This window comes from Salinispora pacifica DSM 45544, from assembly GCF_000378845.1.
GTDB classification, from domain to species: domain Bacteria; phylum Actinomycetota; class Actinomycetes; order Mycobacteriales; family Micromonosporaceae; genus Micromonospora; species Micromonospora pacifica.
The window spans coordinates 3,738,475-3,853,817 of the sequence record NZ_KB905359.1 but is presented as its reverse complement, the minus strand read 5'-3'; the positions used below and the strand labels follow the sequence as shown (position 1 = coordinate 3,853,817).

102 protein-coding genes, 1 tRNA gene, 2 pseudogenes and 1 riboswitch (1 of these 106 running past the window's edge) are annotated in these 115,343 nt (G+C 70.1%); of the genes and pseudogenes, 24 read left to right on the top strand and 81 right to left on the bottom strand.

All coding sequences use genetic code 11. From position 1 onward, the window contains the following. Both SALPAC3_RS0117575 and SALPAC3_RS0117570 read right to left on the bottom strand, forming a co-directional pair. A protein-coding gene (locus SALPAC3_RS0117575; RefSeq protein ID WP_018222517.1) for a pyridoxamine 5'-phosphate oxidase family protein crosses the window boundary here: on the bottom strand, positions 1–599 show its 5' portion. Its footprint begins 316 nt before the window's first position; only the first 599 of its 915 coding nucleotides appear in the window; it begins with the start codon at positions 597–599; the stop codon falls past the left edge of the window. An 80-nt stretch (positions 600–679) separates the two neighbouring features. Continuing rightward, entirely contained in the window at positions 680–1,144 is a 465-nt protein-coding gene (locus SALPAC3_RS0117570; protein WP_018222516.1) for a VOC family protein, read from the bottom strand. A 113-nt stretch (positions 1,145–1,257) separates the two neighbouring features. On the opposite strand from SALPAC3_RS0117570, the gene SALPAC3_RS0117565 reads away from it, so the two are divergent. Continuing rightward, positions 1,258–1,815: a CGNR zinc finger domain-containing protein gene (locus tag SALPAC3_RS0117565; protein WP_018222515.1), complete on the top strand. Its 558-nt coding sequence runs from the start codon at positions 1,258–1,260 to the stop codon at positions 1,813–1,815. A 150-nt stretch (positions 1,816–1,965) separates the two neighbouring features. Here the strand turns inward: SALPAC3_RS0117565 and SALPAC3_RS28830 are convergent. Next, positions 1,966–2,145 (bottom strand): annotated as a pseudogene (locus tag SALPAC3_RS28830) (hypothetical protein); the annotation flags it as partial. Positions 2,146–2,282: 137 nt separating this feature from the next. Here SALPAC3_RS28830 and SALPAC3_RS0117560 point away from each other — a divergent pair. Both SALPAC3_RS0117560 and SALPAC3_RS0117555 read left to right on the top strand, forming a co-directional pair. Beyond that, positions 2,283–3,959, top strand: coding sequence for an HsdM family class I SAM-dependent methyltransferase (locus SALPAC3_RS0117560; protein ID WP_018222514.1), 1,677 nt, complete (start codon positions 2,283–2,285; stop codon positions 3,957–3,959). A gap of 3 nt (positions 3,960–3,962) precedes the next feature. After that, positions 3,963–4,682, top strand: a complete 720-nt coding sequence (locus tag SALPAC3_RS0117555) for a PaeR7I family type II restriction endonuclease (RefSeq protein ID WP_018222513.1) — start codon at positions 3,963–3,965, stop codon at positions 4,680–4,682. Positions 4,683–4,915: 233 nt separating this feature from the next. Here SALPAC3_RS0117555 and SALPAC3_RS28415 read toward each other — a convergent pair whose 3' ends face one another. The 5 genes from SALPAC3_RS28415 to SALPAC3_RS0117530 form a co-directional block, all read right to left on the bottom strand. Continuing rightward, positions 4,916–5,965 carry a hypothetical protein gene (locus tag SALPAC3_RS28415; protein ID WP_026185671.1) on the bottom strand — a complete coding sequence of 350 codons (1,050 nt, stop codon included), beginning with the start codon at positions 5,963–5,965 and terminating at the stop codon, positions 4,916–4,918. Next, on the bottom strand, positions 5,962–6,312 hold the full coding sequence (locus SALPAC3_RS0117540; protein WP_026185670.1) for a PadR family transcriptional regulator: 351 nt from the start codon (positions 6,310–6,312) through the stop codon (positions 5,962–5,964). Before SALPAC3_RS0117540 ends, SALPAC3_RS28415 begins: the two co-directional genes overlap by 4 nt. Before the next feature lie 507 nt (positions 6,313–6,819). Then, a complete protein-coding gene (locus tag SALPAC3_RS29095) occupies positions 6,820–6,948 on the bottom strand; it encodes a hypothetical protein (RefSeq protein ID WP_018222509.1) in 129 nt (42 codons plus the stop codon). Next, the gene (locus SALPAC3_RS26010; protein ID WP_018222508.1) at positions 6,948–7,247 is read right to left on the bottom strand and encodes a hypothetical protein; all 300 of its coding nucleotides are present in this window, start codon (positions 7,245–7,247) and stop codon (positions 6,948–6,950) included. Before SALPAC3_RS26010 ends, SALPAC3_RS29095 begins: the two co-directional genes overlap by 1 nt. Before the next feature lie 31 nt (positions 7,248–7,278). Next, positions 7,279–7,734 (bottom strand): MarR family transcriptional regulator, encoded by a 456-nt coding sequence (locus SALPAC3_RS0117530; protein WP_018222507.1) that lies wholly within the window; start codon positions 7,732–7,734, stop codon positions 7,279–7,281. A gap of 91 nt (positions 7,735–7,825) precedes the next feature. Here SALPAC3_RS0117530 and SALPAC3_RS0117525 point away from each other — a divergent pair, with 91 nt between their 5' ends. Beyond that, on the top strand, positions 7,826–8,803 hold the full coding sequence (locus SALPAC3_RS0117525) for an ATP-binding cassette domain-containing protein (protein WP_018222506.1): 978 nt from the start codon (positions 7,826–7,828) through the stop codon (positions 8,801–8,803). Then, the gene (locus SALPAC3_RS0117520; protein WP_018222505.1) at positions 8,800–9,555 is read left to right on the top strand and encodes an ABC transporter permease; all 756 of its coding nucleotides are present in this window, start codon (positions 8,800–8,802) and stop codon (positions 9,553–9,555) included. The genes SALPAC3_RS0117525 and SALPAC3_RS0117520 overlap by 4 nt, the downstream gene beginning before the upstream one ends. A 231-nt stretch (positions 9,556–9,786) precedes the next feature. On the opposite strand, the gene SALPAC3_RS0117515 is transcribed toward SALPAC3_RS0117520, so the two are convergent. After that, positions 9,787–9,860: transfer RNA gene (locus SALPAC3_RS0117515), tRNA-Thr, on the bottom strand. A 152-nt stretch (positions 9,861–10,012) separates the two neighbouring features. On the opposite strand from SALPAC3_RS0117515, the gene SALPAC3_RS0117510 reads away from it, so the two are divergent. Then, positions 10,013–11,866 (top strand): metallophosphoesterase family protein, encoded by a 1,854-nt coding sequence (locus SALPAC3_RS0117510; RefSeq protein ID WP_026185669.1) that lies wholly within the window; start codon positions 10,013–10,015, stop codon positions 11,864–11,866. A gap of 56 nt (positions 11,867–11,922) precedes the next feature. Here SALPAC3_RS0117510 and SALPAC3_RS0117505 read toward each other — a convergent pair whose 3' ends face one another. The 6 genes from SALPAC3_RS0117505 to tmk all read right to left on the bottom strand — a co-directional run bounded on the left by SALPAC3_RS0117505 (position 11,923) and on the right by tmk (position 17,779). Next, entirely contained in the window at positions 11,923–12,756 is an 834-nt protein-coding gene (locus SALPAC3_RS0117505; protein ID WP_018222503.1) for a PSP1 domain-containing protein, read from the bottom strand. Between the two features lie 64 nt (positions 12,757–12,820). Next, complete coding sequence (locus SALPAC3_RS0117500; RefSeq protein WP_018222502.1) at positions 12,821–13,516, bottom strand: hypothetical protein; 696 nt, start codon at positions 13,514–13,516, stop codon at positions 12,821–12,823. After that, positions 13,516–13,821, bottom strand: coding sequence for a hypothetical protein (locus SALPAC3_RS0117495; RefSeq protein ID WP_018222501.1), 306 nt, complete (start codon positions 13,819–13,821; stop codon positions 13,516–13,518). Before SALPAC3_RS0117495 ends, SALPAC3_RS0117500 begins: the two co-directional genes overlap by 1 nt. Beyond that, positions 13,822–14,151 carry a YbaB/EbfC family nucleoid-associated protein gene (locus tag SALPAC3_RS0117490; protein ID WP_018222500.1) on the bottom strand — a complete coding sequence of 110 codons (330 nt, stop codon included), beginning with the start codon at positions 14,149–14,151 and terminating at the stop codon, positions 13,822–13,824. A gap of 128 nt (positions 14,152–14,279) precedes the next feature. Beyond that, positions 14,280–15,635 carry a DNA polymerase III subunit delta' gene (locus SALPAC3_RS0117485; RefSeq protein ID WP_018222499.1) on the bottom strand — a complete coding sequence of 452 codons (1,356 nt, stop codon included), beginning with the start codon at positions 15,633–15,635 and terminating at the stop codon, positions 14,280–14,282. Next, on the bottom strand, positions 15,635–17,779 hold the full coding sequence (gene tmk, locus SALPAC3_RS0117480) for a dTMP kinase (RefSeq protein ID WP_269744936.1): 2,145 nt from the start codon (positions 17,777–17,779) through the stop codon (positions 15,635–15,637). The genes SALPAC3_RS0117485 and tmk overlap by 1 nt, the downstream gene beginning before the upstream one ends. 317 nt (positions 17,780–18,096) lie before the next feature. On the opposite strand from tmk, the gene SALPAC3_RS0117475 reads away from it, so the two are divergent. Beyond that, a complete protein-coding gene (locus SALPAC3_RS0117475; RefSeq protein ID WP_018222497.1) occupies positions 18,097–19,314 on the top strand; it encodes an amino acid deaminase/aldolase in 1,218 nt (405 codons plus the stop codon). Positions 19,315–19,382: 68 nt separating this feature from the next. On the opposite strand, the gene SALPAC3_RS0117470 is transcribed toward SALPAC3_RS0117475, so the two are convergent. Beyond that, a complete protein-coding gene (locus tag SALPAC3_RS0117470; RefSeq protein ID WP_018222496.1) occupies positions 19,383–19,976 on the bottom strand; it encodes a TetR/AcrR family transcriptional regulator in 594 nt (197 codons plus the stop codon). A 222-nt stretch (positions 19,977–20,198) separates the two neighbouring features. On the opposite strand from SALPAC3_RS0117470, the gene SALPAC3_RS0117465 reads away from it, so the two are divergent. After that, the gene (locus SALPAC3_RS0117465; RefSeq protein WP_018222495.1) at positions 20,199–21,512 is read left to right on the top strand and encodes a D-arabinono-1,4-lactone oxidase; all 1,314 of its coding nucleotides are present in this window, start codon (positions 20,199–20,201) and stop codon (positions 21,510–21,512) included. 81 nt (positions 21,513–21,593) lie between these two features. Here the strand turns inward: SALPAC3_RS0117465 and topA are convergent, their stop codons facing one another. From topA to SALPAC3_RS0117435, 6 genes are all read right to left on the bottom strand, one after another. Next, entirely contained in the window at positions 21,594–24,422 is a 2,829-nt protein-coding gene (gene topA, locus SALPAC3_RS0117460) for a type I DNA topoisomerase (protein ID WP_018222494.1), read from the bottom strand. A 294-nt stretch (positions 24,423–24,716) separates the two neighbouring features. After that, complete coding sequence (locus tag SALPAC3_RS0117455; protein ID WP_018222493.1) at positions 24,717–25,448, bottom strand: hypothetical protein; 732 nt, start codon at positions 25,446–25,448, stop codon at positions 24,717–24,719. Further along, the gene (locus tag SALPAC3_RS0117450; RefSeq protein WP_018811836.1) at positions 25,439–25,975 is read right to left on the bottom strand and encodes a hypothetical protein; all 537 of its coding nucleotides are present in this window, start codon (positions 25,973–25,975) and stop codon (positions 25,439–25,441) included. The genes SALPAC3_RS0117455 and SALPAC3_RS0117450 overlap by 10 nt, the downstream gene beginning before the upstream one ends. Before the next feature lie 112 nt (positions 25,976–26,087). Continuing rightward, on the bottom strand, positions 26,088–28,436 hold the full coding sequence (locus tag SALPAC3_RS0117445) for a sodium-translocating pyrophosphatase (RefSeq protein WP_018222491.1): 2,349 nt from the start codon (positions 28,434–28,436) through the stop codon (positions 26,088–26,090). A gap of 374 nt (positions 28,437–28,810) precedes the next feature. Next, positions 28,811–29,245 carry an ATP-binding protein gene (locus SALPAC3_RS0117440; RefSeq protein WP_018222490.1) on the bottom strand — a complete coding sequence of 145 codons (435 nt, stop codon included), beginning with the start codon at positions 29,243–29,245 and terminating at the stop codon, positions 28,811–28,813. Continuing rightward, positions 29,245–29,580, bottom strand: coding sequence for an STAS domain-containing protein (locus SALPAC3_RS0117435; RefSeq protein WP_018222489.1), 336 nt, complete (start codon positions 29,578–29,580; stop codon positions 29,245–29,247). Before SALPAC3_RS0117435 ends, SALPAC3_RS0117440 begins: the two co-directional genes overlap by 1 nt. A 149-nt stretch (positions 29,581–29,729) precedes the next feature. On the opposite strand from SALPAC3_RS0117435, the gene SALPAC3_RS0117430 reads away from it, so the two are divergent. Both SALPAC3_RS0117430 and SALPAC3_RS0117425 read left to right on the top strand, forming a co-directional pair. Next, positions 29,730–32,138 carry a DEAD/DEAH box helicase gene (locus tag SALPAC3_RS0117430; RefSeq protein WP_018222488.1) on the top strand — a complete coding sequence of 803 codons (2,409 nt, stop codon included), beginning with the start codon at positions 29,730–29,732 and terminating at the stop codon, positions 32,136–32,138. Between the two features lie 92 nt (positions 32,139–32,230). Next, the gene (locus SALPAC3_RS0117425; RefSeq protein WP_018222487.1) at positions 32,231–32,809 is read left to right on the top strand and encodes an LURP-one-related family protein; all 579 of its coding nucleotides are present in this window, start codon (positions 32,231–32,233) and stop codon (positions 32,807–32,809) included. 194 nt (positions 32,810–33,003) lie between these two features. On the opposite strand, the gene SALPAC3_RS0117420 is transcribed toward SALPAC3_RS0117425, so the two are convergent. Genes SALPAC3_RS0117420 through ssd form a run of 7 tightly spaced genes read right to left on the bottom strand, consistent with a single transcriptional unit; the run spans position 33,004 to position 38,044 of the window. Continuing rightward, a complete protein-coding gene (locus SALPAC3_RS0117420) occupies positions 33,004–33,450 on the bottom strand; it encodes an Rv3654c family TadE-like protein (protein ID WP_018222486.1) in 447 nt (148 codons plus the stop codon). After that, positions 33,447–33,851 (bottom strand): TadE family type IV pilus minor pilin, encoded by a 405-nt coding sequence (locus SALPAC3_RS0117415; protein WP_018222485.1) that lies wholly within the window; start codon positions 33,849–33,851, stop codon positions 33,447–33,449. Before SALPAC3_RS0117415 ends, SALPAC3_RS0117420 begins: the two co-directional genes overlap by 4 nt. After that, positions 33,848–34,015 carry a DUF4244 domain-containing protein gene (locus SALPAC3_RS27360; protein ID WP_018222484.1) on the bottom strand — a complete coding sequence of 56 codons (168 nt, stop codon included), beginning with the start codon at positions 34,013–34,015 and terminating at the stop codon, positions 33,848–33,850. The genes SALPAC3_RS0117415 and SALPAC3_RS27360 overlap by 4 nt, the downstream gene beginning before the upstream one ends. Before the next feature lie 25 nt (positions 34,016–34,040). After that, positions 34,041–34,757 (bottom strand): type II secretion system F family protein, encoded by a 717-nt coding sequence (locus SALPAC3_RS0117405; protein ID WP_050563750.1) that lies wholly within the window; start codon positions 34,755–34,757, stop codon positions 34,041–34,043. Positions 34,758–34,797: 40 nt separating this feature from the next. Beyond that, the gene (locus tag SALPAC3_RS0117400) at positions 34,798–35,793 is read right to left on the bottom strand and encodes a type II secretion system F family protein (RefSeq protein ID WP_026185667.1); all 996 of its coding nucleotides are present in this window, start codon (positions 35,791–35,793) and stop codon (positions 34,798–34,800) included. After that, entirely contained in the window at positions 35,790–36,995 is a 1,206-nt protein-coding gene (locus SALPAC3_RS0117395) for a TadA family conjugal transfer-associated ATPase (RefSeq protein WP_018222482.1), read from the bottom strand. The genes SALPAC3_RS0117400 and SALPAC3_RS0117395 overlap by 4 nt, the downstream gene beginning before the upstream one ends. Beyond that, positions 36,992–38,044 (bottom strand): septum site-determining protein Ssd, encoded by a 1,053-nt coding sequence (ssd, locus tag SALPAC3_RS0117390; RefSeq protein WP_018222481.1) that lies wholly within the window; start codon positions 38,042–38,044, stop codon positions 36,992–36,994. Before ssd ends, SALPAC3_RS0117395 begins: the two co-directional genes overlap by 4 nt. 588 nt (positions 38,045–38,632) lie before the next feature. On the opposite strand from ssd, the gene SALPAC3_RS0117385 reads away from it, so the two are divergent. Next, positions 38,633–39,436 carry an HAD family hydrolase gene (locus SALPAC3_RS0117385; protein ID WP_018222480.1) on the top strand — a complete coding sequence of 268 codons (804 nt, stop codon included), beginning with the start codon at positions 38,633–38,635 and terminating at the stop codon, positions 39,434–39,436. Positions 39,437–39,491: 55 nt separating this feature from the next. Here the strand turns inward: SALPAC3_RS0117385 and SALPAC3_RS0117380 are convergent, their stop codons facing one another. Then, positions 39,492–40,241 (bottom strand): Fic family protein, encoded by a 750-nt coding sequence (locus SALPAC3_RS0117380; protein ID WP_018222479.1) that lies wholly within the window; start codon positions 40,239–40,241, stop codon positions 39,492–39,494. Between the two features lie 198 nt (positions 40,242–40,439). On the opposite strand from SALPAC3_RS0117380, the gene acs reads away from it, so the two are divergent. The 3 genes from acs (at position 40,440) to SALPAC3_RS0117365 (ending at position 46,148) form a co-directional block, all read left to right on the top strand. Further along, complete coding sequence (gene acs, locus SALPAC3_RS0117375) at positions 40,440–42,425, top strand: acetate--CoA ligase (RefSeq protein ID WP_018222478.1); 1,986 nt, start codon at positions 40,440–40,442, stop codon at positions 42,423–42,425. Between the two features lie 238 nt (positions 42,426–42,663). Further along, entirely contained in the window at positions 42,664–45,072 is a 2,409-nt protein-coding gene (locus SALPAC3_RS0117370; protein WP_018222477.1) for an immune inhibitor A domain-containing protein, read from the top strand. Between the two features lie 143 nt (positions 45,073–45,215). After that, entirely contained in the window at positions 45,216–46,148 is a 933-nt protein-coding gene (locus SALPAC3_RS0117365; protein ID WP_018222476.1) for an alpha/beta fold hydrolase, read from the top strand. Positions 46,149–46,158: 10 nt separating this feature from the next. Here the strand turns inward: SALPAC3_RS0117365 and SALPAC3_RS0117360 are convergent, their stop codons facing one another. Both SALPAC3_RS0117360 and SALPAC3_RS0117355 read right to left on the bottom strand, forming a co-directional pair. Then, positions 46,159–46,524 carry a hypothetical protein gene (locus SALPAC3_RS0117360; RefSeq protein ID WP_026185666.1) on the bottom strand — a complete coding sequence of 122 codons (366 nt, stop codon included), beginning with the start codon at positions 46,522–46,524 and terminating at the stop codon, positions 46,159–46,161. Continuing rightward, positions 46,521–48,962: an SseB family protein gene (locus tag SALPAC3_RS0117355; RefSeq protein ID WP_018222474.1), complete on the bottom strand. Its 2,442-nt coding sequence runs from the start codon at positions 48,960–48,962 to the stop codon at positions 46,521–46,523. Before SALPAC3_RS0117355 ends, SALPAC3_RS0117360 begins: the two co-directional genes overlap by 4 nt. A gap of 306 nt (positions 48,963–49,268) precedes the next feature. On the opposite strand from SALPAC3_RS0117355, the gene SALPAC3_RS0117350 reads away from it, so the two are divergent. Further along, on the top strand, positions 49,269–49,655 hold the full coding sequence (locus SALPAC3_RS0117350; protein ID WP_018222473.1) for a phage holin family protein: 387 nt from the start codon (positions 49,269–49,271) through the stop codon (positions 49,653–49,655). Here SALPAC3_RS0117350 and SALPAC3_RS0117345 read toward each other — a convergent pair. Next, positions 49,636–50,673 carry an FAD-dependent monooxygenase gene (locus tag SALPAC3_RS0117345; RefSeq protein ID WP_026185665.1) on the bottom strand — a complete coding sequence of 346 codons (1,038 nt, stop codon included), beginning with the start codon at positions 50,671–50,673 and terminating at the stop codon, positions 49,636–49,638. The two genes, SALPAC3_RS0117350 and SALPAC3_RS0117345, sit on opposite strands and share 20 nt — an antisense overlap. Positions 50,674–50,926: 253 nt before the next feature. Here SALPAC3_RS0117345 and SALPAC3_RS0117340 point away from each other — a divergent pair, with 253 nt between their 5' ends. Further along, positions 50,927–53,041 (top strand): PhoX family protein, encoded by a 2,115-nt coding sequence (locus tag SALPAC3_RS0117340; protein WP_018222471.1) that lies wholly within the window; start codon positions 50,927–50,929, stop codon positions 53,039–53,041. A gap of 99 nt (positions 53,042–53,140) precedes the next feature. Here the strand turns inward: SALPAC3_RS0117340 and SALPAC3_RS0117335 are convergent, their stop codons facing one another. From SALPAC3_RS0117335 to paaA, 24 genes are all read right to left on the bottom strand, one after another. Then, the gene (locus SALPAC3_RS0117335) at positions 53,141–53,923 is read right to left on the bottom strand and encodes an IclR family transcriptional regulator (RefSeq protein WP_018222470.1); all 783 of its coding nucleotides are present in this window, start codon (positions 53,921–53,923) and stop codon (positions 53,141–53,143) included. Positions 53,924–54,200: 277 nt separating this feature from the next. After that, positions 54,201–55,286 (bottom strand): polyprenyl synthetase family protein, encoded by a 1,086-nt coding sequence (locus SALPAC3_RS0117330; RefSeq protein ID WP_018222469.1) that lies wholly within the window; start codon positions 55,284–55,286, stop codon positions 54,201–54,203. Positions 55,287–55,412: 126 nt separating this feature from the next. Next, on the bottom strand, positions 55,413–56,966 hold the full coding sequence (gene nuoN / locus SALPAC3_RS0117325) for an NADH-quinone oxidoreductase subunit NuoN (protein ID WP_018222468.1): 1,554 nt from the start codon (positions 56,964–56,966) through the stop codon (positions 55,413–55,415). Further along, positions 56,963–58,495: an NADH-quinone oxidoreductase subunit M gene (locus SALPAC3_RS0117320; protein WP_018222467.1), complete on the bottom strand. Its 1,533-nt coding sequence runs from the start codon at positions 58,493–58,495 to the stop codon at positions 56,963–56,965. The genes nuoN and SALPAC3_RS0117320 overlap by 4 nt, the downstream gene beginning before the upstream one ends. Before the next feature lie 82 nt (positions 58,496–58,577). Beyond that, the gene (gene nuoL, locus SALPAC3_RS0117315) at positions 58,578–60,536 is read right to left on the bottom strand and encodes an NADH-quinone oxidoreductase subunit L (protein WP_018222466.1); all 1,959 of its coding nucleotides are present in this window, start codon (positions 60,534–60,536) and stop codon (positions 58,578–58,580) included. A gap of 13 nt (positions 60,537–60,549) precedes the next feature. Further along, a complete protein-coding gene (gene nuoK / locus SALPAC3_RS0117310) occupies positions 60,550–60,867 on the bottom strand; it encodes an NADH-quinone oxidoreductase subunit NuoK (RefSeq protein ID WP_018222465.1) in 318 nt (105 codons plus the stop codon). Then, a complete protein-coding gene (locus SALPAC3_RS0117305; RefSeq protein WP_018222464.1) occupies positions 60,864–61,634 on the bottom strand; it encodes an NADH-quinone oxidoreductase subunit J in 771 nt (256 codons plus the stop codon). Before SALPAC3_RS0117305 ends, nuoK begins: the two co-directional genes overlap by 4 nt. Continuing rightward, positions 61,631–62,266 (bottom strand): NADH-quinone oxidoreductase subunit NuoI, encoded by a 636-nt coding sequence (gene nuoI / locus SALPAC3_RS0117300; protein ID WP_018222463.1) that lies wholly within the window; start codon positions 62,264–62,266, stop codon positions 61,631–61,633. Before nuoI ends, SALPAC3_RS0117305 begins: the two co-directional genes overlap by 4 nt. Before the next feature lies 1 nt (position 62,267). Continuing rightward, complete coding sequence (gene nuoH / locus SALPAC3_RS0117295) at positions 62,268–63,614, bottom strand: NADH-quinone oxidoreductase subunit NuoH (protein ID WP_018222462.1); 1,347 nt, start codon at positions 63,612–63,614, stop codon at positions 62,268–62,270. Between the two features lie 61 nt (positions 63,615–63,675). Next, positions 63,676–66,195, bottom strand: a complete 2,520-nt coding sequence (locus SALPAC3_RS0117290) for an NADH-quinone oxidoreductase subunit G (protein ID WP_018222461.1) — start codon at positions 66,193–66,195, stop codon at positions 63,676–63,678. Next, entirely contained in the window at positions 66,195–67,526 is a 1,332-nt protein-coding gene (gene nuoF / locus SALPAC3_RS0117285) for an NADH-quinone oxidoreductase subunit NuoF (protein ID WP_018222460.1), read from the bottom strand. Before nuoF ends, SALPAC3_RS0117290 begins: the two co-directional genes overlap by 1 nt. Next, entirely contained in the window at positions 67,523–68,431 is a 909-nt protein-coding gene (gene nuoE / locus SALPAC3_RS0117280; RefSeq protein ID WP_018222459.1) for an NADH-quinone oxidoreductase subunit NuoE, read from the bottom strand. The genes nuoF and nuoE overlap by 4 nt, the downstream gene beginning before the upstream one ends. Before the next feature lie 32 nt (positions 68,432–68,463). Continuing rightward, positions 68,464–69,789, bottom strand: a complete 1,326-nt coding sequence (locus SALPAC3_RS0117275) for an NADH-quinone oxidoreductase subunit D (protein WP_018222458.1) — start codon at positions 69,787–69,789, stop codon at positions 68,464–68,466. A gap of 152 nt (positions 69,790–69,941) precedes the next feature. Then, positions 69,942–70,679 carry an NADH-quinone oxidoreductase subunit C gene (locus SALPAC3_RS0117270; RefSeq protein WP_018222457.1) on the bottom strand — a complete coding sequence of 246 codons (738 nt, stop codon included), beginning with the start codon at positions 70,677–70,679 and terminating at the stop codon, positions 69,942–69,944. A gap of 43 nt (positions 70,680–70,722) precedes the next feature. Beyond that, positions 70,723–71,403, bottom strand: a complete 681-nt coding sequence (locus SALPAC3_RS0117265) for a NuoB/complex I 20 kDa subunit family protein (protein ID WP_018222456.1) — start codon at positions 71,401–71,403, stop codon at positions 70,723–70,725. Between the two features lie 14 nt (positions 71,404–71,417). After that, positions 71,418–71,783 carry an NADH-quinone oxidoreductase subunit A gene (locus tag SALPAC3_RS0117260; RefSeq protein WP_018217175.1) on the bottom strand — a complete coding sequence of 122 codons (366 nt, stop codon included), beginning with the start codon at positions 71,781–71,783 and terminating at the stop codon, positions 71,418–71,420. Positions 71,784–71,894: 111 nt separating this feature from the next. Next, positions 71,895–73,166: a geranylgeranyl reductase family protein gene (locus SALPAC3_RS0117255; protein ID WP_018222455.1), complete on the bottom strand. Its 1,272-nt coding sequence runs from the start codon at positions 73,164–73,166 to the stop codon at positions 71,895–71,897. Positions 73,167–73,370: 204 nt separating this feature from the next. Continuing rightward, positions 73,371–74,078, bottom strand: a complete 708-nt coding sequence (locus SALPAC3_RS0117250) for a demethylmenaquinone methyltransferase (protein WP_026185664.1) — start codon at positions 74,076–74,078, stop codon at positions 73,371–73,373. A 326-nt stretch (positions 74,079–74,404) separates the two neighbouring features. Beyond that, positions 74,405–75,595 carry a cyclic dehypoxanthinyl futalosine synthase gene (mqnC, locus tag SALPAC3_RS0117245; protein WP_018222453.1) on the bottom strand — a complete coding sequence of 397 codons (1,191 nt, stop codon included), beginning with the start codon at positions 75,593–75,595 and terminating at the stop codon, positions 74,405–74,407. Positions 75,596–75,724: 129 nt separating this feature from the next. Then, the gene (gene paaE / locus SALPAC3_RS0117240; protein ID WP_018222452.1) at positions 75,725–76,834 is read right to left on the bottom strand and encodes a 1,2-phenylacetyl-CoA epoxidase subunit PaaE; all 1,110 of its coding nucleotides are present in this window, start codon (positions 76,832–76,834) and stop codon (positions 75,725–75,727) included. Continuing rightward, the gene (paaD, locus tag SALPAC3_RS0117235; RefSeq protein WP_018222451.1) at positions 76,831–77,307 is read right to left on the bottom strand and encodes a 1,2-phenylacetyl-CoA epoxidase subunit PaaD; all 477 of its coding nucleotides are present in this window, start codon (positions 77,305–77,307) and stop codon (positions 76,831–76,833) included. The genes paaE and paaD overlap by 4 nt, the downstream gene beginning before the upstream one ends. Further along, the gene (gene paaC / locus SALPAC3_RS0117230; RefSeq protein ID WP_018222450.1) at positions 77,304–78,128 is read right to left on the bottom strand and encodes a 1,2-phenylacetyl-CoA epoxidase subunit PaaC; all 825 of its coding nucleotides are present in this window, start codon (positions 78,126–78,128) and stop codon (positions 77,304–77,306) included. Before paaC ends, paaD begins: the two co-directional genes overlap by 4 nt. Beyond that, a complete protein-coding gene (gene paaB, locus SALPAC3_RS0117225) occupies positions 78,125–78,445 on the bottom strand; it encodes a 1,2-phenylacetyl-CoA epoxidase subunit PaaB (RefSeq protein WP_018222449.1) in 321 nt (106 codons plus the stop codon). The genes paaC and paaB overlap by 4 nt, the downstream gene beginning before the upstream one ends. Continuing rightward, complete coding sequence (paaA, locus tag SALPAC3_RS0117220) at positions 78,442–79,512, bottom strand: 1,2-phenylacetyl-CoA epoxidase subunit PaaA (protein ID WP_018222448.1); 1,071 nt, start codon at positions 79,510–79,512, stop codon at positions 78,442–78,444. Before paaA ends, paaB begins: the two co-directional genes overlap by 4 nt. Positions 79,513–79,861: 349 nt before the next feature. On the opposite strand from paaA, the gene SALPAC3_RS0117215 reads away from it, so the two are divergent. After that, the gene (locus SALPAC3_RS0117215; protein WP_026185663.1) at positions 79,862–80,797 is read left to right on the top strand and encodes a serine hydrolase; all 936 of its coding nucleotides are present in this window, start codon (positions 79,862–79,864) and stop codon (positions 80,795–80,797) included. After that, positions 80,797–81,729: a serine hydrolase gene (locus SALPAC3_RS0117210; RefSeq protein WP_018222446.1), complete on the top strand. Its 933-nt coding sequence runs from the start codon at positions 80,797–80,799 to the stop codon at positions 81,727–81,729. Before SALPAC3_RS0117215 ends, SALPAC3_RS0117210 begins: the two co-directional genes overlap by 1 nt. A 111-nt stretch (positions 81,730–81,840) precedes the next feature. On the opposite strand, the gene SALPAC3_RS0117205 is transcribed toward SALPAC3_RS0117210, so the two are convergent. The 4 genes and pseudogenes from SALPAC3_RS0117205 to SALPAC3_RS27355 all read right to left on the bottom strand — a co-directional run bounded on the left by SALPAC3_RS0117205 (position 81,841) and on the right by SALPAC3_RS27355 (position 86,848). Then, entirely contained in the window at positions 81,841–82,692 is an 852-nt protein-coding gene (locus SALPAC3_RS0117205) for a menaquinone biosynthetic enzyme MqnA/MqnD family protein (protein ID WP_018222445.1), read from the bottom strand. 133 nt (positions 82,693–82,825) lie between these two features. Beyond that, a pseudogene (locus tag SALPAC3_RS26005) lies at positions 82,826–84,972 on the bottom strand (HelD family protein). A 179-nt stretch (positions 84,973–85,151) separates the two neighbouring features. Further along, positions 85,152–86,402 carry a peptidoglycan DD-metalloendopeptidase family protein gene (locus tag SALPAC3_RS0117195; protein WP_018222444.1) on the bottom strand — a complete coding sequence of 417 codons (1,251 nt, stop codon included), beginning with the start codon at positions 86,400–86,402 and terminating at the stop codon, positions 85,152–85,154. Between the two features lie 92 nt (positions 86,403–86,494). Beyond that, positions 86,495–86,848: a hypothetical protein gene (locus SALPAC3_RS27355; RefSeq protein WP_080635196.1), complete on the bottom strand. Its 354-nt coding sequence runs from the start codon at positions 86,846–86,848 to the stop codon at positions 86,495–86,497. Positions 86,849–87,147: 299 nt separating this feature from the next. Here SALPAC3_RS27355 and SALPAC3_RS0117190 point away from each other — a divergent pair, with 299 nt between their 5' ends. Next, positions 87,148–87,906 carry a VOC family protein gene (locus SALPAC3_RS0117190; RefSeq protein WP_018222443.1) on the top strand — a complete coding sequence of 253 codons (759 nt, stop codon included), beginning with the start codon at positions 87,148–87,150 and terminating at the stop codon, positions 87,904–87,906. Here the strand turns inward: SALPAC3_RS0117190 and SALPAC3_RS0117185 are convergent. The 7 genes from SALPAC3_RS0117185 to mqnE all read right to left on the bottom strand — a co-directional run bounded on the left by SALPAC3_RS0117185 (position 87,893) and on the right by mqnE (position 95,062). Then, on the bottom strand, positions 87,893–88,708 hold the full coding sequence (locus SALPAC3_RS0117185; protein ID WP_018222442.1) for an ABC transporter ATP-binding protein: 816 nt from the start codon (positions 88,706–88,708) through the stop codon (positions 87,893–87,895). The two genes, SALPAC3_RS0117190 and SALPAC3_RS0117185, sit on opposite strands and share 14 nt — an antisense overlap. Next, positions 88,705–89,805, bottom strand: coding sequence for a FecCD family ABC transporter permease (locus SALPAC3_RS0117180; RefSeq protein WP_018222441.1), 1,101 nt, complete (start codon positions 89,803–89,805; stop codon positions 88,705–88,707). Before SALPAC3_RS0117180 ends, SALPAC3_RS0117185 begins: the two co-directional genes overlap by 4 nt. A gap of 33 nt (positions 89,806–89,838) precedes the next feature. After that, positions 89,839–90,777, bottom strand: coding sequence for an ABC transporter substrate-binding protein (locus SALPAC3_RS0117175; protein WP_018222440.1), 939 nt, complete (start codon positions 90,775–90,777; stop codon positions 89,839–89,841). A gap of 81 nt (positions 90,778–90,858) precedes the next feature. Beyond that, positions 90,859–90,982, bottom strand: a riboswitch (cobalamin riboswitch). Between the two features lie 82 nt (positions 90,983–91,064). Next, on the bottom strand, positions 91,065–92,945 hold the full coding sequence (locus SALPAC3_RS0117170) for a M14 family metallopeptidase (RefSeq protein WP_018222439.1): 1,881 nt from the start codon (positions 92,943–92,945) through the stop codon (positions 91,065–91,067). 119 nt (positions 92,946–93,064) lie between these two features. Next, on the bottom strand, positions 93,065–93,397 hold the full coding sequence (locus SALPAC3_RS0117165; protein ID WP_018222438.1) for a DUF4229 domain-containing protein: 333 nt from the start codon (positions 93,395–93,397) through the stop codon (positions 93,065–93,067). A gap of 35 nt (positions 93,398–93,432) precedes the next feature. Continuing rightward, complete coding sequence (locus SALPAC3_RS0117160; protein WP_018222437.1) at positions 93,433–93,855, bottom strand: hypothetical protein; 423 nt, start codon at positions 93,853–93,855, stop codon at positions 93,433–93,435. Positions 93,856–93,892: 37 nt separating this feature from the next. Next, entirely contained in the window at positions 93,893–95,062 is a 1,170-nt protein-coding gene (gene mqnE, locus SALPAC3_RS0117155) for an aminofutalosine synthase MqnE (RefSeq protein ID WP_018222436.1), read from the bottom strand. A gap of 266 nt (positions 95,063–95,328) precedes the next feature. Here mqnE and SALPAC3_RS0117150 point away from each other — a divergent pair, with 266 nt between their 5' ends. The 3 genes from SALPAC3_RS0117150 (at position 95,329) to SALPAC3_RS0117140 (ending at position 99,638) form a co-directional block, all read left to right on the top strand. Then, on the top strand, positions 95,329–96,936 hold the full coding sequence (locus SALPAC3_RS0117150; RefSeq protein WP_232430523.1) for a C40 family peptidase: 1,608 nt from the start codon (positions 95,329–95,331) through the stop codon (positions 96,934–96,936). A gap of 531 nt (positions 96,937–97,467) precedes the next feature. Then, a complete protein-coding gene (locus SALPAC3_RS28410; RefSeq protein WP_050563700.1) occupies positions 97,468–98,049 on the top strand; it encodes a superantigen-like protein SSL4 in 582 nt (193 codons plus the stop codon). A gap of 197 nt (positions 98,050–98,246) precedes the next feature. Further along, positions 98,247–99,638: a DEAD/DEAH box helicase gene (locus SALPAC3_RS0117140; RefSeq protein ID WP_018222434.1), complete on the top strand. Its 1,392-nt coding sequence runs from the start codon at positions 98,247–98,249 to the stop codon at positions 99,636–99,638. Between the two features lie 33 nt (positions 99,639–99,671). Here SALPAC3_RS0117140 and cds1 read toward each other — a convergent pair whose 3' ends face one another. Together cds1 and SALPAC3_RS0117130 are read right to left on the bottom strand one after the other, a co-directional pair. Beyond that, positions 99,672–100,772 carry an L-cysteine desulfhydrase Cds1 gene (gene cds1, locus SALPAC3_RS0117135; protein WP_018222433.1) on the bottom strand — a complete coding sequence of 367 codons (1,101 nt, stop codon included), beginning with the start codon at positions 100,770–100,772 and terminating at the stop codon, positions 99,672–99,674. Positions 100,773–100,928: 156 nt separating this feature from the next. Continuing rightward, a complete protein-coding gene (locus SALPAC3_RS0117130) occupies positions 100,929–101,387 on the bottom strand; it encodes an Lrp/AsnC family transcriptional regulator (protein WP_018222432.1) in 459 nt (152 codons plus the stop codon). 289 nt (positions 101,388–101,676) lie between these two features. On the opposite strand from SALPAC3_RS0117130, the gene SALPAC3_RS0117125 reads away from it, so the two are divergent. Continuing rightward, positions 101,677–101,949 carry a BldC family transcriptional regulator gene (locus SALPAC3_RS0117125; protein WP_018217206.1) on the top strand — a complete coding sequence of 91 codons (273 nt, stop codon included), beginning with the start codon at positions 101,677–101,679 and terminating at the stop codon, positions 101,947–101,949. 100 nt (positions 101,950–102,049) lie between these two features. Here SALPAC3_RS0117125 and SALPAC3_RS0117120 read toward each other — a convergent pair whose 3' ends face one another. The 9 genes from SALPAC3_RS0117120 to hemL all read right to left on the bottom strand — a co-directional run bounded on the left by SALPAC3_RS0117120 (position 102,050) and on the right by hemL (position 111,266). Next, positions 102,050–102,679 (bottom strand): UbiX family flavin prenyltransferase, encoded by a 630-nt coding sequence (locus SALPAC3_RS0117120; protein WP_018222431.1) that lies wholly within the window; start codon positions 102,677–102,679, stop codon positions 102,050–102,052. 55 nt (positions 102,680–102,734) lie between these two features. Beyond that, entirely contained in the window at positions 102,735–103,685 is a 951-nt protein-coding gene (gene mqnP, locus SALPAC3_RS0117115) for a menaquinone biosynthesis prenyltransferase MqnP (RefSeq protein WP_018222430.1), read from the bottom strand. Beyond that, a complete protein-coding gene (locus tag SALPAC3_RS0117110; protein ID WP_018222429.1) occupies positions 103,685–105,145 on the bottom strand; it encodes a menaquinone biosynthesis decarboxylase in 1,461 nt (486 codons plus the stop codon). Before SALPAC3_RS0117110 ends, mqnP begins: the two co-directional genes overlap by 1 nt. Before the next feature lie 84 nt (positions 105,146–105,229). Beyond that, positions 105,230–106,207, bottom strand: coding sequence for a c-type cytochrome biogenesis protein CcsB (gene ccsB / locus SALPAC3_RS0117105; RefSeq protein ID WP_018222428.1), 978 nt, complete (start codon positions 106,205–106,207; stop codon positions 105,230–105,232). Then, on the bottom strand, positions 106,207–107,844 hold the full coding sequence (gene resB / locus SALPAC3_RS0117100) for a cytochrome c biogenesis protein ResB (protein WP_018222427.1): 1,638 nt from the start codon (positions 107,842–107,844) through the stop codon (positions 106,207–106,209). The genes ccsB and resB overlap by 1 nt, the downstream gene beginning before the upstream one ends. Further along, positions 107,844–108,701, bottom strand: a complete 858-nt coding sequence (locus SALPAC3_RS0117095; protein WP_018222426.1) for a cytochrome c biogenesis CcdA family protein — start codon at positions 108,699–108,701, stop codon at positions 107,844–107,846. Before SALPAC3_RS0117095 ends, resB begins: the two co-directional genes overlap by 1 nt. After that, entirely contained in the window at positions 108,701–109,276 is a 576-nt protein-coding gene (locus SALPAC3_RS0117090; RefSeq protein WP_018222425.1) for a TlpA family protein disulfide reductase, read from the bottom strand. The genes SALPAC3_RS0117095 and SALPAC3_RS0117090 overlap by 1 nt, the downstream gene beginning before the upstream one ends. Further along, entirely contained in the window at positions 109,276–109,929 is a 654-nt protein-coding gene (locus SALPAC3_RS0117085) for a histidine phosphatase family protein (RefSeq protein ID WP_018222424.1), read from the bottom strand. Before SALPAC3_RS0117085 ends, SALPAC3_RS0117090 begins: the two co-directional genes overlap by 1 nt. After that, positions 109,929–111,266, bottom strand: a complete 1,338-nt coding sequence (hemL, locus tag SALPAC3_RS0117080; RefSeq protein WP_018222423.1) for a glutamate-1-semialdehyde 2,1-aminomutase — start codon at positions 111,264–111,266, stop codon at positions 109,929–109,931. The genes SALPAC3_RS0117085 and hemL overlap by 1 nt, the downstream gene beginning before the upstream one ends. A 136-nt stretch (positions 111,267–111,402) precedes the next feature. Here hemL and SALPAC3_RS0117075 point away from each other — a divergent pair, with 136 nt between their 5' ends. Further along, on the top strand, positions 111,403–111,726 hold the full coding sequence (locus SALPAC3_RS0117075) for an STAS domain-containing protein (RefSeq protein ID WP_018217216.1): 324 nt from the start codon (positions 111,403–111,405) through the stop codon (positions 111,724–111,726). Positions 111,727–111,729: 3 nt separating this feature from the next. Here SALPAC3_RS0117075 and SALPAC3_RS0117070 read toward each other — a convergent pair whose 3' ends face one another. Together SALPAC3_RS0117070 and SALPAC3_RS25995 are read right to left on the bottom strand one after the other, a co-directional pair. Continuing rightward, a complete protein-coding gene (locus tag SALPAC3_RS0117070; protein WP_018222422.1) occupies positions 111,730–112,287 on the bottom strand; it encodes a response regulator in 558 nt (185 codons plus the stop codon). Continuing rightward, on the bottom strand, positions 112,284–115,343 hold a 3,060-nt coding region (locus SALPAC3_RS25995; protein WP_033774878.1), incomplete at its 5' end, for a HAMP domain-containing protein. The genes SALPAC3_RS0117070 and SALPAC3_RS25995, both read right to left, overlap by 4 nt.

Sequence of the window (115,343 nt, the reverse complement as noted above, 5' to 3'; positions counted from 1 at the left end):
GTGAAGCCGGGGTTGCCGCCTCGGTGCGAGGCATCGCACGCGCCCGTCGCGGATCGGGTGGCCACGAAGAAGGTGTCGGCCCGCCGGACGGTCTCCTGCTGGGTCGGCGTGAGCGTCTTGCTGATGACGGGTGGCGTGGGTGGTCGGGTGTGGGTGGCGCGCTGCGGGGTCCGCTGCTGGATGTATTTGGGGCAGTTGGCATAGACCTGCTCGGCCCGGACCCGGAGCCCACCGGGCATCGGGTGGCTGATCCCGTTGAGCCGCATCCGACGCCGCGTGCCGGGCTCAATAGCGATCGAGCCGACCTCCGTCGGGTGGGCGAGCACTGGGGCGAGCGGATCGCCAGGCATCGGTCGGGCGCCGATGTCGATGGTCCGCTCGTCGGAGGCGCTGATGAAACCGGGCGGCCCGGTGAGCAGGCTTGCCCACATGCGCCCGCCGTCGTCCGCCGCACCGACGACGATCATGGGTTGTTCGGCCAGGAACTGCACGGCCGGCGGCGGGAGCGTCGTGCCGATCCCAAGGCGGGAATGCTCCGCCTGTTCGACGACTCCGGCCCGCCGCTGCGCGGCGAGTTCCCCGGGGTGGTAGTGGACCATCGCAGCCTCTCTGTGGCGCTGTCGCTTGGCAGGGCGGTGGTGCCGGGCCCGGAGCAGCGGACCCGGCACGCGGGGTCGGCTTAGAAAAAACCGCAGGTGGGGGCGCCGCTGACCGGGACGGCGACCACATCGACCCCGGTCGGTGCGTACACCTCAAGCCGGATGCCGTCGGGGTCGGTGAAGAACACTCCGCCGGAGGTCACTCCCTCGCCGTGGGGAACGACACCGTCGTACGCGAACTCGACACCGAGCGCCCGCAGGGTCGCTTGGACGGTCTGCACCTCGGCGATCGTCTCCACCTGGAAGGACAGATGGTGCAGCCCGGGACGTTCGGTGGGGAAGCGGCCGTCTGACTGCTGCCAGAGCGTCACGAGCGGGTGTCCGTCCCGGCCGAGGAACGCCCAGCGCCGCCCCTCCTCCGCGCCCTGGGCCTGCAGGTCGAGCCCAAGCGCGGCTCGGTAGAAGTCGATCGAGCGGGCGAGGTCAGTGACGTTGAGCCCGACGTGCCCGGTCTTCAGGGTGGTCGGTGTGGGGGTCGTGGTCATGGGACACCTCCGTAACGGCGCGCCGAGAACCGCAGCGCTTCTAACCTGTGAACGGTAACGTAGGGGTTAGTATTTGACCTGTCAACCCACCTCCATCGGTTAGAGTGGCGCGCATGAGTGCCACCGGCCCGCCGCGCGATCCACGCCCGCTCACCGGCGAGCCGCTCGGTCTGGACCTGCTCAACACGACCTGGGTGGACGCCGAAGGCCCCCATGACCTGCTCGGCGATCTTGCGGGAACGCGACTATGGCTCGCCAGCAATGACCACTCGCACTGGCCGGCCACCGAGCCGGCCCGCCAAGCCCTGCTCGTCGCGCGCGAGGCGATACGGGCACACATCACCGACCCGGCCTCCCCGACAGCGCTCGCCACCCTGAACTCCGTACTCGCCTGGGGATACGTCACACGTAGCGTCGGGCAGGACGGTCCGACAACCGCGGTGTGGGTCGAGGACCCGGTTCATCTGGCGGCCTGGCACGCGGCGGACAACTACCACACTCTTCTGACCGAACGCCCCGATCGGCTGCGACGCTGCGCTCACCCGGACTGTGTCCTGCACTTCCTGGACACCAGCCCGAAAGGCAATCGCCGCTGGTGCTCGATGGCAGGCTGCGGGAACCGGGCCAAGGCAGCCCGGCACTACGCCCGCAGCCGCCGCGCGGCCAATTAAGCGACGGACGCTTCGCGCCCGCACCGCGCCTCCTGCAGTACCTTGGCCCTGTCATCGGCTGTCAGAATTTGACGTTGAGCTGCGCAGACGAGCCTTCCTCGGCTACCAGGCCGGCGGTAGCAGCCACCGCACGCCAGACCGGCATCGGCCTCATACAGCCACAATACCGAGTAAATCCCTCAATTCGCGCAATCGTTGATGCTCCCCGCACAAAGAGCTGCCGCGCACACTCGCCGGGCCGTGATGCAGACGGAATAACGCGCCGATGGTCAACGGCATCAGGAGGTAGCCGAATCGGGCGGCGGGGGCCAGACAGATGGCCACCGCGAGCCGTGCGGATCAACCGGCGGGACACGGCGACCTCCGACACCTATGGCCCTCCCCTTCGATGTCAGCCCCTCTGGGTAACCTGAGACCATCGCTCGTTTACGAGCTGAAGTGATGAATCGGGCGAGCAGAGGGTGACAGTGAGCGCAGTCGAGCAGGTGTTTCTGGAGCGCGACGCGGTCTCCCCAGTGAGTTACGGCGAGGTGTTCACCAGGCGATGGGTCGTCGACGTGCTGCTCGACCTCACGGGCTACACGGCTGATCGCGACCTCGGCGGCGCCTACCTCATCGAACCCTCCTGTGGCTCGGGGGCATTTCTCGGGCCCGCCGTCGAGCGTCTGATCACCTCCGCGAGCTCCCTCGGGCGAGACCTCACGACGCTGGCTGACGCGATCCGTGCCTACGACCTCCAGCCCGAGCACGTTCGTACGTCGCGGGCTCTGTGCCGGGATCTCCTCGTTGCCGCGGGCGCAGCAGAGCCGACCGCGACGTCGCTGGCCGCGACCTGGGTCCGGCACGCTGACTTCCTGCTCGACGATATGGGGGACCGCGAGGCCGATGTCGCGATCGGCAACCCGCCCTACATCCGCTACGACGACCTCGACGACGTGACCGCCGCCGCGTACCGTCGGACCTGGTCAACGATGCGCGGCCGTGGCGACATCTACATCGGCTTCATCGAACGCTGCCTCGCCATGCTCAAGCCGGCGGGCCGCCTCGGCTTCATCTGCGCCGACAGGTGGATGCGCAACCAGTACGGCGCTGCGCTACGTGAGCTCGTCGCGACGCACTACTCGGTCGAGCACATCTGGACGATGCACGACGTCGATGCGTTCGAGGCCCAGGTGTCCGCCTACCCGGCGATCACCGTCCTCGCGAACAGGCCACAGGGCCCTGCGGTCGTCGCGGACACGACCGCGGATTTCGGAGCGGCGCAGGCGTTCGCACTCGCGAAGGCCACCTCGGACAGCTCGTTCCACGACTTTCTCGACGTCGGTGTCAAGGCGCACCGACTGCCGCACTGGTTCAACAACGGATCTTTCTGGCCGACCGGATCCCCGGCCAGACTCGCCCTGATCAAGCTACTCAACGACCGCTTCGGCCCGCTCCATGACCTGGCTACCGGCACCAGAGTGTCTATCGGGATCGCGACCGGCGCGGACAAGGCGTACGTCACCAAGAATCACGACGCCGTCGAACCGGATCGGATGCTTCCGCTCTCGATGCGACAGGACCTGATGACCGGCTCGTTCGCGTGGCAGGGCAACTACCTGGTGAACCCGTGGGACGCCGACGGCCGGCTGGTCGACCTCGCCGACTACCCCCGGATGGCCGCGTACCTCGGCAAGCACCCGGGCCTGAAGGACCGCTTCGTCGCCAGGAAGGCACCGGGCTCCTGGTACCGGACCATCGACAAGGTGAACGCCGCGGTCACGGACAGGCCGAAGCTGCTGATCCAGGACATGAAGACCAATATCCATCCCGTCCTGGAGACCGGCGGCCACTACCCGCACCACAACCTCTACTACGTCGTCTCCGACACCTGGGACATGGAGGTGCTCGGAGGGTTGCTGCTCTCCCGGGTCGCGCAGGCGTTCATCGAGGCCTACTGCGTGCGGATGCGCGGGGGAACCCTCCGGTTCCAGGCGCAGTACCTCAAGCAGATCCGCGTGCCGACACCCGACGCAATCCCCGGTGACATAGCCGACATGCTCCGTGACGCGTTCCGCCGGCGGGACATTCGTGCGGCCACGGAGGCCGCGGCCAAGGCCTACGACATCGACCTCTCCAGCTACGAACTCACCGAAGGGTTCTGACCCATGGCCCGTGATGTGCAGCCGTTGCTGGAGAACTGGTGGAAGGCGAAGAACGCCGCCGTCGCCAAGCTCGCCGCCGACGGGAAGTCGGACACCGGGGCCCAAGCCCGCGACGCCAGGCACATGCAGAGCATCGCAGCGTTCGTCCAACAGATGTTCATCGACGCTGGGCTCCCCGAGCACGAGGTTACGATCGACAGCGTCGTCCCCGGCTACTTCCGCCGGTCGAAGAACTGGGACGTCGTGGCGATGCACAAGGGCCACCTGGTGGGCGTCGTCGAGCTGAAGTCGCAGGCGTCGAGCCCGGGCAACAACGCGAACAACCGCATCGAGGAGGCCATCGGCAGCTCCGTCGACGCCAAGACCGTCCAGGAGATGACCAAGGCCTTCGGTACGCTCGGTGTCTGGTCCGCCTGGTGCATGACGTTCAACCGCGACTGCGAGAGCGGCGTGCCGATCAAACCGGTTCCACCGAGGCAGTTGCGCGTGCCGGCGATTGACCCCGCGTTCCAGGACATGACCTATGCGACGCAGTACGCGACCGCCATCGAGCGGTTCATCTCGCAGAAGGTCTACGACGCCGGCTGGATGGTCGTCACCTGGGTCAATGCCAACCAGACCGTCGGATACGACGAGCCGATCTCGACGGCCACCGCAGAGACCTTGTGGACGCAGATCGAGGCTCGCGTGAGGTTCGCCAAGCAGGCATTGCGTAGCGCGTAACGCCGACGTGCTAACTCTCAGCGCTGCGCATCGTGCCGGTCAGCCCTGCGCCATGCGACGGTTGGACGGATGGCTGCGCTGCGGGGCAGCCTGATCCGGATGGCGCCGGGGAGGGTGGGAGCAGCCTTGGCCCGCACCAGGATCCGTCCCCTCGTCCGTCACGTCATCGATCGCCAGTGGAGATGGCCCGGGTTCAGCCAGCTGAGGGTGGCGGGCTGAACCCGGGCCGTTCGTCAGGCCGCTGTTGCCGGGGGCTGCACTGTGGTCCGTTTGCGGCCGGTGGCCGCTAGAAGGAGGACCGCGAGTCCGATAGCCAGCGCTCCGCCGAACTGTTCAATCTCAATCAATCGATAGAATGGCATTACGATATTGGTGTCAGTGCTGAGGACGGTAAAGTAGACCAGCGCCGTCAACCCGATGCCGGCGGTGGCCAAGGCGGCGAGCCCGAGTGCGGTGAGGCCGAGCGCGTAAGCGGCCAGACGACGCGGTAGTGACCGGCGTCGGAGTTGGTACATCGTCCGACCGGTGAGGATCCAGCCGGTGCCCGCTCCGACGATCCAGCCCAGTAGGACTGCTCCCAGTTCCCACTCTGGCTGGGCTGGGTTGATGACGGTCTGTAGCTGGGTGCCACTGACGTCCGCTGCCGAGCTCGGACTGGCCTGTACGGTGAGGAGGAGGCCGCTCCGAGTCGCTTGAAATGTTTGGTAGGGCCCCCCGTCCAAGCCTTGTGGGTCCAGGGAACGTGTCCTGCCGGGCCCCAGCGTCCAGCCGTCGGCTTGTAGTCGTGTCTGTGCTGCTTCGACCTCCCAGTTGGGAACTGGGCGTGAAGCCTCGTGGATGCGCACACCTGGCCAAGTGGTCTGTGTGTTGTGGTCCATTAGAACTATGTCTGATGTATTCAGTGGCGCTCCCGCGACGGTTTCTGCGGTCTGCAGGGCTGCCGTTTCCGACGGGAGATTGGCAGTCGTCTGCCACGCCAGCCAGGAGGCCGAGGCTGCTCCTACTACGCCGAGGGTCATGGCCGTCAGTACGGCTGCTATGACGGCTGACTTGCCGGTTGGTAGTCGGAACCACTGCCGTAATGCTCCGCGTAGCAGGTCCGCCACGTCGGCCCGGTTGGGCCTTCGTTGGCCCGGCTCGGCGGAGTCCATCAGCGTGGTGAGGATTTCCTGGCCGTGGGCCCGGCGGTAGCTGACCGGGTATGCCCACAGTAGTCGCCGGTACCAGCGTTCCAATTCGATGTATGCCTGCTGCGTTGGCATGCTCTCCCCCGAGGCGGTCATGCGGATGCACCGGACGCGTTGGAGAGTCCGAGTATCGAGTCGGGTCGGGCTTGTAGTCGGCTTTCGGCTGCCGCGGCGTGTTTGCGGAGTCGACGGGATTGTTCGGCGAGTCGGGCGGCGCCGGTGTCAGTGAGTCGGTAGTAGCGGCGTAGCCGCCCGTCGACGATCTCTTGTCGGTCGACTGCGACGAGTTCTTGTTCGACGAGACGGTCGAGGGCTCCGTAGAGGGTGCCGGCTCGTAGGGTGACTGTTCCTTCGGAGAGTTCGGTGACTTCCCGGGTTATTCCGTAGCCGTGTTTGGGTCCTGTCGCGAGTGCGGTGAGGATCAGGAACGTCGGTTCCTGCATCGATGCCATGCAGAACAGATTACGTTGAACGGTATATGCCGTCAAGCTGTGTCAGTGAAGTGATCACCGCCCAGGCTGCGGTCATCGGCGGCTGACGGTCAGTGCTTATGCGGCGCTCCGGCGGTGCCGGTGACGACAGCAGGCCGGGGCCAGATCCGTCCTCAGATAGTGATCACACGATGTATTTGATCACCACCAGTCGACCCCAGACATGGCGAAGGGCCTGGTCAGCGGTGTGACCAGGCCCTTCGTTGTCCCGAGCCGCCTGACGGAATCGAACCGTCGACCTACGCTCCTCGAACCCTGTGATCATGGCTTCGTCATCGACTGTCAGTATCTAGCGCTGAGCTGCGCAAACGACCAGGCAAAGTGATCAACAGTTGTCGCCATTATTCAACCGCTGGCAGGGGTTTTCGGGGGTAAACGGGGGCCGCAACCAGGCGCGGCGCATCGCTGTCGCCAACGCCTGATTTCGAGAAGCCGGCAGGTGAGCGCCGGCATCATCAATTATTGCGGGGCGACCGGATTGGCCGTGAGCCGCTCGCGCACCTGTTCAGGCAGCAGACCCTCTTGGCTGAAGTGGTTGGCGACCAGCGCCCGGAGTTGGTTGTCATCGAGACCAGGACGCTGAGCCATCAGGTCGCCCCATGCGCGTGCCGCTGCTTCCGCGAGTCCGAGTACGCGAGCCGGATGTCGTCAAGCAGCGCGCCGGCGAGCCGGTGCTCCGCAGCCACCCATGCCTCGGCACTGCTCCACCACAGTTTGCCGCGGTCGCGGGCCTGCTGCCCCAGCCGGTGCGGGTCGTCGCCGACCGCGCGCAGCAACAGCGCGTACGGGTCGCCCTTCGTTCCGATGATCCATTGCAGGCCGCGCAGGGTCAGCAGGACCCGGCCCAGCTCGCTGTCGGTGAGGTTCTGCGTGGTCGCGGCGGTCATGGCCGCACCGTAGGCGGGGTGACTCGAACCGCTATCGAGCGCCGCCGGTAGGCAGCCACGCCTCGTCGTCGGTGGCGCGGGCGAGCACCCGGCGCAGCAGCAGTCGCAGCGCCTCCCGCTCGTGGTCGCCGAGGTCGGCGGTGAGCCGCCGCTCGACGCGGCCGACCGCGGCGCTCATCCGGGAGATGAGGTGCGGCGCGTTCGAAGTGAGGTCGATGCGGCGGCTGCGCCCGTCGACGCCGGCGGTGCGGCGCAGGTATCCGGCCTGTTCCAGCTGGCCAATCATCTCGTGCGTCGACTGCCGGCTGACGCCGAGCTGGCGGGCGATTTCGGAGGTGGACAGCTCGGGTTCGCGCTGGAGCTGGGTGAGCAGCCCGAACTGTCGGGTGGTCACCCCGTACGGGCGCAGCGCCTCGTCCGCCCACCGGCTGGCGACGGTGGCGGCGCCGGCGAGCAGGTAGGGCAGCAAGGTGCCGTCGTCGTCCACGTTCCCCCTTGTCAGGCTCCCTGACAGAGACGTATGAAACTCCCCTAGCCTGATTTAGTCAAGTGCACAATCCCGATTGGGAGCCGAATCGATGATCCAAACTCGTGCCCTCACCCGGAACTTCCGGATCAAGAAAGGAGTCGTCGAAGCCGTACGCGGCCTCGATCTGTCCGTCTCCGAAGGGGAGCTGGTGGCTTTCCTCGGACCCAACGGCGCCGGCAAGTCGACCAGCCTGCGCATGCTCACCTCGCTGCTGTCGCCGACCTCGGGAACCGCCGTCGTCGCCGGGCACGACGTGGTCCGTGAACCCGCGCTGGTGCGCCGGCACATCGGTTATCTGGGACAGGGCAACAACGCCGGGCATCTGTACGAACCCCGCGACGAGCTCTACAACCAGGGCCGCTTCTACGGGATGGACCGGCGCGCGGCCCGCCGACGCGCCGACGAGCTGCTGACCGACTTCGACCTGGCGCCGATGGCGCGCCGGCGGGTCGGTTCGCTCTCCGGTGGTCAGCGCCGCCGCCTCGACATCGCGCTGGCGCTGGTACACCGGCCGAGGCTGCTCTTTCTCGACGAGCCCTCGACCGGCCTCGACCCGCAGAGCCGGGCCCACATCTGGCAGCACATCCGGCGCCTGCACGAGTTGCACGGCACCGCCATCCTCTTCTCCACCCACTACCTGGAAGAGGCCGACCAGTACGCCGGACGCGTACTGATCATCGACAACGGCCGGGTGGTCGCCGACGACCGGCCGGAGCGGCTTAAGGAGCAACAAGCCGGCGACTGCATCACGGTCACGACGGGCGACGAGGAGTCGGCTCGGCACGCGGCCACGGTCGGCGAGCAGGTGCCGGGCGCACACGGCGCGACGGCGGACGGCAAGACCGTACGTCTGCGGTTGGGAGACGGCGCGGCCGGGCTGCCGGAGTACCTGCGTGCCCTGGAGGCCGCCGGGGTCAAGGCGCTCACCGCGGAGCTGAGCCGGCCCACCCTCGACGACGTCTTCCTCAATCTGACGGGTCGCCGGCTGCGCGAGACTGCCGCCGAGCAGGAGAGTGGCGAGGCATGAAGACGGTGACGGACACCGGGATCGCATTCGCCCGGGAGATGGTGCCCGAGCTGCGGGCCCCTATCGCGCTGGCGGTCAACGCAGTCCTGCCGCTGCTGTTCCTCGCCCTGTTCGGTCCGCTGCTGACCAGCACGCCGGGCATTGGCGAGGGCTCGCCGTGGCAGTGGTTCCTGCCCGGCATCCTGGTGCTGCTCGCCCTGTCCGGCACCGCCGGCGCTGGCGCGAACCTGCTCATGGAGATCAACTCTGGTTCGTTCGAGCGGATGCTGGTCACCCCGATGAACCGCACCGCGCTGCTGGCCGGTCGCACCCTCAAGGAGGTGTTGACCCTGGCGGCACAGGGTGTGCTGCTGATCCTGGTGCTGCTGCCCACCAGCTTCGAGCTGTTCCCGCTCGGCGCGCTGGCCGGGCTGGTGCTGCTGGCCACGTTCGGAGTGGGCCTGGGCGCGCTGTCGTTCACGCTCGCGGTGCTCGCCCGCAAGCAGGAGCAGGTGTTCTACCTCGTCCAGCAGGCGTGCTTCCTGCCGCTGATGCTGCTCTCCGGAGTGCTGCTGCCGATGAGCCTGGCGCCGTCGTGGCTCTACACGGTCAGCCGGTTCAATCCGGTGACCCACATTGTGGAGGCCGAGCGTGCGCTGTTCGCCGGCCGGTTCGCCGAGCCAGCGGTGCTGTACGGCGGCGTGTGCGCCCTGGCCATCGCCGGTCTCGGCCTGTTCTTCGGTGCCCGGGTGATGCGCGACGTGCGCGTCTGACCCACCCGCGGCGGTGCTCAGCTGGCCGCCGCGAGGAAGCGCCCGGTGGGCCCCGCGGCCTGCCGTAGGCCGCACGGACAGCCACCAGCGACCCAAAGCCGACACATCGCCCCGCTGGCGAACCTGGTCGCGCCCGCGCGTTTCTGGGGGGGGTTTCGGGGGGTGATTCAAAACTACATAGATAAACATGATGCCCTGACCAGCATTCCTGCTGGTCAGGGCATCACTTCGAGCCGCCTGACGGAATCGAACCGTCGACCTACGCATTACGAGTGCGTCGCTCTAGCCGACTGAGCTAAGGCGGCAACGATCAGCAAGTGTACGCCACCCGCCCGGACCCGCCGATCGGGATCCCCACCGGGACCGCGCGGCCATGCGCGGCACCTTCCCGAACGGGATCGCCGAAACCGACGTTCTCCGGACAGCGCCGCCGAGCCGGCCGCACTACGCTGCGCAGATGACGGACGACCATGCTGCTGGCCCCCCAGACCAGCATCCCACTTCGCACGGGTCGGCCGGCAACGGTGACCAGGGCGAGACGGCCCCGGGCCACCGGGCCGCTGGTCCGGGGCCGGCAGCTCCGACGCCCGGGTCACCGCCGAGTGGCCCACACGCCAGCGAGGCGGCCGGCGGCGAGCCGGCGCGCCGCCCCCGCAGCACCGACCCGCTCGAGCTGGGCTTCACCCCACGCAAGCCGGTGCCGTGGCTGGCGCCGCTCCTGCTGATCAGCACCGGTCTCCGGACGCTGCTCGCGCTGCTGTTCGGCGCCTACCTGGACAAGCGGGAGCTACAGCACACCTTCGACGCGACGGTGACCCGGCAGGTCGGGCCGGACGGTGGGCTCTGGCTGGACTACGTCGCCGACCTTGGTGATGGCTTCGACGCCACCTACTCGGTGGCGTACCTGCTGGCCCAGCGGGAGCTGACGGTGGACGGGCACCGGCTGCCCCGGGCGCGGGTGCTGGTGCTGGGGGGTGATCAGGTCTACCCGTCGGCGGCCTTCGACATGTATGAGGACCGGTGCAAGGGCCCGTACCAGGCCGCGCTGCCGGTCACCCCGCCCGAACAGCCGACGCTCTTCGCGATCCCGGGCAACCACGACTGGTACGACGGCCTCACCGCGTTCCTGCGCCTCTTCGTCCGATCCCGGGACCGGCACTTCGGCGGCTGGAAAACCGCGCAGACCCGGTCGTACTTCGCGGTGGAGTTGCCGGCGGACTGGTGGTTGTTCGGCCTGGATGACCAGTCCGGCTCATACCTGGACGACCCGCAGCTCAGCTACTTCGACTCGGTGGCGGAGCGGCTGGGGCCGCAGAGCCGGGTGATCCTGGCCGTCCCGATGCCGACCTGGGTCAAGGCCACCACGAAAGACCCCTCGGCGTACGACTCGATCGACTACTTCATCCGCACCATCGTCGCGCCGACCGGGGCCCAGGTACGCCTGCTCATCTCCGGCGACCACCACCACTACGCCCGTTACGTGGGGCCGGACCGTCAGCTGATCACCTGTGGTGGCGGCGGCGCGTACCTCTATCCGACGCACCTGTTGCCCCAGCGCATCGAGGTCCCGCCGAAGGAGACGCTGGCGCGGCGGGCGAGCGCCCCGCACTCCTACGAGCTGGCGGGACGCTATCCGGACGCGGCGCAGTCCCGACGGTACGCCTGGGGTATCTTCCCGCGGCTGCCGCGGCGCAACCCGGGCTTCGCCACGCTGCTCGGCGCCCTGTACACGCTGCTGATCCTGTCGATGGTCGGCGTCTACACGAACCACAACGGCACCCAGCTACGGCTGTTCAGCGTTCCGTTGGTGGCGATGCTGTTGGTGACCCTGACCGCGACGGTCCTATTCGCCGAGGCACCCGGTGCCGTGCAGCGACGACTCCGGCACTGGCTGCTCGGCCTGGGGCACGGCCTGGCCCATCTGGGATTGGCGGCCGCCGGCACCTGGGTGTGGCTGGCGCTGCCGTTCCACGACTGGCCGTGGCCGTTGTCGGTGGTCGCCGCGGTTGTCTTCTTCGGCTCGGTGGGCGGGCTGGTGGCCAGCCAGTTGGTGGCGGCGTACCTCCTGGTCGCCAGCGCCTTCGGGGTCAACGGCAATGAGCTCTTCGCCGGGCAGGGGATCGAGGACTCAAAGGGTTTCGTCCGCATGCGCATCGCCCCGGACGGGACGTTGACGATCTACCCGATCGTGGTGGATCGGGTGGGCCGCCACTGGCAGGTCAACCCCGACCAGTCGGCCGAAGCGTCGTGGCTGGTCCCGCGGACCCCACTGGAGCCCCGCCTGGCCGAACCCCCGGTGATCCTCCGCTGAACCACGGCCGCGCCGCGGCCGTGGTTGCCGCGGTCACCGGTCAGCCGCAGCCGCGCTCAGTCGCGGTCGCGCGACTCGTACGCCTGGCGCGATCCGCAGACGTCGGAGAGCGCGCACCGTCGAATCGATCCGTCGGCGATCTGCCGGACGGTGACCGTCTCGCTCGGTGGATGCCGGGACACGACCTTCGCTGTGCCCGCTGGTGTCTCGACCCGCTGACCCGAGGCCGGGTAGGCACCGCTGCCGGAGTACAGCGGATGCTCGAACTTGAGGCAGCACATCAGCCGACCACACGCGCCGGAGATGCGCAGCGGGTTGAGGGGCAGGTCCTGGTCCTTGGCCATCCGGATGGTCACCGGCTCGAAGTCGGTGAGGAAGGTGGCGCAACACAGGTCCCGCCCGCAGGAGCCGATGCCGCCCTGTACCCGGGCCGAGTCACGGGCGGAGAGCTGACGCAGCTCAACCCGGCAGCGCAGGGTCGCGCCGAGGTCCCGAACCAGCGCCCGGAAGTCCACCCGGTGCGGGGCGGTGAAGTAGATCGTGGTTCGCTCGCCGCCCTCCGTCGCACTGCACACGTGGTCCACGGCGACCACCTTCATCGGCAGATCGTGCTCGCGGATCAGGCGTTTCGCCGCGACCTTCGCCTCGGCTCTGCGTCGGCGCAGCAGTTCGTCGCGGCGCAGATCCTCCGCCTGGGCCAGCCCGGCCAGACGGGGGAACCCCTCAGTGTCGTCGGAGGTCCACTGGGCGGCCCAGACGCACTCGGCCACCTCGGGCCCCTCGTCGGTGGGGACCAGTACCCTGTCGCCGACCTGGGGCCGAAACTCACCCGGATCGAAGTAGTACAGGCGCCCGTACCGGTGGAAACTGACCGCGCAGAGCATGCCCATACTCTCACCCTACGTCGCTGTCGGGCCCGTTCTGGGCCACTACTCTCGGCCGGCGCACGGGTGCTCACCATCCGACGTGGGTCGGGGTGTCGTAGCGGGGCGTTTCGATGACCGGCGCCCGCCAGGGGGACTCGGCCAGGTTGGGCCCCCAGTGCCGCAGCAGTGACTCCACCCCGTCGTAGGCGGCGGAGAGCACCGCCAGCACCCGCGCGGCGATCTCGGCCGCCTCGACCTCGGCCGCGGGATGTGGCACCGACACCGCGAACTGCGCCGAGGCCGCGGTGGGTGCCGACGTCGCGGCGACCACGGCCACCGCCTCGGTCGATCCCAACGCGCCGGCCAGGGTCCGGGCGAGGGTACGCCGGCTGCCCTCGATCCATTCGGCGATGGCGTCGGCGTAGCCGGCGGTCGACTCCAACCGCCCCACCAGGCTCTCCGGCCCCTCGTCGAAGTGGCGCAGCAGCGCGGCCCGATACTCCCCGAAGGCGGTCGCCGAGGCGCCGGACCAGAGCACCGGTTCGGTGAGCGCGGCGGAGGCCTCGTCATACCCCCGGGCCAGCTGACGCACCGATCGACCCGCATCGGAGAAGGCCGCGGCGGGTAGCTCCAGGAAGCTCCGCACCGCCGCACCGGGGAGCACCTGCATCCGGCGCAGCAACGGCCAGACCCGGTGCCCCTCCGGGGCACCGGTGGCGAGCAGGATGTCGACCCGACGCAGCAGGTCAAGGCCGGGCTCGGCGAGTCGGTCCAGTGGGTCCATCACGTCTCCCCCAGGAACTGCCAACGGGCGTCCTGGTCGGTCTCGACGTAGTTGTCGGCGGCGGACCGGACGGCGGCTGCCACCGCGGCCAGCCGCTGGGCGGCCAGGTGTGCCTCGCGGGCACGATCACCGGTGGCGGCCGTCCACTGCCGGTGCAGGGCCCGGCCGATCTCGCCGGGTCGTCCCACCGCATCGCCGCCGAAGGCGACCCCCGGCGGATCGGTGGCCGGCGCAGCATAGGAGAGGTCGGTCAGCGTGTCGCTCGCCGCCTCCAGCCGACCGGCGAGGGAGCGCAACGTCTCCATTCACGCCCCCGTGAGCGGGCGGTAGGCGGCGAAGGTCTCGTTGTGTAGCTTTTCCCGCGCCCACTGCGCGGCGTCGGCCGCGGCGGCCACCGCCGCCTGCACGGAACCAGCGATGTCGCCGGGCCGACGGTTCTGCAGTGTGCCGAGGAACCGCACGCCGGTGATCCGCCCCGCCGCGGTGACCGCCACCTCCACCAACCCGTCCGGCGAACGGACCGTGACCTCGACCGTCGTCACCGCCTGGTCGAACTCGGACTGCAGGGACTCGATCCGGCGGTAGCGCCGCACCGCCTCCTCGATCCAGGTTTCGTCGATCTCCCCCCGCGGCATCGGCGTCCTCCCACACTGGAATAACTCAGCGTCACCCCCGCGTCACTTTGGCACCCGGACCGTACCGCACCGAAGTGGAGCGTGTCGATGCCGCGGAACTGCCCAGCCCGCGGGGCAACCGGCGCTGGTCAGCCCTTCCAGAGGGCGAGCATCATCGCCTCGACGGCGATCCGGGGCTTGACGTTCGCCTCGATCGCGGCCCGGCAGGCCAGGACCGCCTCCAGGCGACGCAGCACGCCGTCGGCGTCCCACTTGCGTGCCCCCGCCTCGGCGACCGAGGCGGTGTCGGTGTGTACCGGTTCGACCGGGGCGCCCAGCGCCATCGTGAGGGCGTCCCGGTAGAAGCCGGCGAGGTCCACCAGGGCCCGGTCCAGGGCATCCCGCTGCGCCCGGGTGGCCCGGGACTTCTGCCGCCGCTCCAGCTCCTTGACCTGCCCGGCGGCGCCCCGGAACGCGCTGGCCGCCCGACGGCCGGTGCCGCCCGCGCCGAGGGCCGTCTCCAACGCGGCCCGTTCGGCCGCGTCGGTGTCCGCCACCAACGCCGCGGCCTCCGCCTCGGCGGCTCCGATCAACGCGGCGGCAGCATCGATCGCCGCGCCCACCCCGGTGAGCTGACGGGGCACCGCGAGCACCGCTTCCCGGCGGGTACGCGCCTGCGGGTCACGGGCCAGCCGCCGGGCCCGCCCGACATGCCCCTGGGCCGCGGCAGCCGCCCAGCTCGCCACGTCGGGCTCGACGCCGTCCCGCCGAACGAGCACCTCGGCGACCGCCGCCGGTGCGGGCTGCCGCAGGGGTACGACCCGGCAGCGCGACCGGATGGTCACCGAGATGTCGTCGGGGTGGATCGACGGCGCGCAGAGCAGGAAGACCGTTCGGGGGGGTGGCTCCTCCACCGCCTTCAACAGGGCGTTGCCGGCAGCTTCGGTGAGGCGGTCCGCGTCCTCGATGACCACCACCTGCCACCGCCCACCGGAGGGGGTGCTGGCGGCGCGAAGCACCAGGGCACGCATCTCGTTGACGCCGATGGAGAGCCCCTCCGGTACCACCAGCCGGACATCGGCGTGGGTACCGGCCATCGTGGTGTGGCAGCCGGGGCAGGTGCCGCATCCGCTGCCGTCCCCGCACTGGAGTGCCGCGGCGAAGGCTCGTGCGGCGACCGACCGGCCCGACCCGGGCGGCCCGGTGAAGATCCAGGCGTGCGTCATCCCCGCACCCGGTTCACGCTCCGCCGGCTCGGTCGCACCGACCTGCGCCGGGTCGCTCCCGAAGGCGGGAGCCGAATCGCCACCAGGGGCCGGATCCGGGTCACCACCGGAGATCGGAGCCGGGTCACCACCAGAGGTGGGCGGCGGGTCAGTCGAGTCGGTCTGCGCCGCCAGGCCGGGCGGCCCGGCACGGAGCACGGCGGCGGCGTCCGCTGCCGCCCGCCGCAGCACGTCCACCGCCTCGTCCTGGCCGACCAGGTCGGCGAAGACGTCTGGCATCAGGTCCGACGCTCCATCGTCACCAGCTTCGGATCGGATAACTCGGAGTGGACCGCGGTGTCCGGCCCGCTCCCCGCCGGCGGGTTCGGTCCGCCCGCCGCGGGTGCGTTAGCCGCCGGCCCACTCGCCGCCGGCGGGTGCGGACCGCTGCCCTGAGCGCCGAGCAGCTCGCCGACCCGCCGAGCCACCTCGTCGGCGATCTCGTCGGTTGGCCGGGCGGCGTCCAGCACCAGGTAACGCCTCGGGTCGGCGGCGGCGAGGTCGAGGAACGCGTACCGGACCCGTTCGTGGAAGCTGACCGACTCGGCCTCCAGGTGGTCGGGGGCCCCGCTCCGGGCAGCCACCCGGGACAGCCCGGCACTCGGGTCAATGTCCAGGAGCACCACCAGGTCGGGCTTGAGCCCGCCGGTGGCCCAGGAGGAGAGCCAGGAGACCTCGTCAACGGGGAGCGTCCGCCCCGCACCCTGGTAGGCCAGGGATGAGTCGATGTAACGGTCGCTGGCCACGACGGCGCCCCGGCGCAGCGCCGGCCGCACCACGGTGGCCACGTGGTGGGCCCGGTCGGCGGCGTAGAGCAGCGCCTCGGCGCGGGGGGAGGGCACGTCGGAACCCGGCTGGCCGAGCAGCAGGGACCGGATTCGTTCGCCGACTCCGGTGGCGCCGGGCTCGCGGGTGACCACCACGTCCCGCCCCTGGTCCCGCAGTCGGTCGGCGAGCAGGGCGAGCTGGGTGGACTTGCCGGCTCCCTCGCCCCCCTCGAAGACCACGAACAGCCCGGCGGAGGCGAACGGCTCGGCTGGCGTCAGCGGTCGCCCGCGCATCGAGCCCCACAGGTCGGCTAGGACGGGAACGCCCTTCTTGTCGTCCATCTGCCTGAACGCGCTGATTCCAGCGAAGACGCCCGCCACCCCCGCGGCGAGCAGCAGCAGCCGGGTGGACGAGATCGAGAGGCCCAGGTTGGCGATTTCGAAGCGGCGGGAGCCACCAACCCCGGCGAGCAGGCTGCTCAACGCGATGGCCAGGATCAGCACCAGCCGGGTACCGATCTGCACCACCGCGAAGACCCGCCCCCGCACCTCGTCGGCGATCTCACCACCGAGCAGCGTGGTGCCGGCGAGGAAGGCCATGCCGGCGCCCGCGCCGACCAGGACCGCACCGACCATCGCCATGGAGAGGTGGATGGCGAAGGCCAGGGTCATCACCGCGGCGCTGGCGAGCACGATGCTCATGCCGAACCAGCGCCGCCGGGACATCTCCTTGACGATCATCGGGCCGAGCCCGATGCCGATCGACAGGCCGATGAAGATGGCCCCGAACAGTAGGTAGAAGGCGGCGTCACCGGCACCGAGCGAGTTGGCGAAGAAGCGGGCCGTGCCGATCACGATGCCACCACCGGCGAAGGCGCCGAAGATGCCCAGCACCAGACCCCGGACCAGCGGGGTCTGGCCGATGAACCGCCAGCCGTCCTTGAACTGACGCAGCATGCTCTGCTCGGTCTGGTCCCGCTTGGCGGCGGGGCCCTGGCTGATCTCCCGGATGCCGTACGCGACCACCACGGCGGTGGCCAGCCGGGAGAGCGCGTTGAACCAGAGCGCGAGCTGGGCCGGCTCGGCCCAGTCCGGAGCGGCACCACCGGTGGCGGCCCGGACCACGCCGTCCAGCGCGGCGAGGACGATCGCCGCGACGACCGGGGTAAGGCCGTACGTGGTGATCAGCGTGAGCTGGTTGGCCGCTTCGAGCCGGGCCCGCGGGATCAGGTTCGGGACCGCGGCCTCCTTGGCCGGAATCCAGAGCAGGGTGATCGACTCGATCAGGAACGTGGCGATCGTGGCCCACCCGACCACCACCGCGCCACTCGCGCCCAAGACGGCGACCAGCGGGATCGAGGCGAAGAGCAGGAACCGCAGCAGGTCGCAGATGACCATCGTCCAGCGGCGGTCGAACCGGTCGGCGAAGACGCCGGCGATCGGGCCGAGGACCAGCGCCGGCAGTAGCCGGATCGCGATGACCGTGCCGAACGCCGCACCCTTGGCGGTGTCCCCCTCCACCTGGGAGGCGGCGAAGACGGAGGTGGCGAGCAGGCCGAACCAGTCACCGAAGGAGGCGGCGCCGAGCACGATCCAGAGCCGCCGGAACGGACGGATGCGCAGGACTGAGCGGATCGCGGCATAGCCCGAGTGGTCGGGCTGGCTGGCCGGCGCCGCGGTCCCGGACGGGCCCGTCGGTCCGGACTCGGCGGCGGGCGACGAACCGTTGGCCGACTCGCCGTTCTGCTGGCTTTCGATGGCCGTACCTCCACGTGGCGACCCGTTGCCGGGCGGTCTCGGTGCAACACTCTAGCCCCGGCCCGATGGCATCCCGCTATGACATTCCCCTGCTCGCCGAGCCTAGGCGGGGGTGTCCACCGCCCGCAGCCCCGCCCGAGGCGAGGTGCTTGGGCATCGACCCCGGTCCGGCTAGCGTGCACCACGTGGCCCCCGACACCGCGGAACTGCGCGCCCGACTCGACCACGCGACCGCTCACCTCGACCCGCCGTACGCGGTGGTTGACCTCCGGGCGTTCGACGCCAACGCCACCGCCCTCGCCGAGCGCGCCCGCGGTAAGCCGGTCCGCCTGGCCAGCAAGTCCGTACGCTGCCGGACGCTGATCTCCCGGGCCCTGGCCACCCCCGGCTGGGCGGGTGTGCTGGCGTTCACCCTCGCCGAGGCGCTCTGGCTGGTCCGCTGCGGGATCACCGACGACGTGGTGGTGGCGTACCCCGCGACCGACCGGGCCGCGCTCGCCGAACTGGCCGGTGATCCGACGCTCGCCGCGGCGGTGACCCTGATGATCGACGATCCCGCTCAGCTCGATCTGGTGGACGCCGTTCGCGCCCCGGGTCGCCGACCCGAGCTGCGGGTCTGCCTGGACCTGGATGCCTCCTGGCGACCGCTGGGCGGGCGGCTGCACCTCGGGGTGCGCCGCTCGCCGGTACATGATCCGCGGGCGGCCGGTGCACTCGCCGCCGCCGTCGCCGCCCGACCCGGGTTCCGGCTGGTCGGACTGATGGCGTACGAGGCGCAGATCGCCGGAATGGGCGACGCGCCGCCGGGGCGGGCGCTGCTCGGCGCGGCGATCCGACTGGTTCAGCGCGGATCGTACCGGGAGTTGCTGGCCCGCCGGAGCGCGGCGGTGGCGGCGGTCCGCGAGCACGCCGAGCTGGAGTTCGTCAACGGTGGTGGCACCGGCAGCCTGGCCGCCACCAGCGCCGACCCAGCGGTTACCGAGGTCGCCGCGGGGTCCGGACTGTACGGGCCGACGCTGTTCGACACCTACCGGGCCTGGCGCCCCACCCCCGCCGCCTTCTTCGCCTGCGCGGTGGCGCGCCGGCCTGCGCCGGGCTACGCCACCGTGCTCGGCGGCGGCTGGATCGCCTCCGGGCCGGCCGAACGCAGTCGCCTCCCCCGCCCGGTCCTCCCGGCCGGCCTCCGGTTGGTCGGCGCGGAGGGCGCCGGTGAGGTGCAGACTCCGCTGACCGGCCGGGCCGCCGACACGCTTCGGATCGGCGACCGGGTCTGGTTCCGGCACGCCAAGGCCGGCGAGCTCGCCGAGCACGTCAACGAGCTCCTCCTGGTGGAGACGGAGACCGTCGCAGCGGCCGCCGCCACGTACCGCGGTGAGGGGTGGGCCTTCCTCTGAAGACCCACCCCGGACGCCGGGGCCGGAGCCCGAACCGGTTTGACACGGTCCGGGCGGGTGGGCACCGATCAGGCTGGCTGGCCGACGTCCACCGGCCGGTCCACGCCCCCCCGCGAGTCAACCTGGCGGTACAGGTACTCCCGAATCAACGCCTTCGCCTCGACCAGCACCCGGTCATCGCCCTCCTGCCGCCGGCGGAACGCCAGCTGGATGAGCGCGTCAGCGCCCTCGACCGCGATCTCGAGATGGAACTGGAGCTCCGGGACGTCGGTGAGTCCGAAGCGCTCGGTGAGGACGCGGGCGAGTTGATCCGCGATCACCCCGTTGTTGTCCCGCTGCTCATCGAGCAGGTGCAGGTCGACCACGTCGCCGAAGTGCAGGGTACGGAACCCGGGAACGGTGCGGTGCATCGTGATGTACTCGTCGATTGCCGCGTCAACCCCATCCCACCAGTGGGTCAGGTCATTCGAGGCGAACCTCTCGTCGAGCCGCTGGAGATAGGACTCCATCGTGCGCAGGGTCAACGCCTGCACGATCGCCCGCTTGTCCGGGAAGAACTGGTAGACCGACCCAATCGCCACCTCGGCGCGCTCGGCGAGCAGCGTCGTGGTCAGCCCCTCGTACCCCACCTCGTCGACGAGCTCCGCACAGGCGTCCAACATTCGCTGGACCCGAGCGACACTTCGACCCTGCACCGGTACGCGGCGCAGCGGCCCGGTCGTGGCGGCTGGTGTGGACACTCGCCACCCCCCTTCGACGGATGAACATATCTGCACGTCACGAGTCCGTGACTACCGGTACAACGAGCGGAACTCGATTACGGTATTTACCAGGCACAACGTTCCTGATATGAAGTCACTTCATATTCATTTCGAGGAGCGTCCATGGCCGCTACCGCAAGCTCCGTCAGCGCCTGGTCCAACTGGGCCGGCAATCAGCGTGACACCGCCACCAGCCTGCTCCGCCCCACCTCAAGCGCCGAAATCGCGGCGACGGTACGGGCCGCCGTAGCAGCCGGAGAGCGGATCCGCCCGGTCGGCAGTGGCCACTCCTTCACCCCGGTCGCCCGGACCGACGGTCATCGGATGGAGCTGACGGGCCTGGCCGACGACGTGCGGGTCGATCTCGATCGCCGGCTGGTCACGGTACCCGCCGGCACCACGCTGCGCGCCCTCAACCGGCTGCTCGCCGGCTACGGACTGGCCCTGCCCAATCTCGGTGACATCGACGCGCAGACGGTGGCCGGCGCGATCTCGACCGGCACCCACGGTACCGGCGCCCAACACGGCTGCCTGTCCACCTTCGTCACCGCACTCACCCTGGTCACCGGCGTCGGCGAGGTGCTGCACTGCTCCGCCGACGAGCACCCGGATGTCTTCGCCGCCGCCCGGGTCTCGCTCGGCGCGCTCGGCGTCCTGGTCGACGTCACCCTGAGCTGTGTGGACGCGTTCGTCCTGCACGCCCACGAGCGGCCCGCGCCGCTGGCCGCGGTGCTGGCCGAGTTGCCCGAGCTGGTCGAGCGACACGACCACGTCGAGTTCTACTGGTTTCCCTACACCGATCGGGTCCAGGTCAAGAGCAACGACCGGGTGCCCGTCAACGACCGCCCACTGCCACGCTGGCACCGCTGGCTCAATGACGAGTTCCTGTCCAACACGGTTCTCGCCGGGGCCTGCCGGCTGGGCCGGGCCGTACCGGCACTCGCCCCCGGCATCAGCTCCGTCGCCGCGCGGGTGCTCACCGAACGCCACTACACCGGCCCCTCTGACACGGTCTTCTGTAGCCCACGTCGGGTCCGCTTCGTCGAGATGGAGTACGCGCTGCCCCGCGCGGCCCTCGCCCCGGCGCTGGCCGACCTTCGTCGGATCGTGGACCGGCTGCCGGTCAAAGTCCTCTTCCCGGTCGAGATCCGGTTCAGCGCCGCCGACGATATCTGGCTCTCGCACGGCTACGGCCGGGACTCCGCGTACCTCGCCGTCCACCAGTACGTGGGGATGCCGTACGAGCCGTACTTCCGTGCGGTCGAAGAGCTGGCCGAAGGGCTTGGTGGCCGGCCGCACTGGGGCAAGCTGCACTGGCGCGACGCGGCTTCCCTGGCCCCCGCCTACCCCAGGTGGGACAGCTTCCAGACCGTCCGCGACCGGCTCGACCCGCACCGGGTGTTCGCCAGCGAACACCTGTCCCGCGTCCTCGGCTGACCGCACCCGGCTCGTCCGGCCACGGTTGACGCCGCCCTGGCCCGTCCGGCCGCCTCGGCTGACCGTGGGCCGGCGGATTCGTTACTCCGCCGCGCTGCCCGCCCGCTTCGGCTTCGGCTTCGGCTGCTTGGCCGCGGCGCTCTTCGCCGTCGTCGTCTTGGCCGCCGCGGCGGTCTTCTTCGTCGCCGCCTTCTTCGTCGCTGTCGCCTTCTTGGCCGGCGTCGCCTTCTTCGCGGGCGCGGCCTTCTTGGCCGCCCTCTTCCGCGGCGCCGGGCCCTTCGCCCGCTTCTCGGCGAGCATCTCCGACGCCTGCTCCAGGCTCAGCGCCTCCGACGTCTGCCCCCGCCGCAACGACGCGTTGGTCTCCCCGTCGGTCACGTACGGCCCGAACCGGCCATCCTTGATGACCAGCGGCTTCTCGGTCAGCGGGTCCACGCCCAACTCCCGCAGCGGAGGTGCGGGAGCCCGACGCTGCCGGGTCTTCGGGGCGGCCAGCAGCGCCAGCGCCTCGTCCAGCGTGACCGTGAACATCTGCTCTTCGGACTCCAGCGACCGGAACTCCTCACCCCGCTTCACGTACGGGCCGTAGCGGCCGTTGTTCGCGAGGACCTCGTTGCCCTCCGGGTCAACACCGACCAGCCGCGGCAGGGTCAGCAGCCGCAGCGCCTCGTCGAGGGTGAGGGCGTCCGGCGACTGGGAGCGCAGCAGGGACGACTTACGCTCCCCGCTGGCCACGTAGGGGCCGAACCGGCCCGACTTGAGCAGAATCGGCTCGCCGGTGGCCGGATCCTCCCCGAGCTTGCGCTCACCACCACCGCCGAGGAAGAGCTCGTGCACCTTCTCCGGGGTCAACTCGTCCGGGGCCAGCCCCTCCGGAATCGGAGCCCGGTCGCCCTGACCGGCGCCCTCCTCACCGTCGGCGGCGGCCGCCTCCCCGGGCAACTCCCGCTGCAGGTACGGCCCGTAACGGCCCACCCGGACCACGACGGGCCGCCCCTGGTCGTCGCTGAAGAGCGGAATCGAGTTGACGCTCCGCGCGTCGATCTCACTCAGGTTCTCGGTGACCAGCTTCTTCAGCCCACCGGACCGGGCGATGTCCTGGTCACCGGCGCCGTTCGTGGTGCCGAAATAGAACGCGGTTAAGAAATCCACCGCCGCGTGGTCGCCACCGGCGATCTCGTCCAGCTCGTTCTCCATGCTGGCGGTGAAGCCATAGTCGATCAGGCGTGGGTAGTGCCGCTCCATCAGCCCGACCACGGCGAAGGCCAGGAACGACGGAATCATCGCCTGACCACGCTTGACGACATACCCCCGGTCCTGGATGGTCTGCATGATCGACGCGTAGGTGGAGGGGCGGCCGATGCCCAGCTCCTCCAACGCCTTGACCAGGGACGCCTCGGTGTAACGGGCCGGCGGCTGGGTGTGGTGCTCCTGCGCGGCGAGCTGCTCGGCGGTGAGCGGCTGGTCCTTCACCAACGTCGGTAGGCGCCGCTCGGCATCCTCCGCCTCGGCGTTCTCGTCGTCGCTGGACTCCACGTAGGCGCGGAGGAAGCCCGGGTCGGTGATGGTTTTGCCGGTGGCGCCGAAGTCCGCTTCCTCACCGGCCGCCGTGACGGCCCGGATCCGCACCGAGACGCTGGAGCCCACGGCATCGGTCATCTGGGAGGCGACGGTGCGCCGCCAGATCAGCTCGTAGAGCTTGTACTCCTCAACCGACAGCTCGTTGCGCAGCTCGCCCGGGGTGCGGAAGGTGTCGCCCGCGGGGCGGATCGCCTCATGCGCCTCCTGCGCGTTCTTCACCTTGCCGGTGTAGCGACGCGGCTCCGGCGGAACGCTCCGCTCCCCGTACAGCTCGGCGATCTGCTGACGGGCCGCGGCGATGGCGGTCTCCGACAGGTTCACCGAGTCGGTACGCATATAGGTGATGTAGCCGTTCTCATAGAGCCGCTGCGCGGTGCGCATCGTCTGCTGCGAGGAGAAACGCAGCTTACGAGCCGACTCCTGCTGCAGCGTCGAGGTGATGAAGGGCGCGTACGGGCGACGACGGTATGGCTTCTCCTCGACCCGGGTAACCGTGAACGGCCGATCCGCCAGCCGGGCGGCCAGCCCCTGGGCCCCACCCTCGTCCAGGTGCACCACACCGGCGCCGGGACGGACCCGCCCGGTGGTCGGCTCGAAGTCCTTGCCGGTGGCGATCCGGTCACCGTTGAGCGCGACCAGGGTGGCGGTGAAGGCGCGGGGCCCCTCGCCGGGCTGTTCGGCGGCGAGCGTGGCGAGGATGTCCCAGTACTCGGCGCTGCGGAACGCCATCCGCTGCCGCTCCCGCTCGACCACGATGCGGGTCGCCACCGACTGCACCCGGCCCGCCGAGAGCTTCGGCATGACCTTCTTCCACAGCACCGGGGACACCTCGTAGCCGTACAACCGGTCGAGGATGCGACGGGCCTCCTGGGCGTCAACCAGATCGCGGTCGATCTCCCGCGGATTCGCCACGGCGGCCCGGATCGCCGCTTTGGTGATCTCGTGGAAGACCATCCGCTTGACCGGAACCTTCGGCTTAAGGGTCTCCACCAGGTGCCAGGCGATCGCCTCGCCCTCCCGGTCCTCATCCGTGGCCAGGAGGATCTCGTCAACCTCCCGGGCCAGCTTGGTCAACTTGCTGATCTGCTGCCGGCGGTCGGCGGAGACGACGTAGAGGGCGTGGAAGCCGTTGTCGACATCGACGCCGAGCCGGGCCCACGCCTCGCCCTTGTACTTCGCCGGCACATCGGCGGCGTTCCGCGGTAGGTCGCGGACATGCCCGAAACTGGCCTCCACGACGTACCCCGGGCCGAGGTAGCCCGAGATCGTCTTGGCCTTCGCCGGGGACTCGACGATGACCAGACGGGTGGTTCCAGCATTGCTCGGCACGTCTCTCTCCGACCTCACTCCCGCATCGCGACCGCCGTGGTGTCCGGTACGGGGTGCATTGACCCCGCCGGTGCCCCAACAGTCCGGATGTCCAACGTAACGCGTCGTCCGGGATTCCGGTTTCGTGGGCGACAAACACCGGAGGGACCCGACCCGGCGTCACCGTACACTGCCCGTAGGCCTGACCACCGCTTCCCGTGACGAACGGGACCCAACGCACCCGGTCGGGGCGGGGTGCCGGCGGAGGAGCTGCCGCGCCGCCCGCGCCGGCGCCACGGCGTCGAGCGCCGCCGCTCAACCGCGGTACGGCCAGGCCACCCGGGGCACCGCGGGGGGCGGGTCACCGACCAGTTCGGCGAAGCGGTTCAGCAGTCGACGTCCGGTGATCCGATAGGCCAGGCCGTCCGGGCCCGGCTCCGGCACCGCGGGCAACCCCACCGCGGCGAGCGCCGCCCCCACCCGCTGGTGGGCGGGCGGCCCGAGGCGGAGCAGGACATCGGAGTCCGCCATCGAACCGGCCGCGACGAACCACAGCCGCAGCCCTCTCCCATCCAGGTGGAAGGCGTCGGGGGGATGCTTCGTCGAGCCGCGCAGCCACGCCGCCACGAGCGGTTTCAGCACCCTCGTGTACGCCGTCCGCACGGTATGCCGTCCACCGTCCGCCGTCGCCCAGCTCGTGGGGAGGTGTCGCGCCTCCAACTCGGCGACCAGCACGTGCACCCGCCAGGCGGCGTCAACCACCAGGGCCAGGCGGGCGGTGCCCCCCATCACGGACCCCTCGGCCGGTCCGGCGAGCAGGCCGGCCAGGTCGGTGACGGCGGGTTCGGTGGCCTCGACGCCGAAGAAGGCGAGCTGACGACCCGCGTCGTGACCTCGTCGCCAACGATCCGCCGAGTCAACCCGGGCCGCGGCCGTACCCGGACGCGCGGCCCGGTCGGTGCCGCCCCGGGTGGCGGGCGGGGCCAGCTCGGGCGCCGGGAAGAGCCCCGGCGCCGACTCCCCGTCCAACGGCCCGGTCAACGGCACTCGGGGACCTCGGCGAAGGCGCGGGTCAGCTCCTCCGATTTCAGGTTGCTGGCATCCAACACGCCGGCCTCGTACTCCTGGTTCAGGGTCTGGACCGCATCCCGCACCCCGTCGTAGAAGGCGGTGGACTGGCTCGTGCTGAGGCTGTCGATGGTGTCGCGGGCCTTGGCGTACGCGTCCCGCATCTGCGCCAGCGACGTACGGACCCGCGCGGACACCTCGGCGCCCTGCTCCGCGTCGGGGACGCCGGCCTGCTCCACCCGGAGCCGCGCCGTCTCGCTGGCCCGCGCCGCCCCGTCGAAGAGCCGCACGAGATTCTCCTTGGCCTGAGCCGGACTGGTCTGGGCAGTCATCTGCTGGTCGGTGCTACTGGTGAGCTTCCTGATCTCGGCTCGCCAGGGGGTCAGGGCGGAGCAGACCGAGGTCGCCCACGCCCCGGGGCTCGGCCCACCACCGCATCCGGCGGTCAGGACAACCGCAGCCAGCATCGCCGCCAGCCCTCCGGCTGTCGCCCGGGACACACGCATGCGTTGCAGCGTACGGTGTCGCGCCGTCCCGCACAGCGGTCAGGTTCGCCGGGCAGCCGCAGCGCCGCCCGCCCGACGCGGGCCGGGCGGGCGGCGCTGCGGTGTACACAGATCAGGCTCGGGCCGCCTCCGGACGTTGTTCCGGGTTGCCCGTGCCCGCGCCGGGATCCGACATCGACACACCCTGACGCTTACTGAACAGCACGGCGGCCACAATGATCAAGGTCGCGACCACGGCGATCGAGATCCGCAACCCGGTGTTGCGGTCGTCGCCCACGCTCCAGGCCACCACGGCCGGCGCGATCAGCAGCGAGACCAGGTTCATCACCTTGAGCAGTGGGTTGATCGCCGGGCCGGCGGTGTCCTTGAAGGGGTCGCCGACGGTGTCACCGATAACAGTCGCGGAGTGCGCCTCGGAGCCCTTGCCGCCGTACGCGCCGTCCTCGACCATCTTCTTGCTGTTGTCCCAGGCGCCGCCGGAATTGGCCAGGAAGACGGCCATCAGGGTGCCGGCACCGATCGCCCCGGCCAGGTACGACGCGAGCGCGCCGGGCCCGAGCCCGAAGCCGACCGCGATCGGCGCCATGATCGCCAGCAGGCCGGGGGTCATCAGCTCCCGCTGGGCGTCCCGGGTGCAGATGTCGACGACCTTGCCGTACTCGGGGCGCTGGGTGCGATCCATGATCCCGGGTAGTTCCCGGAACTGCCGGCGAACCTCCATCACCACCGCCCCCGCCGAGCGGGACACGGCGTTGATGGCCAACCCGGAGAAGAGGAAGACCACCGCGGCGCCGATGATCAGACCGACCAGGTTCCGCGGGTTCGCCACGTTCAGCGAGTTCAGGATCTCGCCGCCGACATCGGTGATACCCGCGTCGGCGTACGCGATACGCAGCGTGTCGGTGTACGAGCCGAAGAGCGCGGTCGCGGCCAGTACCGCGGTGGCGATCGCGATGCCCTTGGTGATCGCCTTGGTGGTGTTACCGACCGCGTCCAGCTCGGTCAGCGTGCGGGCGCCGTCCGCATCGATGTCGCCGGACATCTCCGCCACGCCCTGGGCGTTGTCGGAGATCGGACCGAAGGTGTCCATCGCGACGATGACGCCGACCGTGGTGAGCAGGCCGGTACCGGCCAGCGCGACCGCGAACAGCGACAGCGTGATGGAGCTGCCGCCGAGCAGGAAGGCGCCGAAGACGCCCGCCCCGATCAGCAGCGCCGAGTAGACCGCGGACTCCAGACCAACGCCGATGCCGGCGAGGATGACGGTGGCCGGACCGGTCTGTGAGCTGCGGCCGATGTCCTGCACCGGGCGACGTTCGGTCTCGGTGAAGTAGCCGGTCAGCGCCTGGATCGCGGCGGCCAGCACGATACCGATGACGACCGCGCCGATGGCCACCACGCGCGGGTTCTGGTCCACGTCGGCCAGTCCCTGGGTCAACTCGGCGAAGCTGGCCGGCAGGTACGTCCAGGCGGCGATGGCCACCAGCACCGCGGAGATGAGCGCAGAGGCGTAGAAGGCCCGGTTGATAGCGGTCAGCCCGGAGCGGTCCGAGGTGCGCAGCCGGGTGATGAAGACGCCGATGATCGCGACGATCACACCGATGCCGGAGACGATCAGCGGGAAGACCAGCCCCTGCTCACCGAAGGCGGCCCGGCCGAGGATCAGCGCGGCGACCAGGGTCACCGCGTACGACTCGAACAGGTCGGCGGCCATGCCGGCGCAGTCGCCCACGTTGTCGCCCACGTTGTCGGCGATGGTGGCGGCGTTGCGCGGATCGTCCTCGGGGATTCCCTGTTCCACCTTGCCGACCAGGTCAGCGCCGACATCGGCGGCTTTGGTGAAGATGCCGCCGCCGACCCGCATGAACATGGCGAGCAGCGCGGCACCGAAGCCGAAGCCCTCCAGCACGGTCGGGGCGTCGCTCCGGTAGAAGAGGACGACCAGCGCCGCGCCGAGGAGACCAAGGCCGACAGTGAGGAAGCCGACGACGCCACCGGTGCGGAACGCGATCCGCATGGCGGCCTCCCGGCCACCCACCCGATCCCGGGCTGCGGCGGCGACCCGCAGGTTGGCCCGGGTCGCCAGCCACATGCCAGCGCCGCCGATGAACGCGCTGAAGAGTGCGCCGATGACGAAGAAGGCCGATCGGCCGATCTTCACCGCGGTTTCGCTGCCGTCGGTCTCGTGCACCGGCAGCAAAAAGAGCAGCAGCACGGCGACGACCACGAAGATCGCCAGGGTACGGAACTGCCGGAGCAGGTACGCCGAGGCACCCTCCTGCACCGCACCCGAGATTTCCTGCATATTGGTGGTGCCCCTGCCGGCGGCCAGCACGGTCCGCGTCAGCGCGGCGGCGAACGCCAGCGCCACGGCCGCGATCACGGCGGCGAGAACCACGTACGTGACATTGCTCCCGGTTAGGGAGATCCCGCCGCCCTCGGCGGCCAAGGTGTCGGACATCTGTGTCCTCCTGTACCGAACGCTCGCGCCGACCGTGGAGACGCAGGGCCGACGCCTGGATGCGGTGTCGCAAGCACGCGCCAACCCACCGAGCGGACCAGCGTTGGAGCACCGTCCCCGCTGGCTGCGGAAGGGTTCACTTGCTGACAACCCGGGTACTGTAGCCCTCCGCAGTGTCCGAGGTCACACCTGGTGGTCATCGTGTCGGAATGATCTTCGTCGCTGTGCTACGGGAGAAACTCTGATATGGCGCAACGCCGATCGAGATCAAGTGGACAGGCAGCCCGACCCCGGCCCGGGCCCAGAGCGGGATCAATCCCGGGCAGTAGCGGTACGTTCTGACAGAGGTGAAGCCGGGCGGCGCTCCAACGCGCTCAGTGCTCGAGCGGCCACACCATCTGCACCTCGGTGCCGATGCCCCCGTCCGCCGGACGCACCAGGAGGTCATCGACGAAGCCGGCGAGCAGCGCGAATCCGACGCCCGTGGTCAACACGTCCTCGCTGAGCTGCTCCCGGGCCAGTTCGTACGGCGGTAACGCCGCAAGATCGGCTCCGGCCTCGATCGGCGCCCGGTCCACCACCCGGACGGCATACGTCCCGTCATCGGACATCTCCACCCGCACCGGGTCGGAGAGGTTGTGCTGCTGGTGCAGCGCCACCGCCCGGGTGCACGCCTCACCGATCGCCAGCCGCACCTCGTCCAGCAGGCTCTGCCGGACCCCCGCGCGCCGCGCCACGGCGACACCAACCAGCCGCGCCGTGCGAACATGCACCGGCGCGGGTGAAAAGGAGAGACGGACCACGGCCATCACACGCCGGTCGCCGCGTCAACCGTCGGATACAGCGGGAAAACCTGGTCAAGCGCGGTGATCCGGAAGATCTTCAGCAGCGGCTCCCGGTCGCAGACCAACGCGAAGGATCCACCGGCGGTCCGCAGCCGTTTGAGGACACCCACCAGCACGCCAAGCCCGGTGGAGTCGAGGAAGTCGACTCTGCCCAGGTCAACCACGACATGCTCAACCCCGGCATCGATCAACTCGAACAGGTTCTCCCGGAGCTGCGGGGCCGTGTAGACATCCACCTCACCGCCGACCACGACCACCGCAAACTCCCCCACGGTGCGCGTCGCCAGCGACAGCTCCATCAGACCCTCCTCGCAAGAGCCGTAAACTCTCCCCGGGCATTCAACCATCACCACCGGTAATACTGGCTACCAGCAGCGCCCCGGCGGCAGACACCTCAGCCCCCGGACCAACGCTACCCATCCCCGAACACCCGTGCGAGTGTGTAGACGTGACCTCCGACAGCCCGGCGCCCCAGCCGCGGCGCCCCGGCCGGCCGGGGTCACCCGCGACTGCCCGGGCCGCAGCCCCCGGGCCGTCCCCGATAGAGCTGCTGGGTCAGCTCCGCGCCCGACACGACACCGACCCGGTAACCCACGTCGAACGGGTACCCGCCCGCGCCGGCGAGCCCGCGCCCTGGCCCAGCTGGGTCCCGACGGACCTGCAGGCGGCGTTGACCCGGCAGGGCGTGGCGGCACCCTGGCAGCACCAGGCCGAAGCCGCCAACCTCGCCCACACCGGCAACCACGTCGTCGTCGCCACCGGCACCGCGTCCGGCAAGTCCCTGGCCTACCAGCTACCGGCGCTGTCGACACTGCTCACCGACGCCCGCGCCACCGTGCTCTACCTCGCTCCCACCAAGGCACTCGCTGTTGACCAGCTCCGGGCCATCACCGAGCTGGAGCTGGACGGCGTGCGCCCCGCCTGCTACGACGGAGACACCCCCCGAGCCGAACGGGAGTGGATCCGGCAGCACGCGCGGTTCGTGCTGACCAACCCCGACATGCTGCACCACGGCATCCTGCCCGGTCACGCCCAGTGGCAGCGGTTCCTCCGCCGGCTCGCGTACGTGGTGGTGGACGAGTGCCACAGCTACCGGGGCGTCTTCGGCTCGCAGGTCGCACATGTGCTGCGCCGGCTGCGCCGGCAGTGCACCCGGATCGGCCGTACGCCGGTCTTCGTGCTGGCCTCCGCCACCTCGGGTGACCCGGCCGCGACAGCCGAACGGCTCACCGGCCTGCCCGTGGCGGCGGTCACCGCAGACACCTCGCCCCACGGCGGAGTGACCTTCGCGCTGTGGGAGCCGCCGACGCTGCCCGCCCCGACCAACTCCCCCGACGACACCGACCTCGCGCCGGTGCGACGATCCGCGCTGCGCGAAACCGCCGACCTGCTCGCCGACGCGGTGGCCGCGGGGGTCCGCACGCTCGCCTTCGTCCGGTCCCGACGGGGGGCCGAGGCGGTGGCCGCCAACGCCCGGCGGGCCCTCGACGAGGCGTTCTCCGGGCTGGGTGACCAGGTGGCCGCCTACCGCGCCGGCTACCTCCGGGAGGAGCGACGCGAGCTGGAACGATCCCTCCTCAGCGGTGAACTGCGCGGACTGGCCTCGACCAACGCCCTCGAGCTCGGCGTCGACCTGGTCGGGCTGGACGCGGTGCTGATCTGCGGCTACCCCGGCCCCCGCGCCTCGCTCTGGCAGCAGGCGGGACGGGCCGGTCGCTCCGGCCAGGAGGCGCTGGCGGTGCTGGTGGCCCGGGACGACCCGCTCGACAGCTACCTCGTCCACCACCCCGAGGCAGTCTTCGGGACCCCGGTCGAGGCGACCGTGCTCGACCCCACCAATCCGTACGTGCTCAGGCCGCAGCTCGCCTGCGCCGCAGCCGAGGCGCCACTCACCCCGGCCGACCTGGACCTGTTCGGGGAGGGTGCGAAAGAGGCGGTGGACGCCCTGGTCGAGGCCGGTGCGCTCCGGCAGCGCCCCACCGGGTGGTACTGGCGCCACCGAGAGCGCCCCCAGGTGGAGCTCCGTGGTGGAGACGGCGCCCCGATCTGCGTGGTGGAGACCGCGACCGGGCGACTCCTCGGCACGGTCGACGGCGGGTCGTCACACTTCCTGCTGCACCCCGGGGCGGTCTACCTGCATCAGGGCATCTCGTACGTGGTCGACACCCTCGACCTCGCCGACGGGTGCGCACTGGTGCACCCCGAGGAGCCGGACTGGTCCACCCACGCCCGTGATGTCACGTCGCTGTCGGTGGTGGCGGTCCGGTCGTACGTGGACGCCGGGCCGGTCGGGCTCTTCCTCGGTGAGGTCGACGTGACCAGCCAGGTCGTGTCCTACCAGCGGCGCCGGATCGCCACCGGCGAGATCATCGACACCCGCCCCCTGGACCTGCCGGCCCGGGAGCTGCGGACCGTGGCGGTCTGGTTCACGCTCTCGCCGGAATCCCTCACCGCGGGCGGAGTCGACCCGGCCGACGTGCCAGGCGCGCTGCACGCGGCCGAGCACGCCGCGATCGGGTTGCTGCCACTGACCGCCACCTGCGACCGGTGGGACATCGGCGGGTTGTCCACCGCGGCTCACCCCGACACCGGGGCGCCGACCGTCTTCGTCTACGACGGCCACTCCGGTGGGGCCGGCTTCGCCGAGCGGGCGTACGGGACGGCGGCGACGTGGCTGCGGGCGACCCGGGACGTGGTCGCGGAGTGCGGCTGCGAGTCCGGCTGCCCGTCCTGCGTCCAGTCCCCGAAGTGCGGTAATGGCAACAACCCGCTGTCCAAGGCGGGCGCGGTCCGGGTCCTCGACATCGTGCTGGCCAACCTGCCATCCGGAGTGGCTCAGGCCAGCCGGGCGTCCTGACTCGTCAACGGGCCCGCGCTCCGCGCACCGGCGACGCGCGGAGCGCCGACCACCCCTGCCCCGCTCCAGCCCGACTGAACCGAAAGGAATTCATGCACCCCGATGCCCTTCAGGCTCACCAGCAGTTCCACATCCGCCAGCGAATCCGGATGGTCGTCAACCAGTACCAGGTGCACGCCGTCGCACCGGACGGCTCGGAGGGGGGTCTGCTGGCGTTCGCCCAGCAGAAACGGCTCGCCTTCAAGGAGCAGGTGACCATCTACACCGACGACACACAGCAGCAGCCGTTACTCGGATTCAAGGCACGGCAGCGCCTCGACCTGGGCGCCACCTACGACGTCACCGATCCTGCCGGCAACCCGATCGGTCTGTTCCGCAAAGACTTCGCCCAGTCCCTGCTGCGCTCCACATGGCATCTTGAGCAGGGCGGTCTGCCCCAGCTCACCGGGGCGGAACGGTCCCTGCCGGTCGCTCTGCTCCGCCGTTTCGTCGATGCGCTGTCCTGGCTGCCCTACCACTTCGATTTCGGCGCCGACGGCCAGCCGGCCTTCTCGGTCGTGAAGAAGTGGGGGCTCCGCGACCGGTACGTCGTGCAGATCCACAACCCACAGCTCGATCGTCGGCTGGTCATCGCCATGGCGATCGGACTGGACGCACTCCAGTCCCGCTGATCCGTTGGCGCGACCAGTCCTCGACGGCCACGCTCACCTGCGGCTGGCGCCACCCGCACCGGCGGACAATCGGGCCGGCCCCCGGCGAGGGGCGACGGTCACCGACACCGGGACGTCGGCCCCGGCGACCTGGTGCTCCCCGGGCACGTTCACGTCCACTGCGGCCAGCGGGCCTGCCGGGGGTACGCGTGTGCTCAGCCACGTAGCGGGCCGGCTCGGGCCCGCCCCGTCGCGGCCCGGACCAGGCCCGGCAACACGGTGGCGGTCACCTCCACGGTGACCAGCAGGTCCAGCCCGTCGAGCCGGCAGTCGACGAGCCGGCCGCCATTTGCGGTCACGATCGCCCGGGCCGACCCACACGCGGTGGTGACCCCGAGCACGGCGTCTGCCGCCCCAGCGAGCGCACCCAGGTCCGCCGCGACACCTGCCTGCTGTCGGGCCACCCGAGCCACCCCAACCGCCATGCCCGCCACCCCGAAGATGACGAATGCGACGCCAACCGCGAGCAGCAGGACCGTGGCACCGCCCCGATCGCCACCAGCGCACAGCCGCCTCCATTTCTCGCCGGTCGCCCGCTGCCCCGACCAAGCCCTCCTGTCCCGACCGGCGGGGCGACGACCCCCGCTGCCAGCGCCGGTCACCCTCCTACTCCGGATCCACCGACGACAGCTTCGACCGGCGGGAACGGTTCAGGGCCGGGTTCGACCGCGGCCACGGTCGTCGCCGTGACCGTCAGTCGGGGAATCCGCGTCCCGAGGCCCCGGACCGGGGCGCGAACAGTGACGCGTACCCGCTGCCCGTCTTTGTCGATCGACACCCTGGCTCCGGGTGGGGCGAGCGCGCGGACCACGGCCCACCCATCTGCGCCCCGGGATACCGCGACCGCCGCCTCCCGTGCCGCATGCAAAGCGGTGCCCTTGGTGCCCACCGCGTCAACCGCCGTCAGCCCAACGAACAGGAGCAGGAGCAATGCCGGCAGGCCGGCCGCCAGTTCAGCGGTGAAGGATCCCCGGTCTCGGCCGGCCCACCGGCACCGCCTCACTGAAGTGCCCGGTCAATGACGGCGGTCAACGCGGTCTGCACACTGTCAGAGGTAAGCACCTTGAGTAGGAGCCCGGCGAAGGCGACTGCGGCGAGCGTGCCGACGGCGTACTCGGCGGTGTTCATCCCGGCGTCGCCTCGAAGTCGGGCGATGGTTCTGCGCATGTCCGTGGTCCTTTCCCGAGATTGGTCAGAGCACGTCACCGAGAACGGCGACGATCACCGGCACCAGGCCGGCGAGTATGAAGGCCGGTAGGAAGCAGAGCCCCAACGGCAGCACAATCAGCACCCCGGACCGGCGGGCTGTCGCCTCGGCCGCCGCGGCCCGGTCGGCTCGCAGATCCTCGGCGAGACGGGTCAACGCGCCCGCCAAGGAAGCCCCGCTGGTCGCCGAGCGGAGCGCGGCACCGACCAGACGCTCGGCGCCGGGCACCGCCGCAAGCGATGACCAGGCCTCCACGGGCTCCGCTCCGAGGCGAAGAAGGCGCCCGACCCGGGCGAGGCGCTCGGCGAGGGGCCCGTCGAGCGCCTCCGCCACCGCCAGTACCGAACGGTCGACCGGGGCGCCGGCGCGCATCGCCGACGCGAGCAGGTCAGCGGCGAGCGGCAGGGCCGCCTGCTCCCGTCGGCGCCGCTCCCGGACCGCCGGCGACTCGACCCGACGAAGCAGGCGGTCGAGCAGCACCGCGACGGGCGGGGCTCCGAGCAGGCCCGGCACTCCACCGGCCAGCACCGCGAGCGCCACAGCCGCGAGCACTGCGACGAGCCGAATCGCGCGTCGCCGGTGGCGGGACTCCCCCAGGGTCGCGCCCGCCGGTCTGATCAGCGGCGGGCCGGGCGGGATCCGGTCGAGGTCGCGCAACCGACGGACCGGACGACGCCCTCTCCATCCGAGTCTGCCCAGCAGGGCTGGCGCGGCCCACCGCTCGGCAGTCAGCACCGGCGGGTCATCCGATCTCCCCGCCGCGGACCGTGGTGAGCCGCTCCGTCCAGAACAACCCGGCGACCTGGAGCATGACAGCGAGGACCGCGCAGCTACCGCCGACCGCCGAGTGCAGTAGCACCGCGACCGGGTCAACACCGATGCCGTACCCCAGGCCGATGCCACCGATCGGAAGCGCCGCGAGCAGCCAGGCGGTCGCCCGCGCCCCGGCCGCCTGCGCTGCTGCCGTGGCCCGGCCCCGGTCAGCGGCGCGGGCGTCCACGTCGATCCGATCCAGCAGGTCGGCGAGGGGCGCACCGGTACGATCAGTGAGCCGGACAGCCGCCCGGATCAGGGTGCCGCCCGAACCTCCGGCCGTCGACAGCGCCGTGGACTGGCCCACGGGCAGACCGGCGCGCAGGTCAGCGGCGAGATCACAGAGCTGGTCGAGGTGCCGGCGGCGAAGCTCGTCGGCCTGCCGGGTCGCCCGCCGTCGCAGCATCGCCCGGACTCCCAGCGTGCCGTACGCGCCGGTGACCACAGCGGCGACCGAACCGCCCAGCAGGGCACCCACGGCGGCAGCCAGGACGCCCGAGAGCAGCAGCGTGGTTCGGGGTGTCGCCGCCAGGGGGTGATACCAGGCCGAACGTGGCGGGGAACCCGCGCTCCACGCACCGGAGACCGAGCCACCCTGGCGGGCACCAGGCATCGGGTGAGTCATCCTGCTCGGACGCCTCGAGTCACGCCGGGGTGGCGGCCCTGCCGAACGGTCCTGCCCGCGCTGCTGGGGCCGCGTCACGGCCGGCTTTGACCGCGCCACATCCCGTTCCACCCCGCGCCCAGGTCCGGGCGGCGGGCTGCGGTGCCGCAGGCTGGCCACCCAGGTCACCAGTGGGTCGTCAGCGGCACCCGAGTCGCTGCTGGTCTGGACCCGTTGCCGGGCGAGCCGGGTCAACAACCAAGCCGCGACCACCGTCAGGGCGACCAAGAGCAGCGGTAGCAGGAGTTGTGCCGGGGTCATCCCACACCTGCCGGACTCGGCTGGGGCTCCCGCAGGATCGGTGGCACCGCCACCTTCCGCTCGCCCAGCAGCTCGGCCAGCGCCCGGGCCGCTGGTCCGGGCCCACCAGCACGCCCCCAGGCCGGAACCGCCCTGACCAGCTGATCAGGGCCATCCGGCAGGAGCAGGCAGATGGAATCCAGCACCCGCCCCCGATCCGCGCGGCGTACATGCAGCACCACCTGGAGTGCCGCCGCAACCTGGGCGTGCAGTGCGGGCCGGGGCAATCCACCGAGGAGACCGAGTGCCTCGAGTCGAGCCGGCACATCCGCGGGGGCGTTGGCATGCAGCGTCCCGGCGCCTCCCTCGTGACCGGTATTCATCGCCACCAACAGGTCCACGACCTCCCGGCCCCGGCACTCGCCGACGACGAGGCGGTCCGGTCGCATCCGCAGCGCCTGCCGGACCAGGTCGGTCAGGCCCACCGCGCCGACTCCCTCCACATTCGCCGTGCGCGCCTGCAACCCGACGACGTGCGGATGTGCCGGATGCAGCTCAGCCGCGTCCTCCACCAGCACGATCCGTTCCGTGCCGGGAACGAGGCCGAGTAGCGTGTTGAGCAATGTGGTCTTGCCGGAACCGGTGCCGCCGATCACGAGGTACGCGAGCCGGGCCGCCACCACTGCGGCCAGCACCGGGGCGACTGCCTGCGGCACGGCCCCCTGACCGGCCAGTTCTTCAAGCGTGAACGGTCGCTGCCGGAAGGTCCGCAGGGATAGGTACGGACCGTCGGTGGCCACCGGTGGCAGGACCGCATGTAGCCGGGTGCCGTCGGCGAGCCGCGCGTCCACGTACGGTGAGCCGTCGTCCAGCCGCCTGCCCGCGCTCGCCGCGAGTCGCTGCGCGAGCCGGCGGACGTCGTCCACCGAGCCCACCGGCACCGCGACCGCTTTCAGGCCCTCCCCCCGGTCAACCCAGACGTGAATCTTGTTCACCAGAACATCGGTGACCCTCGGGTCGGCCAACAGCGGGGCCAGTGGGCCGGCGCCCACCAGGTCGTCGTGCACCCGGTCGGCGAGGCGAAGCAGCGTGGTGTCGCCGAGCACCGCGGCGGCCGGCTCGGCGCGTACGGCGGAGACGATCGCCGCCGGAGTGACCGGGGTTGAGAGGGATGCGATTCGCTGTCGGACTCGCGCGGCGAGGCCATCGTCCGCCGTGGTCATGCCGCACCCGGCGCCGTACCGGTCAGTTCGTTGAGGAGCCGTTGGCACAGGGCGGCCAGTGGGCCCCGCCCGTCCGCCGCCGGCGCTTCACCCCGTTCCAGGCCGCGGCCGAGCGCCGGCTCCAGACGCACCGTTCCGGCCAACGGCAACCCGAGCGTCCGCGCGAGTTCGGTGGCCTTGAGCCGGCCGGGGGCGGGGCCACGGACGATCAGGGAGAGGTCGGCGCAGTGCGGTGCTGCGACGCTGACCACCCGAGCAGCAGCAGCGGTGGCGCGGAGTTCGGCGGGTACCACGACGAAGGCCCGGTCGACCGACTGCAGGGCGGTTACCGCCGCGTCATCCAGGTGCCGGGGCAGGTCAACCACGACCACGTCACGAGCCCGCCGGGCCGCGTCGAGGGTCGCCGCCATCGCCACGGTCGGCAACGACCGTAGATCACCTCGATCCCACGAGAGGACCACCAGGTCGCCCCGGCTGGGCAGGGCCCGCACCAGCGACGCGGCGTCCACCCGGCCGTCGGCGTCGGTAAGCGCGGGCCAGCGCAATCCGCCCAGTTGTTCCCAGCCGAGCACCAGATCCAGCCCACCCCCGAGCGGGTCTGCGTCAACCAGCAGCGTCCGTAGGCGGGAGCGGGCCGCCGTGACAGCGAGCCCGCCAGCGAGGACGCTGGCGCCGGCACCGCCCCGTCCGCCGAGGACGGCGACGGCCCGGGCCGCTACCGGGTCAGGTTGTTCCGGGCCGCACTCGACGAACCGGTCGACCAGCCAGGGCTCGGCCGCGGGCAGGACGGCAACGAATTCGGCACCCATCAGGTCGGCCACATCCCGGCCGGGGTCAAGGTGCCCCGCGTGACCGACCAGTACCAACCGCCGCCGGTGCGGCAGCCGCGCCCGGAGGCATGGCTGTGCCTGGTCGCTGCCGACCAGGACCAACGGCGCGGGGGACCAGCGGGACCGGGCGGCCACCGGATCCGGTGCGAGGTCGACTTCAACGCCACCGGCCGCGGCGAGCCGCAGCAGGTCGTCGAGGAGCACGTTGTCGGAGGTCACGAGAAGGGGCAGGCGGCGCGGAGGTGGTACGGCGGGGCGAGGTGGCATCACGGCCTCCAGCAGTCGGCTCGGGCTTCGCTGATCCGGAAGCCTGCGCCGTCCGACTGACCCGAGGGCGACACCGGCTGCCGACCTGTGGATGAGCACGGCATCTGTGGACAGATTCCACCGAGATAGTTGATCTGCTATGCCCGCAGCGGCGGCCGACCCCGCGATCGCTGCTTGTGCCGGTGGCCCGGTGCGAGGCGCCATCACGCCTACAAAGGGACGACCCCCGTCGGGGGGAAGACGGGGGTCGTCGGGTCCGGCTCCGGGGGGGGCGAGCCGAACCGCTCAGCGGTCACGGGGGCGCAACCGCCGAGAGTTTGCCGGTTGTCCGAAAGATGAACACCTGTTGTGTCGACAGTCTGCCTGAGCGAACCTGGTTACGTCGAGTGGCGCCGCCTCCACTCCCCGCTGAAATTCTGCCCAGAGGTGTGAACGCGGTCACTCAAAACGGGGCTGGAATCGATCGCATCGCACCCGTCCGAGGGGTTGACGGACCCGGGCCCCCGCAGACGATAGACCATCGGGCTAGACTTGCGCGCCGTGGGCCGAAGCGCCGCTTTTTTCGATCTGGATAAGACCGTCATCGCCAAGTCAAGTGCACTGGCGTTCGGTCGGCCGTTCTACCGAGACGGGCTGATAACCCGACGAGACGTTGTCAAGTCGGCATACGCGCAGCTGATGTTCCGGCTGGGCGGCTCCGACGAGCAGACCATGGCCCGGACCCGGGACTACCTCGCCGAGCTGTGCAAGGGCTGGCAGGTGGAGCAGGTCCGCCAGCTCGTCGCGGAGACCCTCCACGAGCTGATCAACCCCTACGTGTACGCCGAAGCCGCTGCCCTGATCGAGGAGCACCAGGCGGCCGGCCGGGACGTCGTGCTCGTCTCGGCCTCCGGAGACGAGATGGTCCGGCCGATCGGGGCGCTGCTCGGGGTGACCGATGTGATCGCCACTCGGATGGCCGTGGTGGACGGCCACTACAGCGGGGAGATCGAGTTCTACGCGGCCGGCCCGGCCAAGGTGGACGCGGTGGGCGAACTGGCGCTCGCGCGGGGCTACGACCTCAGCGGCTCGTACGCCTACTCGGACTCGTACACGGACCGGCCGTTGTTGGAGTGCGTCGGCCATCCGACCGCGGTCAACCCGGACCGCCAGCTCCGCAAGCTCGCCGCGGAGAACTCCTGGCCGGTGCTGGAGTTCCGGCACCCGATTCCACTGGGGCGACGGTTGCGGGATCGCCCCGCCGTGCCGGTCGCCGCCGCCGCGCTCGGCGTCGGGGTTGGCGTGGCGATCGGCATCGCCTGGTACGGCCGGCACCGTCGGACCCGGACCGCCCCGACGACCTGACCACCGCAGCCGGCTGCGTGTCGGATCGGGGCAGGGTGAGTCGGGCGAGGAGGGGTTACGGCGTCGCGGCGAGCACCTCATCGCCGATCGCGGTGAGCTGGTCGGCGCCCACCTCGACGACGCTCAGGTAGTGCCGCAGCCACGAGCGAAGCCCGTCCGGGGTTCCGGTGGCGAAGGCCCCGGCCGAGCCGACGTACTCCGGCTCCCGCTCCCGATGCCCGACGTCCACGGCGAGCAGGCCCCGCGGGTCAACGCCCCGGGACATCAGCACCAGCCGGGCGGCACCGCGGGCGACCACCCCGGACGGGCCGGCGAAGGGCCGCAGGTTCAACAGCTCGCCGTGGACAACCGCGGCGAGCACCAGTGGCGGCGCCGCGCTTCCCCCGGCCACCAGGGCGGCCAGCCCGTCCAGCCGAGCCGCCACAACCGCGTCGGGCACCGGGCGCCCCAGGTCGGTCTCCGGCACCAGCTCCCGCGCGGCGAGCACGTGCAGCTTCGCGAGCGCCTGCCGGGGTGCCTTCGGCCAGAGGTCGGTCAGCCCGGGCAGCGCCCCGGCGACCCGCAGCGCGCCCTGCAGCACCGGCTCGGTGACGGTGCCGGCACGAACCTCCTCGCGATCATGGGTGTGCCCCTCGAGGGCGGCGCTGGCCACCGCGCAGCGGAGGCTGACCTCCGCGGCCACCCGACCGCCGTGCCGGCGCAGGGCGCGGTGCCGCTGGGCCTGGTCGAAGCGCTCGCGGGCCCGCTCCACGGCAGCGGCGACATCGGCGAGGGCGAGCAGTGGGGCGAGCGGGTCATCGGTCACCCCGCCACGTTATCGGGATCACTCGTACCGCCCGCCGGGTGCCATGCCACCCGGCACGAAGCCCGCCGGCGCCCTGCCACCCGGCGCGGGGGAGGCTCCGTTCGGCGCGATCCGGTGCTCCCGCCGGTCGCCTGCGCCCGGCCGGCGGGCTAACCTCTGCACCGAGACGCAGGTCACCCAAGCAACGAGGGAGCAGGCATGAGCGAGGCGTTGGCCAACCTGTTGCACGAGACGCGCCAGTTCCCGCCACCGGCCGAGCTCGCCGCGAGCGCCAACGTCACCAGCGCGGCGTACGCCGCGGCGGACGCCGACCGGCTGGCCTTCTGGGAACGGCAGGCCCAGCGACTGACCTGGACGAAGCCGTGGGAGCGGGTGCTCGACTGGTCGAACCCGCCCTTCGCGAGGTGGTTTGTCGGCGGTCAGCTCAACGTGGCGTACAACTGCCTGGACCGGCACGTCGAGGCCGGTCGGGGTGACCGGGTCGCGATCCACTGGGAGGGCGAGCCGGGTGACACCCGGACGATCACCTACGCGGAGCTCAAGAAGCTGACCTGTCAGGCCGCGAACGTGCTGACCGAGCTCGGGGTGACGGCCGGCGACCGGGTGGCGATCTACCTGCCGATGGTGCCAGAGGCCGTGGTGGCGATGCTGGCCTGTGCCCGGATCGGCGCCACCCACAGTGTGGTCTTCGGCGGCTTCTCCGCCGACGCGTTGACAAACCGGATCCAGGACGCCGCGGCGAAGGTGGTGGTCACCGCCGACGGCGGCTACCGGCGGGGCCGGCCCTCCGCGCTCAAACCGACCGTTGACGAGGCGGTGTCGAACTGCCCTTCGGTGGAGCACGTGCTGGTGGTCCGCCGCACCGGTGAGGAGTGTGCCTGGTCGACGAAGGACCGTTGGTGGCACGAGACGGTCGGGCGGGCGTCGGTCGAGCACCAGGCCACCGCCTTCGACGCCGAGCACCCGCTGTTCATCCTGTACACCAGCGGTACCACCGCCCGTCCGAAGGGGATCCTGCACACCAGCGGCGGCTACCTGACCCAGGCCTCGTACACGATGCACGGGGTCTTCGACCTCAAACCGGAGAGCGATGTCTACTGGTGCACCGCCGACGTCGGCTGGGTCACCGGCCATTCGTACATCGTGTATGGCCCGCTCTCCAACGGCGCCACCCAGGTCATGTACGAGGGCACGCCGGATACCCCGCACCGGGGCCGGTTCTGGGAGCTGGTCGACAAGTACCGGGTGACGATCCTTTACACCGCCCCGACTCTCATTCGCACGATGATGAAGTGGGGTGAGGAGATCCCCGCCGGGTTCGAGTTGTCCTCCCTGCGCCTCCTGGGCAGCGTTGGCGAGCCGATCAACCCGGAGGCCTGGATGTGGTACCGGCAGCACGTCGGCGGGGGACAGCTACCTATTGTGGATACCTGGTGGCAGACCGAAACCGGCGCCATCATGATCTCTCCGCTGCCCGGCGTGACCCACGCCAAGCCGGGGTCGGCGATGACTCCGCTACCGGGGATCAACGGCGACGTGGTGGACGACCAGGGTCAGCCGGTGCCCAACGGCGGCGGTGGCTACCTCGTGCTTCGGGACCCGTGGCCGTCGATGCTGCGGACCATCTGGGGCGACGACAACCGGTTCGTGGAGACGTACTGGTCGCGCTTCGGCGCCGGTGCGGGTGCCGGCGGCGACTGGGTCTACTTCGCCGGGGACGGCGCCAAGAAGGACGACGACGGCCACATCTGGCTGCTCGGCCGAGTGGACGACGTGATGCTGGTGTCCGGGCACAACATCTCCACCACCGAGGTGGAGTCGGCCCTGGTGTCACACCCGTCGGTGGCCGAGGCGGCGGTGGTCGGCGCGACGGATCCGACCACGGGGCAGGCGATCGTCGCTTTCGCCATCCCCCGAGCCAACGCCGAGACCGAGGGGGCGGCGGGGGCTCAACTCATCGCGGACCTGCGTACCCACGTCGCGCGCACGTTGGGGCCGATCGCGAAGCCGCGGCAGATCATGCTCGTGCCGGAGCTTCCGAAAACCCGCTCCGGCAAGATCATGCGGCGGTTACTGCGGGATGTGGCGGAAAACCGGTCCCTGGGCGACGTGACCACGCTGCAGGACTCCTCGGTGATGGAGCTCATCGCCACCGGCATGGGCACTGGTGGGGGCGAGGACTGAGCCGGACCGCACCGGCAGTGCCGGCCAGCCGCGCGGGGCTTGACTGGCCGGCAGGTGTATGACGCCGGAACGCGTTACAAACAACTTCTTGCAACAAAGTGGCCGGACGGTCTTCCCCTCATCAACAACGATGTCTATCTTCACCAGTGGTCCCATCCGTGGGATCGTCGCACCGGCCCATGCCCCCCGCTGGGCCGGTTTCCTTCACACCCGGAGGTACCGCGTGCGCAAAGTCGCAGTGGGTCTACTCGGGCTCTCGCTGACGGCAACGGGACTGGCGGTCGGACCATCCGCCAGCGCCGCGCCGAAGCTCCAGCAGCCGACATCGGCTCCCTCAGCCGCAGAGCCTGCCCACGTTGACCACGATCTGCCCAACCCGCTCGAGGAGAAGCGACGGGCGCTGCGCCAGGAGGGCCTGAGCAGCGTCCTCTCCGGCGAGGCGACATCGCAGCGAGTCAACGGCAGCACTGTCGTCAAGGTCGGTGAGACGAACGGCGGTTCACCGACCGCCCGTGGTCACCGCGGCAAGAAGGACCAGTACGTCGAACTCTCCCGGGAGAGCACGGACCGGATCTTCGTGATCCTGGCCGAGTTCGGCAACGAGCGGCACCCGGCCTATCCCGACCAGGACACCGCCCCCACCTGGCCGGGGCCGGCGCGGTTCGACGGCCCGCTGCACAACGAGATCCCGGAGCCCAATCGGGCGCTGGACAACTCCACGAGTTGGCAGGCGGACTACAGCGCCGACTACTTCCGGACGTTGTACTTCGGCGAGGGAGACGGCGACGAGTCGGTAAAGCAGTACTTCGAGGCCCAGTCCTCGGGCCGGTACAGCGTGGAGGGCACGGTCACCGACTGGGTCAAGGTCCAGTACAACGCGGCCCGCTACGGCCGTTCCCTGGACGACCCGACCGACGCCAACGGTGACGACCCGGCGGTCTGTGGCGGCAGTGTCTGCACCAACGTCTGGTCCCTGGTGCGGGACGCCGCGAACCAGTGGGTCGCCGACCAGAAGGCCGCTGGCCGTACCGACGCGGAGATCGCCGCAGAGCTCAGGGCGATGGACCGGTGGGACCGGTACGACCACGACTCCGACGGCGACTTCAACGAGCCGGACGGCTACATCGACCACTTCCAGATCGTCCACTCCGGTGGCGACATGGCCAACAGCGACCCGCACCAGGGCGAGGACGCGATCTGGAGTCACCGGTGGTACGCGTTCGCCTCCGACCAGGGCCGCACCGGCCCGCCGAACTTCCCGGCGGGTGGCACCCAGATCGGCGACAGCGGCATCTGGATCGGTGACTACACGATCCAGCCGGAGAACGGCGGACGCAGCGTCTTCTACCACGAGTACGCCCACGACCTCGGCCTGCCGGACGACTACAACGTGGTCAGTGGGGGCGACAACAACAACGAGCACTGGACGCTGATGGCCCAGAGCCGGCTCGGCGCCAAGGGCGACGGTGGCATCGGTGAGCGCGGTGGCGATCTGGGCGCCTGGAACAAGCTCCAGCTCGGCTGGCTCGACTACGAGGTGGTCGTCGCGGGGCAGAAGCGCACCATGACGCTCGGGCCACAGGAGTACAACTCCAAGAAGCCGCAGGCCGCCGTGGTCGTGCTCCCGGAGCGCGAGTACGAGTTCGACAACGGTGCGCCGTTCGCCGGCACGAAGCAGTTCTTCTCCGGTAACGAGGACGGCCTCAACAACACGATGACCCGGGCGCTTGACCTCACCGGGAAGTCGTCTGCCGCGTTGACGATGAAGGGCCGCTACAGCATCGAGGCCGACTACGACTACCTCTTCTTCGAGGTGTCCGAGGATGGTGGGGACACCTGGACGCCGCTGCCCGGTACCGCCGACGGCACGCCGTTCAAGGAGATCTCCCCCGGTCGGTTCGCCCTCGACGGTAGTAGCAACGACGAGTGGGTCGACGTCAACCTTCCGATGGATGCCCAGGCTGGGAAGTCAGTCCAGTTCCGGCTGCGCTACCAGACCGACGGTGGGGTTTCCGAGGGCGGCTTCTTCGGCGACGAGATCACGGTCACCGCCGACGGCGAGACGATCCTCAACGACGGTGGGGAGGCCGGTGCCGGCGACTGGAACCTCGCCGGCTGGAGCATCGCCGGGGAGAAGTACACCCAGCTCTTCGACAACTACTACATCGCCGGCCACCGGTCGTACGTCTCGTACGACAAGTACCTGAAGACCGGGCCGTACTACTTCGGGTACGAGAACACCCGTCCGGACTGGGTGGACCACTACGCGTACCAGGAGGGTCTGCTGATTTCCTACTGGAACACCCGCTGGGCGGACAACGACACGTTCGCGCACCCGGGTGAGGGGCGCAACCTCTACATCGACTCGCGCCCGCGGCCGATCTACAACCTGACCGGCGAACCATGGCGGGCCCGGGTCCAGGTGTACGACGCGCCGTTCAGCCTCCGGAAGGCGGACTCGTTCACGCTGCACATCGACAGCCAGCCGCAGTACATCCGGGGCCAGGCCGCGCAGCCGCTCTTCGACGACACCAAGCAGTACTGGTACGAGGAGCTGCCCAACCACGGGGTGAAGCTCCCCGCAACCGGCACGAAGATCGAGGTACTGAAGCAGAAGGGCACCTCAATCAAGGTTCGGTTCAGGTAACGAGCACCACCCGAGGGCGATGCCCGGGCCGGCGACCGGCTCGGGCATCGCCCTTCCTGGCACCGGTACCGACACGGGCTCGGTTCCAGGCTCGTCCGCCACGCGTCCGGACCGGTTGTGACCCGGGCCTTAGGCTGTGGCACATGACCGAGCAGCGCGACGGGGCCCTTGACGAGTCCTGCGTCCTCGCCGAGGGGCCGTGGACGCACCGGTTCGTCGGCGCCAACGGCAGCCGGTTCCACGTGGTCGAGGCCGGGACCGGCCCGATGGTGCTCTTCCTGCACAGCTTTCCGGAGCACTGGTGGGCGTGGCACAACCTGCTACCGGCGGTCGCCGACGCCGGGTTCCGGGCAGTCGCGGTCGACCTACGCGGCTACGGCGCGAGTGACAAGCCACCCCGGGGGTACGACGGATACACCCTGGCCGGCGATGTCGCCGGCCTGATCCGGGCGCTGGGCGAGCGCTCCGCCACCGTGGTGGGCTCCGGTGCCGGCGGGCTACTGGGCTGGACAGCGGCGTCGTTCCACCCGACGCTGGTCCGCCGACTGGTGGTGCTCGGCGCCCCGCACCCACTCCGGCTACGGGCCGCGATCTTCGCTGATCCGCGCGGCCAGTTCGCCGCCTCCACTCCGACGCTGCTGTTCCAGCTGCCGCGCTACGAGCACGTGCTGACCCGCGACGACGGGGCGGCGGTAGCGGAGATCCTGCGCCGCTGGGGCGGGCCACGCTGGGTGCACAGCCCCGAGTTCGAACCGTACGCGGCTCGGTGCCAGACGGCGATGCAGATCCCGCAGGCGGCGTTCTGCGCCCTGGAGGGCTACCGGTGGGCCTTCCGGTCAGCGCTACGGCTGCACGGCTACCGCTTCGTTCGGCTCATGCAGAAGCCCCTCGTCACGCCGACCCTGCAGCTACACGGCGCCCTCGACCGGGCGATCCTGCCGCGTACCGCCCAGGGCTCCGGCCGGTACGTGGTGGCCCCATACGAGTGGCGCCTGCTCGACCAGGTCGGGCACTTCCCCCACCTGGAGGCCCCGGAGATCGTGCTCGGCGAGATCCTACGCTGGGCGAAGTCCTAGCTGACCTTCGCTAGACGCGGAGCTCCCGCAGGTCGCGGACCTCGGCGGCCGGTGCCCAGCCCTGGTAGACGCCGTAGTCGAACGCCTCAAGACCCATCGCCTCGGCGACCGGCCAGCGCCCACCCGTGTACTCGACCCGCAGCCAACCGTCGTGCTCGCCCAACACGATGAACGGCTGCCCCTGCCAGGTACAGGTGGTACGGATGTACGTCAGCTCGTCAACCTCGGCGGCCGGCACGATGCGGAGGTGGCGGCCGGGGCGCACCTGGGTGAAGCCCGCACCCGGTTCGTGCTGATAGAGCCGGATGTCGTCACCGTCCGGGCTGGCCTGATATTCACGGTCCTGCCAGCGAGCCACGTACCCGTCTCGTCTCACCCGTCACCCGCCTGTCGCCACCGCAGTGCGTCCACATCCAACGTGGCGACGAGCCGCTCGGCGCCGTCCGCGCCGATCCGCCACAGCTGCGTGCCGTGCGGCAGCCGGGCACTGTCGACCTTGAACTCCGCCACGACATCGCTACTCTCGCTCGGGGCGAAGCCGTTGCCACGAAACGGCGGCCGCTCGATCACCCAGCCCTCCATGGCTCGCATCGCGGCTTCGCTCTGCCCGCCGTACGGGATGCGGTAGAGGTTCGGCCGGAACGCCGGCCACCGCAGTACGTAGATCTTCTCGGCGCTCCGCTCGAAGGGAGAACCGGGGTAGCCCAGGCCGAGCGCGTCATAGAGCTGAGCCGGGGTGGTCAGGTGTGCCAGCTCGGCCGCCCGGTGCACGAAACCGGAGACGCGGTCGTACCCCCGGTCCAGATAGTAGGCGAGTTGGCTGGCAGCCACCGCCTTCTGCATCAGGACGGGACTCGTGGCATCGGGGCTCGGCGGCCGGTAACGCGGCCGCTCGACAGTTGCGGGTGAGTCGACCGGCGCCGACGCAGCCGACACCGCTGGCTCCGGCTCCAACCCTGGCTCTGACTCTGGCCGATCCGCCCCCAGGCCCACCTCCACCGCCCAGTTGGCGAGCCCGACGATCTGCTCACCGGGCATCGTCGTGCCGATCGGAGTTCCCGGGTTGACGGCAAACGACCACGACCGGTCCGGCCACCGCTGGATGAGCTGCACGAAGCGGACTCGGATGGTCTCGACGGTCTCGGCGGTGTGGTCGGCGAGCCGCTCCGGGGAGGTGTAGACGACCACGGACACCTCCCCATCCTGCTCCTCGGTCCGCCAGACGAACCCCGTGCCGCCGGGCCGGCTGTCCGGCGCCGAGTCGGCTGCCACCGGAAGCAGCACCTGGGCAAGCAGCAGCGTCGACAGGAACGTGTCGGTGTTGCCGCTGATGGCCGCCGTGACGAGGTCCGCCTCGACCTCATTGGCCGGTTCGAATTCCGGGGGCACAGCTGCCAGGGGCGAGGATGTGGGCGTGGGCGTGGAAAGGTCATCCGCTCCCGCCACGCCGATCCGGAGCGTGGCCTCGGCCCAAACGTCGGTGTCGGACAGCGTCGGCTCGCCGGCGGCCGGGACCGCTGATTCTCCGCTGACGGGAGCCACGCCCGTCATCATCGATACGGTCGCCGAGACGTCGGCCGTACCGGTGGCGCTCCCATTCCGGGCATCGACGACTGTCCCCTCGATCACGGTCGGCGGGGGTGTTCGCCGGGGTAGCGGACCGGACACCGGCTCAGCGATCGGGCTCGGCTCCGACTCCGCCGAGGTGGGGCGCGGTTGGAGGGCTCTCTCCTCCTCGGCGTTGCGACGGGCGTACCGCCGAAGTGTCGCCGGGTCGGGCACCGGGAAACGGACGGTCCGGGCCTCCTCGGCCGACGTCTGCTGCGGAACCGGCCCGGGTGCTGTCTCGCCGGACGGGGCGGCGGCGTCCTGGTCAACCTGGGTCGTGGCGCGGGCCGAGAACATCGGCGACGCGCCTGGCGGCGGTTCACTGGCCGGCCGGCGGCGCGGGAACTGTTGCGCGCCCCGAGCAAGGCGTGACGGTCGGACGCTCTGCTCATCCCGGTCGCTGCGGCTCGCGGCCGGTTCGAAGAAGGACCGGCGGCTGGGCGGCGGTCCGGGGCGACCGCGGGGTTGCTCCATCGGGGACGCGGATCCACTCCCGGGATGGTGGCCGAGGCCGGGCCCGGGTGGGCGAGCCCCGGGGGCCGTCGGCTCCCCGCCGGCGAGGCGACCAGCGTCCATCATCGGCCGCCGGAGGGTAGCCGCACGCAGGTCGGCTGGGGTACGCAGCGGCGCACCCGAGGACGACGCAGGTGGGGACGGACGCAGGGGGGCGACGCCCTCGGGCGCCTGGCCAGCGCGCGGAGCACGGTCCGGCCCGTTCGCCCCGGCGGCCGGCGCCCCGTCCCGGCGCCCGAAGGGACGGGGTCGGGAGGATGCCTCGTCGCGCTCCAGCCGGGCCCGCGTCCCCATCGTGCGACCGGGCAGGCGGACGTCACCACGGGAGAGCTGGGCGACATACCAGGCCGGCAGGTAGCCCTCGATGGGCAAGCCCGGGTTGACCGCCAGCCACCACTCGTGGTTGGGCCAATGTTCGGCAAGCTCAGCGTAGGGGGCTCGGCGGTTCGCGCCCGCGTGCTCACCGAGGCAGGCGCGTAGCGCGGCATCCGAGGTAAACGCCAGCACGTGGGTTCGACCACCGGTGGTCCACGTGCCCCAGTTCATCGGTGCCTGACCGGCCAGCGCCTGCGCGGAGACGGGTAGCAACAGCTCCGTGCGGGCCAGCACGCGGAAGTATCGTTGCTGGTCCTTGGCAAGCAACGCGTCACGAAGCGTCACCTCCGCCTCGGTGGCCGGCTCCCATTTGGTCAAGGCCAGCTCCTCCCGGCGTTACACACCCGTATCGGGTACAACCTACAAGGTGCCACAAGATCATGACGGCGTGACCGTACCGAATCGCGGCGGGCGATAACCCCTCGCTCCAGGGCAGATACGATACGGAGTCAATCGACGCAATGGAACCTGTCGCACCCCGCTCGCCGCTTCTTCGGCGCCCTACTCGCGACGCTCGCGCGGGAGGCGAGGGAGCCCCAGACCGGCCGGCTCCAGGCCGGGTCTCCACGGCGAACAGGACCCGAGCCTTCCCTGAAAGAACGGTCCGTGGCAGCATTCTCCGCCATGGGTTTCCTGAAAGGGCTCTTGATCCGGTTGGGCACCACCGCGGTTGCCTTCTGGCTGGCCACACTCCTGATCCCGGGCATCACACTAGATGCGGAATCGGCCACTGAGACGGTCACCACGTTGATCCTCGTCGCCGCGATCTTCGGCGTCGTCAACGCGGTGCTCCAGCCGATCATCAGAACCGTGGGCTGCGGCTTCTACCTCCTCACCCTCGGTCTGATCGCACTGGTCGTCAACGGCCTGCTGTTCCTGCTGACCAGCTGGATCGCCGGCGAGGCCGGCCTACCCTTCCAGGTAGACGGATTCTGGCCGGCCGCCGTCCTCGGCGCGCTCTTCGTCGGGGTGGTCACCTGGCTACTCGGAGCTATCTTCGACCGCGACTAGCCAGCTGGGCACTCGCGGCGACCGTCTCCTCGGTCGGTTCCCGGCGTAGCGACTCGTAGGCGTCGAAGGCGTTCCGCAGGTCACCATGCGCTGCCAGGCAGCGCGCCAGCGTGACGGCGTCCTCCAGCGCCATCGAGGCGCCCTGGGCGGCGGCTGGTGATGCCGCATGCGCGGCATCACCAGCCAACACCATCGATCCGTTGTGCCACTTCGGTGTGGTGGGGATGTCGTATGACGCACTACCCACGATGTCCTCACCGGTCGCCGCGACGATCTCCGCTGCCGGTCCGGAGTCGTCCCGAAACGCGTCCAGTACGCGGTGCCGCCAGTCCTCAGGCCGGATCCGTGGTGGCGACTCGGTGGCGGGGAGCCGGGCAAACCACCAGGTACATCTGTCCGCCGGTGTCGTGTACCCGAAGAAGGCCCGGCTGCCAAACACCATGTGGTAGGTGTCGGGCACGGTGTGGACCCGATCTCCCGCTGCGTACCCGTAGACCACGTGCTGGCCGGTGTGGCGTGGACCCGGCGCATCGGGGTCGATGAGGCGACGGACCACTGAATGGAGCCCGTCCGCACCAACGAGGAGGTCGCCCCGGACCACACTCCCGTCGGCGAGGGAAGCCCGGACGCCGCCAGCTTCGACCGTGGCACTGACGAGCCGGCGACCACGGTCGATGCGAACTCCACGGCGAACCGCCTCCGCCTGCAGCACCCGGTAGAGCGTCGCTCGGGTGAGCGTTCGTCCGGGTGGATCAATTGACCGTTGTTCCAGCAGGCCCCCGCCGGCGTCGAAGAGCGACACACCTCTCGCCGGATAGGACCCGTCGGTCACCGCCCGGCCGGCTTCAATCTCCTGAAGTGCAGCCATACCGTTGTGCATGACGGTGAGGAAGGCGCCAGCGTCCGCACCCCCGCTCGGATACGCCTCGTAGATGACGGAGCTGATACCGACGGTCCGCAGTGCGATGGCGGTGGCGGTGCCCGCGATGCCACCCCCGATGATGAGAGCAGTTGTCACCCGGAACACGCTACGAGTATCGGCGGTGCCGGACAATCGAATCAGTGGGTACTGCGCCGCGCGCACCGAAATGCACGGTGTCGCCGGTATCCTGGGACTCCCGAGGACGAGGACCAGCCGTCCAACCGCGGGAGTTCAGCTTCGGTTCACACAGCTGCACACTGGCGGTAATTGTCTCCTCCTAGCCTCCGGCGGGTACGCATGCCATCCGCTGACCTCGGCGTGCGCCATCGAAACCAGGAGGCCCCTCCACATGAGCGACCGCCCTCGGCTGCTCCCGCTGCTCGGCTCCATCCGCCACGGCAGTCGTGATGCCATGACCTGTCTCTACCGGTGTGGTAACGCCTGTGACCACCCGGTCCCCAACACCTCGGACAACACCTACTTCGGCGACCTGGTGGACGCCGAGGTCTCCCGCCGCGGCGTGGTCCGCGCCGGTACTGTCGGTGCGCTGGTCCTGGGCTTCGGCGGCGCCGGGGCGCTCGCTGGCAGCGGTGCCGCCTCCGCCGCCACCTCCGCTCCGGTGACGCCGGAGGCGACCGAGTTCGCCGCCCCGGCCGGTGGCGTCGGCAACGGAAAGCTGACCTTCAAGCCGGTCCCACCGAACACCCTGGACAGCTTCATCGTCCCGAACGGCTACGACCACTCGGTGGTCATCCGCTGGGGCGACGAGGTGGTGCCGGGCGCACCCCCGTTCAACCTGCACAAGCAGACGGCCAGGGCACAGGCCCAGCAGTTCGGCTACAACAACGACTTCGTCGGCGTGCTGCCGCTGGGCCGGAAGAACGCGCTGCTCGTGGTCAACCACGAGTACACCGACGAGAACCTGATGTTCCCCGGCTTCACCGACGTGGACTCGCTCAGCGTCGAGCAGCTGAAGGTCGCGATGGCCGCGCACGGCATGTCCGTGGTGGAGCTGGAGCGAGTCCAGAGCACCGGCGAGTGGCGCCCGGTCAGGTCCGGCAAGCGGCCGTACAACCGCCGGGTGACCGCCTCGAAGACGAAGTTCGAGTTGACCGGCCCGGCCGCCGGCTCGGAGTGGCTCAAGACCGCGGCTGACCCGAAGGGGCGCACGGCCATCGGCACGTTGAACAACTGCGCCGGCGGGGTAACCCCCTGGGGTACGGTGCTCTCCGGCGAGGAGAACTTCAACCAGTACTTCATCGGCGGCGACGGCGCCCCGGAGGAGCTGAAGCCGAAGCTGGCCCGTTACGGCGTCAACATCACCGACCGCTACCCGAGCGGGAACCGGAAGTGGGACCGCGCCGACGAGCGCTTCGACCTGACCCAGCACCCGCACGAGGCGCACCGGTTCGGCTGGGTTGTCGAGATCGACCCGTACGACCCGGAGAGCCGGCCGCGCAAACACACCGCGCTGGGCCGGTTCAAGCACGAGGGCGCGAACGTCATCGTGGCGAAGAGCGGACACGTGGTCGCGTACATGGGCGACGACGAGCGATTCGACTACCTCTACAAGTTCGTGTCGGAGAAGAAGTTCAAGAAGGGCAGCTCCTGGCGTGACCGGGAGCACAACCTGACCCTGCTGGAGTCGGGCGCCCTCTACGTCGCCAAGCTGGACTACACCAGCGCCGACGAGATCGACGGCTCCGGTGAGCTACCCAGCGACGGTGCGTTCAACGGCGGCGGTCGGTGGATCAAGCTGGTCAGTGGCGACCGCTCGTACGTCGAGGGCATGACCGCCGCCGAGGTGCTCACCTTCACCCGGCTCGCCGCGGACCAGGTCGGCGCGACCAAGATGGACCGGCCCGAGGATGTCGAGGCGAGCCTGCACACCGGCAAGGTATATGTGGCGCTCACCAACAACTCCCGGCGTGGGGTTGACAGCAACCCGAAGGCGGACGAGGCGAACCCGCGTAACGCCAACCGCCACGGCCACGTGCTGGAGCTGGTCGAGAAGCGCGGGAACAACTCCGCTGACACGTTCACCTGGTCGCTGCCGATCGTCGCCGGCGACCCGGCGGACTCCTCGACCTACTTCGCCGGGTACGACAAGACGAAGGTCTCGCCGATCTCCTGCCCGGACAACCTCGCCTTCGATGCCACCGGCAACCTCTGGATCTCCACCGACGGCAACGCGCTGGGCAGCAATGACGGCCTCTTCGCCACGCCGATCGAAGGCCCGGAGCGCGGCCACCTGAAGCAGTTCCTCACCGTACCCATCGGCGCGGAGACCTGCGGCCCGTTCATCACCGGCGACAACCGCTCGGTCTTCGTGGCCGTGCAGCACCCGGGGGAGATCTCCGGCGCCTCGATCGAGAACCCTGCCTCCACCTGGCCGGACGGCGACTACGCCAAGCCGGGCGTGGTGGTCACCTGGCGCCTGGACGGCGGCCCGATCGGTAGCTGACCGCCCAGCTCCCCTCGGCCCCTCCGGGCCCGAACGGGCCCTCCCCAGCGTGGGTGAGGGCCCGTTCCCCGTTGCACCGGGCCCGCACCTCGCATCCGGTCAGGTGTCGTCGACGAGGCAGTCGGCGATGCTCCGGGCGGTGGCGAGCAGCTTCGCCCGAACGACCCGGGCGGAGGCCATCATCTCGCCGGCCGGCAGGGCACAGGCGAGCGCCATCCGGCGCTCCACATCCTTGTCAGCGCTCACCATCACCGCCGCGCAGGCCACCCCCGGCCGGTACTGCCCCAGCTCCAGCTGCATCCCCCGCCGCTCGCCAGCCGCGAGGTCGGCCTCGAACGCCTCAGCGGTGGTCAGCGTCCCGGTGGTGAACGGGCGCATGCCGTTCTCCCGCAGGTAGCGCAGCCGCTGTTCGGTGGTGAGGGTCGCGAGCAGTGCCTTACCGAGTGCGGTGGCGTGCGCCCCCTCGTCGAAGCCGGGAACCAGGTCCTCCAGGTAGGGGGAGCGTGGGCCTTCGGTGGCGGCCGTGATGGCGACCTGGCCCCCGACGAACCGGCCCAGAAAGTGGCTGTAGCCGGTGTCGAGGACGGCCCGGCGCAGATACTCCCCGACCGTCGGCGGTCCGCGGAAGGCGCTGACCAGCTCACGGTAGCGATCGGCTATCTCCAGGCCCACGATGTACGTGCCGTCCTCGCGCCGGATCACGTAGCCCTCGTACGCCAGCGTGCGGACGAGGTGGTACGTGGTCGCCACGGTCAGCTCGCACCGTCGCGCGATCTGTTTGACAGTCAGCCCTTTCGGGGCACGACCGACTGACTCGAGCACTCGTAGCGCGCGGGACACGCTTCGGATGAGGTCCGAAGGCTCCGCCAGGGGGTCACGCACAACCACCTCCGCAGCCGGGGACTTACACCATATGAAATTTGGGACCGGTAGGAAACGCCTGTTCGGGTAGAGAGCACCAAATCATCATCCACTGCCAGTGATGACTTGATCACGTTATGGTGACGCGGAGGTACCCCGGATACCGCTCAACCGTGGTGATGTCCGCTGCCGGAGACACCACCGCCGGTTCGGTAGCTATGTCAGCCGGTCCGGGAGATGCGACAGCCAGACCGAGGGATCCGTCAGCCAGCCCGCGATCTGTTCACCGAGAGATGCGTCAGCTGGTCCGGTCCGCGATCTGGTCGCAGAGGGATTCGAGCGCCTGCCGGGCCGGGCCCGGCGGCAGCGGCGCGAGCTGCGCGCGCGCCTTCTCGGCACGGCTCCGCACCGTCTCCCGGGCCCGCTTCAACGCGGGGCTCTCCCGGAGCAGCCCGAGCGCCTCGGCGTGTAGCTCATCATCGGTCAGCGGACCGACCGCCAGGATTTCCCGGAGCCGCACCGACGCGGCGTCAGCATCGTCCAAAGCAAGGGCATACAGCACCGGCAGGGTGGGGACACCCTCGCGGAGATCGGTCCCGGGCGTCTTGCCGGAGCGCTCCGCCTCGCTGGAGATGTCCAACAGGTCGTCCGAGAGCTGGAAGGCGACCCCGATGGTCTCACCGTAGCCAGCCAGCGCCTCGGTGTGCGTCGGGCTGGCCCCGCTGAACATCCCACCGAACCGGGCCGCGGTAGCGATCAACGAGCCGGTCTTCTCGGCGATCACGTGCAGGTGGTGCGCCACCGGGTCCACCCCGGGACGCGGCCCCACGGTCTCCGCGATCTGGCCGTGCACCAACCGGGCGAAGGTCCGCGCCTGCAGCCGGACAGCCTCGGTGCCCAGATCGGCGGAGATATCCGCCGCGCGGGCGAAGAGATAGTCACCGACCAGAATGGCCACCGAGTTCGTCCACCGCGAATTGGCGCTCGGGGCCCCCCGACGTACCGGCGCCTCGTCCATGACATCGTCGTGGTAGAGCGTCGCCAGGTGGGTGAGCTCCACCACCACGGCGGCCGGCACCACCTGTGCCCGAGTCGGATCCCCGAACTGGGCGCCGAGCGCCACCAGCAACGGGCGGAACCGCTTGCCACCGGCGTCGAGGAGGTGCCGGGCGGCCTCAGTGACGAACGGGTCGGCGCTGACGACGTCGGCCCGCAGCGCGGCCTCGACCCCCGCCAGCACCTGAAGCGCCGACTCCGGGAGCCCCGCGTCAGCCGGATGCAGCCCGACGGCACCCAACTGACCCACGCCGCCCCGGCCGGAATGACTGCCCACGCCGGTGGCACCCGAAAGCTTGTCAGCCGGATTCACCACGCCTCCCACCATGCCACACCAGTACCGTCGACCCCGGGGCGGGGATAGCCCAAAGGGCGCCCACAAATGTGTCCATGACCTCCGAGAACAGCCCCGGGGCCGGCACGGGGGTCACGTGCCGGCCCCGGATTGTCGGTGTCACCGCACGAACTCTGCGGCTCCTGCGGCGAGATCGAGCAGCGGCTTCGGAAAGACGCCGAGCACCAGGGTGGCGACCACACCGATGGTCAGCGCGGCCGAGGTCAGCCAGCCCGGCATGACGACGGCGGGAGTGGACTCACCGGGCTCGGAGAGCCACATCAGCACGACCACCCGCAGGTACGGGAAGGCGAGCACCATGCTGGTGAGCACACCGGCGATCACCAACCAGCCCTGACCGCCGTCGAACGCGGCGCTGAAGACCGCGAACTTGCTCGTGAAGCCGCTGGTCAGTGGGATACCGGCGAAGGCGAGCAGGATGAAGGTGAACAGCCCGGCGTAGAAGGGCGACCGCTGACCCAGACCCGCCCAGCGGGACAGGTGGGTGGCCTCACCATCGGCGTCCCGGACCAGGGTGACCACGGCGAACGCCGCCAACACCGAGAAGCCGTAGGCGACCAGGTAGAACATCGTCCCGGAGACCCCGTCGCTGGTCGGCGCGAGCACCCCGACCAGCAGGTACCCGGCATTGGCGATCGAGGAGTACGCGAGCAGCCGCTTGATGTCGGTCTGGGTGACCGCCAGCACCGCCCCGACGAGCATGGTCAGCACCGCCACCACGCCGAGGACCGGGGTGAAGTCCCAGCGGGCTCCCTCGAAAGCGACGTGAAAGACCCGCAGCAGGGCGCCGAACGCGGCGACCTTCGTGCAGGCGGCCATGAAGCCGGTAATCGGGGTGGGCGCCCCCTGGTAGACATCCGGCGTCCAGACGTGGAACGGCGCGGCGCCGGCCTTGAACAGCAGGCCGATCGCGATCAGCGCCATACCGCCGAAGAGCAGTACCGAGCTGGACGAACTCTCCCCGACCGCGGCATGGATGGTGGCGAAGTCGACCCCCGCCGCCCGACCCGGGGTGCCGGCGGTGAAGCCGTACACCAACGCGACGCCGAAGAGGAAGAAGGCCGAGGCGTACGCGCCGAGCAGGAAGTACTTCATCGCCGCCTCCTGGCTCAGCAGCCGCCGGCGGCGAGCCAGGGCGCAGAGCAGGTAGAGCGGCAGGGAGAAGACCTCGAGCGCGATGAACATGGTCAGCAGGTCATTCGCCGCCACGAAGATCAGCATGCCGCCGACCGCGAAGCTGGTCAGCGGGTACACCTCGGTCGCGCCCGGCGCCCCTTCGGCCTGCCGACGGTCGTCCGCCGACTCGGCGGTCACCGCCGCCTGCGCCACGAACGCACCGCCGCGCTCGACCGTACGTTCACCAATGAGCAGCAACGCCATCGCGGCCAACACCAGGATCGCGCCCTGCAGGAAGAGCGCCGGCCCGTCGATGGCGATCGCCCCACCGATGGTGATCAGACGATCATTGGCGTTCAGCACCACCATGGTCAGCGCACCCAGCACCGCCAGCAGCGCTACCGCGAGTTGCACCACGTGCCGCAGCCGGCGCGGCACGAACGCCTCGACCAGGACACCGACCAGAGCGGCGCCCAACAAGATGAGCGTCGGCGCGAGCGCCGCGTAGTCGATCGACGGAAGCTTCAGCTCGCTCACCGGCTCGCCTCCTGTGGAGTTCCGGCCGACGGGGCCGGGTCAGTCTTGCCGATATCCTGCATGGTCGCCTGGACCGCAGGGTTGATGACATCCGTGACCGGCTTCGGGTAGAAGCCGAGCAGCACGATCAGCGCGACCAGCGGGGCCACCACGACCTTCTCGCGCAGGTTCAGGTCACGCTTCATCCCCTCGACCTCGGTCAGCGCCGGGTTGAGCGTGCCCTGGGTGGTGCGCTGCACCATCCACAGCACGTACGCGGCGGCCAGGATGATCCCGAGCGTGGCGATCACCGCCACCGGCTTGTTCACCGAGAAGGTGCCGATCAGCACCAGGAACTCGGAGATGAACGGTGCGGTGCCGGGCAGCGCCAGCGAGGCGAGACCAGCGAAGAAGAGCACCCCGGCCAGCAGCGGAACCAGCTTGCCGGCGCCGCCGAAGTCGCTGATCAGCGCGGAGCCCCGGCGGGCGACCAGCATCCCGACCACCAGGAAGAGCAGACCGGTGGCGAGCCCGTGATTGACCATGTAGAGCACCGCGCCGGTGGCCGCCTGGCTGGTGAACGCGAAGATGCCGACCCCGATGAAGCCGAAGTGCGCGATCGAGGTGTACGACACCAGCCGCTTCAGGTCGTTCTGACCGATCGCGAGGAGCGCCGCGTAGATGATGCCGATCACGCCCAGCGCCAGCGCCCACGGCGCGAACCACTTGGCCGCATCCGGGAACAGCGGCAGGCAGTAGCGCAGCAGACCGAACGTCCCGACCTTGTCGAGTACCCCGACCAGCAGCGCGGCAGCACCCGCAGGGGCAGCGCCACCGGCGTCCGGCAGCCAGGTGTGGAACGGAAAGAACGGGGCCTTGATGGCGAAGGCGATGAAGAAACCGAGGAAGAGCCAACGCTCGGCACCGGTGGAGATGTCCACCTGCGACAGCGCCACCCAGTCGAAGGTCTTTCCGCCGACCACCCAGAGGCCGATCACCGCGGCGAGCATGAACAAGCCGCCGACCAGCGAGTAGAGGAAGAACTTCACGGCCGCGTACTGCCGCTGGTGTCCGCCGTAACTGCCGATGAGGAAGTACATCGGCACGAGCATGACCTCGAAGAACACGTAGAAGAGGAAGACGTCGGCGGCGGCGAAGACGCCGATCATCGTGCACTCGAGCACCAGCAACAGGGCGAAGTAGACCGGCACCGACCGCTTGGACGACTCGGCGTCGTGCCAGGACGCCAGAATCACCAGCGGCACCAGCAGCGCGATCAGCATCAGCATGACCAGCGCGATGCCGTCGGCGGCGAAGGTGAAGTTGACGCCCCAGTTCGGAATCCACGGATAGGACTCGCGGAACTGGAACCGGTCGCCGCCGGTCTGCCAGGTCACCCACATGACCACCGAGAGCGCCAGCACCAACAGCGACCAGCCGAGCGCCACCTGTTTGGCCAACTCCGGCCGGCGGCGGGGCAGGACGGCGACCACCAGGGCACCGACCAGCGGCGCCACGGTGAGCACCGAAAGAAACGGGAAGTCGGACATTACGCGGCCTTACCTCCGTCGTCACTGTGCGGTCCGCCGACGGCGGCCACCGCGGGGTTCCCCGACCGCCTCCTGAGGTCGATCACACCAGCCACCCCGCCTCGACGGCCAGGAAGGCCGCCACCACCAGCAGGGCACCAGCCAGGATCGAGGTGGCGTACGACCGGACGAAGCCGGTCTGCAGCCGCCGGAGCCGACCCGAGCCACCGCCGACGCCGGCGGCGAGGGCGTTGACCAGTCCGTCAATGCCCCGGTTGTCCAGGTAAACCAGCGCCCGGGTGAGGAAGATGCCCGGCTTCTCGAACACCGTCTCGTTGACGGCGTCGGTGTAGAGGTTCTTCCGAGCGGCGGTGACCAGCACCCCCGCCGGCTGCGGCTCGGTGGCCGTGCCGCGCCGGAACAGGAACCAGGCGAGCCCGGCGCCGATCACGGTTACCCCGATCGACAGGATCGTGATGGCGAGGTGCGAGAGCACCGTTTCGTGCGCGGCCTCCGAGCCACCGCCCAGTCCGGCGGTCGCCTCCAGCCACTCGGGGACCGGCCCGACCATCAGGGCACCGGCGCCGATCGAACCGACCGCGAGCAGGATCAGCGGGATCGTCATCAGCTTCGGCGACTCGTGCGGGTGGTCGATCTCCTCGGTCCAGCGAGCCGGGCCGTGGAAGGTGAGCACGAACAGCCGGGTCATGTAGAACGCGGTCAGGCCGGCACCGAGCAGGGCCGCCATGCCGAACAGCCAGGCCGTCCAGTCGTCCCGCTCGAACGCGGCCACGATGATCGGCTCCTTGGAGAAGAAGCCGGAGAAGGGCGGCAGGCCGATGATCGCCAGCCAGCCGGCCATGAAGGTCAACCAGGTGATCTTCATGTATTTCGCCAGCCCGCCGAAGCGCCGGATGTCGACCTGGTCTTTCATCCCGTGCATCACCGAGCCGGCGCCCAGGAACATGTTGGCCTTGAAGAAGCCGTGCGCCAGCAGGTGCACGATGGCCAGCGCGTACGCCGCGCCACCGAGGCCGACGCCGAGGAACATGTAGCCGATCTGGCTCACCGTCGACCAGGCGAGCACCCGCTTGATGTCGTCCTTGGCCATGCCGATGATGGCGCCGAGCAGCAGCGTCAGCGCGCCGACGCTCACCACGACCAGCTGCAGCGTCGAGTTCGCCGAGAAGATCGGGTTGGAGCGGGCGATCAGGTACACACCCGCGGTGACCATGGTGGCGGCGTGGATGAGCGCCGAGACCGGGGTCGGGCCCTCCATCGCGTCCGGGAGCCACGCCTGCAGTGGGAACTGACCCGACTTGCCGGCGGCACCGAGCAGCAGGAGCAGCCCGAGCAGCAGGACCGTGGTGGCGGTCAGCGAGCCGACACCGGAGAAGACCTCGTCGTACTGCGTGGTGCCCAGGGTGGCGAACATGATGAAGATGCCGATCAGCAGGCCGGCATCGCCGACCCGGTTCATCAGGAACGCCTTCTTACCGGCGGTGGCGGCGGCGGGCCGCACGTACCAGAAGGAGATCAGCAGGTACGACGCCAGCCCGACGCCCTCCCAGCCGAAGAAGAGCATCACGTAGTTGTTGCCGAGCACCAGCAGGAGCATGGCGGCGACGAACAGGTTGAAGTACGCGAAGAACCGCCGACGCCCCGGGTCGTGGGCCATGTACTCCACCGCGTACAGGTGGATCAGGAAGCCCACCCCGGTGATCAGCAGTACGAAGACCGCCGCCAACGGGTCGAAGAGCAGACCGAAGTCCACCCGGAGGTCACCGACCGCGATGAAATCCCAGAGGCTCAGCTCAACGGACCGGTTCTCCACGCCGCGGAGCTGGAAGAAGTAGGTCAGGCCAAGCAGGAACGCGACACCGACCGACGCGACACCCAGCCAGTGCCCCCACCGGTCCGCCCGCCGGCCGAGTAGCAGCAGGATCGCCGCGCTGACCAGCGGGATCGCCACCAGCAGCCAGACGCTGCCGAGCAACCCCTCGGCGGTCCCGTACGTGACGGCGCCCACCGGCTCGACGGGGGCTTTCGCCAGAATCTCCATCACCGCAGGCCCCTCAGTACTTCAGCAGGTTGGCGTCGTCGACGCTCGCCGAGCGTCGGGTCCGGTAGATCGCCATGATGATCGCGAGTCCGACCACGACCTCGGCCGCGGCCACCACCATCACGAAGAACGCAATGATCTGCCCGTTGAGGTCACCGTTGATCCGGCTGAAGGTGACCAGGGTCAGATTGGCCGCGTTGAGCATCAGCTCAACGCACATGAACAGCACGATCGCGTTCCGCCGGACGAGTACCCCGGCGGCGCCGATGGTGAACAGCACCGCGGCGAGGACCAGGTAGTAGTTCGGCTCGACCGAGAAGAACTCGCTCACTTTTCGGTCCCCTTCAACGTCGTGTCCTCGGCGGTCAGCTCACGGACCGGCAGGATCTCCGGGGTGCTCTGCTCGGCCAGCCGGCCGTCGGGCAGGCGGGCCGGCGTGGCGACCGACGAGGAGGTGGCGAAGACGCCGGGGCCCGGCTTCGGGCCGGGGTAGTTACCGGGACGGAACCGCGCCCTCATGGTGGCCGCCTGGTCCATCCGGTCCTCCCGGCGCCGCTCGATGTGCGCCAGCACCATCGCACCGACCGCCGCCGTGATCAGCAGCGCCGAGGTCAGCTCGAAGGCGAGGACGTACTTGGTGAACAGCAGCCGGGCGACGCCCTGCACGTTGCCCTCGGCGTTGGCCTGGGCGAGACCGGCGGCGGTGCTACCGGCCAGCGCCCGGTACATGCCGGTGCCGACGAGTCCAGCGAACCCGACGCCGAGCACCAGCGCCGCGACCCGCTGGCCGCGCAGCGTCTCGATCACCGAATCCGAGGCGCCGCGGCCCACCAGCATCAGCACGAAGAGGAACAACATCATGATCGCGCCGGTGTAGACGATGATCTGCACCAGGCCGATGAACGGCCCGGCCTGGACCACGTAGAAGACGCCCAGGCAGAGCATCGTCAGGACCAGCATCAGCGCCGAGTGCACCGCGTTGCGGGCGGCGACCATGCCGATCGCGCCGATCAGCGCCAGCGGGGCGAGGATCCAGAAGGTGACTGCCTCACCTCCGGGTACCGAACCCGCCGCGGCGAGCACCGTCTGCGTGGTCATGCTCCGTCTCCCTTGTCCGCCCGCTCTGCGGCCTGGTCGGCGCCGGGGAACTGCACACCGGGGTGCTCGCTGATCCGGTAGCGGCCGGGGCCCATCGGCGAGCGCTCCGCCCCGGCTGAGGTGCCCGGGTTCTCCAACGCGCCGACGTAGTAGTCCTTCTCGCTGTCACCCAACCGCATCGGGTGCGGCGGCTGCTCCATTCCGGACAGCAGCGGCGCCAGGAGCTGCTCCTTGGTGAAGATCAGGTCCTCGCGGTTGTCCCGGGCCAGCTCGTACTCGTTGCTCATGGTCAACGAGCGGGTCGGGCACGCCTCGATGCAGAGTCCGCAGAAGATGCAGCGGGCATAGTTGATCTGGTAGACGCTGGCGTACCGCTCGCCGGGGGAGAAACGCTCCTCCTCCGTGTTGTCGCCGCCCTCCACGTAGATCGCGTCCGCCGGGCAGGCCCAGGCACACAGCTCGCAGCCGATGCACTTCTCCAAGCCGTCCGGGTGCCGGTTGAGGATGTGCCGCCCGTGATAGCGCGGTGCCGCGACCGGCGGCTTGAACGGGTAGTCGGTGGTGACCACCTTCTTGAACATGTGCGAGAAGGTGACCCCGAAGCCCTTGAACGTTCCGGTGATCGCGCCCACGTCACACCTCCCTGGAGTCCGTGTCGGCGAGGTTGGCCGGCTCCCGCTCGGCGACAATGCGCTGGGTCCGCGGGCTCGGTGGTACCTGAAGGTCCAGCGGCGGCAGCGGGAAGCTGCCCGGCGGCCGGTTGTTGACCTCCTCGGCCAGCGTCGGCTTCGGCGCCGGCTGCCGGTTCGGCCAGAACAGGGTGACGATCAGCACCACACCGGCGATGGCCCCGTAGAGGATCAGCCGGTCCGCGCGCTCCCAGCCCTGGGTCTTCAGCCAACCCGCCAACACCAGGATCCACACCAGGTTGAGCGGAAGCAGGACCTTCCAGCCGAGGCGCATGAACTGGTCGTAGCGGAGCCGGGGCAGGGTGCCCCGCAGCCAGACGAAGACAAAGACGAGGAGGAGGACCTTGCCGAAGAACCACAGCATCGGCCACCAGCCGGAGTTCGCCCCATCCCAGAAGGAGGTGATCGGCCACGGCGCGCGCCAGCCGCCGAGGAAGAGTGTCACCGTGAACGCCGACATGGTCACCATGGCGACGTACTCGGAGAGCATGATCAGCGCGAACTTCAGCGAGCTGTACTCCGTCATGAAGCCGGCGACCAACTCGGACTCGGCCTCGGGCAGGTCGAACGGGGCCCGGTTGGTCTCCCCGACGATGGCGATGAAAAAGATGACGAAGCTCGGGAAGAGCAGGATCGCGTACCAGCCGGGCGCCGCGACATCCAAGCCGAAGAACTCAAGCTGGGGGCGTTCTCCCTGGGCCGCGACGATCCCGCTGGTCGACATCGTGCCGGAGAGCATGAAGACCGCCACGACGGAGAGGCCCAGCGCGACCTCGTACGAGATCAGCTGTGCGCTGGAGCGCAGGCCCCCCAGGAGCGGGTAGGTCGACCCGGAGGCCCAGCCCGCCAGCACCACGCCGTAGACCGCCATCGACGAGCAGGCCAGGACCAGCAGCACCGCCACCGAGACATCGGTGACCTGCAGCGGCGTCTGGTGCCCGAAGATGCTGACCATCGGGCCGAAGGGCATCACCGACAGCGCGGTGACCGCACAGACCACCGAGATGACCGGCGCGAAGAAGTAGACGACCTTGTCCGCGGAGCGCGGCAGGATGTCCTCCTTGAAGGCCATCTTCATGCCGTCCGCGAGCGTCTGGAGCAGGCCGAACGGGCCGAGCTGGTTGGGACCCGGCCGGACCGCCATCCGGCCGACGACCCGCCGCTCGAACCAGACGCCGAGCAGCGTGGCCAGCAGGCCGAACGCGAACGCGAAGACAATCTTGATCAGGACCAGCCACCAGGGGTCCCGGCCAAAATCGGCCAGCGTCGGTTCCTGGGCGAGGAAGGTCACTGTGCCCACCTTTCGGTCGCGACTGCGAGGCTGACTCGCCCCACTCGTGCTCTCCCCACCCTCACTGGACACCGCCGGAGTTGAGGAGCGGGCCCGGGCGGTCGGTCACGTCGGCCGCGACTTGCGCGTCGGACTGCGGGGGAACGGTCGAGCCGGTCGTACCGGCGGAGATCCGCACCACGGTGCCGGCCGCGACGCCAAGGCTGCGGCGGAGGGTCGATCCGGGCGAGTTGGTGGGCAGCCAGACCACGCCGTCCGGCATCTCCGTCACCACCACCGGCAGGGTCACGCCGCCGCGTTCGGTGCCGACGGTCACCGCGTCCGAGTCGGCGACGCCGATCGACTCCGCGGTGCTCCGGGCCAGCCGGATCACCGCTGGGCGGGCCGTACCACCGAGGTGCTCGTCCCCCTCGGTCAGCGTGCCCAGGTCGATCAGCTGGTGCCAGGTGGCCAGCACCGCCTCGCCGGCGCCCGGCTGCGGTACGGCCGCCGGGGCCACCGTCGGCGGGGCCGGCTTCGTGGTCCGGGTACGCGGCAGCTCGCCCAACTCGCGGCGGACAGCCGGCACGTCAGCGGTGCCGAGCCGTACGTCAAGCTGCGCGGCGAGCGCGTCCAGCACCCGGCCGTCGGTCATCGCGGCGGTGTTCAGCACCGCCTCGAAGGGGCGCAGCCGTCCCTCCCAGTCCAGGAAGCTTCCCGCCTTCTCCAGCACCGGGGCGACCGGGAGGACCACGTTCGCCCGCCGCGTCACCGCGCTGTTGCGCAGCTCAAGGCTGACCAGGAAGGGCACCGTGTCCAGCGCCTGCTCGGCCAGTCGGGGGTCGGCCAGGTCCGCCAGGTCGACGCCGGCGACGACCAGCGCGCCGAGTTCGCCGGCGCTCGCCGCGGCGAGGATGGCGTCCGTGTCCCGGCCCGCCTGACTCGGAATGGTTCCGGCCGGCACGTCCCACGCCTCGCCCAGCTCGGCGCGGGCGGCGGGCTCGGTGACCAGACGGCCACCGGGGAGCAGGTTCGGCAGACAGCCCGCGTCCACCGCGCCCCGGTCACCGGCGCGCCGCGGCACCCAGGCCAGCTTGGCGCCGGTACGCCGGGCCACCTCCGCCGCAGCGGAGAGCCCACCCGGGGTCTCGCCCAGCCGCTCACCGACGAGCAGGACCGCCCCCGGCTGGCTGAGCGCCTCGGCGACCGTCGCGTGCTCGGCGAGCACGCTCGCCTCCTCGCCCGGCACCACCCGGGCCAGCTTGGCACCGAGCTTCTCCAGACCACGGGTGGCGAACGGCGCGATGGCGTAGACCGTCAGATTCTTCTTCAGGTGCGCCTTGCGCAGCCGCAGGAAGAGGATTGGGCACTCCTCCTCCGGCTCCAGGCCGACCAGCACCACCGCGGGCGCCTGCTCGATGTCGGCGTAGCTGACATCGGTGGCTCCGGCGACCGAGCTGGCCAGGAAGTCGGCCTCCTCCCGGGAGACCGGCCGGGCCCGGAAGTCGAGGTCGTTGGTCTGCAGCGCGATCCGGGCGAACTTCGCGTACGCGTAGGCGTCCTCGACGGTCAGCCGGCCGCCGGTGAGCACCGCCGTACCCGATCCACCGTCGCGGGCGGCCCGCAGCCCGTCGGCGGCGACCGTCAACGCCTCGCTCCAGGAGGCCTCGCGTAGCTCGCCGGTGCGCTCGTCCCGGACCAGCGGCGTGGTCAGTCGGTCGGTGGCGCGGGCGTACTGGAAGCCCCAGCGCCCCTTGTCACAGTTCCACTCCTCGTTAACCGCCGGGTCGTCGCCGGCCAGCCGCCGCAGCACCTTGCCCCGCCGCCAGTCGGTGCGCTGGGCGCAGCCGGCCGAGCAGTGCTCGCAGATGCTGGGGCTGGAGACCAGGTCGAACGGGCGGGCGCGGAAGCGGTACTGCGCGCCGGTCAGCGCCCCCACCGGGCAGATCTGGATGGTGTTACCGGAGAAGTACGAGTTGAACGGCACGTCGCCGTCCTCGCTCTCCGAGTCGCCATACGCCTCGTCCCGGTAGATGTTGATCTCCTCTGCCGACGAGCGGTTCATCAGGTCGATGAACTTGTCGCCGGCGATCTCCTCGGAGAACCGGGTGCACCGCTGGCAGAGCACGCACCGCTCGCGGTCGAGCAGCACCTGCGTGCTGATCTCCAGCGGCTTCTCGTACTCGCGCTTGTGCTCGTGGAACCGGGAGTCGGTGCGGCCGGTCGACATCGCCTGGTTCTGCAGCGGACACTCGCCGCCCTTGTCGCACATCGGGCAGTCGAGCGGGTGATTGACGAGCAGCAGCTCCATCATCCCCTCCTGCGCCTTCTTGGCGACCAGGGAGGAGAGCTGCGTCTTTACCACCATGCCGTCCGCGACGGTCTGGGTGCAGGAGGCGACCGGCTTGCGCTGCCCCTCCACCTCGACCAGGCACTGCCGGCAGGCCCCCACCGGGGCCAGCAGTGGATGGTCGCAGAACCGAGGGATCTCGACGCCCATCTGCTCGGCCACCCGGATCACCAGCTCCCCCTTGGGCGCGGTGACCTCAATACCGTCGATGGTGAGCGTGACCGTCTCGGTCTGCTTGGCTACGTCCGTCATCAGTGGGCTCCCACCAACTGCTTGTCGGAAAGCTTCGGTGCGGTCCGGCCCTCGACATAGTCGAGGTAGTCCTGCTTGAAGTACTTCAGCGAGGAGGTCACCGGGCTGGTGGCACCGTCACCGAGGCCGCAGAACGAGCGGCCGAGGATGTTGTCGCAGGTGTCCAGGAGCGTGTCCAGGTCCTCCTGGGTGCCCTGGCCGGAGAGGATCCGGCGGTAGACCCGGACCATCCAGTAGTTGCCCTCCCGGCACGGGGTGCACTTGCCGCACGACTCGTGGTGGTAGAACTCCAGCCACCGGTACGTCGCGTAGACCGGGCAGTCCTGGTCGGAGAAGATCTGCGTCGCCGTGGTGCCGAGAATCGACCCCGCCGCCGCCACCCCCTCGAAGTCCAGCGGCACGTCCAGGTGGTCGGCGGTCAGCAGCGGCGTTGACGAGCCGCCCGGCGTCCAGAACCGCAGCGAGTGCCCCGGCTGCATGCCACCGGCCAGCTCGATCAGCTCGCGGAGCGTGACCCCCATCGAGCACTCGTACTGGCCCGGGTTCACAACCCGACCGGAGAGCGAGTAGATCATCGGCCCGGAGGACTTCTCCGTGCCCATGCTCCGCCACCAGGCGGCGCCCCCCAGCACGAGATACGGAACCGAGGCGATGGTGCCGACGTTGTTCACCACCGTCGGGCTGGCGTACAGACCGTGGGTCGCCGGGAACGGCGGGCGCAGCCGGGGCTGGCCGCGGAACCCCTCCAGCGAGTCCAGGAGCGCGGTCTCCTCACCGCAGATGTACGCCCCGGCCCCCGAGTGCACCACCAGCTCCAGATCGAAGCCGCTGCCGAGGATGTTCTTCCCGAGGTAGTTCCGGGCGTACGCCTCCTGCACCGCGTGGCGCAGCCGGCGGGCGGCGTGCACCGCCTCGCCGCGGATGTAGATGTAGGCACGGTTGGCCCGGATCGCGTACGACGCGATGATCACACCCTCGATCAGGGAGTGCGGGTCGTGCGTCATCAGCGGCAGGTCCTTGCAGGTGCCCGGCTCACCCTCGTCCGCGTTGACCACCAGGTAGTGCGGTCGGGTCGGGGCCCGACCGTCCGGCTCCTGCGGGATGAACCCCCACTTGAGGCCGGTCGGGAAGCCCGCGCCGCCCCGACCGCGCAGCCCGGAGTCCTTGACCAGCTGGATCAGGTCGTCCGGGTGGGCACCCAACGCCTTGCGTAGCGCGGCATAACCATCCAGCCGCTCATAGGTGCCGATCCGCCAGGCGTCCGGCGACAGCCACCGCTTGGTGAGCACCGGCGTGAGCTTGGCCAGCGTCTCCGGCCGAGGAGTGGTCACTGGTCTGCGCCCCTTTCGTTCCCGGCCGCATCTCCCATGCCCGCCGCTGCGTCCTTCAACGAGCGCTCCTTCACCGGCGCGTCGTCCCCCGCGGGCTTGGCGTCGCTGGCGGGTTTGGCGTAACCGGCCGGCCGGCTCTCCTGGGCCGCGCCAGTCGAACCGGCGGCGGGCTTGGCGGCCTCGGCCTTCGCCTTCGCCTCGGCGGCGGCCTGCTCGGCCTCGGCCTTGCTGCGGATCGGCGTGTTCGGGTCGAACCCAGTGACCGCGATGCCGTGCTCCTGCGCCAGCCGCAGCCCACGCACGGTCGGCTCGCCGGGGCCCCCATCGGCGACCGCGCCCTCCCGCTCGTCGGCGAAGCCGGCGAGCTGCACCGACATCTCCTTCAGCCGGCAGAGCCGGGCCCCGCGACTCGGGGTCGGCTGGTTACCAGCCCGCAGCTCGTCGACCACCCCGACCGCCGTCTTCGGGTCCACGTTGTCAAAGAAGTCGTAGTTGACCGTCATCACCGGTCCGTAGTCGCACGCCGCCAGGCACTCGGCGTGCTCCAGGGTGATCGTGCCGTCGGCCGTGGTCTCCTCGTGCCCGACACCGAGATGCTCGACCAGGGCGTCGTACACCTCCTGGCCGCCCAGCACGTTGCACATCGTGTTGGTGCAGACGCTGACCAGCCAGTCGCCGGTCGGCCGCCGCTTGTACATCGTGTAGAACGAGGCGACCGCACCGACCTGGGCCTTGTTCAGCCCCAGCACCTCGGCGCAGAACGCGATGCCGGCCGGGGAGACATACCCCTCCTCCGACTGCACCAGGTGCAGCAGCGGCAGCAACGCCGAGCGGGACCGATCGGCCGGATACCGAGCGATGATCTCCCGGGCCCGCGCCCGGGTCTCCTCGGAAAACACGGTCATCGGTGCCCCCTTTCCGTTCGCGACTGCGTCACTCACCGGTCACACCCACCCATCACCGGGTCCAGCGAGGCGCCACCGGCGATCACGTCCGCGATCAGGCCGCCCTCGGCCATCGCCGGCAGGGCCTGGAGGTTGACGAAGCTCGGCTCCCGGTAGTGCACCCGGTACGGCCGGGTCCCCCCGTCGGAGACCGCGTGCACCCCCAACTCGCCCCGGGGCGCCTCAATGCCCACGTACACCTGGCCGGGCGGGACCCGGAAGCCCTCGGTGACGAGCTTGAAGTGATGGATCAGCGACTCCATCGACTGCCCCATGATCTTTGCCACGTGCTCCAGCGAGTTACCCATGCCGTCGACCCCGATGGCGAGCTGCGCCGGCCAGGCGATCTTCCGATCCGCCACCATCACCGGGCCCGGCCGGAGCCGGTCCACCGCCTGCTCGACGAGCTTCAACGACTCCCGAATCTCGGCCAGCCGGACCAGGTACCGGCCCCAGACGTCACCGTCGGTGTGGGTCGGCACGTCGAACTCGTACGTCTCGTAGCCGCAGTACGGCATCGTCTTGCGCAGGTCCCAGGCGAGGCCGGCGGAGCGCAGCACCGGGCCGGTCACGCCCAGCGCGAGGCAGCCGGTCGCGTCGAGCACCCCGACGTTCTGCGTCCGCTCCAGCCAGATCGGCTGACCGGAGAGCATCTTCTCGTACTCCGCGAGCTTCTTCGGCATCAGCTTCAAGAAGTCACGGATCTTGGCGATCGCCTCGTCCGGCACGTCCTGCGCCACCCCACCCGGGCGGACGTAGGCGTGGTTCATCCGCAGCCCGGTGATCAGCTCGAAGATCTCCAGGACGTACTCCCGCTCCCGGAAGCCGTAGAGCATCATGTTGATCGCGCCCAGCTCCATGGCCGTGGTGGCCACCCAGACCAGGTGCGAGGAGATCCGGTTGAGCTCCATCATCAGGACCCGGATGGTGGTCGCCCGCTCGGTGATCTGCTCCTCGATGCCGAGCAGCTTCTCCACCGCCAGCGCGTACGCCGTCTCGTTGAACAGCGGGGCGAGGTAGTCCATCCGGGTCACGAAGGCCGAACCCTGGACCCAGTTCCGGAACTCCATGTTCTTCTCGATGCCGGTGTGCAGGTAACCGACGACCGAGCGGAGCTCTCGGACCGTCTCGCCCTCCAGCTCCAGCACCAGCCGGAGCACCCCGTGCGTGGACGGGTGCTGCGGACCCATGTTGACGACGATCCGCTCGTCGTTGATCGGATCGGTACCGGAGAGGACGACATCCCAGTCCCCGCCGGTGACGGTAAAGACCTTGCCCTCGGCGGTCTCCCGCTCGGTGGCGTAGTTGGACGCGCTCACTCTGCCTGCCCTCCATTCGCGACTGCGGGGCTCGCAAGCTCACTCCTCGCGCTCACCGTCCCTGCCCTCCGTTCGCGACTGCGGGGCTCGCAAGCTCACTCCTCGCGCTCACCGTCCCTGCCCTCCATTCGCGACCGGGCTCGCAAGCTCACTCACTGGTACGACCTCCGGCGGTCCGGTGGCGGGATTTCGGCGCCCTTGTACTCGACCGGCACGCCACCCAGCGGGTAGTCCTTGCGCTGCGGGTGGCCCTCCCAGTCGTCCGGCATGAGGATCCGGGTCAGGCCGGGGTGACCGTCGAAGACGACGCCGAACATGTCGTACGTCTCCCGCTCCTGCCAGTCGGCGGTCGGGTAGACGCTGGTCACGCTGGGCAGGTGCGGCTCCTCGACGGAGACCGCCGTCTCCAGCCGGACCTGACGCCGGTAGGTCATCGAGGTCAGCTGGTAGACCACGTGCAGCCGGCGGGCGTCGGCGCCGAGGTAGTCCACCCCGGATACCGACGAGAGGAGCTCGAACCGGAGCGAGAGGTCGTCCCGCATCACCTGGCAGACCTCGGCGATCCGCTCCGGACGGATGTGCAGGGTCAGCTCACCCCGGTCAACCACGACCTTCTCGATCGCCTCGCCGAAGGCCGGGTACGCCTCCTCCAGCGCGTCGGTGACCTCGTCGAAGTAGCCGCCGTACGGCCGCGTGGCCGCCTCGATCGACCGTTGCGGGCGGACCAGCCCGCCGTAGCCGGAGACATCACCGGTGCCCTGGTCGCCGAACATCCCCCGCCCGGCGGGGCTCGACGGGGGTAGCTCGGCCGGAGCGCCGCCGGTGGCCCCGGCCGGGGTCACCGGTACCGGCACGCCGCCGTCGTCCGTCCTGTCCTGGGGTGCGCTCATGTCACCGGCCCTCCGTTCACGACCGCGGGGCTCGCAAGCTCAGTCACTTTTTCAACCCCTCGTACTGCTGCAGGTGGGGCTGGGCCTTCATCCAGTTCTCAATCCGCAGCTGCTCCTCGCGGCCCTCGCGGACAGCCTTCGTCCACTCGGCGCGGCGGGCCTTGTCGCTGCGGTACGACGACGGCATCGACCCGTAGGGCACGACCGGCACGTCACCGCGCGCCTTGCGGGCCTCCATCATCTTGCGGCCGTTCGGACCGAGGGGCTCGTGCATGATCTTCTCGCGGAGCTTGAGGACCGCGTCGATGAGCATCTCCGGCCGGGGCGGGCAGCCGGGCAGATACATGTCCACCGGCACGACGTGGTCAACGCCCTGCACGATCGCGTAGTTGTTGAACATGCCGCCGCTGCTGGCGCAGACGCCCATCGACAGCACCCAGCGGGGCTCGGCCATCTGGTCGTAGATCTGCCGGAGCACCGGGGCCATCTTCTGGCTCACCCGTCCGGCGACGATCATCAGGTCCGCCTGCCGGGGTGAGGCCCGGAAGACCTCCATACCCCAACGGCCCATGTCGTAGTGCGGTCCGCCGGCCGCCATCATCTCGATGGCGCAGCAGGCGAGGCCGAAGGTGGCCCCCCAGACCGACGACTTACGCGACCAGTTGACGAACTTCTCCACCGAGGTGAGCAGGACACCGGCGGGGAGCTTCTCCTCGATACCCATCTACGGTTCCTTCCTCAGTCCCAGTCCAGGCCGCCGCGCCGCCACACGAAGGCGTACGCGACGAAGACCGCGACGATGAACAGGACCATCTCCACAAGGCCGAAGATCGGCAGGGCATCGAACGAGACAGCCCAGGGAAAGAGGAAGATGATCTCGATGTCGAAGACGATAAATAGCATCGCCGTCAGGTAGAACTTGATCGGAAACCGGCCGCCGCCGACCGGCTGCGGGCTCGGCTCGATTCCACACTCGTACGCCTCGAGCTTGGCCCGGTTATAGCGGCGCGGGCCGGCGAGGCGGGCGGCTGCCACGGAGAACAGCGCGAACGCCGCGGCGAGGGCGAACAACCCGATGATCGGTATGTAAGGCGAGAGCGACATCGTTTCTCCTGCTCGTCCTTCCCTGCCCTCGATGCTGGACAAATATCACACTATTCACATCCCGATCGGCGATTGCCGGCGGGGTCAAAACACACCGCGATCCAGACCGCGTCACACAGCTGGCGCCGCCTTCGTCATCGCGTTGATGACCCGGTCCATCGCATCCCCGTCGCGCGGGTCGGTCAGGTTGGCCAACAACTTGAGCACGAAGCGCATCAACATCGGGTGCGGCAGGCCGTACTTCGTGGCCGCCCGCATGATTTCGGGGCGACCGATCAGCTTCACGAAGATGCCGCCGAGCCGGTAGTAGCCGCCGAACCGGGCCTTCAGCTCCGCCGGGTACGCCATCAGCGCGCGCTCCCGCTCGGAGCCGGCCGGACGGGCGAGCGCCTGTACCGCGACCTCCGCGGCCAGCTCCCCCGACTCCATCGCGTACGCGATGCCCTCGCCGTTGAACGGGTTGACCATGCCGCCGGAGTCGCCGACGAGCAGCGTTCCCCGCGAGTAGTGCGGCACCCGGTTGAAGCCCATCGGCAGCGCCGCGCCGAGAATCGACCCCTCGGCGTTGGCCTCGTCGGCGATCCCCCACTCCTCGGGGGTGTTGGCGAGCCAGTCGGTGAGCAACCGCCGGTAGTTCGTCTTACCGAAGGCGGCGGAGGAGTTCAGGACACCGAGCCCGACGTTCACCCGGCCGTCGCCCAGCCCGAAGATCCAGCCGTAGCCGGGCAGTAGCGCGTCGCTGCCCTTGCGGCGCAGCTCCAGCCAGGACTCGAGGTAGTTGTCGTCGTGCTTGGCCGGGCAGCGGTAGTACCGCCGGACCGCCACGCCGAGCGGTCGGTCATCCCGCTTGGCCAGCCCGAGGGCGAGCGGGAAGCGACCGGACACACCGTCGGCGGCGACCACGAGGGGCGCCCGGAAGGTGGCCGGTGCCTGCTCCGAGCCGACCGCCGCCTCTACCCCGACCACCCGGCCGGCACGGTCGAAGATCGGGGCGGTGACCTCCACCGCGGTGCGCAACTCGGCGCCGGCGGCGACGGCGCGCCGGGCGAGCAGTTCGTCGAAGTCCAGCCGGGGACGCACCAGGCCGTAGTTGGGGAAGCTGGCCAGGTCGGGCCAGTCCAGTTCGAGGCGGAGGCCACCGCCGACGACCCGCAGGCCCCGGTTGCGCACCCAGCCCGCCTCGACCGAGGTGTCCACGCCCATCCGCACCAGCTGGCGCACCGCGCGCGGGGTTAACCCGTCGCCGCAGACCTTCTCCCGGGGGAACTCGGTCTTCTCCAGCAGCAACACTCGGACGCCGTGCTGGGCCAGGTGGTACGCGGTCGCCGAACCACCTGGGCCCGCGCCCACGACAATCACCTCGGCGTCGTTCTCCGTGGTCATCCGCACCTCCCCTCCCGCACGCTCGTGAAAACGTTCACAAGCCAGACGGTACGGAGTCTATGACCGGCCAGCTGCCGGCCGCATATTAGGGGCACCTAACTTGCCGCGGAACCTGCCGGTCAGCGCGGCAGGGGCGAGGTGTCGGCTCGCTTCGGCACGAATCGCCGTTCTGCGGCCGGCCTGCCCGAGGCACGGACGCCGCCGTCACGGCCGGAAGGCACGGTGCAGCGCGACGATGCCGCCGGTCAGATTGCGCCAGCCCACCCGCTGCCAGCCCGCCGACCCGATCAGCTCCGCCAGCGCCGCCTGATCCGGCCACGCGCGGATCGACTCCGCCAGATAGACGTACGCGTCCGGGCTGCTCGCCACCGACCGCGCCACCGCCGGCAGCGACCGCATCAGATATGACAGGTAGATCGTGCGGAAGGCGGGGTTGACCGGGGTGCTGAACTCACAGACCACCAGCCGGCCGCCGGGCTTCGTGACCCGGGCCAACTCGCGCAGCGCCGCCGCGGTGTCCTGCACGTTGCGCAGCGCGAAGGAGATGGTCACCGCGTCGAAGCTGGCGTCGGCGAAGGGCAACCGCAGCGCGTCCCCGGCCAACAGGGGCACCTCGGGGCGGGCCCGCCGACCCGCGGCCAACATGCCCAGGGAGAGGTCGGCGCCGACCGCGTACGCCCCCGAACGGGCGAGCTCCCCGGTCGAGACGCCGGTGCCGGCACCCACGTCCAACACCCGCTCGCTAGGCCGCAGGCCCAGCGCGGCCCGGGTCGCCCGCCGCCAGGACCGGTCCCGCCCGAAGGAGAGAACGGTATTCGCCAGGTCGTAGCGGGCGGCCACCCCGTCGAACATCGCGGCGACCTCATGTGGCTGCTTGTCCAGGCTGGCGCGCTGGCCCTGAGACGTACTCACCCCTCCACTGTGCCAGCCGTCGCACCTCCCGCCGGGAGGCCCCCCTACCAGGACATCCGCGCCGCAGCTCACGGACGGAGCGGGCCGACGGCCCGCCTCGTCGCCGCTGACTGGTCAATCACCCTGGATAGCCCACTGTGCGGGCAGGCTGACGTGGCCCCCCGCAGCCACGCCGGGGGATGTCTGGACCAACGGCGGTTGTCAACCTCAACGTGGACCCGCACCCAGCAACAGGTCACCGAGGTCGATACCTTCGGCCCACAGCCGCTGAGCCGTCCGGCCCACCCGTGAAACCCTCATCCGCGGGGTGGCGCCAGCCGGCCATCTCAGCCGACGTCAACCAGTGGCAGCGTCTTCCCGGCGCCGCCGCCGGGCAGGGCGATCGACGAGAAGTGCGACACCACCCGGTCATCCCGCGGGTCCTCGGCGGGGGTGCGGTGCACGGCGAGTCGCCGGTAGTGGGTGTCCCGCTGAGCGGGGATCCGGTCCGCCGACCGGATCATCCCGATCAGGTCGTGCAGGTTCGAACGGTGCCGCGCTCCGGCCGAGGAGATGACGTTCTCCTCCAACATGATCGAGCCCAGATCGTCAACCCCCATGTGCAGCGCGAGCTGACCGACATCCTTGCCGGTGGTGAGCCACGACGCCTGGAGGTGCGGCACGGTCTCGAAGAAGAGCCGGGACACCGCCACCAGCCGCAGGTACTCCAGGGTGGTGGCCTGGGTCCGCCCCTTGAGGTGGTTGTTCTCCGGCTGGTAGGTCCACGGGATGAACGCCCGGAAACCCCGCGTCCGATCCTGCACGTCGCGGATCATCCGGAGGTGCTCGATCCGCTCGCTGGCGGTCTCCCCGGTGCCCATCATCATCGTCGCGGTCGACTCGACGCCCTGCTGGTGGGCGAGCTCCATCACCTCGAGCCAGCGCTCACCGGACTCCTTCAACGGCGCGATCGCCTTCCGCGGCCGGGCCGGCAGCATCTCGGCGCCGGCGCCCGCGATCGAGTCCAGGCCGGCCGCCTTGATCCGGGTGATGGCCTCGGTCAGCCCCACGCCGGACACCTTCGCCATGTGCAGGATCTCGCTCGGGCCGATCGAGTGGATGGCGAGCTGCGGGTAGGCCCGCTTCACCGAGGAGAAGAGCTCCTCGTAGTACTCCACCCCGTAGTCGGGATGGTGCCCACCCTGCAGCATTACCTGGGTGGCGCCCAGCTCGACCGCCTCACCGCAGCGGCGCAGGATCTCCTCCGTCGGGTGGGTCCAGCCCTCCCGGTGCTTGGGCGCACGGTAGAAGGCACAGAACCGGCACGCCGTCACGCAGACGTTCGTGTAGTTGATGTTGCGGTCGATCAGATACGTGACGATGTTGTCCGGGTACCACCGCCGGCGTACCGCATCGGCCGCCTCACCCAGCGCGTGCAGGGGCGCTTCGGTGTAGAGCAGCAGGGCCTCCTCAGGCGTGATCCGCCCGCCGTCCGCGCCGCGCTGCAGGATGTCGTTGATCTCCCGGCTCACCGTCACGCTCCCGAGCCTACGTCGCCCCGGCCCAACCCGTGACGAGCGGCCACCGGAGGTGTGAGCTCTCCGGCCCCTCAACCCCGCCGCCGCCCGGGAAGGCCGGCCGTCCGCGGCCGGCCCCATCCGGTGGCGTCAGGCATCGTAGTCAACGGTGAGCCGATCAGTGGTCGGGCTCGACTGGCAGGTCAGGACGTAACCAGCCGCCAGCTCGTCCGGCTCCAGCGCGTAGTTGCGGGCCATCGTCACCTCGCCGGCCACGACCTTCGCCCGGCAGGTCGAGCAGACGCCCCCCTTACACGCGTACGGCAGCTCCGCGCGGACCCGCAGCGCCGCGTCCAGCACCCGATCCGCCCGCCCCATGGTCACCGTGGACGAACGCCCGTCCAGGACGATCGTGACCTCGGTACCCGCCGTCGGCTGGTGCTCGGGGCGGTGGACCGGCTCCGGCGGCGCGTCCACGTGGAAGAGCTCGGCGTGCACCGCGGCGTCCGGGACACCCCGGGCGGCCAGCACTCGCTGGGCGTCCGTCACCAGCCCGTACGGGCCGCAGAGGAACCACTCCTCGATCGCCTCGCCCGGCACGATGGTGTCCAGCAGCCGGTCCAGCCGCTCGGCGTCGACACGGCCGGAGAGCAGGGGCGACTCGCCCTGTTCGCGGGAGAGCACGTGGACCAGGTGCAGCCGGGTCGGGTACCGGTCCTTCAGGTCGGCGAGTTCCTCGGCGAACATCACGGTGTTCGCCGCGCGGTTGCCGTACACCAGGGTGAAGGTGCTGGCGGGCTCGACGGCCAGGGCCGTGGTGACCAGGGATAGCACCGGGGTGATGCCGGAGCCGGCGGCCACCGCCGCGTAGGCGCGTACCCGGTCCGGGTGCAGCGCGGTGGTGAAGTGACCGAGCGGCGGCAGCACCTCGACGGTGTCCCCGCCCCGTAGCGCCCCACAGGCGTACCCGGAGAAGGCGCCGCCGGGGATCTCCCGGACCCCGATCCGCAGCACGCCCCGCTGGCCCAGATCCTGGGGCGTCGAACAGATCGAGTACGAGCGCCGTACCTCCTCGCCCTGCTCCGTCGTCCGGCGCACGGTGAGGTGCTGGCCGGGGTCGAACGCGAAGCTCGCGCGCAGCTCGTCCGGTACGGCGAAGGTGACCGCCACCGCGTCGGCGGTGAGCCGGTCGACGGTGGCCACGGGCAGCGGGTGGAAGACCGGCCGACGACGGGTCGGCCGGGTGATCGTGACAGTCACAGTGCCTTCAGGTGGTCGAAGGGTTCAGTACAGGATCGGCAGCGTCGTAAAGCCTTACACGCGGTCGAGCCGAAGCGGCTGATCTGCTCGGTCTCCGGGGATCCGCACCACGGGCAGCGGACGGTCAGGGTCAGCGGTACCGGGCCGGTGGGGCGGACCGGACCGGGTGGGGCGATGCCGGCCCGGGCGAGCTTGGCCCGCCCCGCCTCGGTGATCCAGTCGGTGCTCCACGCCGGCGTGTAGACCGTACGGACCTCGGCCGGCGGGTGGCCGGCGGCGACGAGCGCCCGACGGATGTCGGCCCGGATCACATCCATCGCCGGGCAACCGGTGTAGGTGGGGGTGATGGTGACCACCACCCGACCGGTGGCCGGCTCCTCGGCAACCGACCGCAGAATGCCGAGTTCTTCGATGGTGATCACCCGAAGCTCGGGATCCACCACCGCGGCCACCGCGGCCCGGGCGGTCGTCACCAAGACGCTCCGGGATGCGCGCGGTGTAGCACCTGCAGCTCGGCGAGCAGGTAGGACAGGTGCTCGGTGTGCACGCCGTTCCGGCCGCCGGCCGGCGTCCAGGAGGTCTCGGGCACCGTCAACGTGGCCTCGGTGAGCACACTGGAGACGACCGAGTCGAAGTCGGCGCGCAGGGCGGCCGGGTCGACCGGCGCGGTCGGGTCCGGGGTGAGGAGTTCGTGCGGGTACGGCCACACCTCGTCCACCGCCGCCTGCATCCGGCGGTGTGACTCGTCGGTGCCGTCGCCGAGCCGCCGTACCCACAACGAGGCATGATCCAGGTGGTAGGCCGACTCCTTGCGCGCCTTCGCCCCGATCGCGGCCAGCCGCTCGTCGCCGCAGCCGGCCAGCGCGGTGTAGAGCGGCACCTGGTACGCCGCCAGGAAGAGCAGCTTCGCCATGGTCACCGCGAAGTCACCGTTGGGCAGCTCGACCAGGAGGCAGTTGCGGAACTCCCGGTCGTCGCGCCGGTACGCCAACGCGTCCTCGTCCCGCCCAGCTCCCTCCAACTCGCCCGCGTAGGTCAACAGCAGGCGTGCCGCCCCAAGCTGGTCGAGGGCGATGTTGGACAGGGCGATGTCCTCTTCCATCTCCGGCCCGCGGGTGCACCACTCGGCGAGCCGCTGGGCCGCGACGAGCGCGTCGTCGGCGAGGCCCAGGACGAACTCGAAGCGCTTGGTGACCGGCTCCGGCGCGGCCGGCGTCAGCTCCGGCGCGGCCGATGTCGTCCCCGAGGCGGTCGGCACGGCCCTCGGTCCGGTCTGTTCGACATGCGCGGTCACAGGTGAGCAGCCCCCTCCGGCACCTCGTAGAAGGTCGGGTGCCGATAGACCTTGTCCGCCGCCGGGTCGAAGAAGGCGTCCTTCTCGTCCGGGCTCGACGCGGTGATGGCGGCGGCCGGCAGCACCCAGATCGACACCCCCTCCTGTCGCCGGGTGTAGAGGTCCCGGGCGTTGTGCAGGGCCAACTCGGCGTCGGCTGCGTGCAGGCTGCCAACGTGGGTGTGGGCCAGTCCGCGCCGGGCCCGGACGAAGACCTCCCAGAGGGGCGCCGGCGAAGCCCCACCCGGCTGGCTGGTCGGCTCGCTGTACTCGCTCACGCCACCCTCTCCTTCCTGCTCGCCTGCTCCTTCTTGCTCGCCTGCTTGGCCGCGTACGCGGCGGCGGCGCTCCGGACCCAGGCGCCCTCCCGGTGTGACCGACGACGGTGCTCCATCCGCTGCCGGTTACACGGACCCGCCCCCTTGATCACCCGCATCAACTCCGCGTAGTCGGGCTGGGTGAAGTCGTAGGCGCCGCGCTCGTCGTTCCAGCACAGCGCCGGGTCGGGAAGCGTGAGGCCGAGCACCTCGGCCTGGCCCACGCACATGTCCACGAACCGCTGGCGCAGCTCGTCGTTGGAGAAGCGCTTGATCTTCCAGGCCATCGACTGGGCGGAGTGGGTGGAGTCGGTGTCCGGCGGGCCGAACATCGCCAGCGACGGGTACCACCAGCGGTTTACCGAGTCCTGCGCCATCTCCCGCTGGGCCGGGGTGCCGTGGGCGAGGGTGTGGAGGATCTCGTACCCCTGCCGCTGGTGAAACGACTCCTCCTTGCAGATCCGGATCATCGCCCGCGCGTACGGCCCGTACGAGCAGCGGCAGAGGGGCACCTGGTTGACGATTGCCGCGCCGTCCACCAGCCATCCGATCGTGCCCATGTCGGCCCAGCTGAGGGTCGGGTAGTTGAAGATCGAACTGTACTTCTGCCGGCCGGCCAGCAGCAGGTCAACCAGCTCGTCCCGGCTGACCCCGAGGGTCTCCGCGGCGGCGTAGAGGTAGAGGCCGTGGCCGGCCTCGTCCTGCACCTTGGCGAGCAGGATCGCCTTGCGTTTGAGGGAGGGAGCACGAGTGATCCAGTTGCCCTCCGGCTGCATTCCGATGATCTCGGAGTGGGCGTGCTGGGCGATCTGCCGGATCAGGGTCGCGCGGTACGCCTCCGGCATCCAGTCCCGGGGCTCGACCTTCTGGTCGGCGGCGATGACCTCGGTGAAGTAGGCGGCCGGATCCGCGCCGGCGGCACCGTGCCGCCCACGCTCGGCCGCCTCCCGCAGCGCCATCTCGGCCGCCTCGACCTCGCCCAGCAGGCCGCTGGAGGTGTCGTCGGCGGGGAAGTCATTCCCATACATACCTCAAGTGTTACAGCTCGACACACCAATCTCTAGGGGATGTAACAGGTTTCCGGCCGCGGGCGGAGTACCCCGCACTCACCAGCCCGTTATGAGCCGAGTCACAAATAACCCCCAAAAAGGGCATAAAGCATGCACTGTCTGCAACTCCCACCACTTATGACACGCCTCCGCCGCGAGCGAGCCCTCGGCACGGCGCAGATCCAGACGTAGACTTCCCCGCGGTCACACCGACCTGCTGCCGGCGATCGTTTACGTAGCTGAGGCCGCCCCCGCCTCGACCGCGCCGATCCCTCCCCCGGCCCCGCGAGCCGGCCCCCTGACCCCGACACCTGGAGTTCACCCAGTTATGCGTCCCCGGTTGCTAGCCGTCATGGCGGTCGTCCTCGGAATTGCTTTGATCATTCCCGCTGCGTACACCCGCCTCGACGACGGCGGCACCGACTCCGAGGCGAGCGTCCCCACGCCCGCACCCTCCGCGCCCCCGCCGCCGACCCTGGCCGACGCGCCGGTTTCCGTACCCTTCGAGGGCGAGTTCTTCTCCTGGGCGCTGATGGACCGCCAGACCGACACGATCTCCGGCGCGGAGAACCTCACTGACACCAGCTCCACCGAATCGATGATCAAGGTGTGGTTCGCCGCCGACTACCTGAACCAGCTCGGTGACGAGTCGCTCTCGAAGACGATGCGCGATGCCATCACCACCGCGATCCGGGACAGCAACGACGACGCGGCGAACCTGCTCTACCGGGAGGTCGGCAGATCGGCCACCATCGACCGGATGATCAGCACCTGCGGCCTCACCGACACCAAACCCGGCACCGTGCCGGGCTACGTCGGGTGGTGGAGCTTCACCCAGATGTCCCCCCGGGACGCGGTCCGGCTCGGCGACTGCATCGCCGACGGCACGGCCGCCGGGCCGACGTGGACCGAATTCCTGCTGGACGAGATGAGTCAGGTTCGCGGTACGACCGCCGCCGACGACCAGAACGCGCGCTCCGGAGGCGGCCGCTGGGGGATCATCGACGGCCTACCCGAGTCGATCACCAGCCAGGGCCCGGTCGGCATGAAGAACGGGTGGACGGCGCTGAACTACGACGGCAACTGGCACGTCAACTGCCTCGCGGTGAACGACCAGTGGAGTCTCGCTGTGATGATGCGATACCCGCAGCAGAGTGGGCTCGACTACGGCGCCCAGACCTGCGCGAGCGTCGCCACCCAGCTCGTCACCCCGCAGCCCGGCGCCGCCCTGAAGGTGCCGCAGCAGCCGACCGAGGACCTCTGATGGCCAGCCAGCCCGACGCACAGCAGGGCGGCACCTCACTGCTCAAGGTGGCCGCGATCACGGCCATCCTGATCGGTTTCGTGCTGGTCTCCCTCCGCCTGCTACCCGGGTCGCCCTTCGAATCGACGGCCACGGCGCTGTGGGGCGAAGGCCCAGCACAGGAGCAGCCCGATGGCCGCGAAGGGCAGGCCCAGCCCACGCCATCGCCGAGCCCGACCCTCGAACCGCTACCCTTCGCAGCGAACGATCTCACCAACCTGGGCATCGACGGCTGGTACGCCTGGAGTGTGCTGGACCGCCGTACCGGTGAGATCATCGGCTCGGAGAACATGACCGAGACCAGCACCACGGCTTCGATGATCAAATCCTGGATCGTCGCCGACTATCTGCGCCGCACGGTGGAGGCCGGCCGGACCCCGACCGACACCGAGCTCGCCGACGCCACCAAGATCATCCGGGACAGTGACAACGCCCTTACCCAGGAGTTCTACAACAACCTCGGTAGATCCGTCACCATCGAGCGCCTGCTGTCCCGATGCGAGCTGACCGACAGCAACGTCGCGGAGGACGGCGGCTGGAGCCGGACCGAGCTGTCCCCACGGGACACCGCACGGCTCGGTGAGTGCATCGCCGACGGCAGGGCCGCCGGCCCGGAATGGACGGACTGGCTCCTTGAGGAGATGCGGCTGGTCCGGGGCGCCGGCGACTTCGGTATCCGCAAGGCGTTCCCGTCAGCTGTCAGCGAGACCATCGCCATCAAGAACGGCTGGGTTGACCGCACCCGCGAGCAGGAGAACCATGTCAACTGCCTGGCGATCGGCGACACCTGGACGATGGGGGTGATGCTGCGCTACCCGGTCGCGCAGGGCTACCAGTACGGCATGGACAACTGCCAGAAAGTCACCGAGGCCCTGCTGGCCGAACCGCTCTGACCGGCGACCCGCGCCACGAGTTGGTCCGCCGACAAGGCGGGCGGGCCAACGTGGTCACCGCGAGCCGCAGCGGTAGACGCAGGCCGTAACGGTCAACGCGAGCCGTAGCGGTCAGCCGACGAAGCGGGCCGGACCGCCGGCGGGAAGCGCCGGGACGGCGCCGGCGGCAGCGGCCCGCCGGGCGAACTCGCGCAGCCCGGCGATCTGGCGATCCCCCAGGCTGAAGTCCAGCATCCGAAAGTACGTCGCCAGCGTCTCCGCGTCGAAGCTCTCCCAGCGGGCAGCCGCCGTCGCCACCTGGTCCAACTCGGCCAGGCAGAGGTCCCGGGACCGCAGGAACGCCTCGTGCACCTCCTTGACCAGGCCCGGATGCGCGGCGGCGAAATCTCGGCGGACCGCCCAGACGGCGAAAACCATCGGCAGCCCGGTCCACTCGTTCCACGCCTGACCGAGGTCGGTGACGGTGAGGCCGCGAGACGGCGCGTCCAGGAGAGCACGCAGCGCCACATCGCCGATCAGCACCCCGGCGTCCGCCTCCAGCAGCATCTGGGTGAGGTCCGGCGGGCAGCGGAAGTAGTCGGGCCGCACCCCGTACCGCTCGGCGAGCAGCAGCTGAGCCAGCAGCACGCCGGTCCGCGAGGTCGACCCGAGCGCGACCCGACACCCGTCGAGGTCGGCCAGCGGGCGGGTCGAGACGACGTTGACCGAGAGCACCGGTCCGTCACTACCCACCGCGAGATCGGGCAGCAGCAACAGGTCGTCGGCGTTCCGCAGGTACTCCACCAGGGTGATCGGGCCGATGTCCAGATCACCGGCGACCAGCGCGGCGCTCAACCGATCCGGCGAATCCTTGTGCAGGTCAACATCGATCAGGGCGCCCGAGCGCATCAGCCCCCAGTAGATCGGTAGGCAGTTCAGGAACTGGATGTGCCCGACCCGAGGGCGTGCGACCGGCTCTACCATGCCCCGACCGTATCGCCGCCACCACCTATCGCGACGCCGGGTCAGGGCCGAAGTGGCCAACACCGCAGCCAACGCCGGACCCGGACGTCATGCGCTGTCTGGGCCCGCCGCCAAGGGGGCCCGGCGGCGTCAGTCACGCCGGAGCGGGCACCACAGCACCGGCGGCCCGGTCGAGCGCATCGGTGGCGAGCGCTCCGGGCAACGGGCGGGCATGCAGCACCGTCAGCCGGGTCACCGCGCGGGTGAGCACGACGTAGAGCCGGTGCAGTCCGCGCGGTTCCGCGTCCACGATCTCGGCCGGTTCGACGACGATCACGTGGTCGTACTCCAGGCCCTTGGCCAGCGTCGCCGGGACGACGGTGACGCGCCCGTTCTCCGGGGCGTCGAGTTCCCCGGGCTCTTCGCCGGCCGCGACGAGCGCGGCCCGCAGTTCGTCCAGGCGCCGGTCAGCGGCGATCACCCCGACCGACCCCGGTAGCGAGCGGGTCGCGGCCAGCTCCGCGACCACCTCGGCATCCAGGTCGTCCACCCGGCGCAGGACGAGGCTGCCGTCCGAACGCAGCGACACCGCTGGGGGACGTTCACCTCCAACGCGGGCAGGAGTCGGTTGGCCAGCGCAACCACCGCCTCCGGTACACGGAACCCGGTGGTCAACGGCACGACCGCCGCGTCCGGCCTGCCCAGGTGCCGCAGCGACTCCGCCCAGTCGGTCGCCGCCCACGGTGCCGTGCCCTGGGCGAGGTCACCGAGGAGTGTGATCGACCCGTGCGTGGTGCGCCGGGCGATGGCCCGACACTGCATCGGGGAGAGGTCCTGCGCCTCGTCGATGATGATGTGGTGAAGGCTCGGCTCCCGCTCCAGGAGCCCAGCGGCCTCGTCAAGCAGCACCAGATCGGCGCTGCTCCACCGGACGCTCTTGACGCTCCGGAAGGGCCGGGGCCAGCGCAGCGCCTGACACTCGGCCTCGGTGAGGATGCCCTCGGCGGCGCGGGCCAGCCGCTCCGCGTCGCTGAGCAACTCGAAGACGAGCGACTGCGGCGTCACCGCCGGCCAGCAGGCGTCGAGGAACTCGACCACCGGTGTGGCCTTCCCCATCCGCCGTTGCCACGGCTCCCCCGGTGACTCGCCGGAGCGCGTCTCGGCCTGGCGTTGCAGCAGACCGACGACCCGGGCGCGGACCCGCTCCCGGCCGAGCAGGTACGCGGGATCCTCCCGCCGGGTGTCGTCCACCAGGCGGGTGAGCGCCCCCGGATCGATGCGCCACCGGTAGGCGCCGTCAGATACCTGGATCGCGGAGTCAGCTCGACCGAGCCGGGACCAGAGCGCCCGCCGCAGCACCGTCGCCATCCGGGGGTCGTGCTTGACGACCTCGGCCTCAACCGGATCAACACCGGAGACCGGCACCCGCCCGATGAGCCCCTCCAGGGTGGCCTGCCGCACCTCCAGCTCACCGAGCGCGGGCAGGACCGCCGAGATGTAGCCGAGGAACGCCGGGTTCGGCCCGAGAATCAAGACGCCGGTGCGCCGGAGCCGTTCCCGGTGCAGGTAAAGCAGGTACGCGGCCCGGTGCAGACCGACGGCGGTCTTACCGGTTCCGGGTGCCCCCTGTACGCAGATCGAGGTGTCGAGGTCGGCACGAACCAGCTCATCCTGCTCGGGCTGGATCGTCGCGACGATGTCGCGCATCGGCCCGACCCGGGGGCGTTCGATCTCCTCGATCAGGATCTTGCTGGTGGTGCCGAACTCCTCCCCCTGGTCCAGGTGTTCGTCTTCGAAGCTGGTCAGATCGCCGCCAGCGAAGCCGAACCGACGACGGGTCCGTACGCCCTGCGGGTCACGGGCGCTGGCCTGGTAGAAGGCGCGACTGGCCGGCGCTCGCCAGTCCAGTACCAGCGGCTCACCGAGCTGGTCGGAAACGTGCCGCCGTCCGATGTGGTACCGGCCGGTCACCGGGCCCGCTCCCGGCTCGGGGGCGGCACCGGACGCAGGGGCGTCTCCCGACTCGGCGGCGCCGTCGAGGTCGAGGCGGCCGAAGAACAGCGGCGTACGGGGGTCGTCGGCGAGTTCGGCCACCCGCCGGGCCAACGCCACCCCGAGGGTCTCGGCGGAGAAGGGGTCCCCGGCGATCTTCGCGCCGACGGCGTACATGGCTTCGGCGTGCTGCCGCATCGCGTGCAGGGCCGCCCGCGACGCAGCCATGTGCGCACGCTCGGCGTCGAGCTCAACAGTGAGGTCAGCGGTGCGGTCGGCAGTGCGCTCAGCGGCGTGATCGGCGGGCATGACGGCGGTTCCTCCGGGTCGACAGGGTGACCTGGCCGCCCGGCCACCCGCGTCGGGTACCGGCTGTGCCTCGGCGTGGCGCGAGAGCGCACGGACCGACCAGCCTAGCCCCTCCGACCACTCCCATCGACGGATTTTCGCCGGTGGTCGAACCCCGCGGAAGCCGCCGATGCGCAGTCCTAGAAGCCGAAGGGTTGGGCGGAGAGCAGGACCTCGGTCCAGCCGGAATCGGTCACCCTGCCCTGCCCGTACAGGTCGCTGCCGTTGTTGTCGTACGGGTTTCGGTCGCCGTATCGGTGCAGCGTGCCATCGCTGGTACGGCCGTAGTAGATACCGGTGCCGGGAGACAGCAGGTGGGTGATGTCCTGCCAGGTGCTCGACAACTCGCCGGACTCCCAGCGCCCCACTGCATTAATCTTGTACGACATCAATCGGCCATCCGAAACCGTACCGAGGATCCAGTCCGGCCCAGTCGTGGTCAGCGTCTTGAGGGTGAAACCGCTGTCGATCGTCACCCAATTGACGATCTCACTGCCGGACGGCTTCGTCGCGGTCACCTGGTGGCGCTGCAACATCCCCGCCGAGGTGAGCCCATACAGACCCCCGGCACCGTCATAGGAAAGATGAGTGTGCGTCCATCCGCCGCCAACAATCTTCACCGGCGGATCGAACGCCAACGACGCATCGTTCGTGACCACATCAACCCGATACAGGTCGCCCTCCGTCGAGGTCAACAGAATCGTGTTGAAGTTCAGCGTCGCCATCGCCCTCGGCGTGAACCCCAACGTCGCATCCGACGTCACAGCCTTCAAGAGCCGACCTGAACCCGACTCGACCAACGAATAGGTCAGCCTACCATCCGGCAGGATCCCGTAGATGGAAATATTGCCACAATTAGCACTAACGGCATTGACCGGTGGCGACAGCGGCTCCCCCGGGGGAAAACCGTCCGTCGTAATCTCCGAACGGACGCCGTTGAAGTAGGCCTCCACCTTGGCGCCTTCGTGCCGCTGCTCGTGATGCAGGTGAGGGGCGCCTGAGTTGCCGGTGCTGCCCACTCTGCCGAGCAGTTGCCCCTGCCGGACCCATTGTCCGGTGTAGACCACCGGGGGTGACTCCATGTGCAGGTAGAGCGAATCCCAGCCCTCGCCGTGGTTGAGCTGGACGTGCCAGCCGCCGCCACTGTCCCAGCCAGCATACGAGACAGCGCCGGCGGCGGCGGCGAGAATAGGTCGGCCGGCCGTGTTGCCACTGTTCGCGAACATGTCGACGTCGTAGTCATCATGACCGCGATAAGTGGAGATCTGCCAGGAATCACCGCACGGGAATGGAAGCTGGAAGGAAGGCCGCACACCGGCGGCCCGAGCCTCGGCCGGACGCGCTGTCTCGACCACCACCGCACCGTTGCCGGCGAGGGCCAGTGCGGCCAATGCCGCCGGGAGGGAGCGACGTATTCCAGCTTTCGGGGGCATGGGTCTCCTCGGGGGTTCACTGAGACGTGCTGGGATTGAAACGGCCACGGTCAGACACCCCCCGCCGAAGTGAGTCCACACAGACTCCCGGCATCGTCATGGGAAAGATGAGTGTGCGTCCATCCGCCACCAATAATTGTCACCGGCGGATCGAAAACCAACGATGCATCGTTCGTGACCGCATCAACCCGACACAGGTCAATCTCTGTCGAGGTCAACAGAATCGTGTTGAAGTTCAGCGTCGCCATCGCCCGCGGCGTGAACCCCAACGTCACACCCGACGTCACAACCTCCGAAAACTGGCCCGAGTCACCCTCAATAGCCGAATAGGTCAGCCCGCCGTCTGACACCACCGACACCAGTGACGGCCAGCTGGCTCCAACGAGGATCTCCGCGTCGCCCACCTACTTATGGTAGCGATCTGGGTGCGCCGAGACCCTACACAGCCGGGCATACCTCACCCGACCGGGGCAGTCAGCCAGGAGTTGTTCGGCGACAGATTAAGCATTTTTTGTTCAGTAACGCATTGGTGGCCCACGTGGGGTCCAGCCGCTGCGAAACCACCAGCAGCCAGGGCAACGCGGAAGCCCGAGTCACCTCTTGGCGTTGACGTTTGCCCATTTCCCGCCGGACGGGCTGTGGCAGTGTCATCATGCGGGTCGGGGCCGTGTCACCGGGGCCGCCCCGGACGAGAGGGGTTGAGGTGGGCATCGTTCCGGCGGGCACCCCCTGCTGGGCTGACCTGGCCGCGCCGGACCTCGACGACGCGCGCCGCTTCTACCCGGAGCTGTTCGGCTGGACCGGCCGGATCGCGCCGGAGCCCGAGGCGAACGGCTACACCGACTTTCTCCGCCACGGCCAGGCGGTGGCGGGTGCCGGGCTGCCGGCCATTCCCGAGCAGGTGCCGATCTGGTCGATCTACGTCGCCGCCGACGACGCCGACCTGGTGGCCGCGCGGGTCGAGGAGGCCGGCGGGCAGCTCGTGGTGCCCCCCTTCGACGTTTTCGACCGGGGGCGGATGGCGGTGTTGAGCGACCCGGCGGGCGCGACGCTGTGTGTGTGGCAGCCGTTGGGGATGCCCGGCGGCGAGGTCTTCGGGGTACCGGGGGCGATGAGCTGGACCGAACTGGTCACCCCCGACCCGGAGGGCGCGAAGGTCTTCTACGAGCTGGTCTTCGGCTGGCAGCCGGACGAGCCGCCAACCGGTCCGGCCGGACACACCGGCTGGCGCCTCGGCAGCCAGATCGTCGCCGGGATGACCACGCCGCTCGGCGACTACCCGGCCGGCGCGCCCGCGTACTGGTCGGTGTACTTCGGAGTGGCGGACGTGGACGCGACCGCCGCCCGGGCCGCCGCCCTGGGCGGGGCGATCCTGGTGCCGCCCCGCGACACCGCGGCCGGTCGCTGCACAGCCCTGCGCGACCCACAGGGCGCCCTCTTCCACGCGATCACCCCGCCCTGATCTCCAGCATCCGGCCGGGTGCGGAGGTGGGGCGGACGGGTACCACCAGTGGGCCGTGCTCGCCGTCGATCACCTTCACGGTGGCGCGGTAGTGGCGAGCCAGCAGCTCCGTCGTGAGCACCTCCCGGGAGGTGCCGACGGCGGCCACCTGACCGTCCGCGAGGAGCACCATCCGATCGGCGTACTCGCCGGCGATGGAGAGATCGTGCATGGTCGCCACCACGGTCAGGCCATGCGCCCGGCGGAGCTGGTCGACCAGTTCGAGGACGTCCTGTTGGTGGCCGATGTCCAGCGCGCTGGTCGGTTCGTCGAGCAGCAGCAGGGTGGCCCCCTGGGCGAAGGCCCGGGCCAGGAAGACCCGCTGTCGCTCGCCACCGGAGAGGGTGGCCAGTTCCCGGGCGTGGAATCCGGTGAGGTCCAGCCGGTCCAGGACATCGTGCGCGGCGGCCAGGTCGGCGGTGGACTCCCGGCCCAGCGGCGCGATGTACGGGGTGCGGCCGAGCAGCACGTAGTCCAGGACCGACATTCCGGCCGGCACCACCGGCGACTGGGCGACCGTCGCCACCACCCGGGCCCGGTCCCGGCGACGCAGCTGCTGGATCGGCGTACCGAAGAGGGATACCGCACCCTCGGTGGGCAGCAGGCCACCGACGGCGCGCAGCAGCGTCGACTTGCCGGCGCCGTTCGGGCCGATCACGGTCACCCACTCGCCGGCGGCGACACTCAGGTCGACCCCGGTGAGGATGGGTACGCCGGCCAGCCGGACCCGCAGGTCGCGTACCGCCACCGCCGGTGCGCTCATCCCAGCACCCGCCGGGCGCTACGCAGGACCAGAACGAAGAACGGGCCGCCGAGCAGGGCGGTCACCACGCCGATCGGGATCTCCTCGGGGGCGGCGGCGGTACGGGCGACCACGTCGGTGAGCGCCAGGAACGCCCCGCCGAAGAGCATCGACAGCGGCAGGATCACCCGATAGCTGGCGCCGGCGAGCAGTCGTACGGCGTGCGGCACGATGATTCCGACGAAGCCGATCAGCCCGGACGCGGAGACCGCGGCGGCGGTGCCGAGGGAGGCGGCGGCGATCAGCAGGTAACGGGACCGTTGCGGGTGTAGGCCCAGGCTGGTCGCCTCGTCGTCGCCGACCGAGAGGACGTCCAGCTCCCGCCGGTGCAGCAGGACCACCACGGCGGTCAGCAGGAAGTACGGCAGGACCAGCCACACGTCGTGCCAGCCGGCGGTGGCGAGCCGCCCGAGCAGCCAGGCATAGACCTGTTGGATGCTGTCTGAGTTGCGTTGCAGCAGGTACGTCTGGCCGGCGGAGAGGAAGGCGGAGACCGCCACCCCGGCCAGGATCAGGGTCGCCGGTGATCGGCTTCGGCCACCGGCGGAGCCGAGCAGGTAGGTCAGCGTGACCGCGCCGATCGCGCCGACGAACGCGGCCAGCGGGATGGTGACCGGCAGTCCGGTGATCGCCCCGCCAACCCCGCCAGCGGTGATCACCACGGTGACCGCGAACCCGGCGCCGGCCGCGACCCCGAGCAGGTACGGGTCGGCCAGCGGGTTGCGAAACACGCCCTGGTAGGCACCGCCGGCCAGGGCGAGCAGGCCGCCGACGAGCAGGCCGAGTACGGCCCGGGGCAGGCGCAGCTCGGTGATGATGGCGATCTCCCGCTCGGTGAGCCCGCTGTCGAGGCCGACCCCGGGGAGAAGGTTCAGCAGCTCGACCGCGACGCTGCCGGGTGGCAGGCTGACCGGGCCGAGGGAGACGCCCGCCACCAGGGCGGCCAGGACCGCGGCCAGCCCGGCGACGAGCCAGCCGGGCCGCAGCCCGGCGGGTCGAGCCGCGGCCGGCCGCCCCTCCGGCGGGCCGGAGGGGCGCTGGGTTACCACCTGCCGCATGGGAAGGCCTCTGCTATCGCCACCGGCCCAGCGTCACGCGGGGACCTTGGCGGTCGCCTCGATGATCGTGCGGAGCAGGTCGACGACGCGCGGGCCCCACCGGGAGGCGATGTCGTCGTCGAGCTCGACGACCTGGTTCTCCTGTACGGCGGTGATCGTCGCCCAGCCGGGTCGATCCTGGACCGACGCGACGCTCTGCTGGCAGCACTTGGTGTCGGCGAGGAAGACGAAGTCCGGGTTGGCCTTGACGATGACCTCCTCGGAGAGCTGCGGGTAACCGCCGCTCTCGCCGTCCGCGTCGGCCGGGTCGGCGATGTTCTCGAGCCCGGCGAGCGCGTAGAGCGAGCCGATGAAGGTCTTGCTGGTGGCGGTGTACAGCTCGGGGCCGAGCTCGTGGAAGTAGGTGAGCTTCTCCGCCCGCTCGGGCAGGTCGGCGACCAACTCCGCGATGTCGTCCTGCATCTGGCTGACCACGTCGGCGGCCTCGGCGGGGTGCCCGGTCAACGCGCCGACCTCGGTGAACTGCCGATAGGTGTCTTCCAGCGTGACCGCCGCCGGGGTGCGGAAGACCGGGATCTCCAGCGTGGTGAGTTGGTCCACGATCTTGTTCTGGTCGCTGGCGAGCAGCACCAGGTCGGGGTTGTGGGCGGCGATCGCCTCAGCGTTCGGCTGGAAGCCGGAGAGGTCGGTCCGCGGCGCCTCCGCCGGATGGTTGGAGTTGTCGTCGACCGCGACGACCTGCGGCCCCGCCCCGATCGCGAAGAGCATCTCGGTGGCGGTCGGCGACAGCGAGACGATCTTCTCCGGCTGCTGCTCCAGCGTCAGCGAGCCGACGGTTACCGGGAAGGTCGCGGCGCTGGACGCGCCGTCTTCGGCTGCGGGGGAGTCGGTGGTCTTCTCGGCGCAGCCGGCGAGTGCGAGCGCGGCCACCGCGAGGGCCGCGGTGAAGAACCGGGGGGTACGTCTGGACATCGGGCCTCCTGTCGGTCGAGGAGTTGGTGCTTCGCCGACAGGGACCGAGGTGCCCGTCCACGAGGCGCCCTTCCTCGAGAGCGCGTATCGCGACCGACCGCAGGCGACCTGACTCGTCCCCGGGATGACCCCGGGGCATCACAGTTGCGGGACAGTGCCGGTTTCCCACCGGCTTCGCTGCGGAATGGTCGGTAGCACCGTAGCGCACGGTCGCGCCGGCGCCCGGAGGGCCGCAGACGTGTGACGAGGTGGGGGTGGGGGCCCAGGGATGGGCCCCCACCCGGAATTCAGGAAACGGTGATGGTGACGTTGTCGACGGCAGCCTCGACGAGGCTCCCGCCGGCGGCATCCGCCGCCGCCACCTGGATCTGGATCGACTGGCCGGCGTACGGCGTCAGGTCGAGGTTGGCCACCGACCAGGAGGCGCTGCGGTTGGTCGCCGCCCCGGCCTGGTTGAGCAGGGTGGTGGTGCCGCCGCTGTGCACGACGCTGACCCGGAAGTAGTCGGCTGAGGAGGCGTTCGAGTAGTGCGCCAGGTACCAGGCCAACGAGAGCGTCAGCGTGCCGTTCGAGGGCAGGGCCACCGCCGGGGAGCGGGCGCTGGTCACGCCGCCGTCGATGTCGTGGGTGCCCGCCGAGGAGCCGGCGAGCCGGCCGGTGACCAGGTCGTTACCGCCCGCGTACGGGGTGAGCTGCTTGGCGCCGGAGTAGCTGGTCGCCTGGGCGGCACCCCGCTCCCACTGGCCGGTGGTGGCGCTGTCGGTGCCGTTGGGGTTGATCGTCCAGCCGGTCGCGGTCTCGAAGGTGTCCGCCCAGACCGTCTCCCCGCCGCCACCATCGCCGCAGTACTGGTCCTCCTTGCCGATCGCCCGGTACGGGCAGTCGGCGTACTCGGAGAGGAGCAGCACCGCTTCGCGGTTGCGGGCGGTCTCCGCCGGAATGACCTCATCGGGTGGGTAGAAGCCGCCGCCCGCGGCGGAGCGGGGGTACAGCTCGAAGGTGTACGCCCAGATCCCGTGCGCCCCCCACATCCAGTCGATGCTGCTGCCATCGGTGATGTACAGGTCGCTGGACTGCTGTGGGGTGTAGCCGTTGGTGGCCGCCATCTCCCCGCCGATGGTGGCGAAGGTGTTGTACTGGTCGGCGGTCATCCCCGGGGCGGTGTTGCTGTATGTGTAGCCGAATGGCCAGAGCACCAGCTCGGAGTAGGTGTGGAAGTCGATGTTGGCCTTGATCTGCTGGACTCCGCCGACGACCCGGCTGTCCACGAAGTCGCGCACCGCATCGGTCTCCGGGGCGGAGAAGGGCGACGGGCCCCGGTAGGTGCTCGACGAGGTGGAACCGGAGGAGCCGCCGCAGCAACCCCAGAGGTAGTCCCAGTTGCGGTTCAGGTCGGTGCCGACCCAGGACGAGCCGCTGTTCGGCTGCCGATTCTTGCGCCACGACCGGTACGAGCCGGTGGCGATGTCGTACTCGCTGCCGTCCGGGTTCACGGTCGGGACGATCCACAGTTCCCGGCTGTTGACCACGTCGGTGACCCGGGAGTTACTGCCGTAGTTGTCGGTGAAGAGGTTGAGCAGGTAGATCGCCATCTCCACGGTCAGGTGCTCCCGAGCGTGCTGCTGGGAGTTGAAGAGGATTTCCGGTTCGTCCTCGTCGGTCCCGACGTTGTCGGAGATCTTCACCGCCATCAGGTCCCGGCCCTCGTGCGAGGTGCCGATGCTGATCTTCCGCGCGATGCTGGGGTGCTCCGCCACCACCTGGTTCACCACCGCCGTCAGCTCGGCGTAGTTGTGGTAGTCGGAGTCGGCGGGCGGAAAGTCGGAGATGCCGACGTCCCCGTGGTCGTGATCGTGGTCGGCGTGGGTTACCGGAACCTCCTCCAGCTCGAAGCCCAGCTTGGTGATCGCGGTGGCCTCGGCGGCGGTGGCGGTGACGTGCAGGACGCCGTGCTCGGAGTAGTCGATCGCGGCGCCGGTGCTGGCGACCGCGCTGCGGTCGGTCAGGGTACGCGGGCCGAGCACCCGGTACTGGACGGCGGCCGACTCACCGCTGGGGTCCGGCGTGGTGTTCGCGGAGACCGGTGCCGCGGCGAAGGTAAGCAGGCCGAACCCCGCGGCGACGACGAGCGCGAGGCGGCGGCGAAGGGTGGGGGTGCGGAAGGCCATGGACAACCTCCTGATGAGCGCGGGAAACCTTCCCGCCTGGTACCGCACACTCCACCACCCAGCGCATGGTCATATCAATATTCTTCCATGCGTAAATTTGATGGGATCCCGGCCCGAGGTCAGGACTTCGGCGGGTCGCCACCCTGCTCCGCCGAGCCCATCCCGGTGGCGTCCTCGCCGCCCCGCTCCGCCGAGCCCGTCCCGGCGTCGTCCTCGCCGGCCAGCGCCGAACGCAGCCGCTCCTTCTCCGCGCGCCGTCGCTCGGCGGCGGCGGCCATCTCCTCGGCCATCTCCTCCCGCCACGGCCGCAGCAGGAAGAAGGCGAGCGCCGCCGAGAAGATCAACGCCACCATCAACTTGATAAAGAGATTCAACTCCACGAACCAGAGGGCCGCCAGCACGACGACAAACAGCCCGATCCGGCCCAGCGTGTACTTGACCGCCGCGCTCATCTCCGTACTCCGTTCTCCGCCGTCGACGGGCGACCTCAGCCCGTCCTCCGGGCCAGCCACCGCACACCGTGGAACCACACCACCGCGTACCCGACGGTGAAGGCCGCCGCGCCCAACCCGCCGGAGACCACCGGCGGCAGGTCAGCGGTGAGGCCGGCCACCACCAAGCCGAGGGTCAGCCCCACGGCCCCGGCCACCAGGCCCGCCACCACCCGGGCGGCGCCAAACCCCCAGGCGCGGAAGTCATCCCAGTAGAGCCAGGCCGGCAGGATCACCGCCAACCACCCGTTGGCCTGGCCGAACTCCCCCGAACTGAGCGAGGTGAAGCCCCAGTCCAGTGCCACCAACGCGAGCACCCCGATGACCCAGCCAGCCAGGCTCACCCCGAGCAGGTCACCCAGGGTCAGCACCCGCCCCTCGGCATCTCGCCGGGGAATTCTGTTGCGCTGCTCGGTCATGGCCCTACGAGGGTACGCGAACCGCCGGCCAGGACGATCAGGCCCACACCTGCTGCGGCTGCGCGCGACGGTCGGCGAGCGAGGGCGCGGCGTCGTACTCGCGCACGACGTCGTACCGGGTGTTGCGCTCGACCGGGCGGAACCCGGCGTCCCAGATCAGGTCCAGCAGGTCAGCCCGGTTCATGGTGCTCGGCGTGCCGTACGAGTCGGCATCATGGGTGATCTTGTATTCGACCACCGAGCCGTCCAGGTCGTCCACGCCGAAGTTCAGCGACAGCTGGGCGACCGAGAGCCCGTGCATCACCCAGAAGCACTTCACGTGCGGGACGTTGTCGAAGAGCAGCCGGGACACCGCGTACGTCTTCAGCGACTCCGCCGGCGAGGCCATCGTCGTCCGCGCCTGGATCTGGTTACGGATCTTGCCGTCCGCCGAGTCGACGAAGTCATGCTGGTAGCGCAGCGGGATGAAGACCACGAAGCCGTTGGTCTCGTCCTGCAGCTCCCGCAGCCGCAGCACGTGGTCAACCCGATGCCGGGGCTCCTCGATGTGCCCGTACAGCATGGTTGACGGGGTCTTCATGCCCTTGTTGTGCGCCAGCCGGTGGATCCGGGACCAGTCTTCCCAGTGGCAGGCGTGGTCAACGATGTGCTGCCGCACCTCCCAGTCGAAGATCTCCGCACCGCCGCCGGTCAGCGACTCCAGACCGGCGTCCATCAGCTCGTCCAGGATCTCGTCGGCGCTCAGTCCGCTGATCTTCTCGAACCACTGCACCTCGGTCGCGGTGAAGGCCTTGAGCCGGACGTTCGGCAGCGCCGCCTTCAGCTCACGGAGCACCTTCGGGTAGTAGCGCCACGGCAGGGTGGGGTGCAGCCCGTTGACGATGTGCAGCTCGGTGAGCTGCTCGTCCTCCATCTCCTTGGCCTTGCGGACCGCCTCGTCGATCCGCATCGTGTACGCGTCCTTCTCGCCCGGCTTGCGCTGGAACGAGCAGTACGCACAGCTGGCGCTGCAGACGTTGGTCAGGTTCAGGTGCCGGTTGACGTTGAACATCACCCGGTCGCCGTTGCGCTCGGTCCGCCGGTGATGGGCAAGCCGACCCAGCCAGGTCAGATCGTCGCTGTCGTAGAGGGCGATCCCGTCCGCGCGGGTCAGCCGCTCGCCGGCGTACACCTTCGCTTCGAGCTCGCGCTTGAGTCCGGCGTCCATCTCCAGCCCCGTCCTTCCGCCTGCGGTCCCGGTCGAGCCTACGTGGGCCGAGGAACCAGCGGTCAGCGCGGGCGGTGGGCCGCGACGAACCTCACCGCTCTCCTCCGTCGCCGTCAGCCGAATTCTCAGCCACTCGTAACCCGGCCATACATCGACATCGCTGCTCATCTGCGGTAGGACAGGGTGAAGCCGAGTGCGACACACCACTGGTAGCGTCCGGGCACCGTGTGCCCCCAATGCACGGATTAACCCAGACAAGGAGCGGAATGGGCGACAGCAGCTACGGACGGCGACCTCGACGAAGCCCAGTGATCTCGCCGGTGCTCCGTCCAAAGCTCTGGTCCGCGTTGCTGGGCATCATCGCCGCCGGTGCGCTCAGCGCGCCGGTCTACGCCGATCCGCCACTGCCCGACACCGTGCCCGACAGCGGCGCCCGCCCGGTCCTGTCCGGCCCACTGAGCCTGCCCGGCGGTGAATCGCCTGCCCCGTCGGCCACAACGCCGGTCAACAACCTCATCAACGGGCCACTCGCCACCCAGATCTACGCGGCCGAGGCCCGCATCGGCCAGCTGAGCGACGAGCTACTCCTGCTGAAGCAGCAGCGCACCGAGGCGGAGGCGCAGCTGGTCGCCGCCGAGCAGGAGCTGAACGTGGCCCTGACCGCGCTGGCCAAGGCCCAGTCGCGCGCCGATGCCGCGGCCGCCGACGCGCTCAAGGCGGCTGCGGCGTTACCCTCCGCGCCCTTCGCCGACGATCTCCAGGATCTGAGCGAGCTCTCCGGCCTCGCCCGGGGGAAGGACGTCGCCGGCGGGGAGAGCACCGCGGCGACCCGGGAGCTCAACCGTGCCCGCGCCGACGAGCAGGCCGCGCAGCAGGTGATGACAGCGGCGCAGTCTCGGCTACGTTCCGTCAACACCTCCTACGCCAGCACCGAGCAGGCGTTGCAGAGCGAGAAGGCGAAGCTCACCACTCTCCGCCGGGACAACGAAGCCCAACTGCTGGAGCTGGAGCGTCAGCAGGAGGCGGCGGAGCAGGCGCTCGGCGCGCAGTGGGTCGCCGACGAAACGGCGAACGGGCTCGCGGCGCACCCCACCGCCCGTGCGGCGGTCGGCTACGCGCTGGATCAGCTCGGTGATCCGTACCTCTGGGCGGCCGAGGGACCGGATCGGTTCGACTGCTCGGGCCTGATCTGGGCTGCCTACCGCTCGGCCGGCTACCGCAGCCTGCCCCGGGTCTCCCGCGACCAGTACTACGCGACCCGAAACCGCACCGTTCCGCGGACCGGCCTACTCCCCGGTGACCTTCTCTTCTTCGCCTCCGGGTCGAGCTGGACCAGCATCCATCACATCGGCATGTACATCGGCGGCGGGCGGATGGTCCACGCCCCGAGCAGCGGCGACGTGGTCAAGATCTCAACTGTGACCTGGTCGCGCCTCTACGCGGCGACACGAGTGGTCGACGGGGTCCCCGCGCCCACGTCAACCCCGACGCCCACGCCGACCGCCTCGACCACCCCGAAGCCGACACCGTCCCCCTCGGCCACGAGCACCCCGCCGCCGTCGACCAGCCCCAGCACCACCCCATCGCCCTCGACGAGCCCCAGCACCACGCCGTCGCCGTCGACCAGCCCCAGCACCACCCCATCGCCCTCGACCTCGCCAACCAGCCCCCCGCCCCCCACGACCAGCCCCAGCACCACTCCGTCCCCCACCGCCTCGCCCTCGGCGTCTCCGACCAGTACCCCACCGCCCACCACCTCATCCTCGGCACCCCCGTCCCCCACCGTCTCGTCCTCAGCGGTACCGACCGAGAGCTCATTCCTGCTGGGCTACGACAGCTCATTCCGGCTGAACTTCGGCGCCTTCCTGCCGTAGCCGGCGCGACCGCGCCGACCAGCCGGCCCGACGGGTCAGCGCCACATCCGTAGCCGGGACACCTGGGGTGGCCCGGCAGATGTCCGGTAGCCCTGCTCCGGCTGTGCTACCTGGACGGAATGTGGCACGGTGAGACCAGGCATTCCCGGCTCGGGTGGCACGAGTCCGGGTGCGAGCACGGCGCGGAGGGCGAACATGGCCGAACAGAACGACCCGGTGGACCCATCCGCCACGGACACGACGGTTATTCGGCCGGCGACGGGGCAGGCCTGGGTCTACCACCAGGCTGGCCCCAGAGAGCCCGAGCCGGTGCAGCCACCCGAGCCCATGCAACCACCCGAGCCGGTGCAACCACCCGAGCCGGTGCAACCGCCCGAGCCGGTGCAGCCACCCGAGCCATCCGTTCCAGACCCAGCTCCACCGGCACCCGAGCCGGCGCCGGCCCCCGGTCCCCACCCGCCGGGGCCGATCCGACCACAGCCGGCGCCACCTGCCCCGATACCCCCGACACCGGCGCCACCTGGGCCGCCGGTGCCCGCGCCAACCGACCCGGCGCCGACCTCCCCGTTCCCGCCACCACCGGCCGCCTCCGGCGGCAGTACCGGACCGTCCGGGCGAGCCAATGCCTCCGCGCCCGGCCCACTCCCCACCCCGCGCACCGCGACATCGCCGATCTCCGAGGTCCACCCGGAGTCACCACCGCCGGCGGCCTCGGCCGCCACCACCCAGGCCCTCCCCCCAACCAACCACCAGCACCCCACCCCGGCCTCGGCCGCCACCACCCAAGCCCTCCCCCCAACCAACCACCAGCAACGGCCGGGCATCGGGCACCAAAACCCGTATGAGGGTGACCTGAGCAGCCTCTACGGTGACGGGTCGGGCCTGTCCACCGTCGCCTTCCCGGTCAACCCGGTGGAGAACTCGGGCTCCCTGACCGGGCATATCCTCGCCCAGGGCCGGACAGAGATATCGAACGAGCAACGTCCCAGCAACACCCGGGTGCTGGCCGCCCTGGCCGCCTCGCTCGCCCTGCTGGTGGCGATCGGTGTGGTGGTCGTCCTCATCGCCAACAATGCGCTGGACGGTGCGTTCGAGAACCTGTCCAGCGGGTGAGCCCGCCCACTGTGCCCCGGCGGGTGTACGGCGCGGTGGGTCATCGCCGTACACTGGCGCGGAAACTGACCTGGCGTGCCCCTTCGCGCGCCCATGGGCGATCTTGCGGGTGATCCGGCGGCATTTCGTCGCGGCGGCCATCGCGAAGATGCGCCCCACTCGAAAGGCCATTCTTGACCACGTCGATCGACCCTGGCATGCCCCCATCCGCCCCCGAACTCGTCGACTTCGCCGCGCTCGGCCTGCCCCAACCCCTGGTCCGGACATTGGCCCGGCAGGGGATCACCACTCCGTTCGAGATCCAACGCGCCACCATGCCGGATGCGCTCGCCGGCCGCGATGTACTCGGCCGCGGCCAGACCGGCTCCGGAAAGACGCTGGCGTTCGGCCTCCCCCTGCTCGCCCGGCTGGCGGACGGGGAACGGGCCCGCTCCCGACACCCGCGCGCGCTCGTGCTGGTACCGACTCGGGAGCTGGCTATGCAGGTCAGCGACGCCCTGTTCCCGCTCGGCCGGGCGATCGGGGTGTTCCTGCGGACCGCGGTCGGCGGAGTGCCCTACGACCGGCAGATCAGTGCCCTACGACGTGGCGTCGAGGTGCTGGTGGCCACACCTGGCCGGCTCGCTGACCTCATTGAGCGGGGCGTCTGCCGCCTCGACGACATTGAGGTCACCGTGCTGGACGAGGCGGACCAGATGGCCGACATGGGGTTCCTGCCCGAGGTCACCGAACTTCTGGCCAAGACCCCCGCCGACGCGCAGCGGCTCCTCTTCTCGGCCACCCTGGACCGTGACGTGGACGCGCTGGTACGGCGCTTCATGACCGACCCGGTCACCCACTCGACCGCGCCACCGACGGCGGCGGTGGAAACGATGGATCATCACCTGCTGCTGATCCCACCGCAGGACAAGTTCTCGGTCGTCGCGTCGATCGCGGCCCGGGAGGGGCGGACGATGGTCTTCGCCCGGACCCAACTCGGCGTGGACCGACTGGTGGGGCAGCTCGCGGCAGTCGGGGTGCGCGCCGGCGGCCTGCACGGCGGCAAGACCCAGCGGATGCGTACCCGCACCCTGGCCGAGTTTCGGGAAGGCCGTACGAATGTCCTGGTCGCCACCGACGTGGCGGCCCGCGGCATCCACGTCGACGGCGTATCGCTGGTACTGCACGTTGACCCGCCGAAGGATCCGAAGGACTACCTGCACCGAGCGGGGCGGACCGCACGGGCCGGCGAGACCGGCGCGGTGGCGACCCTGGCACTGCCGAAACAACGCCGCGGCACCCTCGCCATGCTGGAGAAGGCGGGGGTGGCCCCGGCACAGACCCGGGTGCGAGCCGGTGACCCAGCGCTGGCCGAGCTGACCGGAGCCCGGGAACCGAGCGGCGTACCAGTTCGGGACGAGCCCGAGCCCGAGCCGCGCCGACGCGCTGGCCGGCCAGACGGGGCTCGCCGATTCCCGGACCGTCACCGCCGCGGCGAACCGGTACGTTCCGGCGATCGCCGCCACTCGGGCCGGTCGACGGAAGGCCGGTCGGAGCGGCGATCGGGGGATCGGCGGTTCGGCGGCCGCCCGGCAGCGAACACCTACTGACCGGCCGGCGCCGGGCCGGCCGGAGGGCACTCCTCAGGCCGGCCAGGCGCCGCTGGCCAGGAACCGCTCGATGGTCGCCAGATGTGGGGCGAGATCCAGCCCCTGGGCGGCCACCCAGTCGTCGGCGTAGTAGGTGTCGGCGTAGCGGTCTCCGGCGTCGCAGATCAGCGTGGCCACCGAGCCGGTCTTCCCCTCCGCGAGCAGGCCGGCGATCAGGCCGAAGGCACCCCAGAGGTTGGTGCCGGTCGAGCCGCCGAGCCGGCGGCCGAGCACCGCGGAGCCGGCCCGCATCGCGGCCAGCGAGGCGGCGTCGGGCACCTGCACCATCCGGTCCACCACCGATGGCAGGAAGGATGCCTCCACCGTCGGCCGCCCGATGCCCTCGATTCGCGAGCCGCGGCCGGTGCGCACCGACCAGTCGGAGGCCTGCCAGGCCGGATAGAACGCCGAGTTCTCCGGGTCCACCACGCAGAGCTTCGTGGGCAGCCGCCGGAAGCGGGTGTACCGGCCGATGGTGGCACTGGTGCCGCCGGTACCGGCTCCGACCACGACCCACGCCGGCACCGGGTGCCGCTCCAACGCCAGCTGCGAAAAGATCGACTCGGCGATGTTGTTGTTGCCCCGCCAGTCAGTGGCCCGCTCGGCGTACGTGAACTGGTCCATGAAGTGGCCGCCCGTGTCCTCGGCCAGCCACCGAGCCTCGATGACCACCTTGGCCGGGTCGTTTACCAGGTGGCAGCGCCCCTCCTGGAACTCAATCTTCGCGATCTTCTCCGGCGAGGTGGACGCCGGCATCACCGCGATGAACGGCAGCCCCAGCATCCGGGCGAAGTACGCCTCGGAGACCGCCGTCGACCCCGAGGAGGCCTCCACGATCGTGGTACCCGGGCCGATCCACCCGTTGCAGAGCCCGTAGAGGAACAGGGATCGGGCCAGCCGGTGCTTCAGGGAGCCGGTCGGATGCACCGACTCGTCCTTGAGGTAGAGGTCGATACCCCACGGCCGAGGCAGGGGGAACGGCAGCAGATGGGTGTCGGCGGACCGGTTGGCGTCCGCCTCCACGGCGGCAATCGCCTCGGTCACCCACCCCCGGCTCGCCTCGTCACACCGGTCCAGATGAGTCACGTCCAGCAACCTAGCAAGCCGGGCCGCCGCGGCCTGATCCTGGCCCGCGCGCAGTGACAGAGCTTTGCGCGGGGGTCGACCGGGCCCGACGGGCGGGTTGACCCCCGGGGGAGGTCACGAGGCGTGGTCTACCGCATCGGCTCGGGTCGGCGGCGAGCTGGCCGGTCAGGCCGGCGGCGTACCGACGGGCTGGGGGCGGTTCTCCCACTTGGTCGACAGGGCGATCCCGGTACGGGTGGAGGCGACACCGGGAGTACGGTTCAACCGTACGATCAGCGCCTCCAACTCCCCGATGGTGCCGACCCTCGCCTTGAGCAGGAACGACTCCACGCCGGCCATGAAATAGCAGGACTCAATCTCCGGAATGGCGCGGAATGCTTCCAGCACGTCGTCGGTGTCCGCGGCGGACTCCTCAATGATCTCGATCAGGGCGGTCACGCCCAGCCCGATGCTCTCCGGCTCGATCTCGGCTCGGTACGCACGGATGACTCCACTGGACTCCAGCTTGCCGACCCGCTCATGCACTGCTGGTGCCGATAGGCCCACCTGGCGGGCAAGCTCGGCGTACGAGAGGCGGGCGTTGCCCCGCAGCAGTTCGATAATGTTCAGGTCGATCGCGTCCACGGACTGTAGACCCTAGTAGCACTGACAGACCCTAATAGCACTGACCCACCCTCGGGCGTCCGGTCCCGATGGTCGGCCCCGCGCCCTGCCATTGTTGACGAACCAACCGCAACAGGGCACAGCTACGGGTACCATTGCCTAACCTCCTGATCAGTGCTTTTCTCGCGTTCGGCGGACACGACTGGCTGCCGGTGCTGTAATTGCCATACGTCCCTCATGACGGCTCTGGGCTCGCACCGCCGGGGGCAGTGTGTTCAGCCGGGGGCTTCGTCGATGCGAGGAGGGGGCTGTGGACACTGGAGATCGCCTGCTGACACCGGGTGAGGTCGCCGCGCTGTTTCGGGTGGATCCGAAGACTGTGACCAGGTGGGCGGCGGCTGGCCGGATAGGCAGCATCCGAACTCCGGGCGGGCATCGCCGATTTCGGGAATCCGAAGTTCGGGCCCTGCTCGAGGGCGAGGGAATGTTGGATGAGGCGGAGGGGATGGAGCGACCGAACAACGCTGGTCCCGCCGCCCCGACCGGCCCCGGACCCGGCCCGGCCAACGCCGGGATGTACTGAGGCGGTAGCCGGCGGGTGATCGCCGCCCGCTCCGCACCGCCACCGTCAGCTCGGGAGCGCGCCGCCACCGTCAGCTCAGGAACGCGCCGCCACCGTCAGCTCAGGAACGCGCCGCTCCCAACTCACCCGCCCAGCGCCGGAAGAGCGTGTGCGGCACACCCAGGGCATCCAGCACCTTCCCGGCGACGAAGTCGACCAGCTGGGCGGCGGAGGCCTCCGCTCCCGCCCCGTAGAAACCGGGGCTGGCGGGCAGCACCACCGCACCGGCGTCGTGCAGCGCGACCAGGTGCTCCAGGTGGCTCCGGGTCACCGGTGTCTCCCGCGGCACGACGACCACCGGGCGGCGCTCCTTGAGGTTGACCTCGGCAGCGCGTTGCAACAGGTCCTTGGAGAGCCCGATGGAGATCCCGGCGCAGGCCGCCGTACTCGCCGGGACGACCGCCATCCCACGTGCCCGGTAGGAGCCGCTGCTCGGCCCGGCGGCGAGATCGCCGGCCGGCCAGTGCCGGAGATCGGCTCCGCTCAGGTCGCGCCCCAACCAGGCGGCGAGGTCCTCCGCCCAGTGCCCGTCCCGGAACGACCGCCCGGTCTCGTCCAGGATGGTCAGCCGGGCCGCCCGGGACACGATCAGATCAACGGCTTCGCCCGCGTCCAGTAGGGCCCGCAGGACAGCAGCCGCGTACGGCGTGCCGGAGGCTCCGGAGACACCAACCACCCATGGTTCACGCATGGTCCCAGCCTGCCTGGTCACCCTCGGCCGCCGACGGGCACCCCCGGTTCCCTGGTCAGGGCCGTAGCCCGAGGCGTACCACCAGGTCAAGCAGGGCGAAGCCGAAGAGCGCGATCCCGACGAAGCCGTTCGCGGTGAAGAAGGCCCGGTTGACCCGGCTCAGGTCGGTCGGGCTCACCACCACGTGTTGGTAGGCGAAGGCGACCGCGGTCAGCGCCAGCCCGATCCACCAGAGCCAGCCGAAGCCGACCAGGGCGCCGAACCAGACGAAGAGCACGAAGGTCACCACGTGCGCGACGGTGGACGCGTGCAACGCGAACCGCAGCCCGTACCGGGCCGGAACGCTGTGCACGCCGATCTCCCGGTCCACCTCGGCGTCCTGACAGGCGTAGATCAGGTCGAAACCGCCGATCCACAGCCCGACCGCCACCCCGAGCAGCCAGGCCGGCCCGGAGCCGGCGAAGGTACCGGTCACCGCGAGCCACGCACCGACCGGGCCGACCGCCTGCGCCACCGCCAGGACCGCGTGCGGCCAGTTGGTGAACCGCTTCGCGTACGGGTAGCCGACCAGCGGTACGACCGCGAGCGGCGCCAGCACCAGACAGAGGGGGTTCAGCAGCGCGGCGGCGACCAGGAAGACCGCCAGGGCGACGCCCGCGCCGGCCCAGGCCGTACCCGGGCTGACCGCCCCGGTCACCAGTTCCCGGTTGGCGGTGCGCGGGTTCAGCGCGTCGATCCGCCGATCCAGGATCCGGTTGGCGGCCATCGCGAACGTCCGCGCCCCGACCATCGCCACGGTGATCAGTAACAGGTCGAGCCAGCGCACCTGACCGCCGTTGACCTGCATCGCGGTCAAGGCGGAGAGGTAGGCGAAGGGCAGCGCGAAGACGGAGTGCTCGATCGCCACGAGGTCGAGGAACGCCCGGATCCGCCCGCGCGAGTCCGCGCTGGCCGATGCGGCGCGGGCCGGGACGGCGAGGTCCCGCGGATCGGAGAAGCCGGACATCAGATGCCGTACTCCTTCCAGCGCTTGTCGACCAGCGACACCACCTCGGGGGACATGGTCATCTCCTCGGGCCAGCCCCGGGTGTAGCCCTCGCTGGGAAGCTTGCGGGTGGCGTCGACGCCGGCCTTACCGCCCCAGAACTGCTGGTACGAGGCGTGGTCCAGATGGTCCACCGGCCCCTCGGTGAGCAGCAGGTCCCGGGTGTAGTCCACGTTGCCGAAGGCCCGGAACGCGACCTCGTTGTAGTCGTGTACGTCGCAGTCCTCGTCCACGATCACGATCAGCTTGGTCATCGACATCAGGTGCGCGCCCCAGATCGCGTTCATCACCTTCTGCGCGTGCTTCGGGTAGCGCTTCCGGATCGACACGATCGCGCAGTTGTGGAAGACCCCGGCTGCCGGCAGGTCGTAGTCGACGATGTCCGGGATGAGCAGCTTGAGCAGCGGCTGGAAGATCCGCTCGGTGGCCTTGCCCAGACCGTGGTCCTCCTGCGGCGGCTTCGAGGTGACGATCGAGTGGTAGACCGGGTTGCGCTGCATGGTCATCGTCTCGACGTGCAGGACCGGAAACGGCTCCACCGGCGTGTAGTAGCCGGTGTGGTCCCCGAACGGCCCCTCGGGCAGCCGCTCACCCGGCTCCAGGTAGCCCTCAAGCACCACCTGGGCGTGCGCCGGCACCTGGAGTGGCACGGTCAGGCAGTCGACCATCTCGACCCGCTCCCCCCGCAGGAAGCCCGCGAACAGGTACTCGTCGATATCACCGGGGAGTGGGGCGCTCGCGGCGTACGAGATCACCGGGTCGCAGCCGATGGCGATGGCGACCGGCAGCCGTTGGCCGAGCCGCTCGGCGACCGCGTGGTGGGCGGTGGAGTCCTTGTGGATCTGCCAGTGCATGCCCAGCGTGTTCCGACTGTGCTGCTGAAGCCGGTAGAGGCCGAGGTTGCGCGCGCCGGTCTCGGGATGCTTGGTGTGGGTCAACCCGTAGTTGTGGAAGACCCCCCCGTCACCGGGCCACACCTGCAGGCCGGGCAGCCGGTTCAGGTCGACGTCGTCGCCCCGGTACACCACCTGCTGGCAGGGGGCCGTCTTGACCTTGCGCGGCGGCACCGACTTGAGCTGCATGACCTTGCCGAGGCCCTCCCGGATACCACTCCAGCCGACCGGCAACTCCGGCCGCACCAGCGCGCCGATCCGCGCCCCGATCTCGTCCAGCGACTCGACGCCGAGCGCCATCGCCATCCGCCTCTCGGTGCCGAACAGATTGATCGCCACCGGCATCTCGCCCCGGGTCGGCTGCTCGAAGAGGAGGGCCGGGCCCCCGGCCCGAACCGTCCGGGTGACGACCTCGCTCAGCTCCAGCGTCGGATCCACCGGGACGTCCACCCGCCGTAGCTCACCCGCGCGCTCCAGCGCCGCCAGGAAGTCCTTCAGATCGGAGTACGGAAAGCCACGAGCCGCCATACCCGCAAGTCTCCCCCACCGCCCGGCCCACCACCCCAGCCGGGGTGCGGGAACGGGGCCTCGAGCACGTGTCGTGCTCCGGGATCAGTCGAGGCCGCCGTAGGAGTGCAGCCCCTCGAAGAAGATGTTCACGCCGAAGAGGTTCATCATCACGGTGAGGAAACCCAGGATCGCGAGCCAGGTGGCCACGTTCCGTTTGACGCTCGGGGTGGCTCGGGCGTGCAGATAGCCGGCGTACACCACCCAGGAGATGAACGCCCAGATCTCCTTCGGGTCCCAGCCCCACGCACGACCCCACGCCGCCTCGGCCCAGATCGCGCCGGCGATCACCGCGAAGGTGAAGATCGGGAACGAGAAGGCGTGCAGCCGGAAGGTCAATCGCTCCAGGGCCGCCGCGGCCGGCATGCGCTTCGCCAACAGGTAGGGGAAGCTGCGCCGACCCTGCTCGTAGCCGGCCCGCATCAGGTAGGCGCACGCTGGTACCACGCCGAGCAGGAAAATGCCGGAGCTGAAGACGATCGTGGCGACGTGAATGATGAACCAGTAGGAGTTGAGCGCCGGCACCAGCGGCACGATCGGGGTGTAGAGCAGCAGCTCGGCGGTGGCCACCAGCAGCACCATCACCAGCGTCAGGAGCAGCCCGAGCCGGCGCAGCGTGGGGCGCTTCCAGAGCACGACGAACCAACTGGCGACCCCGATGAAGGAGACCGTCAGGACGAACTCGTACATGTTGCCCCAGGGCATCCGGTCGGCCGCGACCCCGCGGGCGATCAGCGCACCGAGGTGCAGCAGGGCGGCCAGCACGGTCACAGCGACCGCGCCCAGGCCGGCCATCCGGGCGCGGGCGGCGGTCCGCTGAGCGGCGGTGGCAGCACGGACGGTCGGCTCCGGCCCGGAACCCGCACCGCGGGCCGCCCCGACCCCGGCGCCGACCAGCTCGCGGGCGGGCGGGGCGACGCGAACGCGGGCGTTGCCCAGCGCGTACTCGACGGCGTGCACCACCATCGCGACCAGGTAGGCCAGGATCGAGAAGGTCACCAGCTGGTCGGAGAGTACGGACATCACTCGGCTCCTACTCGCGCTCCGGCCGGCCCATCAGGATCGGCCCGCCGCCCGGCTCCGCTGACCGCCGCGACGAGCCGGGTGAATTCGTCGGCGAAGCCGGGATGGTCAACGCGCGGCAGACCACCGGCGTCGACCAAACTACTACCGGGCGTCGAAGATTCACCCGCGGGGTCAGCCGGGCGTACCCGGAAGAAGACCCGCCGGCGGCGGCCGAAGAGCGAGCCCATCAGGCCCAGCAGCAGCGTGCCCGAACTGATAAGCAGCAGCGTCGAGCCCGGGTCGTACCTTACGGACAGGACGATGTACGGCTCGGTGCCCAGGAACTCCAACGTGGTGCCGTCGTCCAGGGTCCAGACCTCACCGACCTGAAGCAGCTGGGTGCCGACCTCCTTGACCCGGCCGGCGTCGACCTGCCGCTGGTCCAGCTTGTACACCGAGCCGGGGATACCGGCATCCAGCCCCAGATTGCCCCGGTAAGCAACGAGATTGAGCAGCGGATTGCGCTCGGTCGGGAACTCCGAACGGACGAACGGAGCCTGCTGAGGGGCGGTCGGCAGGTACAGACCGCTGAAGGCCACCTGGAGCTCCGGGTCCCGCTCACCGGTGGCCGGGTCGACGTTCGCGTCCGGGAAGGCCGCCAGCCCCTCCCCGGTCAAGCCGATGTCCCCGGTGCTCAGGAAGGGGTTCGGGCTGGTCTGGCTCCGCCCGAACCGGTCGGTGTAGCGGACCACCGGGGCGTATCCGTGGCCGAGCAGGTAGACGTTCGCCCCGTCCAGCCGCAGCGGCGAGTTCACCGAGAACTCCGCCGGGCGGGGGGTGCCGCCGTTCTCGTCCACGGTCACCTTGGCGTTGAAGAACTCCGGCTGGCCGTTGGACTCCAGGAACCTCGCCTCGAAGTCGTCCAGCTGCAGGCAGAAGCGGGGCAGATCGGCGCTGGCCACCTGGGGGCCGAACGACGTCTCGGCGTACTGCTGCTGCGTGTTGCAGAAGGCGTTGTCCGCGCCGGCGACCAGGACCCGGTTACCACTCCAGCCGTACCAGGAGCCGAGGGCGACACCGACGAGCACCACCACCAACGAGGCGTGGAAGAGCAGGTTGCCGGTCTCCTTCAGGTAGCCCTTCTCGGCCGACACCTCGTCGCCGCGTACCGCCACCCGCCAGCGGTGCCGGCGCAGCACGGCGGCGATCGCCGGCGCGCCACCGGCCGGGGCCGCGAACACGGTGTGCTGGGGCAACCGGTCCAGCCGCTTCGGCGCCGCGGGTGGCTTGGACCGCAGGGCACGGACGTGCTCACGCAGCCGGGGCGTGATGCAGCCGACCAGCGAGGTGAAGAGCAACAGGTAGATGGCGGAGAACCAGACCGAGCCGAACGCGTCGAAGGCGCCGAGCTGGTCCAGCACCGGCGCCAGATCGGGGTACGCGACGAAGTAGTCCCGGACGTCCTCGGGGTTGACGCCGCGCTGCGGCAGAACCGACCCGGGAATCGCGGCGATCGCCAGCAGGAAGAGCAGCACCAGCGCGGTACGCATGCTGGTGAGCTGCCGCCAGGAGTTACGCAGCAGCGCCAGTACCGGGTTGGGGCGGCGCCGGGGGGTCTCGGCCGGCGGTGCCGGCCGGTCGTCGGTGACCGTCATCAGATGCTTACCTGGCCCGTCCCGAAGGTGGTCTGCAGCAGGGTCACGAAGCTGGTCCACCCACCGGTGATGAGCGCGAGGCCGATCAGGATCAGCAATCCGCCGCCGATCCGGGTGACCCACCGGCTGTTGCGACGTACCGCCTGGAAGACCCCGAGCAGGCGGTGGAACCCCAGCCCGAAGAGGACAAACGGCACCCCCAGCCCAAGGCAGTACGCGACGGCCAGTACCACTGCCCGGTTGGTCTGCCCCTCGACGAGGGCCATCCCCATCACCGCACCGAGGGTCGGGCCGGTGCAGGGCAGCCAGCTGAGCGCGAAGACCGCGCCGAGCACCGGCGCGCCGAGCAGCCCGGCGGCCGGCAGCCGTTGGATACGCAGCTCGCGCTGCAGCCCCGGGACCACACCGAGGTAGCCCAGTCCGAGCAGCACCACCACGCCGCCGATGACGATCTCCAGCGTCCGCTCGTGGGCGAAGAGGACCTGGCCGACCGTGGTGACCAGGACCGCGGTGACGGTGAAGACGGCGGTGAAGCCGGCGATGAACAGCAGCGTGCCGGCGAGCACCCGGCCCTTGACGGCCGCGGTCCCAAGCCGGGCGGTCCGCTCCCGCACCGCGACCGCCCCGGCGCCGCCCCCCGGGTCTCCCCCGGCCACCGGTGGCGTGCGACGGGAGTCGTCGCCCGCTCCCCGACCTTCCAGGTCGGCGCCGGCCAGACCGGTCACGTAGGAGAGGTAGCCGGGCATCAACGGCAGGACGCACGGGGACAGAAAGCTGACCAGCCCGGCCAGCGCCGCCGTGCCGATGGCGAGCAGCAGTGGGCCGGACTGCGCGATCTCCCGGAACGTCTCGCCCATCAGTGGCCGCCGGTCGAGGCGGGCGACTCCGCGGCGACCCGCTCGACGATCGGTTGAAGCCCCTCCTGCCGGACTGCGGCCCGGATCACCGCCGCGATCCGCCCGTCCCGGTCCAGCACAACCGTCGCCGGGATGGTGTTCGGTGGGATGTCCAGCTCCAACGCCAGTCGGCTGCCGGGATCGAAGATGCTCGGGTAGGTGACCCGGCCCTCCTCGAAGGCGATCGCCTTGTCCCGGCTGTCCTGCACGTTGATGCCGAGGAAGGTCACCCCGGAGCCCTTGGTGGCCTGGTAGGTGGCCTCCAGGTCATCGGCCTCCGCTCGGCAGGGCGCGCACCACGAGCCCCAGAAGTTGACCACCACGACCTGCCCGCGGTCCTGCGCCACGTCGTAGCTGCCCCCTTCGAGCAGCTCACCGGCGAGCTCGGGCGCGGCAGAACGCTGATCCGGAGCGCACTCGATCACGCCGTCGGAGTTGGTACCGCAGGCCTGCCCCCAGTCCGGGGTGGCGCAGGCGGCGAGTGCCACCGCGACCAGGGTGGCGAGCAGACCGGCGGCCCACCTCCGGAGAGTCATCAGGCCCCCTTGGCGGTCCGAGCCGTCGACGACATCGCGATCAGGTGGGCGGCCGGCTCGGTGTAGCCGATCCCGACCACCTTCGCCCCCTCGAAGTGAAAGGTGGTGAGGCTGGCCAGCCCGCACTGCCGCTTGCGCGGGTCGTGCCAGAGGCGCTTTCGCTCGACGAATCGACGCAGCGTCCAGATCGGCAGCTGGTGGGAGACGAGCACCGCCTCCCGCCCCTGCGCAGCCTCCCGAGCGGCCTGTAGGGCGGCGAGCATTCGCTCCGCGATGGCGCGGTACGCCTCGCCCCAGGAGGGGGTGACCGGGTCCCGCAGCACCCACCAGTTTCGCGGGTCGCGGAACGAACCGTCGCCGGGTGAGACCTTCTTACCCTCGAACCAGTTCGCGCTCTCGATCAACCGCTCGTCGACCCCGATCGGAAGCCCGAACTGCGCGGCGATCGGCTCGGCGGTCTGCTGGGCGCGCTCCAGCGGGCTGGCGACGACGTGCACCACCTCCCGCTCGGCGAGGCCCTGCGCGGCGGCCTTCGCCATCTGCACGCCCAACTCCGACAGGCGGAAGCCCGGCAGCCGCCCGTACAGGATGCCCTCCGGGTTGTGCACCTCACCGTGTCGCAGCACGTGGACCACTGTCTTACTCACCGTCACTACCCCCCGTGACCTGCCGCGGCTGCCGCTGCCGCCGCCGCTGGCAGCGCCGCGGCGAGCTGCTCCAGGGCGGCGTCGTCAATCGCCGCCGAGACGAACCACGACTCGAAGGCGCTCGGCGGCAGGTAGACGCCGGCCGCCAGCATCGCGTGGAAGAACGCCCTGAACGCGGGCACCTGCTGGGCACTCGCGGTGGCGTAGTCGAAGACGTCGGCGTCGGTGAAGAAGATTGAGAACATGTTGCCGGCGGAGGACAGCCGGTGCGGCACTCCGGCGGCGGCGAGCGCCTCGCTGGCGAGCCGGCCCACGACGGCGGCCGTCTCGTCCAGCCGGCGGTAGAGGGCATCGTCGGCGAGTCGCAGCGTGGTGAGCCCGGCGGCGCAGGCGAGCGGGTTACCGGAGAGGGTGCCGGCCTGGTAGACCGGGCCGGCCGGAGCCAGCTGGGACATGATCTCCGCTCGCCCGCCGAAGGCGGCCGCGGGGAGGCCTCCCCCCATGACCTTGCCGTAGGTCCAGAGGTCGGCGGCGCAGGGGTCGAGGCCGTGCCACCCGGCGCGGGAGACCCGGAAGCCGGTCATGACCTCGTCCACGATCAACAGCGCACCGTTCGCGTGGGCGAGGGCGGCGAGGCGCTGGTTGAAGTTGTCGCGGGGTGCGACCACGCCCATGTTGCCGGCGGCGGACTCGGTAATCACCGCGGCGATCTGCGGGCCCTCGGCGGCGAAGACCGCCTCGACGGCGGCGAGGTCGTTGTACGGCAGCACGATGGTGTCCCCGGCCGCCGCGCCGGTCACGCCCGGCGAGTCGGGCAGGCCGAGGGTGGCGACACCGGAACCGGCGGCGGCGAGCAACGCGTCCGAATGTCCGTGGTAGCAGCCCGCGAACTTGATGATCCGGGTACGGCCGGTGTAGCCCCGGGCCAGCCGGATCGCCGACATGGTGGCCTCGGTCCCCGAGTTGACCAGCCGTACCTGCTCGACGGGCGCACGGTCAACGATCTCCGCCGCCAGTTCCACCTCACCCGGGGTGGGGGCGCCGAAGCTCGTGCCGAGCGCGGCGGCGGAGCGAAGGGCCTCCACCACGGCGGGGTGGGCATGCCCGAGGATCATGGGGCCCCACGAGCAGACCAGGTCGACGTAGCGCCGCCCGTCGGCGTCGTAGAGCCACGGCCCCTCCCCTCGGACGATGAAGCGCGGAGTGCCGCCGACGGCACGGAACGCGCGGACAGGGGAGTTCACCCCGCCGGGCACAAGAGCGCAGGCGCGGTCGAACAGGGCCTCGGAGGCCGGCGCGGCGGCCGGGTAGCGGCCGGGTCCGGCAGGGAAAACGTCGGTCACGATGTCGCCATTGTGTCAGCGTCGGCGGGCAGACCGGCAGGCACCCCGGGGACCCATGGGTTACCGCCACACCGCGGCCGGGGCCGCGGCAACTCGCCGTCATGGTGGCGTCGACCGGCCGCGTTAGGCTGGCCGGGTGGATCGTGCCGAACTGTCCATCACGTTACACCGGTTGGGGGACGAGGTTGTCCTTCGCCTCGCCGGTGAGATCGACATGATGACGGCCGCCCAGCTCTCCACCGTCGTCAACGAGGTGCTGACCGAACCGCCCCCACGGATTGTGCTGGACCTGGCGGCCGTCACCTTCTGCGACTCGCAGGGTCTGGGCACGCTGGTCGTGCTCAGCCGCAAGACCAGTCACTCCCAGAGTCTGCTGGTCCTCACCAACGTGGCCGAGTTCCTGCGCCGCGTCCTCGACATCACCGGCCTGCGGAGCGCCCTGATGATTCGCGACGACTGATTCTCAGCCGATGTTGCCCCAGCGGGCCTGCTCCAGCAGGCCGATCGCGCGCTGCACCGCCGCCGGGTCGGTCTCGGCGCGAAGCAACGCGGTGGCCTCGTCAATGGCGTCGGTTAGCAGCCGCCGCTGGGTCTCCTGCTCCTGGAGCAGGGTCGACTGCGCAGTCAGCTGCCCGGTCTTCACCCACAGGTCGACAAAGACCGACACCTTGGCCCGCAGTACCCACGGGTCGAACGGTTTGGTGAGGTGGTCCACCGCCCCCGCGGCGTATCCCCGCATCGCCAGCTGGGCGTCCTGGTCCGCGGAGGTGAGGAAGATGATCGGCACGTGCCGGGTTCGTTCCCGCCGCTTGATGTGACTCGCCGTCTCGAAGCCGTCCATCTCCGGCATCTGGGCATCCAGAAGGATCACCGCGAAGTCGTCAACGAGCAGCCGCTTCAGCGCCGCCTCGCCGCTCTCCACGGCGACCGACTGGACCTGGAGCCCCTGCAGGATCGCCTCCAGGGCCGTCAGGTTCTCCCGCCGATCATCCACCAGCAGCGCCTTCGCCAGCTGCGTCATGGGCCCTCCTCGCTCCGGCCTCCGCTGATCCAGGACGAGATGAGCTCGATCAACTCGTCCAGGTCAACGGGCTTGGTGATGTATCCGCTGCCCCCGGCCGCCAGCGCGGACTCCCGATCACCGGGCATCGCCTTCGCGGTCAGGAAGACGATCGGGAGGTCGGCGAAGCGATGGTTACGGCGGATCTGCCGCGTCGTCTCGTATCCGTCCTGATCGGGGATCATGGCATCCATCAGTACGATGTCCGCCTCTGGATGCTCGGCCAGCAGGCGTACGCCGTCGGCCCCGTTGTCCGCGTACAGCACGGTCATCCCGTGCAACTCCAAGGCACTGGTCAGGGCGAAGACCGTACGCACGTCGTCGTCCACGATCAGCACGGTGGCGCCGGCCAGCTGGCGGGTCGCCGCCGCCTCGGCGGTGCTGGGCAGCAACTCCACGGCGGGCATCAGTAGCGACGACGGGAGACCGGCCCGGCCGGGTGAGGGCGGTGCCGGCGCCACGACCGCATCCGGGGCCAGGACGTCGGGGAGGAAGAGGGTGAAGGTCGAACCCTGCCCGGGCACCGACGAGACGCCGATCGCGCCGCCCAGCAGCCGGGCCAGATCCCGACTGATCGACAGGCCCAGGCCGGTGCCCCCGTACCGGCGGCTGGTCGTGCCGTCGGCCTGCTGGAAGGCCTCAAAGATGATCGACAGCTTGTCGTCGGAGATGCCGATCCCGGTGTCCATGACGGCGAAGGCGACCACCTGCCGCGCGTTGGTCAACGCCGGCACGTCGAAGACCGCCGGCTCCGGCGCGGGGGCGATCCCCAACCGCACCGCCCCGGTGTCGGTGAACTTCATCGCGTTGGAGAGCAGGTTCCGCAGAATCTGCTGCAGCAGCTGCACGTCGGTGACGATCTCCTTCGGCAGTTCCGGACTGACCCGGACCTCAAAGTCGAGGCCCTTCTCCTCCGCCTGCGGGGCGAACGCCTGCTCGACATAGCCGCGGACCTCGGTGAACCGAAGCTCAGCCGGCTCGACGTCCGTCCGACCAGCTTCGATCTTGGACAGGTCCAGAATGTCGTCGATCAGCGTGAGCAGGTCGGTGCCGGCGTTGTGGATCGTCCGGGCGAACTCGATCTGTTTCGGGCTGAGGTTCCGCTCCGGGTTCTCCACCAACAGCCGGGCCAGCAGCAGCAACGAGTTCAGTGGCGTACGCAGCTCGTGGCTCATGTTGGCCAGGAACTCCGACTTGTACGCCGAGGCCCGGGTGAGCTGCTGTGCCGTCTCCTCCAGGCCCAGCCGGGCCAGCTCGACCTCCCGGTTCTTGGTCTCGATGTTGCCCTTCTGCTCGGAGAGGAGCTTCGCCTTCTCCTTCAGCTCCGCATTCGTCCGCTGCAGTTCGGCCGACTGCTCCTGCAGCTCGTGGGCCAGCCGCTGCGACTGGGCCAGCAGTTCCTCGGTACGCCGGTTCGCCTGGATGGTGTTGACCGCGACGCCGATGGTGAGGACGAGTCGTTCCAGGAAGGAGAGGTGCAGGTCGGAGAGGGCGGTCACGCTGGCGAACTCGATCACGCCGAGCAACTCGCCCTCGAAGATGACCGGTAGCACCACCAGATCAGCCGGTGGGGTGTCCGCGAGCCCGGAGCGGAGCCGGAGCCGGCTCTCCGCCGACCCGCGGACCCGGATCGTGCGCCGAGACAGCGCCACCTGGCCGACCAGCCCTTCGCCGGGGCCGAACGTCACGTCTTGGCCACGAGCGACGTAGCCGTACGAGGCGGTAAGCCGCAACCGGAAGTTCCCCTCGGCGTCATCCATCAGGAAGAACGCGCCGAGCTGCGCGTCCACCAGCGGCGTCACCTCCATCATGATCATGCGACAGACCTCGCCGAGATCCCGCTGCCCCTGCAGCAATCCACCGATCCGGGCCAGGTTGGAGTCCAGCCAGCCCTGTTCGGCATTGACCGTGGTCGTCTCGCGGAGGGTCCCGATCATCTGGTTGATGCTGTCGGTAAGCTCGGCGACCTCCCCCTGCGCCTCGACCGCGATCTGCTGGGTCAGGTCGCCGCGGGTCACCGAGGTGGAAACCTCGGCGATCGCACGCAGCTGAATGGTCAAGGTGGAGGCGAGCTGGTTGACGTTCTCGGTGAGGTCCCGCCAGGTCCCGGCGACGCCCTTCACCTGGGCCTGACCACCCAACTTCCCCTCGGTACCCACCTCCCGGGCCACCCGGGTCACCTCATCGGCGAACGACGACAACTGATCCACCATCGTATTGACGGTGTTCTTCAACTCCAGAATCTCGCCCTGCGCGTCAACCGTAATCTTCTGCCCCAGATCACCCCGCGCGACCGCCGTCGTGACCGAGGCGATGTTGCGCACCTGCGAGGTCAGGTTCGACGCCATCGAGTTCACGTTGTCCGTCAGGTCCCGCCAGGTCCCGGAGACCCCCTTCACCTGGGCCTGACCACCCAACTTCCCCTCGGTACCCACCTCCCGGGCCACCCGGGTCACCTCATCGGCGAACGACGACAACTGATCCACCATCGTATTGACGGTGTTCTTCAACTCCAGAACCTCGCCCTGCGCATCAACCGTGATCTTCTGCCCCAGATCACCCCGCGCGACCGCCGTCGACACCTGCGAGATGTTGCGGACCTGGCTGGTCAGATTGCCGGCAAGTTGGTTGACGTTCTCGGTGAGGTCCCGCCAGGTCCCGGAGACCCCCTTCACCTGGGCCTGACCACCCAACTTCCCCTCGGTACCCACCTCCCGGGCCACCCGGGTCACCTCATCGGCGAACGACGACAACTGATCCACCATCGTATTGACGGTGTTCTTCAACTCCAGAACCTCGCCCTGCGCGTCAACCGTGATCTTCTGCCCCAGATCACCCGTCGCCACCGCCGTCGACACCTGCGAGATGTTGCGGACCTGTGCGGTCAGGTTCGAACCCATGGTGTTCACCGAGTCGACCAGGTCCTTCCAGGTGCCGGCAGCGCCCCGAACGTCAGCCTGACCACCCAACTTCCCCTCGACGCCCACCTCCTGCGCCACCCGGGTCACCTCGTCGGC

Coding starts and splice junctions, on each gene's coding strand:
- SALPAC3_RS0117570 (WP_018222516.1), bottom strand. CDS start 1,144: ATGACCACGACCCCCACACCGACCACCCTGAAGACCGGGCACGTCGGG.
- SALPAC3_RS0117565 (WP_018222515.1), top strand. CDS start 1,258: ATGAGTGCCACCGGCCCGCCGCGCGATCCACGCCCGCTCACCGGCGAG.
- SALPAC3_RS0117555 (WP_018222513.1), top strand. CDS start 3,963: ATGGCCCGTGATGTGCAGCCGTTGCTGGAGAACTGGTGGAAGGCGAAG.
- SALPAC3_RS28415 (WP_026185671.1), bottom strand. CDS start 5,965: ATGACCGCCTCGGGGGAGAGCATGCCAACGCAGCAGGCATACATCGAA.
- SALPAC3_RS0117540 (WP_026185670.1), bottom strand. CDS start 6,312: ATGCAGGAACCGACGTTCCTGATCCTCACCGCACTCGCGACAGGACCC.
- SALPAC3_RS29095 (WP_018222509.1), bottom strand. CDS start 6,948: ATGGCTCAGCGTCCTGGTCTCGATGACAACCAACTCCGGGCGCTGGTC.
- SALPAC3_RS26010 (WP_018222508.1), bottom strand. CDS start 7,247: ATGACCGCCGCGACCACGCAGAACCTCACCGACAGCGAGCTGGGCCGG.
- SALPAC3_RS0117525 (WP_018222506.1), top strand. CDS start 7,826: ATGATCCAAACTCGTGCCCTCACCCGGAACTTCCGGATCAAGAAAGGA.
- SALPAC3_RS0117520 (WP_018222505.1), top strand. CDS start 8,800: ATGAAGACGGTGACGGACACCGGGATCGCATTCGCCCGGGAGATGGTG.
- SALPAC3_RS0117510 (WP_026185669.1), top strand. CDS start 10,013: ATGACGGACGACCATGCTGCTGGCCCCCCAGACCAGCATCCCACTTCG.
- SALPAC3_RS0117505 (WP_018222503.1), bottom strand. CDS start 12,756: ATGGGCATGCTCTGCGCGGTCAGTTTCCACCGGTACGGGCGCCTGTAC.
- SALPAC3_RS0117500 (WP_018222502.1), bottom strand. CDS start 13,516: ATGGACCCACTGGACCGACTCGCCGAGCCCGGCCTTGACCTGCTGCGT.
- SALPAC3_RS0117495 (WP_018222501.1), bottom strand. CDS start 13,821: ATGGAGACGTTGCGCTCCCTCGCCGGTCGGCTGGAGGCGGCGAGCGAC.
- SALPAC3_RS0117490 (WP_018222500.1), bottom strand. CDS start 14,151: ATGCCGCGGGGGGAGATCGACGAAACCTGGATCGAGGAGGCGGTGCGG.
- SALPAC3_RS0117485 (WP_018222499.1), bottom strand. CDS start 15,635: ATGCCAGACGTCTTCGCCGACCTGGTCGGCCAGGACGAGGCGGTGGAC.
- SALPAC3_RS0117470 (WP_018222496.1), bottom strand. CDS start 19,976: ATGTTGGACGCCTGTGCGGAGCTCGTCGACGAGGTGGGGTACGAGGGG.
- SALPAC3_RS0117465 (WP_018222495.1), top strand. CDS start 20,199: ATGGCCGCTACCGCAAGCTCCGTCAGCGCCTGGTCCAACTGGGCCGGC.
- SALPAC3_RS0117450 (WP_018811836.1), bottom strand. CDS start 25,975: ATGCGTGTGTCCCGGGCGACAGCCGGAGGGCTGGCGGCGATGCTGGCT.
- SALPAC3_RS0117445 (WP_018222491.1), bottom strand. CDS start 28,436: ATGTCCGACACCTTGGCCGCCGAGGGCGGCGGGATCTCCCTAACCGGG.
- SALPAC3_RS0117440 (WP_018222490.1), bottom strand. CDS start 29,245: ATGGCCGTGGTCCGTCTCTCCTTTTCACCCGCGCCGGTGCATGTTCGC.
- SALPAC3_RS0117435 (WP_018222489.1), bottom strand. CDS start 29,580: ATGGAGCTGTCGCTGGCGACGCGCACCGTGGGGGAGTTTGCGGTGGTC.
- SALPAC3_RS0117425 (WP_018222487.1), top strand. CDS start 32,231: ATGCACCCCGATGCCCTTCAGGCTCACCAGCAGTTCCACATCCGCCAG.
- SALPAC3_RS27360 (WP_018222484.1), bottom strand. CDS start 34,015: ATGCGCAGAACCATCGCCCGACTTCGAGGCGACGCCGGGATGAACACC.
- SALPAC3_RS0117400 (WP_026185667.1), bottom strand. CDS start 35,793: ATGACCCCGGCACAACTCCTGCTACCGCTGCTCTTGGTCGCCCTGACG.
- SALPAC3_RS0117395 (WP_018222482.1), bottom strand. CDS start 36,995: ATGACCACGGCGGACGATGGCCTCGCCGCGCGAGTCCGACAGCGAATC.
- acs (WP_018222478.1), top strand. CDS start 40,440: ATGAGCGAGGCGTTGGCCAACCTGTTGCACGAGACGCGCCAGTTCCCG.
- SALPAC3_RS0117365 (WP_018222476.1), top strand. CDS start 45,216: ATGACCGAGCAGCGCGACGGGGCCCTTGACGAGTCCTGCGTCCTCGCC.
- SALPAC3_RS0117350 (WP_018222473.1), top strand. CDS start 49,269: ATGGGTTTCCTGAAAGGGCTCTTGATCCGGTTGGGCACCACCGCGGTT.
- SALPAC3_RS0117340 (WP_018222471.1), top strand. CDS start 50,927: ATGAGCGACCGCCCTCGGCTGCTCCCGCTGCTCGGCTCCATCCGCCAC.
- SALPAC3_RS0117330 (WP_018222469.1), bottom strand. CDS start 55,286: ATGGTGGGAGGCGTGGTGAATCCGGCTGACAAGCTTTCGGGTGCCACC.
- SALPAC3_RS0117320 (WP_018222467.1), bottom strand. CDS start 58,495: ATGTCCGACTTCCCGTTTCTTTCGGTGCTCACCGTGGCGCCGCTGGTC.
- nuoL (WP_018222466.1), bottom strand. CDS start 60,536: ATGGAGATTCTGGCGAAAGCCCCCGTCGAGCCGGTGGGCGCCGTCACG.
- SALPAC3_RS0117305 (WP_018222464.1), bottom strand. CDS start 61,634: ATGACCACGCAGACGGTGCTCGCCGCGGCGGGTTCGGTACCCGGAGGT.
- SALPAC3_RS0117290 (WP_018222461.1), bottom strand. CDS start 66,195: ATGACGGACGTAGCCAAGCAGACCGAGACGGTCACGCTCACCATCGAC.
- nuoE (WP_018222459.1), bottom strand. CDS start 68,431: ATGACCGTGTTTTCCGAGGAGACCCGGGCGCGGGCCCGGGAGATCATC.
- SALPAC3_RS0117270 (WP_018222457.1), bottom strand. CDS start 70,679: ATGAGCGCACCCCAGGACAGGACGGACGACGGCGGCGTGCCGGTACCG.
- SALPAC3_RS0117265 (WP_018222456.1), bottom strand. CDS start 71,403: ATGGGTATCGAGGAGAAGCTCCCCGCCGGTGTCCTGCTCACCTCGGTG.
- SALPAC3_RS0117260 (WP_018217175.1), bottom strand. CDS start 71,783: ATGTCGCTCTCGCCTTACATACCGATCATCGGGTTGTTCGCCCTCGCC.
- SALPAC3_RS0117255 (WP_018222455.1), bottom strand. CDS start 73,166: ATGACCACGGAGAACGACGCCGAGGTGATTGTCGTGGGCGCGGGCCCA.
- paaA (WP_018222448.1), bottom strand. CDS start 79,512: ATGTATGGGAATGACTTCCCCGCCGACGACACCTCCAGCGGCCTGCTG.
- SALPAC3_RS0117215 (WP_026185663.1), top strand. CDS start 79,862: ATGCGTCCCCGGTTGCTAGCCGTCATGGCGGTCGTCCTCGGAATTGCT.
- SALPAC3_RS0117210 (WP_018222446.1), top strand. CDS start 80,797: ATGGCCAGCCAGCCCGACGCACAGCAGGGCGGCACCTCACTGCTCAAG.
- SALPAC3_RS0117205 (WP_018222445.1), bottom strand. CDS start 82,692: ATGGTAGAGCCGGTCGCACGCCCTCGGGTCGGGCACATCCAGTTCCTG.
- SALPAC3_RS0117185 (WP_018222442.1), bottom strand. CDS start 88,708: ATGAGCGCACCGGCGGTGGCGGTACGCGACCTGCGGGTCCGGCTGGCC.
- SALPAC3_RS0117180 (WP_018222441.1), bottom strand. CDS start 89,805: ATGCGGCAGGTGGTAACCCAGCGCCCCTCCGGCCCGCCGGAGGGGCGG.
- SALPAC3_RS0117175 (WP_018222440.1), bottom strand. CDS start 90,777: ATGTCCAGACGTACCCCCCGGTTCTTCACCGCGGCCCTCGCGGTGGCC.
- SALPAC3_RS0117170 (WP_018222439.1), bottom strand. CDS start 92,945: ATGGCCTTCCGCACCCCCACCCTTCGCCGCCGCCTCGCGCTCGTCGTC.
- SALPAC3_RS0117165 (WP_018222438.1), bottom strand. CDS start 93,397: ATGAGCGCGGCGGTCAAGTACACGCTGGGCCGGATCGGGCTGTTTGTC.
- SALPAC3_RS0117160 (WP_018222437.1), bottom strand. CDS start 93,855: ATGACCGAGCAGCGCAACAGAATTCCCCGGCGAGATGCCGAGGGGCGG.
- mqnE (WP_018222436.1), bottom strand. CDS start 95,062: ATGGACGCCGGACTCAAGCGCGAGCTCGAAGCGAAGGTGTACGCCGGC.
- SALPAC3_RS0117150 (WP_232430523.1), top strand. CDS start 95,329: ATGGGCGACAGCAGCTACGGACGGCGACCTCGACGAAGCCCAGTGATC.
- SALPAC3_RS0117140 (WP_018222434.1), top strand. CDS start 98,247: ATGCCCCCATCCGCCCCCGAACTCGTCGACTTCGCCGCGCTCGGCCTG.
- SALPAC3_RS0117120 (WP_018222431.1), bottom strand. CDS start 102,679: ATGCGTGAACCATGGGTGGTTGGTGTCTCCGGAGCCTCCGGCACGCCG.
- mqnP (WP_018222430.1), bottom strand. CDS start 103,685: ATGTCCGGCTTCTCCGATCCGCGGGACCTCGCCGTCCCGGCCCGCGCC.
- SALPAC3_RS0117110 (WP_018222429.1), bottom strand. CDS start 105,145: ATGGCGGCTCGTGGCTTTCCGTACTCCGATCTGAAGGACTTCCTGGCG.
- ccsB (WP_018222428.1), bottom strand. CDS start 106,207: ATGTCCGTACTCTCCGACCAGCTGGTGACCTTCTCGATCCTGGCCTAC.
- resB (WP_018222427.1), bottom strand. CDS start 107,844: ATGACGGTCACCGACGACCGGCCGGCACCGCCGGCCGAGACCCCCCGG.
- SALPAC3_RS0117095 (WP_018222426.1), bottom strand. CDS start 108,701: ATGGGCGAGACGTTCCGGGAGATCGCGCAGTCCGGCCCACTGCTGCTC.
- SALPAC3_RS0117090 (WP_018222425.1), bottom strand. CDS start 109,276: ATGACTCTCCGGAGGTGGGCCGCCGGTCTGCTCGCCACCCTGGTCGCG.
- SALPAC3_RS0117070 (WP_018222422.1), bottom strand. CDS start 112,287: ATGACGCAGCTGGCGAAGGCGCTGCTGGTGGATGATCGGCGGGAGAAC.